Genomic DNA, 115,343 nt, shown 5'->3' on the forward strand with positions numbered 1-115,343 from the left:
AAATGATGAAAGATGGAAAGAAAAGAAAACTTTTTTTTCTGTAGAATATATTATGCTTGATCCAATTAGAAATAAAACAATGCTTTATATTGAAACGAAGCACATCAATATTCTAACAGTAGATAAACGAGCTCTATACACCATGGTATGCGAACTTGCAAAAGAGGTTCAAGGAACGATCAGTGATGACAATGAAGAAAATTGGTTAACACTTGAAGAATTTAAAGAAAAGCATCAAGAAATATTAAACTTAACATTTGAAGAAGCGAATGAAATTAGTTTAAAAGAAGTGGAAACAATGATTCCATTAGATGAACCTGAAGAAAATGAAGTTGATTACTCATGAAGAATAAAGTAAAAAAATAAAAAGAAGTTAGCAAGGGAAACCTCAACATTTGGTGGTGAAAAATCAACTTGAGATGACAGAATTGACATAAAAGATATTACGGATAAGTCAAGTATAGAAGGCTTAATTCCAAAACAAGTGAAGCGAAGTTTAAGTAAAGGAAAACTTGAAGAGCTAATCAACAATATTTGGAAAGCTTATGTTTGGCTAATATCAAATAATGACTTTAATTTTATTGTTTAGCCCTTCAACGTTTCCATTAGAATAAGGAAGATGAAGGGCATTTGAAATGTCTTCCTTATGCTTTTTAAAGAAAGTCAATTTCTTACGAAACCAATCAGGTAAGCTCTTAGGTAATTGGTCGATTAAATCGAAAAATAACTCACTATTTTTACAAAGTATGGCATACTTAAGCAAGTGCATTTCATCATAAGTTTGTTTGAGAAGTGGATGATAGGTTAAGAGTTCATCCATGATATCTTTTTGGCAAAGTGGTCGTTTAAACAAGCGATTATAAGAACGTTTTTCTGTGTCTAACTGATTGGAATCTTAAAAAAATAAAGACCAGTATCGTTTTAAACGACGATACTTTTTTGCATCCTCCGAGTCGCTTTTCTTTAAGTGATTCATTAGCTGGCATTCATATCCATCACCAAGTATTTTACATGGAGTCGTGCCTTATGAGAATAACGCATAAAATGAGCGATTAGATGTGGTAGTTTTCGGTCTTCAAGAATATCAATGAGCTGATGAGTTTCTCCATCTACACAAATAAAACTCATCGCACCTGAGACAGACTTCATGGATTTGAATTCATCTACACAAAGAACTTCGGGTAAAAATAGCTTTTCAATGCGTTTTTTTGATTGAATGACTGTAAAATACGAACAACGGTTGTGCCTGAAACATCTCGTGTTTGCCCAATATATTTACGAGATAGATTTTCGGTTAAGTCTAACGCAATTTGATGTTTTAAAGATGCCGCAAGGTGATCTTTTGGTGCAACAATGGATGTTTTTGCACTAAAAGTTGAGCCACATTGATGACAGAGAAAGCGCGTTCGTTTCAAAGCAAGTTTTGTTGTATAGTGGTTGATTCGTGGAAGTTGAGTTTCGGTTCAGTAAGATCCATATCGAATAAGTTTTTCTTGGTTTTGATTTCCACAATGGTCACAGTGAGAAGGATGGTAGTCCAGTTTTCCATGAATAATAAAAAGCGTTTGTCCATTTACCACTCGTTCTTCTAAAAAATTTTTTCAAAATGAAGATTTTTTTCTGTTAATCCAAGTAATTTTCGCGTATCATGATTCATAAGGACATCCTCCTGATGATTTTGTTTTGGTCGACTTTATTTTACCAATTGGATGTCTTTTTTTGTAGTGAAACGCAAAGAAGTGTTGGCGAGTGTTTCACTCACCAACACGATATATTATAGAACCAAAATAAATTGACCAAATAATAGAGTGTGATGAAGTCCATCTGAGAACTAACACCAGATGGACTTCATCACACCTATTTTATTTATTGCTAAAAAATAAGAACTTTTCGACTTTTTCTCTATGGATTTTCATTTTTATGTTATACTTAAAAATGAATTGAATACGCAATCATAGGGGGAATGAACCATGAAGGAAACAATGTTTTTAGGAACATATACAAAACGTGAAAGTGAAGGTGTGTACTCAATCACCTTAGATACTGAAAAACAACAGCTCGAAGAGTTAACATTAATTGCTAAGGCTGATGGTCCAACTTATGTCGGTTTATCAGAAAACCAAGATATTTTATATGCAATTGATAAAGTGAATGGCGATGGTGCGCTTTCTTCATTTAAAAAAGATGATTCTGGTAATTATCAATTAGTAGCCTCTGTCTCAGCTCCTGGCGCTCCACCTTGTTATGTAGGTGTAGATGATCAACGCGGTTTTCTTTATACTGCCAACTACCATAAAGGTGAAATTGCTGTTATTAAAACCGATAAAGATGGCAATCTGACATTGTTAGATACTGTTACTCATACTGGTTCTAGCATTCACGAAAATCAAGCTGGGCCACACGCTCACTATTCTGATTTAACACCAGACCATAAGTATATTGTCGCTTGTGATCTTGGGACTGATGCAGTTTATACCTACTCTGTTTCAACAGATGGAAAATTAACTGAAGTAAGTCGTTATGATGCTAAACCTGGAACTGGACCACGTCATATTGTCTTTAATCCAAATGGCAAAGTTGCTTATTTATTTGGTGAATTAGCAAGTGTTATTGTTGTCTTAGCTTACGATGCAACAACAGGTACTTTCTCAGAATTACAAACAATCTCAACTATTCCAGAAGAATTCACTGATTTTAATGGTGGTGCAGCAATTCGTGTTTCAAAAGATGGCAAATTCTTATATGCTTCTAATCGTGGTCATGATTCGATTGTTGTCTATAAAATTTCTCCAGATGGAACTACGTTAGAGCAAATCCAATTAATTGCTTCTGAAGGAAAAATTCCACGTGACTTCAATCTTGATCCAACAGAAGGATTCATTATTGCTGCTCATCAAGATTCAGATAACCTAACTTTATTTGCTCGCAACAACGAAACAGGCTTATTGAGCTTAATTCAAAAAGATGTGTACGCACCAGAATGTGTATGTGTTTATTTCTAAATAACTGATCTAAAGGATTGAGAATTCTCTTCTCAATCTTTTTTAATTGGGAAAATTTCCTTTTTTTCTTATTTAAAACAGCTTTTTTCCAAAACTTTCCTTTTTTTAAATTCGCCTCTTTTTTATGATACTATAATAATTGAAGTTTTTTTATAAAAATAGAATCGACCAAAAGGAGTTTAAAAAATGAAAAAGAAAACAAAATTAGTGATACTTAGCTTGACTTTAACAGCAGCTTTATTCGTATTACCTGGTTGTCAGCAAGCGCAAAAAATGATGGATGATACTAAATCTGAGGCAAAGAAGATTACAAATTCAGCAAATACTGATATCGATAAATACAATCAATATATGGATATATTGAATGCTTTAAGCGCCAGCGGAGAGTTAACTACTCTTGAGACTGACTACCTATCAAAATTATCTGATGAGAACGGCAATTATGTTCAAGAAAATGTTGAAACTTTCTTCATCAATGTACCTTATGCTTTATCAAACCAGATATTGGAAAATGCTACAGATATCCCTGATACGAAACCTAAAATGGCAGTTGATGCTGATGCTAAAAAATTAATTCCTGCAATGGAAAAAGAAATTGATTTATTTACTCAGATTACTAGTTATTATTCTGAAAAAGATTATGTAAATGATGATTATAAAAAAGGCAAAGAATTACATGCACAAATTATCGAAGCAATCAAAGCAACTCGAATTCCAGCAGACACTTTCAAAATAGGGATGTCTAGTATCATTGAAGAGAAAACAAAAAAAGAACGCGCTGATGCTAAAAAAAATAATAATAAAGTTCAACTTGCTTTATTGGATTCAATTGACGCCGCAGATGCCCTACTAACTGAAGTTGATAACTATACAGAAGCTCTAAACAAGCTAGATGATGAAACAGATTGGGAAAATCTTACTGAAGAAGACGTCGAAAACATTCAACTTCCTACTCCAAATGTTGAAAATTTAACTGCATTAAATGAAAAATTAAGTGCATCAATGGAAAAATTAGCTAACTTTACTGATAAAGAAATCAAAGAAGATGGTTATTCTTTAAGTAATGCTTCTAGTATTAATTTATATGTTAATACTGGTAAAAATTTAAAAACAAACGTTAATGAATTAATCCAATTTACTAAAACAAATACATTAACATTAGACAATGCTTTTCCAGAATATTTCTATAAATCCTACGATAAACTCATCAATGATTACAATGAAATAGTTAAATAAATAAAAAACCATTCTAACAAACACTGTTAGAATGGTTTTTTTTACTTAAAAATAACAAAATTAAAAATAATAATAGAAAAGTGTTGCAATTTTTTTAGTTTAGCTTTATACTTACTTTAAGTAAGTTAGTGATTTAAAACAAGTTCTACTTACCTATTATAGAATAAGGAGTTGAATTCATTGATTAATAAAATTCATCACGTTTCAGCTATCGCAAAATCAGCTGAAAGGACAACTTATTTCTATACGACTATTTTAGGATTGCGTTTAGTCAAAAATACCGTCAATCAAGACAATACCCAAATGCGTCATTTGTTTTTTGGTGATTATCTTGGATCTCCTGGTAGTCTGCTAACCTTTTTTGAAATTCAAAAAGTTGGTCATCGTCAAGATTTAAAATCTTATTTCTCAACAAATTATCTGGCGATTCCCAAAGGCAGCTTAGATTTCTGGCAACAACGCTTCACTGAATTTAAGATTGAGTTTCAATTAAAAAACCAGCAACTTGTAGTCCGAGATTTTGATGATTTTGAACTGACATTGGTAGAAGTTGATGAACAAATCAGTGAAGAAAAAGCAACCCGTCACACCTCAATTCCACGAGATGCACAAATTATTCGTATATTAGGAACAAGCTTAGTCGTAGAAAAACCAACCGAAACAACAGAATTTTTTAAAAACTTTTTAAATCTTTCCTATTCAAATGACCGATTTGCTGATTCTGTAAGAGGTGATTTTACATTAGTCGAAGAAAGCCAGGCAACTCGAAAATCACGAGTAGGTCGCGGAACAATTGACCATGTCGCCTACAGCGTCGAAACCTTTCATGAATTGGAAGAACTTTATCACAAAGCACAAGAACTGAACTTAGTCATTGAAAAATTTCTTAGCCGAGGTTATTTTAGTAGCTTATATCTTAGAGAACCAAGTGGTTTACGAATTGAAATAGCAACTGAAGAACCAGGATTTCTCATTGACGAAGAGCTTGAACATTTAGGCGAACATTTAGCTTTACCAGATTTTCTAGAACCACAAAGAAAAGAAATTGAACTTAAATTGGAGGAATTATAAATGAACAACTTAAAGGGAATTCACCACGTAACAGCAATGACTAGTAGTGCCGAAAAAAATTACAAATTTTTCACAGAAGTATTAGGTATGCGTTTAATTAAAAAAACAGTCAATCAAGATGATATTCAAACCTATCATACATTTTTCGCAGATGACCGTGGGAGTGCTGGAACAGATATGACATTCTTCGATTTTCCAGGAATCCCTAAAGGAATAAAAGGAACTGATTCGATTTCACGTACATCCTTCCGCGTTCCAACTGATGCAGCCTTAGACTATTGGGTTGATCGTTTTAATGAATTTGATGTGAAACACGATGACATCCAAGAACGCTTCGGCAAGAAGACTTTAGCTTTTTCTGATTTTGACGATCAATATTATCAATTGATTTCTGATGAATTCAATGAAGGTGTCCCTGCTGGAATTCCATGGCAAAAAGGACCAGTTCCTTATGAATTTGCAATCGTTGGATTAGGTCCAGTCTTTCTAACAGTATCTGCTTTGGAACCAATGAAAATCATGTTGCAACAAATTATGGAATTTACTAAAGTTACGGAAGAAAATGGCTTCCATTTATTTGAAGTTGGTGAAGGCGGAAACGGTGCTCAAGTTATTGTTGAAGAACGTACAGATTTAAATCCTGCTAGAGAAGGTTTTGGAAATGTTCATCATGTAGCCTTCCGTGTTGCTGATCGTGCTGTTTTAGAAGAATGGATTGAACGTATTCGTTCATTTAATTTACCACAATCTGGTTATGTTGATCGTTTCTACTTTGAGTCTTTATATGTTCGTGTCGGTCCAATTTTATTTGAATTCGCGACAGATGGTCCTGGATTTATGCAAGATGAACCTTATGAAACAGTTGGTGAAAGCCTATCTCTACCACCATTCTTAGAAAGTCAACGTGAATATATCGAAAGCCGAGTTCGCCCATTCAATACAAAAAGGAGTGAATAATCTGATGGAACATTTCTTTAAATCTGGAACTAATGCTAGTGCACCACCACTATTACTGCTTCATGGTACTGGTGGTGACGAACACTCTTTGATCGATCTTGCTACCGCTCTTTCCCCTGATTCGGCTATTCTTTCTTTAAGAGGACCTCATTCAGAACAAGGAGCAAACCGCTTCTTTCGCCGTTTCGCTGAAGGACAGTTTGATTTAGAAGATTTAGAAATTCAAACAGATCTTCTGTTAGCTACAGTTAAAGAACTTTCATTGAAACATGGACTTGTCTCAGATGATTTAGTTGTTATTGGCTATTCTAATGGAGCTAATATCGCAGCTCATGCGATGTTAGAGCGTGAAAATAGTTTCCAAACAGGCATTCTATTTCATGCAATGTCTTTAGGAAAACATGAAGCTAGTTTTGATTTGACAAATAAAAACGTCTGGTTATCAGCTGGAGTCAATGATCCAATCGTCCCTAAATCAGAATCTGATGCTTTAATTAAGGCATTTGGTAATCGTGGCAGTGTTGTGGAAACATTGTGGACAACTACAGGACATCAATTAACCTACGATGAAGTATTAGCTGCTAAACAATGGTTACAACAAAAACTAGCTGCAAATGGTGAGTCCCATGATTCATTATAATAGTGATGATTTAACAGCAAAACAGCAATATAAATTTTTAAGTGGTAGCATTGTCCCAAGACCAATTGCTTGGATTACAACATTAACCGCTGATGGAAACACTGTAAATCTAGCACCTTTCAGTTTCTTTAGTGGTGTATCAAATGAATTGCCTTTAGTCTCTATTGCCATTATTAGAAAAAATGGCGAATTAAAGGATTCTGCTAGAAATCTACTTGCAACGAAAGAAGCCGTTATTCATATTGTTGACGAAACCTTAGTTGAACAAATGAATCAAACTTCTGCAAATTTACCTGCCGACCAAAGTGAAGCCACCTTAGCTAATCTGACCTTAATTGATAGTCAATCAACTAAAGTTCCTAGCCTTGAAGCAGCCAAAATTCGTTTTGAAGCTAGTTTATATAATCATTTGCCGATTACAAATGAAGCAAATGAAATTATCACAGATTTATTTATTTTAAAAGTAAGTGATTTTTACTTTGCCGATTCAGTTTTCAATTCAGAAAAAGAGTATATTTTAACAAAAGAATTAGCGCCAGTCGCTCGTTTAGCTGGAAATAATTACGCAACGTTAGCTGAAGAATATACGATTGTACGACCTAGTTAAAAAAAATAATGCCTTGAAAAAGTTAGCGATACACGACTAATTTTTTCAAGGCTTTTTGCTTTGTCTATCGATAGTCGTAAAATAAAGGACATTTGGTTGAAATTTGTAAAGAATAGACCAGCCTAAATTGTATGATTAGAATATAGAAGAAACTGCCTGAAATTCATTTTTGCAAATGGAAATTCCAGACAGTTCCTTCCTTCAATTAAAGTACATTCCACTGACTATTCTCAATAAACTGATCCGCTTCATTGTTAGCTAGCTGAATAATTTCAGCAGGATACTCCATTAGTGAAAGCAATTTAATTGCATTTCTAGTAGTTGCAGCGCCTTGATGAACTTGGTAGTCAAAGAAAATATCTTCATCTGTCACAGTTTCTCGGAAATGAACATTGTCGCAATCATTTTTCAGGATTTCCGTTAATTCAATATCATGTGTAGCAATAAAAGCTAGTACATTTTGTTGAGATAGCCAATGAACGATTGCTGCAGATGCTGAGATTCGCTCAATGGTGTTAGTTCCCTTTAATATCTCATCTACAAAACAGAGACATGTTGTTTCTGGACTAATCTGAGAAATCATGCGTTTTAATGATTTTATCTCAGCAATAAAATAACTTTCCCCTGCAAATACGCTATCCTCCACAGCCATAGAAGAAATAACTAATGATGATTTCAACTGAATTTCTTCAGCAAATGCAGTATGGATTGTTTGAGCTGTAATCGTCGATAGCGCAATTGATTTTACATACGTTGATTTCCCAGAAGCATTTGAACCCGTCACTAATGTATTTTTCTGCCAATCAACTGGGTTTGCTACTGGTTTTGATAATAATGGATGGTACACATTTTCTGCTAGAACTTGCGCATGTTGACCAAAAGTTGGAACTGTCCAATAAGGCAATTGTTGTCTAAAACTTGCGACACCACAAGCTGAATCTAAGCGCCCTAGAATTTCCCATAACTCTAACAAAGTTTCTTCTTTTTTTACTAAAACTTTCATCACTCGTTGGTAATTAATAAACGGTAGCAAAAACAGCATATTCAAATATTCTACGATAAAATCTGTTTCTGGCGTTCCTGTTTTTGTTAACACCCCACTGGCACCTTTTTTAGCACCTTTTAACTTATGATAGCAGGCAGTTAACTGGTTTTTCTCAGGAGACTCTATCTTAGATAATTGGCTGGCTGCTTGAATCATACCTGATATATAGTTCAGGGCATTTAATTCTCGCTCCACTTTTTCTTTTTTAGTATAATAGGTAATAATATTGAAAAGTAAACAAGCAACTAAAGCACCTATTCCTAAATAAACATTCACAAACAAGAGAAACAAACTCAAAATAGGCAACACTCCTAGAACATAGTACAGGCTCCCATTTGGCAACTGATAATTACGTGCATTATATAAATAAGCAGCCGTTTGATTATGATCTTTTTTCCCTAGCATGGCCAAATGAAATTGAATTTTTTGACGTTCAGAAGGATTTTCTGTCATAAATGTTGTTAATTTTTCAAATTCAGTTAACTTATCCGTATCCAGCTGAATTTCACGCATCATCCCATATAAGTATTCTGAACCTACACTTGAATACGTTCGATTAACAGCACGATACACCGATTCTAAATCCAAATCATACCAAGTTCCATCGTCTACTATATTTTTAGACGGGTGGTATTTTTGTTTCATTTTCCAATATATCTCCACACTATTTAGTTGATCCACTCCTAATTTCGTCATAGGAGCTTGCCCCCAGCCAGATTTAATCTCATTTTTTAACCGTTCTTTACCAATGAAAGAAAGAATCTGAGTAAATAAAAAAATGCCAAGTATCGATCCAGCAATGTAAATCCCAATAATCATAGTTGTTTCCTCCTATTTTCAAGCCATTCTACCTAGATATCTAAAGCAAAAGACACCTCTTAAAAGCTAAAAGGTGTCTATTTTTATTACATCTATCTTTATTATACTGTAAAAGATAGCCATTTTTCTTTAATTTCACCAAATGAAACTGGTTTTGCAAAATAAAATCCTTGATAAATATCACAATTCAGCCCATCCATATACTCAACTTGCTCCAATGTTTCTACTCCTTCAGCTACAACACGAATCCCTAATTTATGTGCCATCTGAATCACACCATCCACAATTACTTGAACTTTAAGATCTGTCAAAATCTTATTGATGAATAAACGATCCAATTTCATAATATCAATTGGCAAAATATACAAATAGGACAATGAATTAAAACCTCTGCCAAAGTCATCCAAGCTAATTTTAATACCTAATTCTTTCATTTCAGCCAAATTACCCAGGGCTACAGTAAAATCAGGAAACTCACTACGCTCTGTAATCTCAATTTCAAGATTCTCTGGATGAATTAAGTCAAATTTTAGTAAATTCAAAATTCGTTTAATATGGTTCTTACTCACTAATTCACTGGAATTCATGTTAACTGATATGGAAAAATCCAAATTCACTAACTCAGGTGAATTTAAGGCCCTCACAACTTCATGAAAAAGGAAAATTTGCATTCGTTCCATTTCACCAATTGCAAGAACGATATGTAAAAAAGCATCTGGCAGTAACAATTCATCATTAACTTTTAAACGCATTAAAGCTTCAGCACCAATAATTTTTCTGCTTTTATTTTCAAATTTAGGTTGATAATAGAGTACATAGTTTTGTTCTTGAATAGCTAATTTAATTTCAGTTTCACTAATTTTACTTTTCATTGAAGCTTCCCTACTTTCTCTCTCATTTCCTAAACCAATACTTAAGAGTCTATATAATAGCATATACTTATACTAATAAAAACGGTAACAAAGGTCTGGTCCAACTTTCCCCGATGATGTTAGATATTCTTCCCTTGTTACCATTTTAACATAAAATAATGAAAGATAAATAGATATTTATACATTTAAATAACATTTTCACTAATTGTGTCATGGATTTCTGACTAAAAATTAGCGGCTTTCAATCTTCGCCAATCGCAACCAATTATAATAACCATAGCTACTATTAAATAAAAATGCTGTCCACATTGCCACCATACTAGCATTACCAGCGACAATCCAAAGAGCAATTGAGAAAACATTGACAACAATCCATAACAGCCATTGTTCTTTATAACGCCATGTCATTAAAATTTGAGCAACAACACTTAACGACGTAGTAATACTATCTAAATAAGGGCTATTGCTACCAAAATAGGCTAACATACTCCCAAATAAATACCAAGAAACAATAACAGTAACAATTGTTATCACCCATTGTTTTAGACTCAATCCCTTAACCTCAACTACAGAATTATCCTTCTCGACTTTCGTTGTCATATTTTTTCGCCAAACACTAACACCAATTATCTGCATGATAAAATAGAATAAATTTAATAACACTTCTCCATACAAAACATATTCAATACTTAGCAATAAATATAAAGAAATCTGAATAAATCCAAAGAAATAGTTACTAATCTTTCCCTTCGCCACAAACGTCACACATAAAACACCACTAATTCCAGCAATAACTCCCATTAGACTTTCCGGATTAAAATAAAAAACTACTACTTGTAACAACAGCAATAAGCAAATATATATTTTCTCAAAGTTAGTCCATCCACTAAATAATTCGCGCCTTATCTTTTCTACCATCTGTCATCGTCTCCTTTTATTTTGACTATTTTTCTTACAATTGGTCAATAACGTTGCGCGCCTCCATAAAAATCTGATTGGCATCCCCTGTCAAAATTGTGTATTTCTTTTTCGTTGCCTCTAAACGTGTCTTCATTTGTTGATAAATCTCCCAACGCTGACTTTCATAATTACGTGTTCCATCTTGAATGAAATCCAAATCAGGCTGAATTAATAAATAAGCATCGTAACTTTCATCTTCAGCAATTGCATTTAATACAGCCAATTCTTGTGCTTCATACATACTTAACCAGACCTGAGTCACAATCGTTTCTGTATCGATAAACAAATAATTTCTAGCTGTTTTTACTTTCTCCGATTCCTCGGTTTTTTGACGATACGTTAAGGTTCGATAGTCCTCTAAATCAAAAACAGTTCCTAATCCGCCACCATATTCCTCCCATAAAATACGTCCATATTCTTCCACTTTCTCTGTTTGATACCAGTGGGCTAATTTTCTAGTTAACGTTGTCTTCCCGCTACTTTCTGCACCTAAAATCGCTACTCGTTTGACAAAATAAGGACGAACTTCAGCAGGCAGCAGATCCCAAGACTCCTTAATCCCTCTTTCTAAAATAGCCGTTACTGAATTCCCACTAGCCCTTTCCAATGTTTCAATCTGACATCCTGGATAAAGCAGCTTAAAATAGGCTTCATAACTTGATTCTCCACTAAAAATATGAGTAATCGGACCTGTTAGTGCTAGCATTTCTTGACTACTCTTCTTCCAATCCTCATAGTCAAAAGTATTAGGACTTGGCAATGAGAATACCGTTATATGCTCTAAATCCTTAGTAATCATACGCCACCATCGCTCCCTTAAAACAGGAGTAATTGACTTTATTCCAGCCTTTTGATAACGCATAGCTTCAAATTCTTCATCATATAAAATCACAATATAAAGATGATCTACCATAGAATAGGCTTCTAACATACTCTTTACATGTCCTTGATGAACTAGATTAAACTTTCCTGGAAATAATCCTACTTTCATCTCTTCACATCCTCAATTCAAATTTAATTGATACTTATCATAAACATACTGTTTAATTGTTTTACGTGCAAATTGATAACGGTCATAAAAACCTTCTGAATCTGTGGTATCATTGCCAGTTTGATCCAATAAAACCACCTTATCTAGCAGTTGATTGCGCTCAATTTCATCCATAAATAATTGATGCATTTGCCACCGACTTGTGTCGTCAGCATAACTCATATCTCGAAAGGTATCATTGACATACTTTGTAATCGGTGGAATCACAAAGATGATATCCCATTGTTGCTTCGCAATTAATAAATCAAAGCTTGGTGCTAGTTGTTGATATTCCTTTTGATTACAATAATATTTTGTATAGACTTTCGTAACCATTACATCGGTATCTGCAAAAACTAATCCATTATTTTCCTGACTCATAATCGCATTTTTATTTTGCTCAAACTGCCCTGCTCCCATATAGTTAAAGTCATTAATCGTTAATTCTTCATCTCGCACATTGTAATGTTCTTCATAACGTCTCGCATATTCATCCGTATACGGACTGCCAAAACTTAAGGCCAAATCTTGAACTAAAGTTGATTTCCCACCACTTGCTGATCCCATTACTAAAATATTAGTTGAAAAAACCCGACGAAATGGAAAAGCAATATAATTCCAATATTTCATTGGATTCTGTCTGATTTTTGTTCCAGAGATTGGGACAGTTGAGCGATCTACCAATACAACCTGATCCTTTGTACGTGCGGTTAATTCAGCTGCATACTCTTTCTCTCCAACATACCAGGTCATAGTTTCAGGAACGTCGCGGGTAGCTTCCTTAATTTTTAGTTGAACTCCGGCTAACCACTCTGACCAACCATTTGGGTACTCTGGCATGTGGGTTTCATCCAAATAAGTGACAAAAATATTCTCATCCTTAGCAAATAATTCCCGCATATAACGAAATCGTTTTATTAAAGTTAAGCCAACTTCTGTCCCACGATCATTCTCTTTTCCACAAACAACGACAATACAAGCTTCATTTTCTCTTTTGCCTCGTATAATCATCTCCATATGACCTAAATGACATGGAGCAAACGTACCAAATACGATTCCAATTTTTTTCCCATTAAGTGTATTTTTGCTTAATTTACTCATTTTAGTTAACTCCTGTTCTATAAAAGTATTTTTTACCTTTATTTTTCTGTAATAAAACTGAGAGCTTTTCTCTCAGCTAAGGATGTATCCTATTATTTTAAGTAAGGAATATTTAGCGCATAGAATTTTGAAGGTCGTCCTACGCCAGTTGGTCGTTCATCTACTTCCTTCACAAATTTCAATAAATCTTTCTTAAAATTTGAGTGGTCAATCGTACGATAATCAACACCTAAAAATTTTGAAAAAACTTTGCGGGCTTCTGTAATTGTAAAGCTTTCACCAAGCACAGTTAAAACACGAGGCTGATAATACATTTTACCAATAATCCGATTAAAAGCTGTACTAATGATTTTCACATGGTCAAAGGCTAAACGTTCTGGACTTTCATCTAGCATCTCTTCTTTTTTTATATCCACTTGAATCTCAATATCATCAGCACTTAAGCATAATTGATCGCCTTTAAGTTGAATATTAAACCACTTCACATCACTGGCATCATCACCAGCAGTTAATGCTTCTTGATTCAGAAAAGCCAGATAGCTTGTTGTAATCACCCATCCTCGAGGGTCACGGTTTGGTGTGCTAAATGTATAAAGTTGTTCTATATTCAATTCCGTTAATTCCACGCCAGTTTCTTCTTTTGTTTCACGTAAACAACTTTCACCTGTTGATTCACTCGGATTCACAAAACCACCTGGAAGTGCCCATGAATCTTTAAAAGGATGAGCCTTACGCTTGATTAAGAGCATCTTCATCTGATCTTCTTCACGATTGTAAGAAAACATAACATTATCAATCGTAACAGATGGTGTTTCATATTTTGGCAAATCCTGTGACTTATACCATTTGATAAAATCCGCTTCACTTGCTTCTGTTTCATAATATTTTTTTTCTGCTTGAGCATTTTCAAATTGCATTTCGTTCACCTCTTGAATTAATAAAAGTATTTTTTACCTTTATTCTTTTTTTTTAACTATAACACCTATATTTATATCTGTCAAACATTTTCATAAAATGCTCAAGTTACTATCTATATTCTATAAGAACTACTAAAAAAGTAAAGGTTTTTCTTTTGCAAAAGAAAAAGCCTCTTCAAAAATCCATTTGAAAAGGCATTCTCCTAATATTTAAGCTAATTGATGTTCTACAAAACTACGATATAATTCATGATTGGCAACCAACTCCTTATGAGTTCCCATACCAGTAATCTCACCATGCTCAATAAAAATAATCTTATCTGCATGAACAATTGTTGATAAACGATGAGCGATAATAAAGGTTGTCCGCCCTTCCATTAAATTACTTAATGCTTGTTGTACCACACCTTCTGATTGACTATCCAAGCTAGCAGTTGCTTCATCTAACATTAAAATCTTAGGATCTCGTAAAAAAGCACGTGCAATTGAAATTCGTTGACGTTGACCTCCAGAGAGCTTCATCCCACGCTCGCCTACATCGGTTTCCAAACCACTAGGCAATTCACGAATAAATTTATCTGCATACGCTTGTTTCGCTACTGCCCACAGTTGATCTTCAGAGATTTCCAGATCCAATCCATAAATCAGATTCTCACGGATTGTTCCTGAAAACATCGCACTTTCTTGCGAAACATAACCAATCTGACGACGCCAAGAAGAAAGAGAAATATCTGTTAAAGGAGTATCTCCAATAACGATCTGTCCTTTTTGTGCAGTATAGTAACGTTCTAATAAAGAGAACATGGTTGTTTTTCCAGAACCACTAGGACCTGCAAAAGCAATTACTTCTCCAGGATTTGTTTCAAAATTAATATTTTTTAAGATTGGCTCCGTTTCAATGTAATCAAAAGAAACATCCTTCACCTGAATCTTTTGTCCAACAACATCATAGTCCAATCCTTTAGCTAAATCTTCACTTTCCATCGCTAAAATATCACTAATTCGCTCTGTTGCCCCTTTTGCTTTTTGCAATTGAGTAAAGAAAGTAACAAATGACGTCACAGGAAAAATAATTTGGAATAAATACAATAAAAAAGCAAACAAAGTTCCCGTTGACAAGCTACCTTCTTGAACCCGAATCCCACCATAAACAATAATAGCCACAATAAGTGACATCATTACTAAGAAAATAAGCGGACCTAAAATAGCAAACAAACGTGCTTCTTTTAAGCCGAATTTAAAAAGACGATGAATTCCGTCCTTCCCTTTTTTGATTTCTGTTTCTTCTCCATTAGAAGATTTCATTAAACGGATCTCTGATAAAGTTTGACTAACAATTCCCGTAAAATCTGCAGTTTCATTTTGAGTTGCTTTGGAAATCTTAGCCATTCTAGAACCTAATGGCGCCACAAATATTCCCGCTAAAGGAACAGCTATCAGCATAACCAAGGTCATCTTCCAGTCCATAATCATCAAAATCGTCACCGCACCAATAATTGAAATAATCCCATTAATGAATTGAGGAAAATGTTGTGTAATCAATTCCTTCACTAAGGTAGTATCGTTAATCAGACGGCTTACAATTTCACCTGTTTTAGTTTCATCAAAGTACGCTACAGGCAGATGTAATAATTTTTTCCAGACCTTTTCTCGTAAACTTGCTACTGTTTTTTGTCCCATATAGCTAAGCATATAGGTTGATATTCCATCAGCCAGGGCCTGAAAAAGAAATGCTGCTACGATCCCAGCAATCATTAACCCACTTAATGAAGCAAAGGAAAAATCATCAATTAAATTCTTAGTAAACAAAGGAACAAGAAGTCCAATAATTGTAGTTATCAAGCTGAATAGTAGTGCAATGAAGATAAAAATCTTCTTAGGTTTCGTATCATTTAATAGTTGGAAAAAAGTTTTCCATGAAGTCTTTTTATTTGTTTCGATTATCCTCACGTCCTTGCTTAATTTTATCTTTACATTATAGCCTGTATTTACTATTTCTCCTAGCTAATTTCAGTAAAATCATCCTTAAGTAGGAGTCCTTCTTAATTGATAAACTTTTTACTTCTATTTGTAAAGCCTATGTATCAACAACTTACTTTTTACTTTTTTTCTATTCCTAAAATAATTGGAAATTTAGAAATTGAAAAAAAACTTCTGAAGATTAGTTGAATCCTAATGCTTACTTTAGGACACACTCTATCATCAAAAGTTTTTTTAACTTATCTTCTAGACTCAATTAACTAACTGCCTCATAAACCCAGTTAATTGCATCATCTTCACAAGTTTGGAAAGTAACCCGTTCACCGCCACCTGTTCCAATCATTCTTTCCCAGTAATTCACCTGATCACGGACACCTATTGCATAATCATCTACTTCAAAAATACGATTAACAGTATAAACTGTTGGTACTCCATTGCCATCTGTAATCGTCACTTGACTACCTATACCTAAGTTAAATAACGTACTAAAAACCCCGGGACTATGACCAATAAGATGAGTATTTAGACCATCCGTCCCTGATTGAATAGAGGCTCCGCCCCATGTAGATGCAACTGGGTTACTATCAATAATGGCTTGGCCATTACCTTGACCACCATTTTGATAAGAAATTGTCGCACCGGCCATATAGATTGTCATAGGTGCATGCTCTGGTAATTGCGTTGATGGAGAAGTGGTTGATCCTTCCGTAACAACTGGGGGTTTCTCATCACTAACTGCTATGTTACTTGGTTCTACTAGTTTCACTATAGGATTAGTTTCAACAACTAGTGGCGCCACAACTATAATCTTTCTAACTTTTTCAGTTTTATTTCCCGATTTATCTACAACATCATAGATCAAAGAATAGGTACCCACTCGTTTAGTATCCACCCTACCATCCACCGTAATTCTTTGCGTTATATTCCCATCCACTGTATCAGTCGCTAGCACATTCAGCATTGGATCAAATCCATCTCCAACAGTGAGTTTTTTATCTACTGTATCAATGGTCGGCTTCGTTGTGTCTTGAATAATAAAATCAATTTTTTTCTTAGCTTTATTTCCCGAATAGTCATTTGCTTCAACAGTTAGTGATTGCCTACCAACTTTTTTCGTATTAATATTTTTAAACTTCATCATACTTGTCAAATCACCATCTACATTATCTAGAACAGTAACATAATCTATGAATTGAAAATCTGAACCTGCTTCAATTGTTTTTTCATTGGTAATTATTTCTGGAGCCTTTTGATCAAGTACTTCAACATATATTTTCTTATTAAAACGATTATCCTGATTTGTCGTCAACTCTAATGTTAATGGATACACACCAAATTCCTCAGAATTAACCTCACCATTGAGAATAACAACACGTTTAATCTCTTGATTTTTCAATTGTTTTTTTATTTGTTCTTCAGTTATTTTCTGACCATAGGATAATGGAATGGAACGAATTTCAATGGTTGGTTGTCTTTCTTCTGAATAAGCTGCAAACCCAGTTCCTAAAATTGCTACACCACCTAAAATAGATAACATTAATTTTTTGTGTGTGTACATTTTATCCCAACTTTCTACCAATTAATAAAATAACGATAATAATTAATTAATACATGTATTCCTCACTCTATACTCCATTAAAACATATGCGTCTTCATAATTACATACTATAATAAAATAACTATAAAACTAAAGAAAAAAGCACTAAAAACATAATTAAATTCATTATAAAATCTAATTAAAAAAATATAACAATCACAATATCACGAATTTTAAATAACAAATCTCTTTTTATCATTATTTTTAAATCGTGAAATAACCTACAAAAATATATATTCCCTTTATTTATTCACCTTAATAAAATAACACGTTAATGCATTTTTAATCATCTTTAACTAGATCTCATGTTATACTATTACAATGAAAGGGTGAAAAAAATGCAAAAAAAAGTATTAGCAGTTCATGACCTATCGGGAATTGGAAAAGTGGCTTTAACTGTCACATTACCGATTCTATCTATCTTAAAAATTGAATCCTGCGTATTGCCAACTGCTTTATTATCAACACATACTGGTGGACTTGGGCAAAATACCTACCTAGACTTAACCGACGAAATGAAAAAAATCATTCATCATTGGGAAACATTAAACATGCGCTTTGATGGAATCTATACTGGTTACCTAGGAAATCCGAAACAAATCGACTTAGTCTTAGAAGCTATCGATCAAATGCAAGGCTCTGATTGTCCGATTATTATCGATCCTGTTATGGCTGACTCTGGTAAACTTTATCGTGGATTTGCTGTAGATTATCCAGAACAAATGAAACGCCTGTGCCAAAAAGCTACGATTATTATGCCGAATTTAACTGAAGCTAGCTTGTTATTAAATGAACCTTATGTTGAAGGTCCTTATACAAAAGGATACATCGAAGGACTCATGAGAAAATTAAGTCAATTAGGTCCCAAAAACATAATCCTAACTGGCGTTTATTTTGATGAATCTGAAATTGGCGCAGCCTCTTATGATCGTCAAACAGATGAAATTCAGTATGTCTTAAATCAAAAATTCCCTGGGCATTACTTTGGAACTGGCGATATTCTTGCTAGTATTGTGACTGGATTAACTTTATCAAATGTGGCTTTGCATGAAGCTACTAAAGTTGCCGTTGATTTTGTTGGAGCAGCTATCCAACAAACCATTACCGATGAAAAAGATCCAAAATTCGGCGTAAGCTTTGAAGGAGAATTACCCTCATTATTGCCTTATATTCTCAATTAAATAGTAAAAAGGAGTCTGATTATGTCAAATTCAGAACGTTCAAAAACCTATGATTTAGTTTTAGCTGGTTTATTTGCTGCTATTACTTTTTTAGGTGTTCAAGTCTTTAGAATCCAATTACCCGCTGCTGTTGGAGCACCATTTATTCACTTTGGAAATGCTTTAGTTGTTTTATCTGTTCTCATGTTAGGTTTTAAATACGGAGCACTTGCTGGAGCAATGGGATTAGGGATTTTCGATATGCTAAATGGCTATGCTAGTTTTGCGATTTTCACTATTACAGAAGCGATTATTGTGGCTGCTGTTGTATCTATTTTATTTAATTTATTAGGTCGCAATGATAAAAAAGTCTCAACGATTATTGTTGTCGCCATTGCTGCCGGAGTAACTAAAATTATCGAATCCTACGTAGAAGGAATTATTGTTTCCTTGATTGCTGGTACTAGCTTTAAAGTTGCTTCAATTGCTTCATTCGCTAGCTTATATGTAACTGTTATTAACTCAATTTCAACTGTGATTCTCGTTTCATTGCTTTACTATCCAATGAAAAAAATTATGGAACGTAGTCTAAATCGTTCACTTTAAAAAATAGTTCATTTTGCTAAGAATTCTCGTAACATCTTAGTCAAATGAACTATTTTTTTATTGCTTAATTTCCGCTAAAAAACGAACATTCAAAAAAAGCTCTTGCTAATAAAAATAAGGCATGCTATACTTCTTCTCGAGTCATCAAAACTAAACTGAAAGGAGCAGACATCATGAAAACTACCGTTAGCAGATTACAATATGATTCTACAAAGCAAGCAAGATTTGATTTATGTTTAGAATTAAAAGAACGACTTATTTGTCCTGTAGGCAGCAGATTTTCCACTGGTGTCATCAGCTCTTAACAAATAAATTGTATTTAAATTCATTTAAAACAGTCCATCAATCTCTTGGTTGATGGGCTTTTTATTTTGCTTAAAATAGCAGATTCAGTTTAAACATGAATAAAGGAGGAACAATTATGATTGAAAAAATGAAGACAACCAGAGGACTACAAAACCAGTAGGAGAAATTATACTCTGTCATTTCTCCTAACTTTAAGGAAAAGTTGAGGATTAGAAATGTTAACATTAAAAGGAAAATATAACGAAGCAATCGTTTATACGGATATGCTTGATGATAGCACCATTGGACAAATTATTTCACTTTGCAATCAAGAAGTAGCTAAAAATAGCAACATTCGGATTATGCCTGATACCCACAGCGGAAAAGGCTGTGTAATTGGAACAAGTATGACTATCCAAGATCGAATTGTTCCCAATTTAGTTGGAGTAGATATTGGTTGTGGGCTCTATGTCGTTAAGCTAAAACCCGGTCGTTTAAAATTAAATTTTGATAAGTTAGATCAATTGATTCGGAATCGAATTCCAAATGGGCAAGGCAGTCATGATAAAGCCGCGCATCATTTTGAACTAGGAAATCTACATGCGCCAATCCATAAAGGTTGGGCGTTACGTAGTATTGCGACTCTTGGTGGAGGAAACCACTTTATTGAAGTCAATCAAGGTGCAGATGGCATCTATTTGGTTATTCATAGTGGAAGTCGAAATCTTGGCAAAGAAGTTGCTGAGTACCATCAAGAAATAGCCTATCAAAAATTAGATATCCAACGAAAAGAGTTAAAGCTTGCTGTTAAATCTGAGATAAAGCGCGGAAACCTACAAGAAGCAACTTCTTTAGACGAGTTACGTGAAATTATTAAGGTTCCCTACGAACTTTCCTATGTGAGTGGCATAGATTTTACTAACTACTTAAATGATATGAGAATCGCTCAAGACTATGCTGCCTTAAATCGAAAACTCATGGCTCAGACTATTTTGAAAGGCATGAAATGGGATAAATTTGTCCTAGATTCATTTGATTGTGTGCATAATTATATCGATCTAGATTCTTTTATGCTTCGTAAAGGTGCCACTTCTGCACAAAAAGGCGAAGCGATTATTGTTCCGTTAAATATGCGAGATGGCAGCATATTAGCAACAGGAAAAGGCAATCCTAATTGGAATTACTCAGCTCCTCATGGGGCCGGACGTATCTTAAGTCGTTCCAAAGCAAAAGCCCAGATTAGTTTGGAAAGTTATCAAAAAACGATGTGCCATGTTTGGACTTCCTCTGTCTCTAAAAAGACTATTGATGAAGCACCAGCTGCCTATAAACCCGCTAAACAATTGCAACAAGACGTTATTGATACAATGGATATTCAAGAGATTATTAAACCGTTATATAATTTTAAAGGCTAACTAAAAAGAGTTTGATAAAAACTAAAAATAGTTTTTATCAAACTCTTTTACTACATAAAGATTGGTAATAGCAGTCTCTGTTAGTTAATTTTCAATTTTATGGTCCACTTTTACAAAAAATAGTAAAATACCACCTACAACAAACAAAACAATTAACGAGAAGACTCCATCCCTAGCGTGTCCTGTTATTTGCGTTGTAATCGCCACTAATACTGGTCCGATTACCGCAGCGAATTTGCCAAAGATATTATAAAAACCAAAGAATTCATTGGCACTTTCAACTGGAATTAGTTGGGCGAATAACGAACGGCTTAGTGACTGAATTCCACCTTGCGCCGTTCCTACCAATGTAGCCAAGACAATAAACTTAATCAAGCTATCTAGCTGGATTGCAAAAATACAGATAGCTACATAGGTTACGATTCCAAAGAAAATCATCGTTTTATTGCCAAAACGCTTCGCTAACACACCATACAGAATAGAAAACGGAAATGCCACAATTTGAACAACTAACATAATCACAATTAAATTATTAGATGTCAATCCAATATCTGTTCCAAAAGTCATTGCCATTGTAATAATGGTTCCAACTCCATCAATATAAAAGAAATAGGCTGCTAAAAATAGAAAAACATTGCGATGTTGACGAATATTCTTCACTGTTTGCCATAAACGTCCAAAACTATTAGCAATAATTCGTGGTTGTTTATCAATATACGTTGTTTGACGAACATCCTTCCAATATGGAATTGTGAAGATAAACCACCAAAGAGCCGTTGCAATAAAAGCTCCCTTCGTCAAAGTTCCTGTTGAAATTGGTAACACTTGAGTTAATTGCAAGATAATAAAAATTAAAAAAGGAATCGTACTTCCTATATATCCCCAACCAAATCCAGCACTAGAAACTCGATCCATCCGTCCACCTGTTGTGACATCCATTAATGACGCATCATAAAAAATATTTGAAGCTGAAAACCCGATTGCTGATAAAATATAAATGAATAAAAGCAATTGCCAATTGGAATCTGGAATAAAGGCAAAACTAAATGTTGCTACAACACCTAAACCTGTAGCAATCGTAAATAATGGATTGCGGTAACCTTTGTAGTCTGCAATTGCCCCTAATAATGGCGCTAAAATCGAAACAACTAGAGTTGCTAAGGAATTTGCATATCCCCAATATGCTGTTGAAGTTGCATCAGATAAGCCCCCATTTTCAGCAACTGACTTAAAAAACAAAGGAAATACGACGGTGGTAATCATAACTGAATACGCAGAATTTGCCCAATCTTGCGCAATCCAACTACGTTCCAATTTAGTATAACGAAATCTAGATGTTTTTAACTTTTTAGTTTGCTCCATCTTGTTGCCCCCTAATTGTCTAAGCTTGTTTCAGCTTGAAATAATTCTGTTAAAACATGACCATCTGTTGACTGCGGGTAACTTAAACCAAGTGCATGTAAGAATGTTGGTCCTTCATCGACTAAACGAGCATGCTCTAATCGGGCCTCTGAATTAATTCCGGGTCCACTAATAAAGAGCGTCGTTGCATAGTTGGCTTTTTTAGGACTAAAGCCATGCGTTCCTTTGTGTAACTTAGGATTATCACTAACTTTCTCAAATAAGGGACCATCTAGCCCACTTTCAAAATAATAGCCAGCTTTTGCTTCAATCAGGAAGCTGCATTTCTCATCTGCCCCCATTTCTTTTGCTTCTTTACTTGTATAAATAAAGTCAATTTCTGCTGAATAGGCACTTAAAACAGATTTTATTTGCACTAAATCAACATCTGATTGTGTATAAATATAACAGGCTCCATCTGCACCTTTTGCAATGACCTGCCAATTAGTAATTTGATTCTTACTGTTTACAGTTAACCAGCCTTGCTCTTTAAAAACTTGATTCAAACGAATAACAGTATGAACATCTAGCTGATAATGATCACCTAAAATAGCAATGACAGTTTCTTCAAAAATCTCCATTCTTTCCATTGCAGCAATCATCTGACCTAAATGATCATCCATCCGTTGAATCGCAGCCTGTGTTTCTGGAGTGTTGACACCAAATTCATGCCTCATACTATCCAAATCAACCAAATGAACCGCAAATAAATCAGGGTTCTTCGTTTCAATTGTATCAACCATTGAAGCGGTAATAAAATGATCCAATTCAGGCTGCTGAATTCCTTTTCGTAATTTTCCGTATTTATTGTTTAAGTCAAAAATGTATTTAGGACTTGATGACCATAAAGAAACACCAAGTTGAGTTTTCCATGGACGATTTGGAAATATTTCAGTAAAATTCCATTTAATGGCTTTACTTCCACCAGTAACCGGCCATAATAAGCTCGCAATTTGATACCCATTTTCAGCAGCAATATCGAATAAGGTAGGAACGTTGATATCCTTAGCATACCAATGCCAATCTGGTGATTCTCGCTTAGGTTGTAACAAGGTATTATTGATAATTCCATGTTTATTTGGATATACCCCAGTAACAATGGAAGTATGAGCCATGTACGTAAGAGAAGGATATACAGTTTCTACTTCCCTTACTTGCGCACTTCTCGCTAAAAGACGTTTGAAATTAGGCAATTCTTTTGCATAGGCTAAGTCTTGACTACCAAAAGCATCTAGCGAAATAATGTACAATCTTTGTTTTTTCATAATTTGTCCTCTCTTGCTGAATTCATTTCAATGACTACCTTCATTATTGCATAGCACCTAGTGATTCATTGTGTTATTTGTGTAAAGAATATTCTGATTGCGAACAACTACTAATTTAATAGAAAGAAGACGATTAAACTACTGCAAATCACACTGATAAAGTTTACTCCATCATTTGTGATAAACCTAAAGCCAGAAGCTAATTCCAATGGACTACCTGCTACCTGAGATTGTTCTGTTAACCCTTCATTTAACGTATATTTCGCTTGAAGAGTGCTTCCCAAAAAACTATCCAATAAAGTTCCAAAAAAACCGCCGCCAATCACTATTCCAATTACGCTTAGCGGATAACTTCCTAAAGCAAGTAACCCAATTAAAATTGAACCAATTAAACCACTAACTAAACCCAACTTACTAACTCCACCTGATAATCCCTTCGCTAACGGCTTTAAAGTCAAAATCGAATAAGGATTTTTCCCACTTAACATACCAATTTCTGAAGAAAAAGTATCCGCATTAGCTGCGGCAAAACTAGTTAACGCGGCTAATTGAAATGCTTTATTTTTCGTCATAAAAAATAGAAGAGCAAAAATAAAAGCAGGAAAACCATTTGCCAGTACTTGTGTTGATCCTCTTGTTCCCTCACGTTCATGAAGGCTAGCCGCCTGAGCTTTTCTTTGTCTGCCAACCTTACTGATACCGCTACCTAATATAGCAAAAATAATCATTGCTGTATAAATTAGCCAGCCACTTAATACATACAAACTAGTTCCTAATAAAAAAGCGGTCCAACATGATTTTACTGTTAAAGCGCCAACTAACCAAGCAAAAAATAAAATACTAATGGTCAAAGTAACAATCAAAATCAGTCCTAATTGCGAAGGCTGAAGGCTAAACAAATAAAATAGTCCACTAATTCCCAGAGGCAGACTTAGATTATCTAAACCATTTGGGGTTAACAGTTCCAAAAGAGTGCCAACGATACCGCAAATCAAGCCGACTAATAAGCTATTCACCGGAAGATAAAAATATGCTACAATCATCGTTACTAAATAGATAAATAAAAAACCCGTCACTGTGCCTTCTAATGATTTATTTCCGAATTTTGCTGGATAAGTAACATTCCCCCAATGACTGCCAATCACCGCCGCAAAACCATCGCCGTAAGTCATTGCTAAAATACCACTTAATGCCAAATAAGGTTGATCTAAAGAAAATGCCAGTACCGTTAAAATAAATAATGAAACAGCATACCAAACCGTTCCCAATGAATGATCATCTCTGCGTTCCATTGCTTTAAACGTTGATTTCTGATAAGAAATAAAATTCAAAACGATAAAACACAGTGGAACAATCCCTGCCCAAAAAGCTGTATCAAAAAAGTACAATGCGATAAAAATCCAATTCCCAACTAAAATATGAATGGCCTTTCGAGCAAATTCTTCGCTTAAATGTACTATTTTTTGAAGAAAAGTAACCATTAATAAAATAAAAAATACATAGCCAAACGAGACTAAAATACCAATTAAATTCATAGTCAATTTTGTGATGCCCCTTTCCACTCTCCAATAGTATACCATAGGTAAAACTTGAATTTCCTAAGTATGCTTGCTCATTTTCATTAGAAATTAACTAAAAAAAGAAACTACAGTTTTAGGGAACTGTAGTTTCTTTTTTTTGATGATTCCTCTTTATTACTCTAATTCAGTAAAATATAACACTTCAATAACAAGATTGCCCTTTGCCTTAAAACGAATATCCGTTGCTGTTTCTTTAGGATAAACGGTTATGATTAAAGCTTTTAACCCATGATTTGCAAAAAACTCAACTGAGCTCTTATCTAAGAAAATCTCTAATTTCAATTTACCATTTTCTACTGCTGAAATACAATTCCTTTTCATTTTATCACAAGAACCTATTAAGTATCGACGGTTTGGCTCAATCTAATTCTTCGACAATCTTAGCAACTTCTGCACCGCGAATCTCTCCAATAGCTTCATTCAGTTGCAATAAAATCTTGCCTTCATACTTAGGAATCTGAATTGGATTAATCTGATTGGTATCTACTCCCATAAGATGATCAAAAATTGCATATCTGTAAATCTCTCAATTGTTTCATTCATATCTCCAATTTCGCTAAAAATCACAAATTTTCCCGTACGTGTAGCATTAGAAGGTATTCCAAAAATATCATCTCGACTATTTTCTACTTCACTATCCAATTCAATAACTTTAATTGGATTTATATAACAAACATCTTGATTATCAAAAATAACACGACGCTCTTCTGTTTTTTTAGTAGACCTTCTTTTTCCATTAATTAAATAACCTTATGTATATATTCCTCATCTGTCAGTATCTCTGATTTTTCAGAACTTCGTATTGCTGATTTTTTCTTCTTTAGATTTAGGTTGCACTTGACTACATCCAGTAAAAACGGCCATCATAATTAACAAGAAGATCCCCCACCTTTTCATCCCTATTCCCTATTTTTTTCAAGAATTTCGTCAAATTCATAAAAAAAAGCACTGATATAAAATATCAGTGCTCTTCGACAGTATTTATTTTCATAAATAAACTCCATGAATTCCACAATACAGAGGGAGCTAAGCATCTACATCTTGTAGTTGTACTCGAAGTACCAACGCCCTGCCTTTGTTCAATCACAAGCCGCCGCAGCGGAATAACCGAAGTTACCTGATTGAGTCAACTCATCGCATGGACTAACTATACCACGTATATTGAACCACGACAAGCTTTATTTTTATATACAAATTTTATTTATCTTAATTTGTTTCAATCTCGCTTCCTGTAAACAGATTGATTCCATCACCAGTATTGAGCAATTTCTTTTGGCTCATATACAAAGTAACTCCTATGGTGAGAATCTGAACGCCTTTATCTCAACCCCTACTTATTTTTAAACAGATGGAACTTCTTCTAATTCTTTTTCTTCCACAGATCCAGTTTGTTTTTGGATACCAATGCCCGTAAATCCACAGAAAACAGTAATCACTGGACAAAGTAGACAGAAGAAAGCAAAAGGTAAGTAGTCAACTGTTTGAATTCCTAACGCTCCAGCAATGAATACACCACTCACACTCCAAGGAACTAACGAATTAACAACCGCACCTGAATCTTCTAGAACTCGTGACATTGCTAGTGGGTGTAAACCTGCTTCATGGAAAGATTTTTTAAAGGCTTTTCCTGGCAAAATGATTGATAGGTATTGCTCTCCAACTAACAAATTCACGCCAATACAAGAAAGCGCAGTAGCCAGAATTAATTTTCCTGTTGAATTTAACGATTTAGAAATTGGTGCCATTACGGAATCAATAATTTTAAATTCAACCAATAGTCCACCTAGTGCTAATGCTAAAATAATCAAGGAAATCGACCACATCATGCTTTGCACACCACCACGAGATAACAAAGCATCAATGCTAGCATCTCCTGTTTTAGAAATAAAACCATCTTGCATAATACCAGAAATCGTTGTAAAATCAATAGCTGGATTCTCAATCACCATCATCACGACTGCAACAATAATGCTTAATAATAACGTTGGAATTGCTGGAACTTTACGCCATGAACAAATGAACATGACTAGAATAGGAATAATCGCAAAGATATTCACTGAGAAATTAGTCGTTAAGACTTCAATTAACTTAGTAATATCCGCCGTATCAGCATGCGTTTGACCAGATCCTAAAATAAAGAAGAGAACTAATGAAATCAATAGCGCTGGGACGGTCGTCCACATTAAATTCTTAACATGACGGAATAAATCCACGCCTGAAACAGCTGCCGATAAATTCGTACTATCTGATAATGGTGACATTTTATCACCAAAAACCGCTCCCGAAACAATTGCTCCTGCTACTAACGCTGGGCTAAATCCCATTGAAGTTCCCATTCCTAAAAGTGCAATTCCCACCGTTGAAACAGTTGTAAAAGCACTACCAATCGAGGTTCCAACAATTGCACAAATAATAAAAACAGATGGAACAAAAATACCAGGATTTAAAATTTTAAAACCAAATACCATCATTGATGGTATCACGCCAGCGGCGATCCAGACACCAATTAAAGCTCCAATTAAAATAAAAATAATCATTGGTACAAGTCCCGTTGAAATCCCTTCTTGAATTCCTTTATGAATACTGTCCCAAGAATGTTTTCTAAATTTCCCCCATAAAATCAATAACCCAATGGCAATAATTAAAGGTGTTTGTGGTGCCACTCCGAATTGAATCACACTAACCCCAATAATCACTAATAATAATAACAAAATACCTGCTGCTTCTTTAAATGATTGTTGCTTTTCCATCATAACATCTCTCCTAAATAATTTTTTTTAATTCGATTATTTAAAACAGACGATACCCACTAATTCCTCCAGTTGTAAATCGTAACTTCCACATATTCTAACTCCCCTTTCTGATAATCTCGTTAATGAAACATAGAGATCCTTTAAATACAAAAAATCCCTGCTGTAGTCTACAAACAACTACAACAGGGACGAATTTATAATTTCGCGGTACCACCCTAATTAGAAATAATTTCTTATTCCTCACTTCATTGGTGTAACGGACCTCTCCGTCTTTAGCTTTTAGGTAAAGAAGCTCCAAATCCGTAATTCAAATAATTATCTCGATTGGTTCGCAGCTACCACCAATTTTCTGTAACAAAGAGAATTATTCTACTTCGATTCTTCAACGCGTTAAAGTATTCGTGTATCTTGTTGACTATATTAGCACGATAATTTTTATTGGTCAATGGTTTTAGCTTAGTATGAGAATTTCTTCATAATTTTAATGACATAAATTAGCAAAAGCTTTATTTGACAGCAAAGCATTAATTACACGATGCAAGTTTATCTATTTCTTAATTAAAATTTGGTATAGTAAAGTCAGTGAAAAACTTTAGAAATGAGGGAAGCAAATATGAGCAAAGCAAAAAAGGTCGTAATTCTTGGTGGAAGTGGTTTTCTTGGGCAAGCATTATGTCAAGCTGCTGTCATAGAAGGCTTCACCGTAATCAGTATCTCTCGTAGTGGACAACCATCAGAAGATAGACTGACTGCTAAAGAAAGTGCATCATCAATTACTTGGGTTGCTGCAGATATTTTTACAACAACTGATTGGCATATTTATTTACAAGATGCCTTCGCCGTAATTGATTTAATTGGAATTATTAAAGAACAACCAAAAAAAGAAATCACCTATTCTAAATTTATTGTTAAAGCTGCTAAAATTATTGGTGTAGCTTCGGCTCAACTTCCATCCCTACAGCACTTTATTTTTCTATCAGCAAATGCTGGACCCTATCGTTACATGCAAGCAAAACAAGAAGCCGAAAGTTTATTAATTAATCTGCCACTTCCTTTAACTATCGTTCGACCAGGATTATTAGTTGGTCGTGATCGCCCATCATCTATCCGCGCAAAATGGGCCTTAAATACACTAGCAAAGCTCCCATTAATTGGCAATCTAACTCAAGCAATCAAGCCCATTGACGTTCAGCTTGTGGCTAAAAAAATTGTACAAATCTTAGATAGTCCAAAACCGCTGACAACTCGCGTAATCGGAATTGAGCAGCTTACACAATAAAAAGAGTCCTGACAAACATTTTTGTTTGTGTAGTGACCTCCAAAAGTTAGATTTTTAAGTCGTTTTGGGGGATCACTACATTGTCAGGGCTCTTTTAATACTCAATATTTTTTGTTTCTTTGCTAATTCGGATCGGCTGTTTGGCATATCCATAATTCCGTAAGTTGATATGACGCAGCACAACATTTCCTGCTCGATATTGAACCGCAATAGCAATTTTATCTGCTTGCTTATCTAGATTGTCACGTCCAACGAAATAATTAATCACGACTTGATGATAAGCAGAAACTACTAGACCTCTCGGTGTTGATTCCACATATAAATCGGTTTTTTGTGGAAAATAGGCGGCTAAAAAACTCCCACGAATTCCATAGGCTGAACACGATAAAGCATCTTCCCCTTTATGATGACCAATATGTCGAAAGTTATAGGATCGGTTATCATGAAAAGAAAAATGTCCAAAAATCTGGGTATCGGAAGCCGCAGAACTCGTCTCATGGGCTTTAATTTCAATACCTCCAAAACCATAGGCTGTTCGATTATTAACTAAGGAAACATGTTGCGATCCATCGTCTACTTCAATCCCATTAGAATTAGAATAACCTAACTCATGTGCTCGTCCACTTGGATGATGCAGATAAGAATGACTAATCAAAATATTTTGACTATGATGCGTCGTAATCCCATCATCTCCATAACCATAAGCTTCGATTTGATCCAACCAAATATATTCACTACCGCCTCTTGAACGTGTTCCATCACCTAAATAACTATAATAAGGAGCAGTAATATCAATCCCATGTAAGCCTGGGTTTTGAATAACAACATTTCGTACTACAGCATACTTCACATGAGCTAAGGTTACTCCACTAGAGGCGGTTCCACCTGCTGCTGTTGATTCAAAACTCTCCAAACGTTCTACATTCCAATCCAACATCACTTGTTCAATCTGTATATGATGATTCCCAAAAACAGGCTGTTTATTAGTTATTAATCGTTGTGATTTCGGAGCTTCTCTATGAAGCTTAATCGTTGTTTCAGTTGAACCCGCCCCAACTAAAATTGTATTGGACGGCAACTTAATACCTTTTACTATAAAGATCCCTTCTGGTACATTCACTTTCCGACTACCAAAAGCCAACGCTCGTTTAAAAGCCTTTGTACAATCGGTCACGCCATCTCCAACAGCACCAAAATCAGTAACGGATACTTCTTTTCTTATTCTTTTTTTTAACCTACTCATCTCTTGTTGTAGTTTTTCATACCAGTCAGGCACAACTTGCCCATCATCATTAACAATTAAGGAAGGTCCATATGAATAGTCTGTTTTGAATTTAGTGGACATCCTCCACTTACACCAACTATTTTTTTGATAGTCCATAATAGACGGTGGTAAATTATCAAAAAGTCGTTGTGTTTCAGTTAATACGTCTCTTTTATCTGAATTTTTTTCATAGTTAGGAAATAAATTCTGCAATGTCCGCTGATTCTCCTCAAGCAAACTCATATAACTCCTCCTCTCCTAGCGTTTATTTGCCATTATTGTACCATGATTAAACGAATTATCGAGACTAAAAGATTAAAAAAGAATTATTTAGTCTACTTACACTAAATAATTCCATATTATAAATTAAATCAATCTAAAATCCCATAAAGTCCATCTAATGTTTTCAATTCATAAGTCGGTGTAATATCTGTTGTATTTTCTTTCAAAGATGGATTAAACCAGCACGTATCCATCCCTACATTTGCTCCGCCTAAAATATCTGAACCTAATGTATCTCCAATAATTAACGTCTTTTCAAGGTTAAAATTAGGTATACGTTCAAAAACATAATCAAAATATTCTCTCATAGGCTTTTGATAGCCTGTATCTTCAGAAACAAAAATATCCTTAAATAATGGATGCAATCCTGAATCACGCAAGCGTTTATCTTGTGTTTTAGAAACTCCATTCGTCACAATATATAACTCATAGTTCTCTTTTAAATTCAGAATTAAATCAAATGCACCGTCAACTAACTCATGACCTTCTTCTAAAAAACGACGATAACTTTGTTCCATTTTTACACCATCTACTTCACGATCAAACTCTTTAAATAACAAATAAAAACGTGTATTTACCAATTCATCACGCTCTAATTTCCCTTGTTCAAAATCTTCCCATAATCCTTTGTTGATTGTTTGATATGTTTCTTCGATTTCTTTTGTAAAAGGGATTCCTTGCTCTTTAAAAAGTAAAGCTAAAGCTTGATTTTCTGCTGCTCCAAAATCTAATAATGTATCATCTACATCAAATAATAAGGTTTGATAAGTCTTCACAATACTACCTCCAATTGGCTATTTATCAAAGTATAGCATACCTCCAAACAAAATTCCTACTATAAAAAACCGTTATATTTTCACTAAAAAATTGGTATAGTTGTGAATTAAATAACAAAATTATATTAAAAAAAATTAATTTTTTTAAGCAATATCAATAGACAAGATTATAACATTATGCTATTATATGTTTTGTAAGCGGAAACAAAATATAACAAAAAAAAGGAGAGATTTTTTATGAAAAATCGTTTAGTAAAACTTGTTTTAGTTGTAGCATTGTTAGTTGGTGGGTTAGCTGCATTTTCAGCATCTGCCTCGGCACATGGATATGTTTCTTCACCAGGAAGTAGAGCTTATAAAGGTAGTAATTTAGGTGGAAATCTAAATACAAATGTTGGTCAAGCACAGTGGGAGCCTCAAAGTATTGAAGCACCTAAAGGCACGTTTATCACTGGAAAATTAGCAAGTGCAGGGTTAGCTCAGTTTTCTCTTTTAGACGAACAAACAGCAACTAGATGGCACAAATCAAACATTAGCAATGGTCCATTGTCATTAACTTGGACATTAACTGCTCGTCACAGTACAGCTAACTGGCAATATTACATGACAAAAAAAGGTTGGAACCCTAATCAACCATTAGATATCAAAAACTTTGACTTAATTGGACAAGTAAACGATAATGGCGCAATCCCATCAAGCAGTGTGACACATAATGTAACTGTTCCTACTGATCGTGAGGGCTACAATGTAATCTTAGCAGTTTGGACTATTAATGATACAACAAACGCATTCTATCAAGCAATTGATGTAAACGTTGTAAAATAGAGATTAAAAAAAAGTTGTAACACTCTTCATCCCCAGAGTGTTACAACTTTTTCTATGTTTATTTTATCAGTAAATTAAGCTTTTGTTTTGAATGATCCAACTGTTTTCCCAGCTGGTGCATCACCTAACTCAGTAACAGAAAAAGTATCAACTTTATCCATATTCGTAATCACAACAACCATTGCATTGTCTTTACCTGCTGTCACTAATGCGTCTAAATCAACTGTTGCCACTAATGTTTCAGGCGTTACAGTTTGACCTTCTTTAACTGAAATCTTAAATGGCGCACCGTTTAATTCAACTGTATCTAATCCCATGTGTAACAGGACTTCCGCACCATTGTCCATTATAAAACCAACGGCATGTTTTGTTGGGAAAATACTAGTCACTTTACCTTTTACAGGTGCATGAATTTTTCCATCTGTAGGAACAACGGCATAGCCATCACCCATCATTTTTTCACCAAATACTGGATCTGAAACTTCACCAATTGCGATGACTTTGCCGTTTGCTGGTGCAAATAGCTCACCATCAAGGCTTACAACCGTTGTCGGTGCTGTCGTTTCTTCATTTTTAGCTTCTTTTTTCTTAAAAAATCCAAACATCTTTATCCCTGCTCTCTAAAGGTTTAACCACCATTTTTAATTAGTATCATTAATGCATAAACCGCAACAAATGATATAATATATTGTATACTAACTAGTGTGTAAACGCTAGACATTTTCTGTTTATTCTGAGGTGTATCATTGGAAGCTGGCAATTCTCGATAAGTTAAAAAAACTAGGATTGCGCCAACTAGATTGCCAACTAGCAGCTGTTGAGCGATTATTAATTTTAAAAACATCCCCGCTTGATTCGCTTTAGATCGGGATTCTTTTGGCAAACTAAATAAAAAATATGCTGAAAACGGAGTAAGCAAAGCGATTAAAAGCATCACCGTTAATAACGTATCTTCCATTAAGAGTTGTTGAAATCCACTATGCTCAATCGTAATTTTTAAAAGCAAATAGGCAACAAATAAAAGGGGCAATAAAAACCAATATCCAATTAAGCTTACATAAAACTTAGGCTTTCCAATATTTAATCGTTTCATTACTTTTTCATTCATCATCAAATTCCCTACTTTCTATTTACTCATTCACATTTATTTTTCTCTGACTGTATCTAAATATCCTAAATATTCACGGTATAGTGCATCACAAACAATATTTAAGGTGATAAATGAGATTAATTCTGTTGAAGCCGCTTGACGCAACGGAGTCACTTGATAATATAAATTATACGGTGTTAAGGATGCTAAATAATTATTTTTAAATGTCGTAATCGATAAAATCGGAACACCACGTAAATTAAGAGATTTAATATTTTGTTCTAATTCTTTCGTATCACCACTTAAAGAAATAATCACTACAAAATCATTCTTTGTAATAATCGGCATATTTAAATCAAATTCCGTTTTCGCTGGAATAGATAAACAATATTTTTCACAACTCATTAAATTACGACTTAATTCTTTCACTGCATTTTGTTGTCCCCAACCAGTTCCATAAGCAAAAATCCGTTCCGCTTGATGTATTTTTGAAAGAATCGGTGCTAAGTCCGTTTGCTGCATTAATTTCAGAGTGCTTTCAATGTCTTCCATTTGCAATTTTAATAGATCTAAACTTCCTGTTGATTGAGGTTTACTTTTTTTTAAACTGTATTTAAATTCACTAAAGCCAGTAAAGCCAAGTTTTTGCGTCAATCTCAATAACGAAGATTTTGATGTTAAACATTTTTGAGCTAGCTGAATAATATTTAAAGTCTGGACTTCCTGTTGATTTTCTAAAATATAAGTTATAATAGCTAAATCGTTTTCATTTAATTTATCATGATGCTGATTCACTAGCTGTTCTAATTCCATTAAAAATTCCCCTCTTTCTATTCTAAGCTTAGTATAACATTAGGAGACCTCTGAGAACTACAATAGCGACTATTTTCGTAATGATGACGGAAACCATATTCATAAAAATTAACTTATACCTACATAACTTAATATTTATTTATAGATTTCCATAATAATCACTGAAAAAGTCAAATGCCACTGTTATTTTCAGACACTCCCTGAGTTTCACCAAGTATAAAAAAGAAAGATTCCATCAAGTACAGTCTGATTTATTCTACTAAAAATAAGTAGACTTAGAGTATTCTCATTCAATCTCTAAGCCTACTTTCTTTGATTTCTTAGCTTAATTCAGGCCAAAACTCTTGATTCACTTCAATTAAATCATCTAAAATTTGTTTGGCTACACCTGCATTTGGTACAATTTTAGACATGGTTAATGCTTGCCATAATTTTTGATATGATTTTTCAGCCCAAGCTTCCACAACTAATTTTTCAACGGCTACTTGTTGTTCCATCAGACCTTTTTGGAAACGTGGAATTTTTCCTTGAACAAGTGGTTCTGGTCCATTTGTCCCAACAATACATGGAACTTCTACCATTGCGGTTTCTTCAAAGTTTACAATAGCTCCTTGATTTTCAACAATTAATAACATCCGCTCATGAGTATTGTAGGCAATAGCTCTTGCTAAATCAACGATATAAGAAGCATGTTCATCAATTTCTAGCGTAGAACCTTCCGTTGATCCTAACTCAGCAATGCGATTGCATTCGCTAAAGACATGTTTTTCACGTCCAGCCATTACTTCATTAGCACGAGTATATTCAGGATTTGCATGTGCGACTTCATCACTGGCATATAAATAATATTTCAAATACGTATTAGGTAACGTATCAGGATCTAACGCATAAACATCCTTTGCTTTACTAAAGGTATGCATCCAACTAGCATCAGTATGTTGACCAGCTTCAACTTCTTCCGGTAACGCATAGCCATTTTTTGCTACATTAGCTTTGATTTGTGGCATTAAATCATTGCCATTTAAATCGCGAATATCTGTCCACCAGCCAAAATGATTCAATCCATAATAACGAACAACCATTTCTTTTCGAGACTTCAAGCCAATACTATGCGCCATTCGTTCTTCAATTCCAATCGGCATATCACATATATTCAAAATCTTCGCTGTTGGGCGTAGTTTTCTTGTTGCTTCTGCCACAATTGCGGCTGGATTTGAGTAATTCAACATCCACGCGTCAGGCGAATATTGCTCCATAAAGTCAACTAATTCAAGAACACCACCGATTGAACGCATACCATATGCAATCCCACCCGGTCCACATGTTTCCTGTCCAACAACACCATATTTCAATGGAATTTTTTCATCTTTTTCACGCATAGCATATTTTCCAACTCGTATATGTGCCATCACAAAATCCACATCCGTAAAGGCTGTTTTGGGATCACTAGTTGCAACAAACTTAATCTCTGGTGCTTGTTCTTGAATAATAATCTCACAGGCATCAGCAATTTGCTTTTGACGTGCTGGATCATTATCATAAAATTTGATTTGACGAATCGGTAATTTTTCTAAATTCGCTAAAAGCATTAACACGATTCCTGGGGTAAATGTACTTCCTCCACCTGCGACTACGATTGAATGTTTTTTCATTTTTGTCCATCTCCTTCAGTGTTTTCGTTCATTTTTAATAAATTTTCAAATTGTTCACGCACTTGCGGAACAGATAATCCTACAATAACTTGGAAAGCCTTCCCATTACGAACAACGCCATGAGCGCCGCCCTCTTTAAAGGCAGTATCTCCTTGAACTAAACTTTCGTCATATACACCAATTCTTAAACGCGTAGCACAATTATTCACGGTTGCAATATTATCTGAGCCACCGAGTCCTTCTAAATAAATAGCAGCTGCTTCAGTGTATTGATTTGCACCTTCCATCACTATACCGCCACCATTTGCCATCTTCTCTTTGTATTCTTTCTTACTATATAACTTCACATCAGCAGCATCATCCACTTCACGTCCCGGTGTTGCAAAATTAAATTTTAGAATAAGGAAACGGAACACAAAGAAATAAATTGCTGTAAAAGCCAAACCTATGACTAATTGAATCACATACGTTTGCCAATGATTGGCAGCTAATGGAATCCAATTTTTGGCTAAAAGATCAATAAAACCACCACCCATATCTCCTACAACACCAAAAGCATACATCGTTGCTGACATAGTCGCTGCTAAAAAAGCATGGACAACAAACAGCACAGGAGCAATAAATAAGAACGTAAATTCCAAGGGTTCTGTAATCCCAGCTAAAACAGCGGTTAACGTTACTGGAATTAAAATAGCTAATACCTTTTTGCGTTTCTCTGGTTTAGATGTTACATAAAATGCTGCGGCAATTCCTGGTGCAGCAAAAATCTTTGAATTTCCATGTAGAGCAAATCCACCTTCTGGAAAGAGCTTTTTCAGTGGTTCTGTTGATTTTGAGAATTCATTCAAATGATCCATCCAATAACGAGTAATGCCACCTTCCACTACTGCTGGTCCAAAGACAAACGGCGTATAAATAAAGTGGTGCAATCCTGTTGGAATTAAAATTCTTTCTAAGAATGTATAAAGCCAAACACCAAACACACCCGAAGCCGCTAAGAAACCTTGCATAGAGCCAATTCCAACTTGAATCTTAGGCCAAATCCAAGCCGTTAAAATAGCAATTGGTAGCATTGCGAAAAATCCAATAATAACAACTAGCGAAGAACCTTGGAAAATACCTAAGAAATCTGGTAATTTCACTTCAAAATAACGATTATGAATCCAAACAACAATGGCTGAAATTAAGATAGCGCCAATAATACCAGTATCCAACGTTTTGATTCCAGCAATCATTTTTAAACCAGTTCCACTACCTGCTTCACCTGTATAATCAACACCAAAGGTTTTGCCAAAATGTTCCAAAATACTACCGACAAAATAATTAAAGGTTAAATAAGTAACAACAGCTTCCATCGCTGCTCGTGCATTGGCTTTTTTTGCTAAACCAATTGGCAAACCAATAACAAATAGTAACTCCATTTGATTAAAAACGGTCCATGCACCACTTTCTATAACAGACCAACTGTTATACCAAAATGTACCCTCATTGGCAATGCTTCCAACCAACATCGGATTTTTAAAAATAATTGTTAACGCTAACATAATACCTGAAAAAGAAAAAAGTAGTACTGGTGTAAACATAGCGCCACCAAAGCGCTGTATTTTTTCCATCATAAACGTAATCTCCTTTTTTAATGGTTTTCTTTAGGCCTAATTTCATTATGACATCAGAATCTTCTTGTTACAATCCATTCTCCTATTATAGGGAAGTGCTTATCCAATGCGGTCTATTTCTCAAAATATGGGAATTTTCCCAAATAAAAAAAGCTGATTAACATTTAAAGAAAATCAACTCTTCCAATTTTATTTTTGAGTCCATCCTTGGTATAATTTTTCAATCATTCCAATGGTTGCTACGGTTAACAACTCACTCATAACTGGACTTTGCAAGTATTTTCCAGCCAAGCATCGATTGACATGCTCCACTTCAAAAACAAATTCACTTTCAGTTGGAAAATGATAGTCTGTAATTTGTCCCTCTTGATTGGTTACGGATAGTTCTGTTGCCTTCCAATAATTTGGAATCCAAATAGAGCCTTTTTCGCCATAGATTGTCATACCACTCTCTAAAAATATCATGGTTGTAATCAGAACTGTTACCAAAACTTCGCTAGGTAATTTTAAAGACAAATTACATTGTAAGTCAGATTCACCGGGATTCATCAAACTCGTTCCAGTTCCTTCACTAAAAGTTTCCCCCATTATATATTGAATATATTCCATTGGATACGTTCCACTTCCATATAAAGCACCTCCACCTGATTCAAGGGAATGAAACCATTTAATCCGGTCAACTCCTAAATGACTACTGGAAGCATTAATATAACGAACTTTGCCAATTTCCCCAGACTCAATTAACGCCTTTACTTTAAGAGTAGCTGGTAAAAAGACAGCCTTTTGAGCTTCCATAATAAAACAATCTCTCATCTTAGCTACTGCAAACAGATGCGTTGCCTCCTTTTTGGTTAAACAAAAAGGCTTCTCTAAAAGCACATGCTTATTATTTTCCAAAGCCAACATAGCGGTCTCATAGTGAGCCTTATTGTAAGTGGCAATATAGACGACATCAACTTCAGCATCTTGACACAATTCTTGATAGCTTCCATAGCTTTTAGGAATGTCTAATTCCGTTGCCATCTTCTCAGCATCGGATTCTGTTCGTGAAGCAATTGCCGTGACAACTCCACTCTGACTATTTCGGACACCTGATACAAAACGAGGAACAATTGAAGCCGTACTTAAAATTCCATAATTTATTTTTTTCATTTAACGTACCTCCTCTGATTGAATAAACTGGCAGATCTCAACTAATGCTTTTTTTGATTCTGGAAAAGGAAATAGCACCCAATCATGCAGCATCTTTTCATATTCATGATACTCTAATGGAATCCCTTCCTTAGCCAGCTGGTGTTGCAATCGTTTGGCATCTGGATTTGTAATATCATAGGTTCCAGTAAACAAACTGATTGGAGCTAATCCATGAAAATCTCCATAAATCGGACTAATTAAAGGATCTTTTACTCCACGATCACCACTGTACCATTCTGCAATTTCTTTCACTGCTGGTGTTGCTAAAATCGGATCATGAATGGCGACTTGATCAATTTCTTCATTACTTAGCGACATATCTAAAGCTGGTGAAAGTAAGACAATTCCCTTAGGCTGAGGAAGTTGTCTCTCCTTTAATAATTGTGCTAAACCTAACGAAATTCCTCCTCCAGCTGAATCCCCCATCAAAAAACAGTTCTCAGGTCTAACGCGTTGAATCACTTGCTGATATAAGGGCAAAACAAAATCATAAACGGCTTGATAAGTATATTTTGGCGCTAAAGGATACATAGGAACTATAATTCGACATTGCAAGCGAACAACTAAACTCGCTAAGAATTCCCAATGAAGACTCGTAATACTATGAATATAACCACCACCATGAAAATAAATAATTTCTTTTTGGCTACTCTTCTCTCTAGAAGTCAGTACATAATAGACACAACTGTCTAATTCATTCCGTTCAACCATTACCTGTTGATGGATTTTTTTAGGTGGAGCAGATTTTTCCTTATGTTGTTTTTTAGCTACTTGTTTTTTTAATTTTATTCCAGTTAATTTCCAATTACGGTTAAAATGAATGCCCTTTAAGACAAGTTCGACTATCTTACTTTGATAACTTTGCATGTTTTCACCTCTTTTGTTTTATTGTATCATTAATCAAAAAAAACTACCTATATTAGTCAACTTTCAACTAATATAGATAGCTTATCTATTTAATTAACCACACCTGAAACTAGGGACCAATTAATAGTATTTTGATAATCCTCGTTAGGTCTTCCCACTCCACCAGGTATCTTTAGTGAAACCTCTTTTGCCTGCCATACATTGGTAGAAATATTTTTTCCGACTGCCGCTAAATCTTTCGCAGAAAAAATAGTCACTTCATTTGTCGATAAAGCCACTTGTTTAGAATGAATATGACCACTCTCAACTAGGGCATTCCCTGAATCTTGATTATAAATGTCCCCTTCAGGAATCGTCAATACGGCTCCAGTTAATTCCTCATTATTATGACTCTTTAACGGACCATTTTGACTAACTCGTACACTCCAACCATTCTGATCTGGACGATTATCCGAAACTTGCAACCACTGTTCTGCCAGTTCATTACCAGAAGTTGCTTGTGGATTTTTAGCATGAACTATTTGTTCTTTAAAGCTAAAGTGTGTACTACCAAAATCAAGTTTGCTTGGTACATAATCTAAACGCAATGCCCCAACATTATTCGTCCCATCATTTTCACGATCGACAGCGTCTTCCGATCCTGGGTTTGTAGGATTTGTGGGATTTGTTGGTCCTGTTGGAATATTTTTTTCAATTATAACATCAATATGTCCTGCTAACGGAACTGTTGTCCCAGCATCAATTGCGCTAACCATTAACGAAACCTTGTGCTTTCCTAACGTTCCCGATAGCACTCCATCTAAGCCATACATTGTTAGTTTAGAGCTTACATCCTTAAATGTATAATCAATGATACTCCAAGCTTTTAATTGACTTTGATTTAATAAATAAACCCTTAATGCCTCTGTATCCATTCCCGCCAAATCCTCAACCGTCATTGTAACATCATTTCCAGAAATTCCATTTAAACTAATGAAAATACTTAAAGTTGCCTTTTCTATTACAGTATTCCCAGCGATATCTGTTGCCATAATTGAAATCTCGTGAGTTCCAATCTGGTTCATGTAAGAATCTACTAAATTAGAATCAACATACGCATAGGTAAATCCAGAATTATTTGGATTACTATCTGTTATCTCTTTAACAAATAGACTCGGATCCGGTGTTGCATCTCCTGTTACCAAACTTAATTCTCTTGTTTCCAAAACTGGTGGATTTTTATCTAAGACTATTTTAGTATCCGTTGCTGTTTTTCCACCTAAAAAAGCATATGCCGTAATTGTATTACCTGCAGTAAAACGAGTTCCATTCGGCAAACTATAGCTAAATTTCCCTGTTTGATCTGCTTGAATAGTGAATTTTTCAGTGGATCCAAGAATTGGAGAAGGGATAGTTGCCTCTGGAATTGCGCCATCACCACTAAATTGAATGTAAGCCATTGGATTTGTTGTTCCACTAATTTTCGTTGAATTGTCATCATTAGGATTATCTGTTACTTCCGTTTCAATTTGAATATCAATATCAGGAACCGATTCAACCAAAATTCGTTTAAAATTTTCCGTTTTAAAATTTGTCGTAAAACTGGTTACCGTTTCTTGATTTATTGAATTTCCAACTGCAGTACTATTACCTGTTGAATAACTCGCTACCATGTTAAAGATTGGATCCCAATTGTAATCAGCTGCATTAGTTATCTCCGAAGCACGATTCCAAGCTTGGATTTTCTGAATAGGAGCATTTAATTTCCCTGCACTACTAGACATAGAAATTAAACGTGAGGCTGTATTAGGTGTTCCATTAAATTGCAGATTCACTCGTTTAGCATCATCAAGCTGCAGTAGTGAGTTATTTCCTTGTGCAATAATATTTTTTGAACCCGTTCCATCAACTTCAACATTTAATGAAGCATTTTTAGCAACTTCAATCTTTGAAGTTGTCCCCATATTCACTACTGTACCTGCTCCAGCTACAGTTCCAACAGACTTCACATCCATACTAGCACCTTCACCAATCCTAATATAGGCATTGCTATAAGGTAAGGAAACTACATTATTTCCATTCCCATTTCCGGTAGTATTTCCAAGTGCATTTACCTTAAACTGAGCATTCTCTTTAAGTTCAATTCCTTGGCTGGCTGCTGATGTGTAAAGAGCAGAATAATTACGTCTCACATCTGTATTAATCGTTAATTGAGCATCTTTCTCCAACAATAACTTCCCACGTAATTCAATGCCAGATGTACTATCACCAGTTCCTGTGCCATTCGCTGTTAATTCAACTACCGCACCACTTTCAAGAGTGATATTTCCTGCTCCATTGGTTAAACGAATCACTCCACTATTTAGAGTTGACCCTATATAAGTACTATTTTCCATAAAAGTTACATTTGAGGCTTCGATATTTTGTTGTCCTAAAAGGGTAACATTTACGGTTGAACCATCTATTCCTATATAAGAAGTTGTACTTTCATTGACTACTGTTCCAGCAAAATAAATATCAGAATTATACGAAGCAACTAATTGGGACCCTTGATACGTCACATCTTCATAAGTAAGTTTTGAACCTGATGCTCCCCCACTATTAAAATTAATTGGTCCATAATAATTTAGGCCTAATACGCGAGTGTTCTTAACTGTTATATCTGATACTACCGAAGGATAAAGATAGTTATTCCGAAAATCAATTGTATAATTATTCCCTAAAATAGTTATCGCTCTAGCAGGAATTGCAGTAATATTCCCCGTCACATTAAAGTCTCCAATAAGGTTAATTGTAGTAATTGCGACATTTCCTAAAGCTGCAACAAAAGTAGCATGACTATTCACATCCATTGTTGTTGAATCTGCACGAGGAGTTGATCCTACATCTGCAACTGGTTTTGGTGTTGTATCTAATCGTTCACTTTCTTGTTTTTGATCTTCTTCTGTTTCGATTGCTTGTTCATTATCTACCAGTTCCTCTGAAATAGGTGATTCTGGATAGATAGAATTTTCTTCACTCTCATCTGGAACCTTTTCAGTTTCAGTAGTTAATTCTTCACTCATAATTGAAAAAATTAGTTCATTTGAGGTCATTATTTGATGGTCTGTCACTGATTCCATCTGAATGTTGATGAAATCCGTCGCCTGATTTCCTATAAGAACAAGTGAAATTATTTTATTCTCTCCTTCGTTCCACTTAACAGTCACTGTTCGAGTCAGCTCATTATAAACCAAACTAGCATTTTGTCTATTCTCTTGTTGCTCAGTTAATTCTGCTTGATAATCAACTGAATCAGGAAGTTTAAGAGTAGACTCATAACTTTCTCCTCGATTATCTGACAGATTCACTACAAAAGGGGAATGCAAACTGACCTTTGTATCTGTTTCAAGAGCTAAAGAGGATAAAGTAAGTGGTGATATTCCCTCCGCGTAGATAATCTTTTGGGAAACTTCTAAAATTGGAGAGACAATTAAAAGTAAAAGTAGAAATAGAAACATTATTTTTTTCTTCATGATATCCTCCTCTCTTTCAACCAAATTATCCTTCTTACTTCTTCAATCTTTTTTCAAAACTTTCTTTTTGTTTACGCATTTTGTACTTCATAATTAAATACACAAGCAAAGCTACAAAAACTAATAAAATTGCAAAAATGCCAATATACCGCCAATTACTAGGTGGTGCCTCAGGGTCATTCAGAGCATTTTTTGTATTTTCCTTTGCTTCCTCAGCTGTAATAGTAAAGTCCTCTGTCCATTGCCATGTTTTAGATTCCCATTTTGCATCATTCGTTGTAGCGGTCACAGCGATTGTATAATCTCCAGCTTTCATAGGACTATTCTCCAGATAAACAGGATAATTAAAGTTTGAATTAGGTGCCATAATCAAGCCTTCTCCACTATTTTCATAAAGAACCTCTTTTGATCCTTTTTTCATCACTTTTGCTGCCACTGATAATTCTGAGACAACTGTTGCTTGATCGTTTTGAATCGTTGTTTCAATTACTTTTTGGTATTGACGCAACGTCGGGGTCACCTTAATCAAATTAAGATTTGGTTTTTCACTTTCATTTACAGTTAATTTAATCGCAAGAGCATAACTGTACTTGTTATTAATATTGATACCTTCTTTACTTTTTTCATCCTTTACTTGACCAGATTTTTCAAAATACCATGAACCTAACATAACTCCTTTGGCATTTTTTGGTACATCGATTGTTGCTTGAATTACTTTGTTATCTTTAGCAGGAATTTCTACTATCCCATTGTCGTTATCAACTGTTGAAAAATCACTAACTTTATAAAGTAGACTATCATCAAACTTTTCTGGAACTGCAGTATACGCAATTTCTCCATGCTCGTTGGTAAAAGTCGTCAAAATTTTTGAATCAATTTTAATAGGTGTTTCCTCAGCATTGTATAGTCGAGCTTGAATCGTTATTTTTTCACCTGGAATGGCTTTTAAATCATAAAATGAACTGTTTGGATTCAATTCCCCAGCTTGCTTAATCTTAGATACACTATACTGAACTCCTTGATTCGGGTGACCTTCATCATTAGCTGCTACAGCCGGATATGTTGTATTAAAAAAAATAAGTGGCAATAAAAGTAAGTAAACTAAGTAAGTACGTTTTTTCATAAGTTCCTCCTGTTTTAAGCTAAATCAAATGAGTAAATCAGTTTACCTCATTAGTAAACTGATTTACTTTTTGATAAAAAGTCTAGCTTGTGTATCTATTTTTTTACTATATGTTTAATTTCTTATTATCTTGTCACACCAGCTGTTAAAGTCCATGTTAATGTATTTGTAAAAGCACCTGCTTTAGCAGTTAACTGAGGAATTGTAATTGATACATCTTCTGAATTCCAACGATTAACCGATACATCTTTACCTACGCCAGCTGTATCTGGAGCTTGGAATATTTTTTGAGCAGATCCAGTTACAGTAACCTCGTGTGTAGTCAAATCTGGATCAACAGCTGTTGGAGTTGCACTCAATGAGTTACGAGCTTCTCCTGCTGGAATTGTAATTCTTGCTCCAGTTAACGTATTTCCTCCATCTGTTAATTCACTATCTTGTTGAATTGAAACTGTCCAACCATTAACATCTGCACGGTTATCTGAAACTTGAATATATTGATAATCATTCACAGTTTTTTCTGCTTGGTATGTTCTTTCTGCACTTGCAACTGCTTGTGTACCAAATTTAAATGTTTTTGGCACAACATCTAATGTTAAGTTTCCTGTGTTACCTGTAGCTGTATGATCTACATCAATTCCTCCAGGAGCTGGTTTACTTGGATCTGACGGATCTACTGGTTGCGTAGTACCACCAGTATCTGTAAATGTTAGACTTCCTTCAGTTGTACCTGTTGCACTTGCAATTGTTGGAACAAAACCTCCTGCTCCAATTAATGTTACGACTGCTCCATAAATTACTTTATTCTTGATTGTTTTCATTTCATCTTCTCCCTACATTTGCTATTTATTGGTATTTCATTGTTGCTACAATTGTTGCTTAAAAACTAGTAAGACGCCACTTAAATTAAATTAGGCTTTCTAACACTATAAAGCTAATTTCCTCCTTTAACTCTCTCATCAGTTTGATAGGGTTCATTTTAATTATTAACTAACTCTTATGATTCTATTAATTTTTACATTCAACAAAAATTAAAGAAACTAAAAAATTAATTTAGGCTATTTCTTTGTACTAATTCTCACAATAAGTATTTAAAATGGACGTCTATCAATCATTTCTGATTGTATTTTTATAAATCCAACAACAAAAAGTGCTTGTAACGATAAGATACATCTTTTGCTATTGAATTCAAATATAAAATAAAGCATACTACATGTCAACAATATAAAATAACATCATTTCAAAGAACTTTCGTTTTATTATACATGTAATTACATATATAAAAATTTAATAATTAATAAGCATCATAATAAAAATGAAAGCAGAACTTAAATTTCCTTGATTTTCCAATGCACTTACAACCACTAGTAGATAAAGCTTTCAAAAATATAGAGATTTTTTTACATTAATAAAAAGATGCAGAAAATTTTATTTAAAAATTGATACATTTTATACACATTTAAAAAAAAATATATTTATATATAAAATAATCAGAAAATTCAACGTTATAAAAAGAACAAAAAACGTAAATTTCTTCACAAATTAAAATAACAACAAATATATATAACGCAAAAATCTAGTGTAACACAGTAATGTGTTACACTAGATTTTTCTACTTTTTATTCAAATTTTGTTATGATTTGATTCGTTCTTGCAGCTTCAAAAACAGCTTCTATCAAACGTAAATTTCGTAGAACCTCAGTATTTTTAACAATTGGTTCAGCTTTTTCTTCAATTACTGAAGCAAAATTATCATAAAAGCTCTGAGAATTTTGCTGTGGCTGTGGTAAATCCAATGTATTTGTCGCTTCTTCCGAAGGTGGCGCCATTGTTTTCGTTAAACCTACACCTGCTTGAATTGGTTTTGGTTCTACTTTTTCAGCATCCCAATTGCGTTTGACCATCTTTCCTTTCATTGACCAATCTTCAATCAGGGCTGTCCCTTCTGTTCCTTTAACATACCAACGTGGTAAAGAAATATAATTAGTCGTTCCAACTTCAACAATGGCCGTTACTCCATTCTCAAACGTCAGTGTACTAATAAACCCATCATCTACTTCATCACCTAAAATAAAACTTAACTCCGCACGAACACTAATAATCTTGCTATCAACCATGTAAAGCATTTGATCAAGCAAATGTACGCCCCAATCTAAGAGCATTCCACCACCATGAGCTGCTTCATGTCGCCAATCTCCCGGAATCCCATTAGCACCATGGACACGAGATTCAATCTGGAAGATATCTCCAATTGATTGTTGATCGTACATTTCTTTAACAATCAAAAAGTCTTCATCCCAACGACGATTTTGATGCGTCATAAAGACTTTGTTCACTTTTTTAGCAACTGCATCAATCTCAATAAATTCCTGACTAGATAAAGTTACAGGCTTTTCACAGATAACATGTTTGCCCGCTTCCAATGCTGCAATCGCAATTTCACTATGAACATCATTAGGTGTTGCAATCAGTACGACATCTACCTTTTTATCGGCTAATACTTCTGCTAAATTCGGATATGCTTGATAACCTAATTCTATTCCATAGTCTAAACGTTCTTGTTTAACATCATAAACGCCTGTCACTTCAAGAACATCATTCTTTTTAATTAAGGTGCTATGGTAATGCCCCATGCCACCAAATCCAACAATCACTACTGAATATTTTTTTTGACTCATGTTTTTCATCCCTTCTATTAGACAATAGATTTCACTTTGCTTCTATATTATTATGCCCACCACATATCTAGAGGTGCGTCTTTAATTAAGATTGATTGCAAATTAGTTACAGCGCGATTGAAGCCCTCATCAATTGACATTAAAGGATCTTCATGTTCAATACTTACTACATAATCATAGCCATATGTTCGTAATGCGCTCATAATCTCTGACCACTCTGACATACTATGACCACAGCCAACAGAGCGGAACGTCCATGCGCGTGTTTGAACATCGCCATAAGGTTGCATATCAGTTAACCCATACATATTGATATTGTCCTGATCTAGGTACGTATCCTTTGCATGGAAATGATGAATCGCTCCCGCCTTACCTAGAATTTTAATTGCACCAACAGGATCAATCCCTTGCCACCATAAGTGACTTGGATCAAGATTGACACCAATTGCATCACAGGTTTCTTCGCGTAATTTTAAAATCGTATAAGGTGTGTGACATAAGAATCCACCATGTAATTCAATCCCAATCTTAATCCCATGCTCAGTAGCAAATTCACCAATTTCTTTCCAATAAGGAATTAATTTATGTTCCCATTGCCATGTTTTAATATCTGAATAAACTGTTGGCCATGGAATGACTGGCCAGTTCGGTGCTTTAGCATCTTCACTGTCCCCTGCCGTTCCTGAAAAAGTATTCACCACAGGTACACCCATTAACGCTGCTAATTGGATGGATTTACGTAAAATCTCATCTCCATCACGAGCTTCCTCTTTATCAGGAGAAATTGGATTATTATGGCAACTAAAAGCACTAATCGTTAATCCACGTTTTTCTAATTCAGCTAGATAGGCTGTCCGCTTTTCCTCACTTGCTAATAACTCATCTGTTGGGCAATGATGATTCCCTGGGTTTCCACCTGTTCCAATCTCAACTGCATCTAAACCAGCCGCCTCTGCACGATCTAACATTTCCTCAAAACTTAAATCAGCAAATAAGGGCGTAAATACACCTAATTTCATAAATCATTTTCCTCCTTTAAACTATATGCATTTTATTTCCCAGAATTTTTTATTTCTTCTAACGCTTTTGCATTTCCATATACAGGATAATCACGAATTGTTGGTTTTGCCCAATTCACTCCGTTGATAATCACTTTTTGAATTTCTACATTATAGTAGGTTGGATAAGTTTCATGTCCCGGTTGGAAATAAAAAATCTTACCACTACCACGCTTATATGTGATTCCACTACGAAAAACATTTCCGCCTTCATACCAACCAGTGAAAATCAATTCATCTGGTACTGGAATATCAAAATGCTCCCCATACATTTCCTCATGCTCTAAGTCAATATACTCACCAATTCCATCAGCAATTGGATGACTTGGGTCCATTACCCATAGACGTTCCTTTTCACCAGCTTCACGCCATTTCAAATCACAGCTAGTTCCCATTAATTTCATAAATAGTTTAGACATATGTCCTGAATGAAGAACAACTAGGCCCATTCCTTCTAAGACCCGTTTTTGCACACGTTCCACAATAGCATCTTCCACTTCGTCATGCGCTACATGTCCCCACCATACTAAGACATCCGTTTCAGCTAACACTGCTTCTGTTAAACCATGTTCAGGCTCGTCTAAAGTTGCTGTTTTCGTAGCCATCCCTGCTGCCTTTAAAAAACTAGCCAATTGTTGATGAATTCCCTCTGGATAGATTTTTGCTACAGCCTCATCTGTTTTTTCATGTCGATACTCATTCCAAATCGTTACCTTTACCAAATTACTTCATCCTCTCTTTAACTAACCTTCTGCTAAGATACGTTGCAAATTCGTTAAACCAATCTCAACACTCTTTAACGTTGATTGAGTAAAAGCTTCCTGTTCAATAACAAGCCACTCTACGCCATCTTCAATCGCTTCTCGCACAAATCCAGCAATATCTAAAACTCCATTGCCAATTTCTGTGCTTTCTACAGGGTTTTCCTTCATATCTTTTAAATGCACTAATTTCATACGCCCCTTATACTGCTCCATAAAATTAACCACATCTACACCGGCGTATTGAATCCAGTACGTATCCAGTTCAAAATTCAAACCAGGTACCGCTTTCAGTAACATCTCTAAAATAAAGTCATCTTCTATTTTTTCAAACTCATGATTGTGATTATGATAGCTAAATGTTAATCCTGCTGCTTGAACTTTACTAGCAATCTCAGTCATATTTTCAGCAAAACTCTGCCAGCCATCTTCTGTTTCAAAGCTTGCCCACGGTACAACTAAATTCTGATTGCCAAGCTCTTTTTCATAAGCAATGACTTCCTCTAGATTCTCTAAAAAACGCTCATAAGGAATGTGAGAACCTGCTACTTTTAGATTTAGCTCAGCTAATTTAGCCTTTAACTCACTAGCACTTTTATCATAATAGCCAGCAAATTCTACCCCGTCATACCCCATCTTCGCGACTGCTTCCAACGTGTCAAAAAAATTTTCTTTTGCTACATCTTGTACACTCCATAATTGTAATGCAATTGGCTTCATCTAATTTAATCCTCCACTTCATTTAATAATCTTCGTTTCAACCAAATCTGATCCTTACATTGAAGTCCATTCTCATAGATTGGTTCTGGATAATGCTCCACAAAATAATTAGGAATTTCAGCAAATTTTTCAAAGCCCAGTGACTGGTACAAAACCAATTGCCCTAAGCTAGAATTGCCCGTAGCAATCTCAACTTCAATTATAGTTTGCTTTTTTGCTTCTATTAGAACCTGTTCTAATAAATACCGTCCCAGTCCTCTTCCTTGCAACTCTTCTTTAATTGCTACATTCATAATTTCTGCTTTATTTTGAGTTTTCAAACACAACACACAAACGCCAATTATTTCTTCATTTTCAACTAATCCATAAACTTGATTATCTGATAAATATTTTGCCACCATTAATTCATCTGGATCAGCTAAATAAATCAATTCCATTGGATAGTCTGTTCTTTCTAAACGCCTAATTTCCATACATACTCACTACTCCTTAAACTAGAGACTACTAAAAAACAGCTAGAATTCAGTTATATTGATAGCATTTTATCAAATTATCCTTCATCCTAGCTGATTGCTTTTTAGTTTAAGAGTCTTTATTTATTAAAAAAAACAGGCTCGCCAGTTTGGCTTGATTGATAGATAGCTTCTAATATTTGGGTAACAACTAATGCTTGTTCTGGTTTTACGACAGGTTCAGTATTCGTCAAGATAGCATTCAACCATTGACGTGCTTCAATAATTGCGGGATCTTCTCCAGTTCCATCATAAAAATCAACGCCACCTGCATCTAGTTGGATTTTTTTCTCATACATTTCGCCATGAGCCTCACCATTAATTCGTAAGCCGTCTTTCATATCTGCTCCGCCTTCAGTTCCACAAAGGGTTGTTTGAGCTTCACCGGTATCTAGTGTGTTTAGTGCCCAACTAGCTTCTAACGCAATTGTTGCTCCATTTTCCATGGTAATAAAACCAAAAGCCGAATCTTCAACCGTAAACTTCGCTGGATCCCAAGGTCCCCAAGCGTTGGCTGAATTAGCCTTATTCGATAATTTATGATAGCTATTGCCAACAACATATTTTGGTTTGTAATTATTCATCATCCATAAGGTTAAATCCAACGCATGAGTACCGATATCAATTAACGGTCCGCCACCTTGAGCTTCTTCATCTAGAAAAACTCCCCAAGTTGGAACAGCACGACGACGAATGGCATGAGCTTTAGCATAGTAAATCTCACCTAATTCATTATTTTCGCAAATGGTTTGTAAATAAGTTGAATCTTTTCTAAAACGATTTTGATACCCAATCGTTAATTTTTTCCCAGTTCGTTTTGCTGCCTCAATCATAGATTCTGCTTCTTTAGTTGTTTTTGCCATTGGTTTTTCACACATTACATGTTTACCAGCTTCCATAGCTGCTATTGAAATCTCAGCATGAGAAATATTCGGTGTACAAACATGGATCACATCAATTGTTGGATCTTTTAGTAATTCTTGATAATCTGTGTATATTTTTGATTCAGAAGTACCAAAGTCTGCTTTTGCTTTGACTGCACGTTCTTCCACAATATCACAAAAAGCCACCATTTCCCCTTCTTTAACCGCTTTCAAACTAGGCATATGTTTTCCGTTAGCGATTCCGCCACAGCCAATAATTCCAATTTTCAATGTCATTTGTTTATATCCTCCTTTAAATTCTTGATGATAGCTTAACTATAAAGAAAAAAGTAAGGGCTTTCTACCCGATTTCTTGTTTAAATATTCCCGGATATTGTCTTTTTGTATTTTAATGGAGAACTTCCCACTAAGTCTTTAAACTGATGATGAAAGGTTTTAACACTGCTAAATCCAGTCTGCTCAGCAACTTCGGTGACACTGGCATCTTCATTTAGCAAAATCCACTTAGCCTTATTTAAGCGATAATCTGTTAAAAATTGAATAAAGGTTGTTCCTGTATTTTTCTTAAAAAACTTTGTAAAATAAAAACTACTAAATCCCATATAACTTGCTATTTCATTTAACGTAATCGTTTCATGATAGTGATTTTCAATGTAAGTAAAAATTTTATCTAAACGCTCAAGATTTTCCATTTGTTTTGTACTTGAAATTTCTTGCCTTGTTTGAGTATTTTCATTTTGGGGAATTTCACGATAAAGCAGTGCCAACAACTCAAACATCTTCGCCTTAATTACATAGCGATAACCTACTCTTCGTTCCAAATTTTCTTCATGAACCGTTACTAATAATTCTCGAACTCGCTGTGCTACGTCTTCTGGCCAACCACTACTTTCTTGCACAATACTGGAAAATAAGTTCCGTAGTTTTTTAGTCGTCTGCTCTAGCGTGGAAATATCTTGAAAAAAGCTTAAATCGAATTGAATGACAATTCGCTCACTTTCCGGTGAAGCTAGGAAATAATGAACATCACCGCCATTAATCATATAAATATCATTTCGCTTCAATTGCAATGGAACATCGTTGACGCCAATATTCACATCACCTTCACGAACATAAATAATCTCAATTTCTTTATGCCAATGAGGATAGACTAAAATATCCCCTTCATTTACAAAACTTCTAAATAAAAAATCATCATTTAAATCTGGTAACTCTAAATAAACACCCATCTGTCAATCCTCCTAGCAACTCATTCAAAAAATATGATTCGCTTTCATCTTACCTTAAATGCCTTTACGATAATAGTAGGAACCTTCAAAATAAAAGCATCATTTTTTTATTTATTGCCAAAAAACGAAGGATTTCAAGGGTTTAGAACAGCCTTTTCGACACATTTATAGTAAACTTGCTAATGTAGGACAAAATAACATAGCGAGGTGAGTAATTTGAAAAATGTAATTAAATATTTATTATTGATTAGTGCTATTTTAATGTTGATTATGGGAATCTGGTTTATTTTCAATCCAAGTGCTTCTCTAGCAACAGTAACCATGTTAATTGGATTGCTATTAGGAGCGAACGGAATCATTGAAACTTTCTCCTATTTCCAAGAACGAAGAGTTTGGAATATTTCTAAATGGGTATTATTTGACGGACTGGCTTCATTGATTGCTGGATTGTTTATCCTATTTAATCCAGGAATTGCACAAAGTACATTAGTTTTTGCCTTTGGAATTTGGGTACTTTTCTCTGGAATTATGCGTTTGTTGACCGCTGTTTCTATTCGCAATTTCCCAGGTTGGACATGGATTTTGACAATTGGAATTATTGCAATTGTCATTGCCATCATCTCATTCTTCAATCCACTTATTCTAGGGATTGCACTAGGCTTAATTTTAGGCGTTTTCTTTATTATCCAAGCCTTCAATATTTTTATGATTTACTTGATGATTAAGGCTCAACCTTAACCACACTCCCCAAAGTCGTTAGAAGTGCTTCTTACTTCTGACGGCTTTTTTTGACAGAGGATTTTTAACGTTTATAATAAACAGAGTAGAGCTTTCACCATTTTTAGACTAGCAAAGGAGTGCTTATGGAGAAATTAAAAGGTGTATTATATGTATTTATCATTGCACTAGTTGCAACCTGGTTAGGAAACTTATTTCCAATTGTTGGAAGTGCTGTTTTTGCAATATTATTTGGGATCTTAATAAAAAATACTCTTGGAGTTCAAGAACAATTCAAGTCTGGAATTGCTTTTTCATCAAAAAAAATTTTACAAGGTTCCATCATCTTACTAGGATTTAGCCTAACGATTCAAGACGTTGGAAAAACTGGGCTTTCTTCATTAAAAGTAACTTTATTTACGATTCTTGTCGCATTTGTAGTGGCTTTTTTATTCGGTAAATGGCTAAAAATCCCTAATAAAATGCAGATTCTAATTGGAGTTGGAACCGCTATTTGTGGCGGATCGGCCATTGCTGCGGTGTCACCAATCATCGAGGCGGATGAAGACGAAGTCGCGTTATCGATTTCCACTATCTTCCTATTTAATATTATCGCTGTTTTTCTCTTTCCATTTTTAGGGCATCTTTTTAACATGTCTGATGCTGGTTTTGGACTTTGGGCAGGAACAGCGATTAACGATACCTCATCTGTTGTTGCCGCTGGATATAGCTTTAGCAATGCTGCTGGGGATTTCGCTACAATTGTAAAATTAACTCGAGCAACATTGATTATCCCAATTTCATTAATCATTGCTGGAATTACTTTTTATCAAAAGAAACAAACAACCGAAAAAGTGTCATTAAAACAAATCTTCCCTTGGTTTATTTTGTATTTCTTAATCGCTTCAATTATTAGCTCAACTGGTATTTTACCTGCTGCTTTTATCTCAACTAGTAGTTGGTTAGCTAAGTTTATGATTGCTATGGCATTAGCTGCAATTGGGCTATCTGCCAATCTAAAAGATATGCTCAAAACTGGAGCAAAACCGGTTTTATTAGGTTTAATTACTTGGTTCTGTGTAGCTGGAAGTAGCTTGTTGATTCAATTTTTTGAAAACCAATTGTAATTTTTTTCAAAAAGGTATTTAAGAAAGTATTAAAAAATAACCATTCGTCTGAAAACATTTGGAGTTTTTATGAAAACAGCTTATACTAAGAACTGTCCGCCTTGATCTTTAAAGGCAACTAAACCATTTGAAGGGAAGAAATTATACGTATGTTAGATATTTTAAAAGCCGTCATTCTAGGAATTGTTGAAGGAATTACCGAGTGGCTTCCAATTAGTAGTACGGGGCATATGATTTTAGTTGATGAATTTCTAAAACTAGATGTATCAAAAGCCTTTTTAGAAATGTTTCAAGTAGTTATTCAATTAGGTGCTATTATGGCCGTTGTCGTCCTCTATTTTCATAAGCTAAACCCATTCTCGCCTAAGAAGACAAAGCAAGAGAACAAAGATACTTTTAGTTTATGGTTTAAAGTAATCGTTGCAGTTTTACCTGCCGCTGTTATTGGATTAAAATTCGATGACTATTTAAATGATAAATTTTATAATTTTGGTACAGTTGCAACAACACTAATCATTTATGGAATTTTATTTATTGTCATTGAAAATTGGGCAAAAGATCGTACACCTTCAATTACTAGCTTTAAAGATTTAAGCTATAAAACAGCATTATTGATTGGAGCTTTTCAAGTTTTAGCTTTAATTCCTGGAACGTCTCGTTCTGGAGCAACAATTTTAGGAGCTATCATTTTAGGAAGTTCACGCTTTATTGCTGCTGAATTTTCTTTCTTCCTATCAATCCCAGTCATGTTTGGTGCCAGCCTTTTAAAAATGATAAAATTTGGCTTTAACTTCACTGGTATGGAAATCGTCATCCTATTAACTGGTATGATCGTTGCCTTTGTTGTCTCAATCTTAGCAATCAAATTCTTGATGGGTTACATTAAAAATAATGACTTCAAGGCATTCGGTTGGTATCGTATTATTTTAGGGGTTATCTTACTAGGTTATATGTTTTTCTTTAAATAATTAGCTTAAAACCACCAAAATTCAAAATTTTGGTGGTTTTATTTTAACTTCATTTTCTTACCTAAAAGACCACAGTTTTCTTTTTTCCATTTGCTTTTAAAGGATATTCTCTAATTCGTTGGGCAAACTCCATATTGATTACTTCTGCGTTCTCATTGCTAATAACCACTATCCAACCATCTTGATTTTTTTCTATTAAAAACAGATTTACTATTTGTGCTAAGAGTCTATCAAAATGACCTTCAAAAACATAATATCTAGATTGACTACCTTAGCACTACCAACTTCTCCACAGCCAACCGATACGACGCATAACTAAACCCTGTTTCCCAAAAGTTTCAACATACTTCTCATGAGATTTTTTTTTTATCAATATCTTCTTTCATAGGTTTTTCCTCCTATTTTTTTTATAAACGAAAAACAGTATTAGTAGTTATTACTCACTAATACCATTTCAATACTATACAATTTAGCTGATTGTATAGTATTGAAATATTTGAAAAGACTAGAAAAGACTAGAAAAGTCCTTTGAATTTTTAATTTAATCTATTTCTTCTTTTATCATATCTAAAAGAAATCCTCCAAAGTTATCATATAAAACTTCATTTTTTTGCGCATTTTCAGAAAAACCTGGAAAATAAGATGTAATTTTGGGCTCATTATCACTATTCAAATCTTCATAGTTCATACAATACATTTCTCCCATTCCAGTATTGTACAGGATAACTAAATGCTTTGGCATATTTACCAAATTTCGTTCATTTAAAGTAACCCAAACAACATCTGGAACACCAGAATTGTCAAAGTCTTCTCTAAACACTCCATAAATTTCTATAGAACCAAAAGTTAAAGCTCCAAAACAAGATAAAAAAAGTTTATAGTCTTCTGGAAATTGTACACTAAGAACCAATTGAGCTTTTTTTATGATATCATCTGAGGCCCCTCCAAAATCATCTACTAAATCATCATTCTCTTCAATTATTTTTTTTGCTTTACTATACTCTTCAGTCATCAATACAAAATCTCCTTTACTTAAAATCTTTTACTCTATTTTTCCAATAGTCAGAACGCCATTTATTAAAAGATTTCCTATCTATTCCAGACGGAACTGAATTAGGATTAATATGAATTGTTTTAGAATTGATCTGATGGAAAGACTGCTCTACCTCTGCAATAGAGCTTATATCTCGTTGGGTCATATGATGCAAGTTCACAGGGTTACCATCTGGTCCTAAAGGAGCCAATCCTTGGTTCATTCTTTGAAGATTAGAACGTCCCTTAACATCTACTTTATTAATATCAATTATACCATCTCTTTGATAAACTTTTGTTCCTTTAAAATCAATATCCTTTTTCCAGTATTCCCTAATTTGTGAATGATTTTTTGGAACATCAGCCCCACCAACTTCTTTACTCCGACAGCCAACCGATACGACGCATAACTAAATCCCAACACTTGTAAAGCCTGCGCCAATTCCGCTTCCGTTGACCATGTATGCATGTCCTCTACAACTTGCGAGCTACTGACATGTCCACCATTTGCTTTAACAATTGAAGACTTTTATCATCTACCAATATTTTGATACTATCTCCCAAAAGTCGTAAAATCTAGCATTTTTCCAACAAAATTTTTATCTGTCTTTTTGTTGCGGGTATCATTTCTTTCGGTCTCTCAACATACTTATCATTTTCTATTGTAACTAAACAATTATCACAAGTTTTATAAATAATTGTTTGATCTGTGGAAGATGAAATTTTTAAATTGGCATCTTGACAACTTGGACATAACTCTTCTGTCATAAATGTAGCAACATCCCATATCATATGAATTACATTACCACAAATTTCTTTTTCAGTTGCTTCAAGCATCTCTTTTGCATAAAATGATGTCAATCATTCTAAATTATCATCTGTAGTCCCTAGATAAAATTCACCTTCTTTAAATTTTTCAATATTATTTAAACTGTTTTCAAAAACATAATTTCTAAAATTAGAATCATATTTATTTACATATTCAATCAATTTTTTGAAAAATATTGAAAGCTCATTTTTTGAAAAATTTTTATATAATTGTACGATTTCTTCGTTCATTCTTATCCTCCTATGGCTTTGGTATCGGATACGTAGTAACTAAATTACCTGCTTTGTCTGTTATAATGCGAATGTAATTTGTTGACTGACCGCCTACATTAGGTAGACTTGGTTTTACAGTACCTGCAATCTCTCCAATGTCAACTATTCTCTCAAATTGATTTCCAGGTATTTCTTTAACAGGAATGTTCACTGTACTTTTATTGGATAGAATACTTTTTAATTTATCTTGACTGATAGTAAACTGTCCAGCATTTCTATTGGAATTACAATGCCTGTCTATTACATGGTTAAATCCCAGCACTTGTAAAGCCTGCGCCAATTCGGCCTCCGTTGCCCATGTATGCATGTCCTCTACGACTTGCAAGCTACTGACAAGTCCACCTAGAAATCCAGAATAGCTATCCCCAGTTTCAAGATTCACCCCATCCCGAAAACCAGCTTTCACCTTTTTATCCCATTCGTCCAACGAGATAAATTCAAACATATCCGGATCTAAATGATGCCCTGCTCGCTTTAAATATTGATACAACGCTGGATTCTTAACGCCTTTTCCGTCTTTAATTCCTCAATGTAATAAACTAATCTGTTAATAACCCAAAAATGGTATTAGTAAAAAGTTACTAATACCATTTCATAAATTAAATATCTGAAAAATAATTTGTAGTCGTTAAAAAGCTTTAAATTATATATGTTCCTGAATTGTTTTCAAAATCCCACTAAAATCTTCTTTTAATTCATCGACTTTCTTCTCACTGTACATAAAATATCCATTTAAGCCTCGATGGATAATGGCAGACATCGTAGGATGATATTTTTTATCAGTAGATTCTATTAAAAATTTTGTAAATTGTGCGCTAGCCAGTGTAGAATAATCCAGCTTTTCATTTAAAATTTGAATCATCCCTCCTTGAATATCGGTAGGTGTGACTCCCTTTTTCTGTCCTAATCCGTTTATCATCCCAAAAATATAAGATAAGTACCATAAATTTGCTTAGCCTGCTCATCATACAAATTGTATTTTATTATCTTAGATACTTCATCAGTAAGTTTTAAACTTTCATTAATATAATCTTGTTTTTCTTCCATTTTTACTTTCTCCTTCTATATTATTTTTATTTTACCTTTGGGATATTGTCCACTCCATCCACATGGAATATATCCCGTCATATATACAGCATATATAGTTTCATAAAAATCAGAGTGTATTACTTCAGAATATGATTTATAAAGAATAATATTTATTATATCAAACTTGATTTGATCTTTCATTTCTTCTAAAAGTTTTTCCTTTAAAATTAAAATGTCTAGTTTTTTTTCAACGCAAGGTATTATTTTTTCTTTAATTTCATTCACTAAATGATTCCAATTACTAAATAATTCTTTATTATTTTGAGCCAAATAACCCGAAATTTTACCTCTTTCTTCCAAGCAAAGATTCTCCCATTTTAAACTATTTATACTTTTTTCTGCTAATTTTAAATCTTTTATCTCTTGATACCCAATTTCCAAGTTAGTGGAATGTGACAAAAAATCTATTTTTTTAATTATTTCAATCATATTTTGATCCAATTTCATATTTAAACACCTCAAGGTTTTAATTTAGGTAAGTTAATCTTACCCGGTATTCTAGGAACAAAATCTTCTGAAGAAAGTCCCACTGAGCTTTGCTGTTTCATAGCCTCTACTACTGCTTTATTTGCTTGAACTTCAGATATACCAGCATTAATTAGTGACTCTTTTAGTACCTGATTATAAGTATAACTAATTTTTGTTAAATGGTAATTATCTAACGGCTATTCCTCAACTTGACAATTAAGTCAATTTTGCAGCAACAGCATTAATTTAAAAGTCTATTACCTAGATTACTTTAATTTCTGTCAAAGTAATCCCCGTGATGTTATTTTTCTCAATTAGATTCTTAAAATTTTCTGATACAAAAACTGGTACTTCCTGTCTATTCGCTAACTTAAATACATCAGATTTTTGTATTTTTTTTTCATAAACAGCAAATTTACTTACTGTATAAATCGTTCCTATAGTTGAAATTTCTGTAGAAAAATAGTCTGATTCTTCTAAACATAAAGCATCTACCACCCTTATTATATTACCTATATAATAAGGTAATTTCTGCTTCCCATCTTTTTCAATTATTTCTACAGGTAAAAATTGAATGTCCGTATTTAAGCTTTCTAAGAGTTTCTTTAACTTAAGAGACACAACAAACCAGCCTTTATCATTAGCTAAATAATCAGTAGCTAAATGACCTTCTTTTTGATCAAAAGAAAATTTAAATCTACCATCCCATCCATCAAATTTTTTCCCTATAACTAAGTCGTTCTGCTGAATACCAAAATCATTTTCATAGTGACAAATTATATCTTCACTTCGGATCATATCTGTTGACAATTTGTAGTACTTCATCTCTAAACCTCCTATTCTTTTAACCAATATTCCTTGTATAACATATCAGGATTAGAACTAATATTATTCTTTAAACTAGTATATAACGCTAAAAAAATCTCTTGATTCCCTTGTGCGATATTATCAAATTGTTTCATATTTTCTAAAACATAGTCATGGTATGATGCATTAGGATGCCTCCCTTGATGTGGTAACAACTCCTTATTCCAATCATCATTCAAATCTAAGCCATATTTTTTTGCCAGCTCCTCGAACTGTGGAGTATAGGTTTTATTCTTATTAGTTGCATAGTGATGTAATTGTTTAGGCTTTGTTAGTTTAGAGTTTTCTTTAGTAGAATCTTTATCCTCAGCACCAAGCTCTTTACTCCCACTCCCCACAGCCAACCGATACGACGCATAACTAAATCCCAACACTTGTAAAGCCTGCGCCAATTCCGCTTCCGTTGCCCATGTATGAGCTACTGACAAGTCCACCCAGAAACCCAGAATAGCTATCGCCAGTTTCAAGATTCAAACCCTCATATAAATCTTATATTTCTATTGTTGATACGCAAAGAAAACGGTATTAGTATTTTCTATTCACTAATACCGTTTCAATCTAAGTTAGCGATAAGTTAATAATCACATCTTTAAAAGAATTATTTTTATTGATCTCTTTTTCTAATTGTTCCAAAATATTATCAATCGAAATTTGTCTAAACTCAATAGTATTTTGTTGTATGATTTTTTTTATTTCTTCTTTTCCTAAATTTGATTCTACAATCTTTAAGGAAATAGCATAAAAATTGCTATTTATATTTAAACAATATCCATTTACTCTCAGAAAAATGTAAGTTGTTACTAGAGCTGTACGTTTATTTCCATTATAAAAACAATGATAATTAGAAAAGGTATACCACAAATAGGCTGCCTTATCAAAAATTGTAGGATATAACTCTACTCCAAAAATTTGTTGATTCAATGATTGAGAAATTAAATTTACAGACTTCTTATCTCTAACACCTTACATAGGTTTTACTAGATACGCAGTTAATTTCTGCAAATATTTATTGATACCTACTATTAGTTCTTCATCCATAATTTTTTTTCACAAATCCTTCTAGTTCTTCATAAGAATGAAATTTATTATGACTAGTATTTTTAGGCTCGTCTATATAGATAACATAGTCTAAAATACCATGCGAATAATTAATGGATAACATTACTACATGATTAAATTCTACATTGATTGAATTTCGGATTTTATCAAATAAATTGTTAATATCTTCGAAGTCTATGTTTTTATTTATCTCATTTCTCATGTTTTGTTCTGTTTCAACAATAGAATTTGTATCTCCCCCAGAAATTCTTTCTTTTTTTTCAGTATCAAATAACATGACAGTATACTTGTTAGTTTTTCTAATCGAATCATATTTCACTAAAAAATTTGCTTTATTTTCCTTTAAGAATATTTGCAATTTCTGACACATTTTTTAAATCCCCCGTTCCTATTCTATTTATCAAGTTCCACTTTTGTGAATCACTCAAAGATGATTTCAATTCCAACTCATCTAATAACATATTTAAAGTATCAAACGCAGTTCGTTTGTTTCCATCTACAAAAGCATGATCTGTAATACTTCTGGTTACCGCAGAAGCTTGCTCCCATGCATCCTCATAATAAGAAGCAGAATTAATAATACTTTCTATTGAATTATTTTGCTCGAATCCATTAGAATATTTTTTATTGATATCTCTAATAGTATCAGCAATTTCAGGCGTATTATCAATTAAATTTCTAGACGGTTTATTGACTTTAGCCCCACCAACTTCTTTACTCCCACAGCCAACCGATACGACGCATAACTATATCCCAACACTTGTAAAGCCTGCGCCAATTCAGCCTCCGTTGCCCACGTATGCATGTCCTCTACAACTTGTGAGCTACTGACAAGTCCACCTAGAAATCCAGAATAGCTATCCCCAGTTTCAAGATTCACCCCACCCCGAAAACCAGCTTTCACCTTTTTATCCCATTCGTCCAACGAGATAAATTCAAACATTGTCGGATCTAAATGATGCCCTGCCTGCTTTAAGTATTGATACAACGCTGGGTTCTTAACGCCTTTTCCGTCTTAGAAGCTAATCTGTAAAATACTATAAATAAAGTCAATAGACTGCTAGACTCTCCTAACGTTCCTATTGACTTTATTTATTAGACATATCGGTTGTGTCAGCACCTGAAAAACTCATGAAATAGCTAACCTTGAGTTGTTCCACTATTTTTTTAGCTAACATATCCACCGTTTGCTTTAACAATTGAAGTTGCTCTTTTAAGCATTCCTGCCTACTTCACCCTCAGAATTCAGCAAAATAGCATGATAAATCCTTTGAATTTTTGTACAATAAATACAGCTAATTTTTATTGACTATTGGTAACTTGATCAGCGAGTGTGTTCATACTAACCAAGTCTCTACTTTCTCAATTCTTTTTGAGCACTTTTTAAGTTTTCATTAGCAATTTCCCCTGAATACAGTTCATTCATTATTATTGGAAATAGATTGCCCCATTGCTTATTTTCCAAATTTATACAAATAGTTGAGAAAAATGAATGAAAAAAATCACTTCTTCCTATAGGAAACCATAAAAAATCTACTTTTATACCTACTGTCATGTTTATCACCTCTTAAATATAATTTCTACATTTACATTAGATTTTCCCAAAATTCTACTTCTAATAGCCAATAAAATTTAAGCCATTTGAAGCAGCACCTTCAATTCTTCCATCTTTAGATTTCCCTCAAAACTTTTATAAAAATCATCCATTTTTTCTTCTGTTTAGGAATTTTCTCAGTTCTTAATCTTTTAGTGCCTTCTTAGCATATGAAATATCTGTATACAAATCTAAATTAGTAAATTTTTTCTCTATTATCTCTAATATATTAATAAAATTCTGGCTTTGTAAATTTTCTGAAATATCTTCAAAAACCTCACTTATCCACTCTATCTCATTTTCCGGACTAGTTTTCAAATAATTAATTGTTTCATTTTCATCTTTTGAAAAAATATCTGTTAGTTCTTTCCAAATCTCATTGATTTTCGGATCATCTGGAAACATCGTTTTTCTTTCAATAATTAACATTTTTACTTTTTTTGAATTAAGCAATTTTACCATCCTTTCAAAATTATTTCGGTTGTCTAGAATTATCAGGAATTATTGTTGATGGTTTTCCATTTTTTTTAATAATACCTACTCTAACACCCTCGTATTCTCCAAAAATCCATTGACCATCAGGTAAATCTTTATTTATTGGCAAATCATTTATATAGTTACCAGCATCACTAATCTTTTCTTTCTTCCATGATTCAGGAAACCAAGATTGTCCTGTACCTGAACGTTTCATCTTATTTTTATGGCTGGGAATATTTCCAACACGTACTCCATTTGAATATTCTTTAACAATATTAAACTCAATATTACTAGTTTTCAAATATTCAATATTATTTTGCCCATGACCTCCATTAATAAGTCGGTTATTTGAGTTAAACTCCCCTAAATCAGCATGTTTTAAAGTAGAATCAGGAATATTATTTACAATCTTTTTACTCCCACTCCCCACAGCCAACCGATACGACGCATAACTAAATCCCAACACTTGTAAAGCCTGCGCCAATTCCGCCTCCGTTGCCCACATATGCATGTCCTCCACGACTTGCGAGCTACTGACAAGTCCACCCAAAAATCCAGAATAGCTATCCCCAGTTTCAAGATTCAACCCATCCCGAAAACCAGCCTTCACTTTTTTATCCCATTCGTCTAACGAGATAAATTCAAACATATCCGGATCTAAATGATGCCCTGCTTGTTTTAAATATTGATACAACGCTGGATTCTTAACGCCTTTGCCTTCCTTCACCAACTGCCAAAATACTTGTGGATTACCTTTACCATCATAAACTAGTTTAGCATAAATCTCATACTCTTCTAACTCTTTTATTTTCTCTTCGTCAATCCCGTTGATCTCATTTTCTCGACTAGTCCATTGCTCATTGACGGTTAGCGCCCAATCCATCTTGGAACGATCCACTGTAAAGGTTTTACTCTCTCCATTCCAAGCCGTTTTTGTTTGCGCCAAGCCTTGCTCAATCAATTGTTGTAACGCGTCCACTTCTGAAAAGATCGTCTCAGAATAGGCGTTAAAGCGTAATAGTTGATCCAACTTTTCTTCCAAACTTCGCTTCACATCACTGTATAAAGTCAACAGTCGCATATTCGCTTGGAGCTGGCTATTTTTTAGTATGTCTGGCGTAGTTACTGATTGGATCAGTTCACGAATGTCTTCTGCTTGACCTAATAATTGGTTCACTTGCCTAATTTTTTCTTCCAATTCCGATTGCTTCAAGTCCCCACTATCTACTTGATCTTGGTAGTCTTCCGGCAATCGCTTTACTGCTCGCTCCACAGCCTCGGATAATAAAATTCCCGCTTGACCTAACGGATATAAGACTAATGAAAAATACTGTTTCGCTGAATCATAGGCTTTTCCTGTCAGAAAAGGGCTATTCAAGGTAAATTCGCTAATGGCTTTCTGGACATCTTCATAATCCTGTACTTGTTTTTTGCTCATGGCACTCACGCTAGCCGCTTGTTTTTTTGAAGCTGAAACAAACATATCAATACTCATGCAGTTTCTCCTTTTCAGTTAGGATGACTTGTCTTTTTTCATAAGCCACCTCATCTAATTTTCCTTGAAGCTCCCACTTTTCACTAGTTAATTCATTGTTACTTTCCTCTAAGTAGTTCTGCACATCTCTTGATTCTTGGTAAAACTCCTCTTTAACGGATTCGTAAAAAGAATGGCGATCATGTTTATAGAATAAATCATCTAAGTCCTCCAGCAAATGCTGGGCTTCATGAAAATGTGATTCGTAGGCTTCTGTTAGTCGTTGAATTTGTCTGATTTCACTATCATTAATTTCTTCTTTTACTCGTAATCGACATTCCTTTTGATGTAAGGTTTCCCATTTATCCATTCATTCAACCACCCATCCGTTGAAATTCAGTTTGGCTGACCAGCTGATCTAGCGCTTCAAAGTCTTTCGCAACACTTTGAAGATTCATTGATCCCAGCATAATCGCACTAGCAATTTGTTTAGCAGTCTCTTGTGCTAGCTGAATCTTTTCTTGTGCTTCTTGATTTCCCACAATCGTTGTTTGCCAGTCTGTCTCTATCGTTGAAATCTGTTTTAGATTATCGGTAGTATTTTTTAATCCTGTTGCTTTTTGACTTGCTTCGGTTAAATCACTTTTGATCTTTTCCATAAATGCCCTCCTTTTTTATAATTACAGTTATTTAAAATTCTACCATATATTTTCTATAATAAAAACTAAAAAATTACAATATTATTTCAACATATATAATTTATTTGTTTTTAATAAACTAGTGAACACTCTTCTTAAAAGCAAATAAGCTAGGCAGAATACCTGATAAGTTTAATCAGAATTCTGCCTAGCTGTCTTTATTTTGTATACAACCTAAACAATAATCTAGTTGTAAAGGAATTGTTATTTAACCCAAACTTATTGATTTTTTATTGACTATTCATCATTTTTTTATTAAGATTAACGACGTATATGGAATTTTTGGAACGTCACTTTGTTGAATTGATTTATTATAAAATCTTTAGACAAGGATTTATTGATGGTATCAATTATCAAACGTAGTAAGTAAGGAGAATAAAAAAAGAAGAGCTTAGAATAAAAATGCTTATCCTAAGCTCTTGCTATTTTTGCTAATGAATAAAACCTTGTACACCATGTTCGCCTTTGTCATGGAACAATATCCGTGCTTGTTCTAGCTCTTTTAAAGCAGCATTAAAATCTTCAATAAATTCTTCTGCCATACTTTGTCCAAAATCAGCTCGTACAACATAACGCTGAATAATAATAGTCTGTAAATCTGGTGGTAACGGATAGGCAGGAACTTGCCAACCTTTCATCTGCAAGCGATCAGCCAATTCGTATAGTGTCCATTCCACTTCTACAGATTCTTTCAAACGATAGCAAACAATCGGTAGATTTCGACCATCATTGTAAACCTCAAATAAACCCGTTTTCTTGATTTCATTTGCTAGAAAAATCGCCACTTGTTTCGTTCGTTCATGAATTGCTCGATAGCCTTCAAAACCAAAACGCAAAAAATTATAATACTGACCAATAATAGGACTAGCACTACGAGAAAAATTAATTGCCATCGTAGGCATTTTTCCACCTAGATAACTCACTTCAAAGATTAACTCTTCAGGCAAATACGCTTTATCCCGCCATAAGACCCACCCTATCCCAGGATAAACTAAACCATACTTATGACCTGACGTATTAATTGAAACTACATTTTTTAAACGAAAATCCCATACTAATTCTGGATCAATAAACGGGACAAACATAGCACCCGATGCTCCATCGACATGAATATAAACTTTGTAATCTGTCTGACGATTGTGCTCTTCTACTAAAGCATCTAATGCTGCAATATCATCGAATTTCCCAGTATACGTGATCCCTAAAATACCGACAATGCCAATTGTATAAGGATCAACATAATCCATCACCTTCGTTACATCAATACTCATATGTGCAACACTCATTGGTACAACTCGCATCTCAATGTCCCAATAGACACAGAATTTCTCCCAACAAACTTGGTAGCCAGATGAAATCACTAGGTTCGGTTTCTGTACTTGCAAATCCAACCCAAGCTTTTCTGCATTATTCCGCCAACGAAACTTCATAGCCAATCCACCTAACATACAGGCTTCAGAAGATCCTACTGTTGACGTTCCAACATATTCAATTGCTTCCGGTGCATGCCACAAATCAGCCAACATACTAACACAACGATTTTCCAATTCAGCCGTACGTGGATATTCTGATTTATCAATAGCATTTTTCTCTAACGTTTCGGCCATTAATAACGTCGCTTCATCTTCCATATAGGTTTGACAAAACGTTGCCAAATTTTGTCGAGCATTGCCTTCGTCTAATAATTCATCCTTCACTAAACGATAAGCAACACTTGGTTCCACAGGATTTTCACCTAATTTATACTTTGGAATATCTTGTGATTCTGCCTTAGTTCCAAAAATCGGTTCGATTACATAGCTCTTCTTTCGCTCTTGATCCTTCTTCCCATATAACATCTACTTCCCTCCAATTTTGTGATTCTCTATTCTTAGCATACCTAATTCTCTCGCAAATAGACAACAATATCCATCCCATATAAACAAATAAAAAAGCGCTATTTAATAACTAGCACTTTTCTATCTTTATTGATTTCTTTGATTAAATACACTAATTCCTCGTTTCGATTGAGAAAGCTTCTCCAGAATTGAGGAATAATTTTTCGTTGCATAACCATAAAATAAAATATCAATTGCATAAAGTTGTGTTAATAATGAACTCGTCGCAGCACTTCTTAATGGCGCTTCACCGCTTATTCCGGTTTTTAAAGCGATGTCTGCTTGTTGGCTTAATGAGTTATTCGTTGCTTCCGTTAAGCTGATTGTGATTAAACCAAGTTCCTTCGCTGTTTTCATTAAAGATAGGACTTCTTGTTTCTCACCACTATTGGAAATTCCAAAAAAAATCGTATTTTTAGGAGCTACCGCCATTGATGCTACCAAATAATGAGTATCTTGTGAACTAACAACAACTTTGCCAATCCGTGTATATTTCTGTTGAATATCTAAAGCAACTAAATAAGAGGCTCCCAATCCATACGTATAAATCATAGAACTTGCTTCAAAATGCTCTGTTACCTCGTCAATCTGTTCCTTCGTTAGCCAATTATTGGTTTCATTTAAGACATGAGTTGTATTCAATACTAACTTCTTTTTAATTAACTCAATTTCTTCATTTGGGTTAATCTCAGTATATAAATTTTCTTTAATTTGATGTGAATCTGCCGATAACTGAAGCTTTAATTCTGTAAAACCTTTTAATTTCATTGAATGGCAGAAACGGATAATTGCTGCGGGGCTTGATTCAGCAACCTCGGCTAGTTCAGTAGCATTCATTTGAATAACTGCCTGTGGATTTTCTAAGACTATTTCAGCGATTTTTTTTTCAGATTTTGGCAAAGCTTCGATTTGCTCTTTGATTCTAAATAAAATGTTCGTATTCATTAGCTTTCACTTCCTTCATCTTAAAATTAAATTCATTTATCTATCAAATAATCTCCTGATTTATTGAACCCTTCATTTAGTATAGTATCATCAAATTTAGTGCTTCACAATACTTTCTAAAACCAAGAAAAGAGTATCAAGAACGAATTCTCAATACTCTCTATTTTTTATAATTCTGTTGCTTCCATTGCTTCTTTTGGAACACCGAAGAAGTAAGTTGCTAAGAAACCACCAATATATGCTGCTAATAGACCTAAGATATAGCCCATCCATTTGCCATCTGCAATTAAAGGAACTAATGCTACACCACTTGGACCAATTGCAATTGAACCAATACCACCGATTGCTCCAATTACAGCACCGCCAATACCGCCACCAATACATGCCGTTACGAAAGGACGACCTAAAGGTAAAGTTACTCCATAAATTAAAGGCTCACCGATTCCTAAAATACCAACTGGTAAAGACCCTTTAATCATATTCGTTAATTTTTTATTTTTCTTACATTTGATCCATAAAGCAATTGCTGCCCCAACTTGTCCAGCCCCAGCCATAGCTAAGATTGGTAATAATAAAGTCATACCTGTCGAACTAATCATTTCAATATGAATAGGTGTTAAGATTTGATGTAAACCAAACATAACCATTGGTAAGAATGTTGCTCCTAAAACAAAACCAGAGAAAGCTCCACCAACATTCAAGACCCAATTAATCGCTCCAACTAAACTACTTGAGATTAAACCCGCAATTGGCATAATTAGAAAAATCGTTAACATTCCCACTACTAATAAAGCAATCGTAGGTGTAATAATAATATCTATTGCTTCAGGAATTAATTTGTGAAGACGTTTTTCCAATAAAACAATTAGCCAAACAGCGAAGATTACACCAATAATTCCACCTTGTCCAGCAGCTAAATCGCCACCAGTAAAGATATTAGGTAATGGCATTTCAGGATTCATACCTGATAGATACACAATCCCACCAACAATTCCACCTAAAGAATCTGTTCCGCCAAATTCACGAGCTGCATTAATTCCGACAAAGATTTGTAAGTAAACAAACAGACCATTTTTAATAATATTTAGTACAGTCACAATATTGACCCAGTTATCCCCGCTAATATCCCCTGCAAGTAATAGATTAGAAATAATTGCAGCAATCCCACCGATAATTCCGGCACCAACAAAAGCTGGAATCATTGGAACAAAGATATTTGAGATTGATTTTAAAACACGTTTTATGGGTGTATTATTTTTCTTTTTTTGTTCTGCTTTCGTTGCAGCTGCCATTCTTTCAGCTTCTTCACGTCCAGAATTTTTACTTGAACTTGTGCTTGCTGCTTCTGTTACATGAATTGGTTCGCCTAATTTTACGCCAGCCATTTCTACCATTTTACCAGCAACTTTATTCACTGTTCCTGGTCCAACAATAACTTGCAAGGTATCATCTTCCACAACACCCATTACACCATCAATTGCTTTTAAATCTTCCAATTGAACTAAGCCATCTTCACGAATATCCATCCGAACACGAGTCATACAGTGAATAATCTTGCTGACATTTCCCATTCCGCCAACTTTTTCATAAATCTCTCTTGCTAAACGTTCCTCTTTTAATTCAGCCATTTTTTCTGCCTCCACTCTCTATTTTTAAACGGTTTTACGAATAAAACCTTTTGCAGTAACTAATTTTTCTGCTGCTGCTTCTTTTGTGCTATTTGTTAAAATCATGACAATTGCTAATTTAACTTGATGACCAGCCTCTACAAATTTTTGGCTAGCAACTTCGTAAGTACAATCTGTAGCTTCCATAATAATTCGTTTTGAGCGCTCTTCTAATTTTTCATTGGTTGGTTTTACATCTACCATTAGGTTTTGATAAACTTTACCAATACCAATCATTGAAACGGTTGATAACATATTTAGTACTAATTTTTGTGCTGTTCCCGATTTCAAACGAGTAGATCCAGTTAAGATTTCAGCTCCAACGTTTACTTCAATCGGGAAAGTTGCATATTGACTAATTTCAGCATCCGTATTACATGAAATCGTTGCAGTTACTGCTCCAATTTGATTGGCATATTCTAAACCACCAATGACATATGGAGTCCGACCACTTGCTGCTAATCCAACAACTACATCATTTTCAGTCAATTGAATTGCCTTTAAATCTGCTTCTCCAAGCTCTTTAGAATCTTCTGCTCCTTCAACCGCAACAGTCATAGCTTGCATTCCACCAGCAATTAGTCCTTGCACCATACTTGGATCAGCACTAAAAGTTGGTACACATTCGGCTGCATCTAGCACACCTAAACGCCCACTAGTTCCAGCACCCATATAAATTAAACGACCTTCTTTTTCAAATGCACTAATGATTTGATCAACAACCTTAGTAATACTAGGCAACTCTTTTTCAACTGCTAGAGCTACTTTTTGATCTTCTTGGTTCATTAGAGTTAGAATTTCTTTGGTACTTAATGTATCCAAATTCATTGTTGCTTGGTTTCTTGCTTCTGTTGTTAATTTATCTAAATTCATAAAAATCCCTCTTTCTCTTCTTGTTAAACTAGTTTAATTCTAAATTTCTGTCCTGCTTGACTACAGCTATTGATTAAAGGTAAATCTTCAGCAATTACTTGACCCACTACATTCACCTTTTCATCTCTAGGCAAATCAACTAACGGCAACTGAATCTCACCCATGTAACGTCCATATTTTTGGTTATCAATGGTGATACTGCCTTTGGTTCGTGGCAATGCTCCTGCTGGAATAATCTCTGTTGGTTCTCTGAATCTAGCATCTGCGCTCCGAACTGCATCTCTTGCAGGATCAAAACGATTTTCATGAGTACCTAATATTAATGAAAAATATGAGCTTTCTTGAACAGGTTCAGCATGTAATAAAATTGTTTCCTCAGTTAAGTAATCCTTAAACTGCTTCATTGTTCGGGCATCAATCTGTGGATCACCAAGATAAATATCCTCTACAGCACACTCTCTTACTAACTCTATTGCTGCAGCTAATGGATGTCCATTACGATGCTTTTCTAATGTTGGCAGTCCTTTGAATAAGGGACCTCGTAATTTTTGATTTCCTGGTACAAAAGCCATTACTCTAAAACCTAATTCTTTCAGCCATTGATTTTTCTGAGTAACTATTTCTTTCGCCAGCCCAGTTTCTGGTCGTGGATAATAATTATGCCAAGCTTCCATATTTTGAAAGTTAGCTTGATGCATTTTTAATTCGCTTACATCTTTATCTGTAATCGTACTGGCATTTAAAGCCACTTTAAGATGTTGGCTAAGTTCCGCCATCACTTGATTTTCGATTGCATAATCCATCCGTAATCCAGTAATCCCCGTTGCTAAAAGCTCAGCTGGTCGATCAAAAGAAAGACCAATTTTATGCAACGCTTCTCCAGAAATATCTACCATCAATTCCATTTTTAATTTATTGGCTAAATTTCCTAAAACTTCTAATCGTTGACGATAGCGACTTGTATCATCTTCTGGTATGTGTAACGATGAAAAGATTCCTTTGAATCCGTTCTCATTCATTTGGCAAATAAACTGTTCTGTTTCCTCGTTTAAATCTTCTCCAAGAAAAACTGAAATCCCAAACATCCTTCCACCTCCTAAAATTTTCTATTACGTTTAACAAATTCATCATACCTCTTTTGAAATAAAATTTCAACTATTTTTTATATTTTTTTAAATATTAAAAAAAAATTTCATAAAAAAGAGAGAAAAATAATCACATTGATGTATTTCTATCTCTAGCCTAATTATAAATTGCTCGTTTAATCAATAATATTAAACGGAATAAACACATTTCCAAGAGAATGACGCATGCGGGAGTTGGATCAAATTTAAAAACTAATTTTTCACCTTCAACAATCAGATTTGAATCCCCACTATACGTTAGTTCTCTATTTTAACTATTCATACGTTTTTCCTGTATTTTTCAATAAGTGAACTAAAACTGGCAAATTTGACTCTAGACTTGTTTATCTCTTTGAAATCGTTTGGGTTAAATAGCTAGTCTCATTTTCATATCTTAAGTACTCTAATTTATCTGACATTACAATCATTGATAATGATTCTCACTAACTCGTCTTTATCTTTCTCTATTTGTCTTATTTATGGACATTGAGAGTAATTATCAATTTCATTTGATTGTAATTATTATCATTTAGATTTTTAATTTGGTATGCTTACTTTATAAAAATAAATAGTTAAAAGGGATGATAAAAATGAAGTTATTTAAAAAAAATCATGCAATGATCGCTACTACTATTAGTGGAATTTTGATCATCATCGGCATTCTTCTAACCATAAATAATCAAACAACAGCCGCAACAATTGTATTTTTACTTTCATTTACCATTGGTGGTTTTAAACAAGCAAAAGAAGGAATCATTGATACTTATCAAAACAAACATCTAAATGTTGATATTCTAATGGTTCTTGCGGCCATCGGAGCCTCTATTATTGGCTATTGGATGGAAGGAGCTTTATTAATTTTTATTTTTTCACTTAGTGGCTCCTTAGAAGAATACGCGACTAATAAAAGTACCGAAGCTATCTCTAGCCTTATGCAAATGCAACCTGAAACGGCTCTACGAATCCTAGAAAATGGTGAAACACAAGAAGTATCCCTGACTAGCTTAAAAATTGGTGATATCTTGTTTGTTCCTAAGGGGGCTAGCATTCCAATTGATGGTGTTATTGAAGATGGCGCTGGTTTAATTGATGAAGCTGCCATTTCTGGTGAACCGATTCCTATCGAAAAAACAAGTGGGGATGATGTTTTTGGTGGCACTATTAATTTAGGTGAGGCCTTAACGATGAAGGTCAGTCAAGAGATAGATAATACTTTATTTGCTAAGATTATTCGTTTAGTAAATGAAGCTCAAAATACGAGTCAAGTCCATAATCCTGTGTAAAATACTATACAACGTTTCTATTGTTTCTTACTTGCTAAAATTTATATACTTTCTTGTAGAACTAATCCATTCTTCATGCAGGTCCATAAGAACTGCCCCAATCAATCGATTGGCTGAAGCATGATTTGGAAAGATTCGAATGATCTTTTCTCTTCTGCGAACCTCTTGGTTTAATCGTTCAAGAAGATTGGTACTTTTTAGTCGATTGTGGGAGTTACCTAGGACAGTATATTGAAAGGCATCTTCGAAGCCATTATCTAAGGTCTCGTAAGCTTTTGTGTATTTCTTTTGGTCGTAGTATTCTTCAACCAGACGATTTTTAGCTTCTCGTGCTAAATTAATATCCGTAAACTTGAAGATAGCTTTTACAGCTTCTCTAAAAGGTTTAGAATTCTTCTTAGGAATTGTTGTAAAGATATTTCTTAAGAAGTGAACTTGGCATCTCTGCCAACTTGCGTTGGTAAAGGATTTACGAATCGCAGATACTAAGCCTTTATGAGCGTCAGAAATAACGAGTTCTACACCTTGTAATCCTCTTTCTTTTAAGTATTCAAAGAAGTTAGACCATGTGTTATCACTCTCTTCATTTTGAATCATGAAGCCAATAATTTCACGATCGCCATCTTTGGTTATTCCAATCGCAATGTGACAACTCTTAGAAAGTACTCGATTATCTTCTCTAATCTTTATGTACAGGACATCAGTCATCAAGTAAGGATAGTTTATATCTGAAAGCGATCGATTTTGCCATTCATTGACCAGAGGGTCTAACTGTTCAGTCAGACTAGAAACAAAGGACTTAGAAACTGATTTACCACATAACTCCTCAACAATCTTAGAGACTTTACGTGTTGAAACGCCTGAAACATACATCTCAAGCATTGAAGCAAGCAGCGCCTTTTCATTTCGCTGATACCGCTCAAACACCGTCGGTGAAAACTCACCATCACGTGTTCTAGGTACTCTTAATTCAAGTGTACCAACGCGAGTCGTAAAGTCACGCTCGTAGTAGCCATTTCGTTGACTCTGACGACTTTCAGATCGTTCATAGTCATCAGCTTTAATGTATTCTGTTCGTTGGTTTTCCATCAACTGATTGAAAACTGTCGTTAAAATATTTTTAGACACATCATCTTTAACGGAATGTTCAATAATACTTTGAACCTCTTCGTTGTTCAGTGTAAAATGTACTTGGGTCATGTAAAGTCCTCCTGGGTATGTTTTTAATGGTTAAAAACATTGTACCGTAAAAGGGCTGTTACATGGCCTTTTAACTTTTACACAATTATATGGACTTTATCAAAATACGCCATCTAAAACAGCTTCTATGATTGAAAGCATTGAAAATACTTATGTAAAGATTGTCTTAATTTTTGTTCCACTAATGATTGCCATTTTCTACTTTATCCTACAATGGGGTTGGAATGAATCTTTCTATCGTGGCATGGTTCTATTAGTTGTCGCTTCCCCATGTGCTTTAGTTGCATCGGCTACACCAGCTACTTTGGCAGCTATTTCAAATGGAGCAAAACACGGAATTCTTTTCAAAGGTGGGGCTTACTTAGAAAATTTTGCACAGTTAAAAGCTATTGCCTTTGATAAAACAGGAACTTTAACTAAAGGAATGCCTGTAGTAACCGATACTTTCTTTGTTTCCAAAAATCAGCAAGCAGAGATTCTCAATGTTGTTGTTGCCATGGAAAAAACATCTACTCATCCAATCGCAAAGGCTCTTGTAACAGAATTTAATCACGCTGTTACTAACTCTACTGTTGCATCAACCATCATTGATCATACCGGACATGGACTAGAATGTTGGGCCTACGGTAGTAATTGGAAAATTGGTAAAAAAGATTTTATCCTTGAAGATAAACTACAAAATACAACACTATTTACTCAAGCAGAGACCTTGCAAAATCAAGGGAAAACGGTTATTTATATTAAACGAAATACAGAACTAGTAGCTTACTTTGGATTATTAGATGTTCCTAAAAGTGATGCTAAAGAGATGATTGACTTCTTTAAAGCTCACCATATTCAAACCATTATGATTACTGGTGACAACCAAGCAACTGGTGAAACTATTGGCAAACAACTTGGTGTAGATGAAATCTATGCCAATTGCCTACCTGCCGAAAAAACAAAACTAATCCAGCAATTAAAAGAAAAATATGGAACTATTGGAATGGTTGGAGATGGCATCAATGACGCTCCTGCCTTAGCAAATGCTTCTATCGGTATTGCGATGGGAGGAGGAACAGATATTGCCATTGACGTTGCGGATGTTGTTTTAATGAAAAATGAATTAAACATGCTCAGCTATAGTTATGATTTATCAAAAAAATTAAAAAAGGTAACTATCCAAAATATGATTTTCTCAATTAGCATCATCATTTTGTTGATTCTATCCAATCTTTTTCAATATATTACTCTTCCTCTTGGAGTCATTGGTCATGAAGGAAGCACCATTTTAGTCATTTTAAATGGGCTGCGTTTATTACAATCAATCAAAGAAAAAGATAGTCTACCACCAAAACAAAAAAAACATTCAGTCGCTAAAAGCTTACTGACTGAACGTTAAATAAATTAAAAATAAAGCATCTTTATTATGAGCTTATCATTCATAATAAAGATGCTTTATTTTTAATTTATTCATTCTAATGATGCTAGAATTTCATTTACCAGTATTTATATCCCGCAATTTTGTGTTCCTTCATACTTTTCTTAACATCACTGATTAAAGCAGCGTCTTCATTTAACTCACCAAGTGCAGCTGCACAGAAGTAAGATTTTTCAGCATCTACTTTATTTCCTAGTTTAAACAAAATATAGCCTTTTTCATACATCAAATAACCTAATGTATAAGATGTGCTTTGTTTTTGTTGTAAATCAATACCTAATTCTACAAATTCTAATGCTTTTTTAAATTCTTCGATTTTTCCGTAGAATCTTGCAGAGTTATAATAAACTTTAGTAATTTCAATTGTATCTTGTAAAGAATCTAAATGTCCAATCACTTCATTTAATTGTGAAATTGATTTCTCGAAATAAGTCTTCGCTTTTTCTTTTTCAGCATTCATATCATACGCTAAACCAATTGCATTCGTTGTCAAAACATCAATAATATCTAGATTCTTGCCTGTTTCTGTAAACAATGCTAGATTAAAATTGTACAAAGCATCTGAGTACTTATCTGCCCCAAGCAAACTTGTAATTCCCAGATAGTAATAATATTGTTTGGTTTCATAAACTGTTTCCAATTTATCAAATTCAACTTCAGCAGCAATCATTTTGTATGCTTCAGCATATTTTCCTTGTCCACATAAAACACGAATTTTCTTAAAGATATCTGAATAACCATTTTTGTTTAATGCTGTATATTCATAAATCTCACTAAATTCAATATTTAAGCGATCAGAAATCGCCAATAAAGTGCCTAATGCAGGAAAACTTGCACCATTCTCCAAATTACTAATTGTTGCCTGAGTACAGATTCCATCTGCTAAATCCTTTTGAGTTAACCCTTTTGTTATACGGGTTTCTTTAATCTTTTCACCAAGTTCTTTCATCATCGTAACTCCCCTTCTTAATATCCTTATTTCTAATCAAAAAAATTATATAGATAAATTAACCTAATCTCAAAATAATAGAAACGAAACTATATCAAAACTACTAAAATAATAGTTCTAAACATTATTTCAAATGATTCAATTCTATTCACATTAACTTGTGTCATTAATTCCCAGTAAATTCTGACTATTTAAAATTGATAAACATTCACAAATTAAGGCAAAAAAGTTAATCTACTGCCATATCTCAGTATTTTCATTTATTTCAAAACTAATTAATTTTTATCCTCCCCCTTTAATACTCTATACTACTATTATACAATTCTTTCAAAATTATGCTAATATTTTTATTTTATAGATTTCTATTAATATAATAATATGTTTTCAAAGTAAATCACTATTAATTATTTGAATTTCTAAATCTATATTTTAAATAATTAATAGAATTAGACCTACTAAACTATTTTCTGCTATACTACTATCAAGCTGGTTTAATTAATTTTAGGAGGAAGAGTCTGGAGAAATGAAAGAAAAAAAACTGAATAAAGGAGCCTTAATCGGAGTAGTTGGTTTTAACTCAAGTATTGGCTTAGGCGCACTTATTTCTTTATATGCATTATTGGCTTGTTTTTGGATACTTACCTTAACCGCAATTGCTTGTCCAGGAATTATGATTTTTGCAGGACTAATTAAAATTCAAGCAGTTACTGCTCTACGAATTTTTTTAGCTGTTTTATTATCTAGTGTTGGAGTAGAGTTATTCCCGATTGCACTGAAGCTCTCTCGTCATCTAATTCAACTAACAAAACAGTATTTAAATTTAAATAAAAAAATTCTTTACCGATAATCAACTACACTCTAGTTGATTTTTTTACATATCTGGCTCTCTCAACCTAAAAATAAAATAACGTAAGAAAAAGATTCCCTAGCCACTTCTTCCTACGTCGTCAAACTTATTTAGAAAAAAGCTTCATACAAAGCTTTTAAAGCTTTTTCTTCATCCGCTTCTGAAACACCAAACATCATACTTACCTCTGAAGAACCTTGGTTAATCATTTCAATATTGATATTATTTTTAGCTAAAGCTTCTGAAGCTTTGCTCATTGTTCCAATATTACAACGCATATCTTCCCCAACAACCATCATTAACGCAATATGATGATGAATGGTTACAATATCTGCACCAAGTTCGTTTTTTAATTGATTAATTAATTCACTTTCTTTTTCTTTCGTTAACTGAGCACTACGCAAAATAACTGTTAAATCATCAATTCCAGATGGTGTATGTTCATAACTAAGCCCATCTGATTCCAGAATTCCCATAACCTTACGACCAAAACCAATTTCCCGATTCATTAAATATTTTTCAATATAAATACTACTAAAACCTTTAGAACTAGCGATACCCACTACTGCTTGGTTTGTTTTAGGACGTTCGCGAGCAATTCGAGTTCCTTCTGCACTTGGATTATTTGTATTTTTTATTTGAACAGGAATGCCGGCTTTAAAGGCTGGAAAAAGCGCCTCATCATGAAAAACTGAAAAACCAGCGTAAGAAAGTTCACGCATTTCTTTATAGGTTAAATTCAGAATCTCTGCTGGATTTTGAACAACATTAGGATTTGCTGCATAAATAGCATCTACATCCGTAAAATTTTCATAAACATCAGCCTTTACTCCATTTGCTACAATAGCGCCGGTAATATCTGAACCGCCTCTAGAAAAAGTGCTGATCTTCCCTGTTTTTGTGTATCCAAAGAAGCCCGGAATAATTAAAATATCAGCAGAATTTCTTAATTCATACAAGTTATCATATGCCTCTGGCAAAACCTGAGCATTACCAGGTTCATCTGTCACATATAACCCAGCATCTAAAGGATTAATATAGCTAGCTTTTAGACCTTCATGATTAAAATAAGCTGCAATTAATTTGGCATTATTATTTTCACCACTAGCCTTAAAGGCATCTAAGTAATAATCCGGTTTATTTTTATCACCTGCCACTAATTCTTCAAGATTTGCTTGAATTTCTGCAACAATTTCTGTCCCTAAATCTAATTCTTCCGCAATACTTCTATAGCGAGCGATAATTTTTTCTAGGATTGGCTGAATATCTTCATTTAAGAGCGATTTTGTGGCACAATCAATTAATAAGTCGGTTACTTTTTCATCATCTTTTGAACGTTTTCCCGGAGCTGAAACTACGACAAACTTACGTGTTGGATCCTCTTTTACAATTTGAAATACTTTTTTTAATTGGGCTCCTGAAGCTAACGAGCTTCCACCAAATTTAATGACCTTCATTGTGTCACATCCTTTTTCTCATTTTTTTTTAATCATAAATCCTATTTTGAACTGTTTTAGCCAAAGAAGCAATCTTTTTTTTCTAAAATTTCCTTTTTAATCTTTGATGACTTCTTAAAATACAGTAAGAATTAAAAAAAACTACTATTTTTTTTTATAATAGCTTATACTAGAACTACGCATTGAAGAATGAATAAACCATAAGCTTTTTTTACTTAGGTGGATGGAAGGAGATTTTTAGATGAAGAATCGTTTCAGAATATTACTCGGTATTTCAATGTTGGCAGGGCTAACAGGTTCCACTATTATGCATAGAAAACAAAAAAAATGGACTACTTCTCCACTTGATTCTCATTTATTTTTCCTTGGCTCTTGGCGGAAAAGTGAATCACCTTCATCAGACTCGGCATTTTTAACATTCAATCGTACTGGGAGTGTTACCTTAAATAAAAAACTACTAAAAGGAAACATTATTCAATTGAATGAACAGCAATTAATATTTGAAGATAGTTACGGCTATCAACTTATTCTAAACAAACTTGGGGAGAATAAACTGAATTTATACGATGATGCAGAAGATAAAGAATATATTTTAGAACGCATCTCGTAATAAAAATAATTTATTGACTACACTATAATGGGGGAATATACTATGAAAGAGAAAAAAACCTTTGCCATCAATGGGTATATTGGAATTATTATTTTAATTCTAATGGCTCTTTCCGGATTAGGCTTAGTGATTTTAGGAATTGGAATGATAACAACTGCAGTTAATTTTACATTTATTATTGTAGGTGTACTTTTATTACTAATTTCAGCTATTTTTGCTAGTACTGTTACAATTGTCGCACCGAATCAAGCTAAATTAATTGTTTTATTTGGTCGATATTTAGGAACAATTCGTGAAAATGGAATGTTTATTACCGTACCATTTACGAATAAACTGCATATCTCATTACGAGTACGAAATTTCAACAGTGCAAAATTAAAAGTAAATGATGTAGATGGAAATCCTATCGAAATTGCAGCAGTAGTTGTATTTAAAGTTATTGATACAGCAAAAGCTGCCTTTGATGTTGATTATTACGAGCAATTTATTGAGATTCAAAGTGAAACAGCCATTCGTCATGTTGCGACTAAATATCCGTATGATTCATTTGAAGATACTGATATTACATTGCGAGGAAATTCTTCAGAAGTGTCTCAAGAACTTTCAGAAGAACTACAACGTAGACTTGAAGTTGCTGGTGTTGAAATCATCGAAGCTCGTTTAACGCATTTAGCTTATTCAACAGAAATTGCTAGTGCTATGTTACAACGTCAACAAGCAAAAGCGATTTTAAGTGCTCGTAAGATTATTGTTGAGGGCGCTGTTGGAATGACTCAGTTAGCCATTGCTCAACTAGAAGAAGAAGGCATCCTAAAACTTAATGATGAACGTCGCTTACAGTTAGTCAATAATTTATTAGTTTCAATTATTACTGATAAAGGCACACAACCTGTCATTAATACAGGCGATGTTAGCTAAATTTATTTTCACACACCCCCTCTTAAAACTAAAATTTAAGAGGGGATTTTTATATAGATCAAACTTCTTCGGTTGCTACCAATTCCATTTTCATTCCTTCTGGATCATTAAAATAAAGGGCATAATGCTTTGACCCGCCTGCATAAGGATAATCCGTTGCATAGAGAATCGTTCCACCATGCGCTTCTACTTGTAAGCTTAATGCATCTACCGTTTGGCGTTTTTCAGTAGCAAATGCTAGGTGATTCAATCCAATTCGCCCCTTTTGATATGGCTCGGCAATGAGCTGACTATCGCCTACTGAAATGACATAATAAAAATCGCCTTTCTTCCAACTAATCCCCGTTTCCCATTTTTGAAATTGTTGATACCCTAACTCAGTTAAAAACCATGACCAAAATTCAGTTTGTTTATCTAAATTTTGAACATAAATATCAATATGATGCAACATACTAATCCCCCTTCATTTATTTCCCTTCATTATAGTACACTATTTCAATAGTGTCTGTTTTTTTCAATACACTATTCATTCTCTATAGACTTAAAATTAAATTACTGATATAATTTTTTAATAAATTGAAGGGGGATTATCAATGAAAAAACAAATTCCAATGACATTGTTATTTTTATTTATCAGTACAACTTTTATTGCAGGATGCTCCACTTCTTCTTCTAATAAAAAAGAAACCTCAGAATCTAGTACTGAAAAAGTAGAAAAAGAAACAAGTAAATTAAAAGCAGATGACGGAAATGGGAATGAAGCTACTCTAAATGACGGTAGTATTAATGCGAAAGATAACCAAGGGAACGAAGTTAATCTTGATGATAGTGGCTATAGTGCGAAAGATGAGAACGGCAATGAAGTTACGATTGATAAAGATGGCGCTATCTCCGCTAAAGATGAGAATGGCAATGATGTGACAATTGACAAAGATGGAACTATCACCATTAATGAATAAAAGTCAGTTGAATTAAAAAAAATGCAAGAAATCAACATTTTTTCAAATGGATTTCTTGCATTTTCATTATCTTAAAATTTATGCCTTAATTTTCTAAAGCTTGTAACTTTTGATTATCATCTAATTGGGACACGTTATCTAAATGTTTCTTTTGTAACCAGTTCATTGAAACTAACAATAATCCTGTAAAGACAACGAATATTGCTGCTAAAATGAAGAAACTTTGGTTAAATGTTGATTGACCTAACCCACCAGAAATAGCTTCTCTAAAGCCATAAATTGAGTGAGACATTGGTAAGAATGGGTGAATTGCTTTAAAGAATCCATTAGTCAATGGAATTGGGAAAGTACCACCCGCTCCACCTAATTGAACAATTAATAACACCATTCCAATGAAACGACCTGGATTATCAAAGGTCATTGCTAAGAACATAATAATGAACATATAAGCCAATGCTGTAATAATCGCCATCAAGTACATAGAACCTACAGAAATTACATTTAAACCTAGTAACAACATAATGCTAACTTCGATAACTGCCATCGCAATTGCAACAACTGCTCCGATTGAGAATTTACTTAACCACCAAGCAACGCTTGATTGACCTTCCATTGAAATTTTACGAATTGGGAAGATAAAGTTAAAGACTAACGCACCAACATACAGAGCTAATGACATGACATATGGAGCAAGAGCTGCACCATAATTGTCAACATGGCTGTATTCTTTATGAGTTAACTTGTCAGGACTGGCAAGCATATCATAAGTTTTATCCGTTGGTTTGATTTCATTGACTTGTTTTGCACCATCAGATAATTTAGAATTTAATTCTTTTGTACCATCTGTTAAAGTACCCAGACCATCGCCTAAAGTTTGTGAACCATCAGCTAATTGACCAGATCCTGATTGAATTTGTGTGGCACCACTTGCTAATTGACCAATACCATCATTTAATTGTGGAGAATTTTCGGTTAATTTATTTGTACCTGCAACTAATTGTTGTGAACCGTCATTTAATTGAGTCACTCCGCTAATTAAATCTGGAAGTTTTCCTGCAACTTGGCTAATACCACCATTCAAAGCAGTTGCTCCTGTAGTAAGAGCTGCTGAATTATCATTTAGTTGTGTAGCGCCATCTTTAACTTGTGCAACGCCAGCTGTATATTGTTGAATACCAGTATTTAACGTTGTACTACCTGAAGATAATTGACCTAGACCAGCATTTAATTTTGTTACTCCAGCCAATAATCCATTATCAGGAGCATCGATACCTGCTTTGATGACACTTAGACCACCAACTGCTTGTGATGCTTGAGCCAAAGGTTGTTTTGTTCCATCATTTAACGCATTTACACCAGTTTTTAAAGCTGCTGATAATTGAGCCAAATTGCCTAATTGAACTTGAATATCTTGTAAATTTGTAGCCATTTCAACAGTATTATCTTTTAGTGTAGTTAAGAATCCTGCTTCTTGATTTGCTTGATTCGTTAATTCCGTTTGTAAGGCTGTATTAATTTCTGCTTTTTGTGCTTCACTCATTTTACTGTAAGCATCTGTACTTTGAACTGCTCCAATTGTTTTAGCGGGATTTTCTTTTACCCCATTACCTAAACTCTCTAGTGCAGCACCATTTGCTTGAAGTTTAGTTTGAATAGCTTGCATATCCGCTGTAATATTTGCTGTAATTGCATCTGATTTTGATGAATCATTAACAGCAGCAGCTAATTGATCGATATTGTCACTTATTGTTGTTAAACCAGCTGATAAAGCTTGTAAATCTGCCGGTGAAGCTGTAATCCCATTGGACATTTGTTGAACACCTGGCAATAATTCAGTTTCTACTGTTTTTTGTGCCAATGCTAGATTGCTACTTAATTGACTAGCACCATCTGTTAATTTTGAATTTTGTTCAACTAATTGATTGGCACCACTAGCAACTTGACTAACTCCACCAGTATACGTTTGAAGTCCATTTGCTAAGGTTGCTGATCCCTCATTTAATTGACCGACACCAGCTTGCAAAGGTCCGACATTTGAAGCTAGTTGACCAATTCCATCATTTAATTTTGTTGCACCACTATCTAATTGGCTAACTCCATCTGTATATTGATTTAGTCCAACTTCAAGTTTTTCAGTTCCATCGCTAAAAGTAATTGAACTTGATGCTAATTTTTGTAGATTCTCTGTAATGGTTTTATTCCCATCTTTTAACTTAGTTGAGCCTTCATTTAATTTTTTAGAGCCATCTGCAGCTTGAGTAAAACCAGCTCCAACTGTTTCGATTTGTCCAAAGATTGATTCTGCATAAGCTTTTGTTACATTGGCAGATACTTCGCTTTTCAATTGTTTAGCAGCCGTTTCGCCAATGACTTCACCAATATAGTTTAATGAACCATTTGTTTCATACGTAATGTTCATTTTTTTAGGTGTTTTATCTAATAAAGTTGATGCATTTTTTGAAAAATCTTCTGGCAATGTAACCACCATATAATATTTCTTATCTTCTAGACCTTTTTTCGCATCTTCTTTTGAGACAAAGTTCCAATCTAATAAATCATTTTTCTTTAAATTGGAGACTAACTGATCCCCTACATCTAAAGTTTTCCCTTGGTAGTCTACTGATTTGTCTAAATTAACCACAGCAACTGGTAAATCGCCAGTCTTACCATATGGATCCCAAACAGATTTCAAGAAGAAAGCCGCATATAAAATTGGGATAAACAAGATAACGATAAAAGAAACCAATAATATTTTATTTTGTACTAATTTTTTCCACTCATTTTTCATCATTTCCATTGACATTATTCAACACCTTTCTAATTAAACCCTTTTTTTCAGCTAAATCATTCCAATTTAATACTGGAATTTCACGAAGTCCTAACGTTTCTTGAATTAAATCAAAGACAGTCTGTTGCTGTAAATACTCCGTATAAAGTTGATCTGCTTCTTGAAAAACATCTATCAACACTTGGTCTCCCTGATTGGCTACAGGTTGCATATCCTGAAATACCCTATTAATTAATCCAGTATTGGGATAGGTAACAATTGGTCCCTCTAAAGCTTCAATAATATCTAACAACGTAATTTCTTGTGGTGCTTTTGCTAATGAAAAACCACCATTGATTCCTGATACCGAAGTAACTAGCTGATTCACGACTAATTTGCGCATCAACTTTTTGATGTATGTCGGGGAACCTTGCAGACGTTGATTAATAATATGTGATGAAACCGGAACATCAGCCTCTTGGGTAGCTAAGAGAGTAATAATACAAACAGATTGCTCTAATCCTTTAGTCAGCTTCATGATTTCGCCTCTTTTCCTTTTTTATTATTTAAAGAAAAATCATTAGATACTTTTTTTATCTATTATAGACTTTGAATATCCCTGAAGATAAATTTACTCCTATTCAGTTTAAAAAGCAAGTAAAAGTTTCTAAAATAATAAAAAATTTTAGTGAGAAGAATCTTTAGCATTTTTAAACAAAAAAATCTTCTGAAAAATACTTAAAAGTAACTCTCAGAAGATTGGATTGTCATAATCTACTTATTCCATTCTACTTTGTTTCTTTTACTGCTTTAAAAATGTCACTAGCTGCCTTAAGAATATCAAATTCAGTTTTTTCATTTCCCATAATAACTACAGCTGTATTAGCATCCAATGATGTTAATACTAGTGTATGATAACTTCCCAAAACCCCATGACTGTACTTATTTTGCTGATCTACATACATGCCATATCCATATCCATTAACTGAGTTACCTGGTGTTTGAATGGCCTTTAGACTTTCCTTACTAACTAATTTCCCATTAATTAATGCCTGATTAAATTTATATAAATCGCCAGTTGTCATATACATGTTTCCTGCACCAAATTCTTGTGAAAAACTAGCCTTACTGATTGGATTAAGTTGATAAAAATCAGTCCCTACTTTTTTATAAGGATTGGCATGGAATAACGCTGAATTAAAAGTGTCATAAAATCCAGTGTGAGATAACCCAGCTGGAACTAAAATTTTATCTCGAATATATTCAGAATAGCCTTTGCCAGATACTTTTTCAATAATACCTGCTAACAAACTATAATTATCATTAGAATAATGCCATTGACCAATATCTTTTACAACAGCTTTTTTTATAATATCCTGCACCACTTCCTGATGGCTCATTACAATTGCTAACTTGCCAGAACGTCCTTGAATACCTGAAGTATGTGTCAATAATTGACCGATTGTTATTTTATTGCTATTTTTTATTCCTGGATAAAATAAACCAACTGGACTATCAACAGATAGCTTTCCTTCATCTACTAATTGCATAATTCCTACGGCTGTCACACTTTTTTGTATAGATCCAATAAAATACAACGATTGAAATGAATTAGCTATATTCTGACTTTTATCTGCAAAACCATATCCCTGATTTAAAACCGGTTGACCATTTTTAATAACTAAAACTGAACCAACAAAGGTATCTTTATTAATAGTTTTCTCAACTACTTTAGTTATATCCGGTGTTTGACTTCCATCATTAGGATTATCTAAACTAGGTAGCGTTGACGGAAGTTCCTTAACTTTATTTGCTACTGAATCTAGAGTAAATTTATTGGATTTCCTTGTCTGAACTAAATCTTTTTTTATTGTTGTTCTCCCCTCTTCAATAGGGAGTATCTTAGAAGAAAAAAGGCTTAAAAAAATGCCCATTCCAATAACTAAAATGCCTATAGATAAATAAATATAAGTTTTTTTTCTCAAAGTAAAGTCCTCATTTCTAAATACACATTATGCTCTAAATTACTTTTTTATTTTACTCTAGCTTTCATTGGAATTCTATAAAGAAAGTATGAAGAATTTTGTATTTTTTTAATTTTCAAATAAAAAAACTGAGGAAGAAGCCAATTAATTAGGCTCTTCCTCAGTACGATTCTTTTTAAAAATAGATAATAAAACAATAATTGCAAAAACGGCAATAAAATAAATTTTCCATGCCCACGAACTTAAACTAAAATAACCAATAATAGGAATACATAACACACCAAGCAATCCTGCAACAGTTTTATTTTTAATAAATTGATAGCTTCCTAATGCAACTACAATTAACGCCACAATAGACCAAGGGATTACGACCAACGCTGATGCTAAATAAACAACAATTCCCATACCACCTCGAAATCCCAATAAAATAGGATAACAATGCCCTATAAAAACACCAACAACCGCTACAATTGCAGCCATATTCCAGTTAGGATAAAAATAAACAACTCCTAAGTAAACAATAATTGTCTTTAATCCATCAATTAAAACCGTTCCAGCAAATCCCGCTTTTCCTAATAGTCGATACGCATTTCTGGCTCCCGCATTTCCTGTATATTCCTCTCGAATATCAAGCTTCTTAATTAATTTTACTAACAAATATCCCCCATTAATATTTCCAAAAAAATAACCAACAATAAAAAATATGCTTAACTGACCTATTTCTGCCATTGAGTCAACTCCTCTTTCTCTAATTTCAACCCCACTTATTCAGGCTCTATTATAACATATTCAAAAGTAAGTTTAACAGCTCACTCATTTAATTACAGTCTTAAGCTAATAGACTAACAAAAAAGCCCCACCAAAAATAAACTAATTTTGGTTGGAGCTTCATCATCTCTCATTGACTAAATCACTTTAAATTCCAATAAAAACAGCAAAGGCTGGAACAACAATTACTGTTATAACACCAACTACAACTACAGCAATACTTGCCATAGCAGCCTCTACTTCACCAAGCTCAATTCCAACTGCTACACCTAACGCATGTCCACTTGCTCCCAAAGCCAAACCACGAGCAATCGGATTTTTTATTTTAAATTTCTCTAATAAGAACCGTCCTAACGCATAAACAATCACAGCATTGAAAATTACAGCAAATGAAGTAATTGCGGCTATCCCACCAATTGAATTAGAAAGAGGGACTGCAATTGCGGTTGTAGAAGCTTCTGGTAACAAAGAAGCCATAATAGATTGATCTACATGAACCATATTGGCTAAACTATAAACCACTAATACTGAACCAATAGAGCCGACAATAATTGCTGTTACAATTTGTACCCAATATTTTTTTAACACATCTACCTGTTTATATAATGGTATCGCAAAAGCAATTGTAGCAGGTTCTAAGAAAAAGCTGATCATCTTGCCGCCGCTACTATATTGTTCATAACTAAAATGACCAATTTTTAGAAAGAGAATTCCCAATACCATGGCTACAAATAAAGGTGTAAAAAGAAAGAATCCTTTTGATTTTTTAAATAGAAATGTACCAATCCCAAATGCAAGTAACGAAACGATAATACCAAAGTATGGAGTCATCTTATTTCACCTCTTCTAAATTTTTAGACTGTTTTTTAATTGTGAACGCTCTTTTTAAGCCATTAAAAGAGAAATCTTGATTTGCCTTGAAATTCAATAATGCACTGGCTGTCCAACCAGTAATAGCTAACAGAATAGTCGTTGCAATAATAATGATTAAGACAATTTGGATACCATATTTCCCCATAATTCCTAATGAGTTGATCACTGAAATTCCAGATGGTACAAATAAAAAGCTAATTAAACCTGTTAGACTAGTGCCTAATTTTTCAACTTGTTCTAATTTTACTAATTTGGTACATAAAGCAATAAAAAGTAATATGAGTCCCATAACCGATGCTGGCATTGGAAATGGTAAAACGCCAACAATTAAATTAGCCACCAACATAATTAAAGAAAAAATAAATGCTTGTTGTAAAAATGAATATACTTTTTTAGTTTCCATCATTTCTCACTCCTTATAATCTATTCGTGAAACAGCAGTGAATCACTAACAATTAATTTTGTTGTTCCTTTATGACCTTAGTATAGAACAATTCTATTTATTTATGCGCTTTCAATGTTGAATTAACACTATTCACTAGTGAAATGCCACAATCAATTGGTGAGTGACCCAAACTAAAAAGTAGCAACCTTGGAAAGTATCCAAAATCACTACTTCTTACTTATCTTATTTTAATCCTAAATGTTCCTTTAATCGTTTCACATAAGAACGACTAACAGGAATTTTTACACCATTGGTTACTGTAATCTGATACGTATGATTAAACCAAGGCTGAATCTCACGGATTGCTTGAATATTAACAATAAAACTACGATGAGTTCTAAGAAATTTCTGACTATCTAGTTTCGTTTCTATGCGGCTTAGCGTTTCATTTGTATCATACTGGCGCTTTTGAGTAACGATATGAGTTTCCCCATTATCAACACTTAAATATAAAATATCGGCCACTGCTACAATAAAAATCCGTTCCTCCATTTGAACAGCTAAATTGGTCGTAACATTAGGTTCATTTTCATTCTGTTTTGGATTAGTCGTTACTTTCTCAATCGCTTGTCTAATTCGTTGTTCTTCAAAAGGTTTTAAGATATAGTCAATTGCATTAGCTTCAAAAGCTTGAAGTGCATATTCATCATATGCTGTTGCAAAAATTATTTGTGGTGGATTTTTCATTCGTTTGAACTTATTGGCTAACTCAAAACCACTTTCATCCGTTAAATGAATATCTAAAAAAACTAAATCAGGGCGTTGATTTAACATCTTCTCCAACGCTTCAGTAACAGATTCTGCTTCATCAATTGAACTAGCTGGATAGTTTTTAGTAATCAAATACCCTAGCTCATCTCGCGCCAAAGGTTCATCATCAACAATTAAAATATGCATCTACTCACCTTCCTTTCTTTCAATGGGAATCATTAACAAAACCGTTGTCCCACCAAAACTATTTTCATGAAAATGCAGCTGCGACTCTTTACCAAATAATCCAATTAAACGTTTATTCAAATTTTCTAAAGCCGTCCCAGTCCCCTTCTCAGAGTCAACTACTTCTAATCCAATCTGCTGTCTTTTCTCAGGGGCAATTCCAAAACCATTATCTTCTACACTGATTTTCAAATAATTAACTTGACGGATAACTTGTACATTAATTTGATTATCTATTTTCCGATTTCCAAAAGCATGACGAATTGCATTCTCGACTAAGACTTGTAATAAGAAAGGAGGCAATAAGATTTTACTTAACTCATCATCAATCATAAAATCTACTTGGTAACGATTAGGGAATCGGGCTTGTTCTAAAGATAAGTAAGCCGCAACGTGACGGCGTTCATCTTCTAGAGGAATCAAAACCTGTCTAGCTCCTTGTAAATTGGCTCTAAAATAAGTGCTTAATTGTAACAATAATTCACGCGCTTGTTCTGGTTTTTGGCGCATTAAAGCTGAAATTGTATTCATAGCATTAAAGAAAAAATGCGGATTTACTTGTGCTTGCAAAGATTTTATTTCGGCATCTTTCAATAACTTAGATTGTACTTCAGCCTCACCAAGTTCCAGCTGGCTCGAAAAAATACTGCCTAACCCTTCAGCCAGCTGCTCTTCAACATGTGTTAATTTATTTGAATCTGTAAAATACATTTTTAAGGTTCCCACAACACGCTGCTGCGATGTCAACGGAATAACAATTGCAGCATGTAATTGACAATTTGGCTCGCTACAACCAATCTCACGTTTAGAAGTAGCAATCTGAATTTTGCCTGTTTGCAATACCGCTTTAGAAAGTTCGGTAATGACTTCAAGCTCTGGAATATGATGATCACTTCCGACACCAACATGAGCCAAGATTTGATGTGTATCCGTCATGCTAATCGCTGCTACCTTTGTATAGCGTTTAATTATTTTAGCTACTTCACGACAAGAAGCTTCAGTTAGCCCTTCTCTAAAATAAGGCAATGTTTTAGCCGCTAATTCTAATACATCATGTGTTTGAACCGCTCGCATTTGCTCTTCTTGACGTAAGGTTGTTGTAATAATTGATAAAAAAATAAAAGTCCCCACACTATTTAAAAGAATCATTGGAAAAGCAATAAATTTAACTAAATCCCAGCCTTCACTCAATGTACCACTAAATAAAAAAACAAACAGCATTTGAACAATTTCCATTAAAGCCCCAATTAAAGCAGCTTGCCATGGTGAAGGAAAGCGCTTAGACTTAGCCATCTTTGCTCCAACCAAACCCGATAAAAGACCAACTAAAGGGGAAGAAAAAATATAAAAGACTGAACTTCCTCCACCTTGAAAGAAACGGTGAGTTCCGGCAATTAATCCAACGATAATTCCAACAAATGGTCCACCAATTAATCCTGAAACACCAATCGCAAGTGTTCGTGTGTTGGCAATCGAAGCATGTTCAGATAGAACGGTTAACAGATCTGTAGAAATAATTCGATTTGCAGTAATCTCAACTCCAGTAAAATTAGAAATAATGGCAAATAACGCAAAAATACCACTTAACTGTAACTTTGAAGATAACTTTTCACGCGTTAATAAAATATTTTTAAAATAAGCAACATTAACTAATAAAAAAGCTAGCAAAACAATTAATCCTACTCGCTCCATCATCATAATAAATAAATTAAACATTCAATAGCCACCTTCTAAATTAAAAACTTGTTTACTTACCTAACAGTTTAGCATGTTACATAAGTAATAACCAATAGAAGAATAAAAATTTCATCATTTCCATTTACAAGCCTTATTCTATTTTTCACTTGTGATCAAAATAAAAAAATAACCTCCTGGCAAGTAGTTACCAGGAGGTTAAATTAAAACTTAAGCATCTTCTAAAACAAATTGATTGTGATAAAGTTCTGAATAGAAACCTTTTTCTTTTAATAAAGACTCATGAGTTCCTTCTTCAATAACCGTTCCTTCTTTTAAAACCACAATGTAATCTGCATTTAAAATCGTTTTTAAACGATGGGCAATTACAAAGCTTGTTCGACCAGCAATAATATTTTCCATCGCTTTTTGAATCTTACTTTCGGTTACCGTATCCACATTACTTGTCGCTTCATCTAGAATCAATAATGATGGATTCGTAATAATTGTACGAGCAATACTAATTAATTGCTTTTGCCCAACACTAAAAATACTATTTTCATCACTAATCTCAGTTTCATATCCTTTTTCCAAACTCATAATAAAGTCATGAATATGTGCTTGTTTTGTGGCACTTTCAATTTCTTCATCTGTTGCATCAGTTTTGCCAAAGACAATGTTATCACGAATCGTTCCTGAAAATAGAACCGAGTCTTGTAATACAATTCCAATTTCTTTTCTCAAAGAGGCTAATTGAATATCTCGAATATCTGTTCCATCGATATAAATTGCACCATTATCAACATTATAGAAACGATTCAATAGATTCATAATCGTTGTTTTACCAGATCCCGTTGGTCCAACTAAGGCCACCATTTGACCTTTTTTCGCAGAAATACTCACATCTTTTAGAACTGGTTTTTCTGATACATAAGCAAAATCAACATGATCTAGACGAACTTCTTCATGAATACCGTCGATTGCCTTAACATCTGGGCGCTCAAATTCAGGAGTTTCATCAAAAATCTCACTAACACGACGTGCCCCAGTAATCGCTAGTTGTAACATACTATATTGCGAAGAAATCTGAGTCAACGGCATATAGAATTGTTGTGAATATTGAACAAACATCACGATTAATCCTAAAGCTACTGTCCGATCCACTTGACCGTCTAATGCCATTGATCCACCAAAGAAAATGACAATTGCAGTATTAAACAAGGAAATTCCTTGCATCATTGGGAATAACAATCCTGAATAAACTTGTCCCTTATAGGTAGCTTTTTTCACAGTATTATTGTATCCAATAAAACCGTCAATCGTTTCTTCCTCTAATCCATTCGTAATAATCACCTTTTGACCAGAGATTTTTTCATCAATATACCCATTCAATTCACCAATACTGTCTTGTTGTAAATTAACATATTTGCGTGCTTGACGAATCACTAAAGTCGCTGCCAAAATTGCAAATGGTGAAGCCGCTAACGTAATCCATGAAAGCTTCACATTTTGTTGGAACATCATAATAATAACACCAATCATCAATGCTAAATTTGATAAAACTTGTGTCAACGCTTGATTCAACGTATTTGAAATATTATCTAAATCACTTGTAAAACGGCTTAACATTTCACCATCACGATGACTATCAAAAAAGCGAATCGATAATTTTTCCATCCGTTTAAATAAATCTAAACGCATTTTATTCGTTGAATGACCTGCAACACCAGCCATCAAAATATTTTGAATGAACGTTCCACCTGCTAATAAGACATAAAAGATGACTAACATCCATATAATATGCACAAAATCACTTTTATCATCAACACCTGTAGTAAATAAACGTGTTGCATAATTAGCTAACTCTTGAATCGCCTCACTAATATACTTAGGAGCCTTCACCTGTAAATAAGTTGACCCAATAATCGCAATAATAATTACACTTAGACGTAGCTTAAAGTGACGAAGATAGTCCCAGAAAAAGCTTACTGTTCGTTTAAATTCAGTCATTATTCAGCCACCTCTTTTCCTTTTTGCGTATCATATATTTCACGGTAAACCGCACTTTCCTTCAATAATTCTTTATGATTACCTACATTCACCAAACGTCCCTCATCTAAAACCAAAATCTTATCTGCTTGAATTACTGAAGAGATTTTTTGAGCAATAATAAAGGTTGTTGTATCATCTAGTTCCTTATCCAAGGCTTCTTTGACAAGCTTTTCAGAGCGAGCATCTAATGCACTCGTACTATCATCCAATATTAAAACATTTGGATTTCCAATGATTCCACGAGTAATTGACAAACGTTGTTTTTGACCACCTGAATAGTTCAATCCACGTTCTTCCACCATCGAATCATACCGTTGAGCTTGTTTTTCAATAAATTCTTTTGCTTGAGCTATTGCCGAAGCTTTTTCCATTTCTGGCATAGTTGCATCTTTTTTACCTTGGCGTAAATTTTCAGCAATTGTTCCCGAGAATAGAATTGCTCGTTGTGAAACTAAAGCAACGGTTTTTCTTAAACTTACTTTACTAATTTTTTTCAAAGGTTCATTTCCAATAAAAATTTCACCTTCTGTTGGATCATACAATCGTGGAATTAATTGTGCTAATGTTGACTTCCCTGAACCTGTTGCGCCAACAATTCCGACTAGTTCACCTGGTTGTGCTGAAAAAGAAATATCCTTTAAAGCTGGCGTATCATCTCCATCATATTGGAAACTTACATGTTTAAACTCAACACTACCTGTTAAAGGTGCCGTTTCATCTGAATCTTCATACGTAATATCAGGATTTGTTTTTAAGATTTCGCCAATCCGACCTAAAGAAATCATTGCTCTTGAAGCCATCATCATTAACATTCCACCAATAATAATTGCCATCATAATCTGCATTAAATAACTCATAAACGAAGCAATTGCTCCGATTACAGCTGGATCATCTTTTACCATATCTCCAACAAAATAAATAGACACTACAATTGCTAGATTAGAAACTAACATAAATGCCGGAATCATAATTGAAAATAAATTTCCTACCGTAATGGTATGCTTGGTTAATAGGTCACTCACCTTCGTAAATCGTTTTAACTCATTTTCCTCTTGAACAAAAGATTTTACAACACGAATTCCCGCTAAATTTTCTTTAGCAATTCCATTCACTTTGTCCAGAAATCCTTGAATCATGCCAAAATGTTTACCCATTGCACCAAAAGTAACAAATACAATAATAAATACTAGGACAACTAATACAACAATTACCCACCACAAACTAGGTAATGTATACATCGCTAAAATAAAACTACCGATAAATAATAACGGAATCCGCACAAGTGATTGTAAAGCCAACATCACTAAATTCTGGACTTGCGTAATATCATTGGTTAAACGTACAACTAGATTTCCTGTAGAAAAACGCTCAATATTACTAAAAGAAAAAGTTTGAATTTTACGGAAACTTTCTTCACGTAAATTCGCTCCAACTTCTTGGGCAACCTTCGCTGAAGTAATTGTATTTAAAATTCCTGCAATTAATCCTATTGCTGCTACACCAATCAAAACCACACCAATTGAATTAATATTATCCAGATCATCTTTCAAAATTGCTTCTAACACTTGTTGTAATAGTTTAGGTTGCCATAATTGTGATACAACTGTGGCAGCCGTTAAAACAATTGACAAAAAAGTATAGAATTTAAATTTTTTCATTTGTTGGAATAAAATTCCCATAAACTGTCTTCCTCCTTAAATTCCTGACTAATCTTCCTAAAAGTGTAATGGACTAATAGAGATTATTTATGCTTTGATTTAAGTAATTTTTACCATTTCTTAAACATCACATTTCAGATAGACCTTTATTCTATAGTAAGCATAGCTTCAATGCAAGTCATTTTTTAACTAAATTTTCATTTAATAAAAATCAATAATTAATAATTAAATGTCAGACAATTTCTATTGTTTTTTTTAGTGAAATTTAATTTCACTATTTTTTTTACAGCACAAAAAAACTGCATAAATTAACATCTATCATGTCAATCTATACAGCAAAGTTTTCTTAAAAATCAATCCACTCATTTTTTTTAATTTGGTATTCTTCTTCCGAGATAATTCCTTGATCCCGTAATTTTTTCAATTGTTCCATATCATCTAGTAATGTTGTAGACTGTCCACTAGCTGTTTTAATTGGTGCTGGTGTTTTACGGCTAAGCATCATAATTCCAGCAATTAACCACAAGATTCCTTGAAAACTTGCGATACTAAAAATTCCTAAAATCAAAACAACAATTCCCCAGCCCTGTTTATTGTTCTTAATTTTAAATGAACCAATAAAACCTAAAATTGTCATACCAATACAAAAAACTGTAATAATAACAAAAAATGCTAGTCCTATTTTTGCATCTGTATTGGAATAATCAGCTGCGCTACTATATGTATCGTAATAGTAGTCATCTCCTGTATTAAGTGCATTTGTTGCTGAAAGGCTAAAAGCCATTATTGCTGAAAATAAAATCATTAATCCTGAAATCAACGCACTAATAATCGATCCAATTAATGCTAAAATATATTCAGTTTTTCTATCCATTCTTCTTTTCCTCCATTTTCCAACTATTCTTTCGATTCAATATCTTCCACTTCACTTGATTCTTTTTTTGTAAGATCGACAACTGTTAACTCTTCACTTACTACTTCTACGGATTCATTAGGCTCTTCAACTACATCAACAGTCTCACTAGAAACCTCAACAACTACATCATCTGTTGCTTTAAATTGGTTCTGCCCATCTTTTAACTTGTTAATTTCAAGTCTAAGTAAATAAATTTCACGTTCATATTTATCCGTATCCTTATTCAAAACCGATTGTTCAATTCCTTTAATGATTGCTTTTTTGATTACAAAATACCAAAGAAAAATTGCGCCAACAATTATCGCAATATAAAAAACAGCAATAAATAAAATAAAGAAACCAGAAAAAATTGCAGCTACGTTTCCCATGTTCTTACCACCCTTCATTTTTTAATTACATGAGTCTTCTAATTATACTCTTTTTTGCAACATTCGTCATGTTAAATTTTATCATCCGCTTTCATTTAAACCACCTTGCTCATTACTGTTACTACACTTGATAATAAGCAGATGTACAGATTATGAAAGAAAGTATCCGTACTGGATTGACGTTAGCTTTATTAAATTGATTTATTTTAAATCCTACTCATCCTTTTAATTTCACAAAAAAATGCTCTTATCCTAATTAATCATGGATAAGAGCATTTTTTATGCGGTCAAGAAGACTCGAACTTCCACGGGATTACTCCCACTACCCCCTCAAGGTAGCGCGTCTGCCATTCCGCCATGACCGCAAATTCAACTCATTAAGTATAAATCGCTACCCTTTTTTTGTCAATTATCCTTTGACGAATTAACATCTGATCTCAACACGTTTCTCCAACAAAGTTAAGCGTCCTTTACAAGAGCCACAAACATATTTATTGATATCAAATCGACGTTGACGATACAATTTAGACTGACAATGTTGACAATAATAGACCCAATAAGCTTTTTTCGATTCATTTTTACGTAACGACTGAACAAAACGACTGCCACCGACTGCCAGCAATAAGTTTTTAAACTCAGCATCTTTATGTTGGTAGCCTCGTCCTTCTAAATGCAAATGATAATGACAAAGCTCATGTTTAATGACACCTAAAAATTCAGTCATTCCAAAAGTCTCTAGAACTTGTAAATTAAAATCTAAATTATGACTACTTAAATGATAACGTCCTCCTGTTGTTTTCAAACGTGAATTAAAGGTTGCTTGATGTTTAAAGGCTTTGCTAAAATATTCTAGCGAAACTCTTTCAACTAATTGTTGTAATTCAATCTGATTCATTCATTCGCATCCATTCACTAATTTTCTCTATTTATTTTACTAATGTATCAAATATTCCTAAAAAAAACAAATCACCACAGGATACTCACTATTATTTCCCGGGAAATACATTATTTCACTTCTGCTTAATTACTTTATTATAGAAGAAAAAAACTGACCTGATAAAGTCAGCTTTTTTTACAATTACTAATTTATTTTAACAACCGGAATCCATATTTCACTTAAATAATCTTCACGTGCTGGATCTTCTAACGAATACCATTCAAACTCAGGACCATCGGCATGTTCATAGCCTGATTTTGGAAACCATTCTGAGAAAATTCGCTGCCAGGCATCTTGAATAGCCTCAGGCATTGGACCTACTACTTCAAAAATCGCCCACATCTGAGAACCAATTTCCAATGTTTCAAAATCTGTTGGTGCTGCTAAAGTAGTTGCTGCTGCAACCCAATAATCCATAGTAACTGGAGTAAAATTAGCACAAACACCTAAAATTCCATCTGGAGTAGTATTAGCTAATTCCTCAATTCTCTCAGCCGTTCCATCTTGATTTACCCGTTCCCATATCTTAGGAATTTCCTTCGCATTCTCTCCATCAATCGTACTAATCTGTTCCTTAATCCCAACAACTTTAAATGCTGATCGTTCTTCAATTCGATACTTCATTGCAATCGCTCCCTTAATAGATAATTGAAAAGAAATAGGTGGAAAGGATTTTAATTCAACGCCTTTTTCTCGAGCCTTTGATGGCGTTACTTGATGAATTTGATAAAAAGCTTTTGTAAATGAATCTGCTGATTGATAGCCGTATTTTACAGCTAAGTCAATAATTTTTATCTCTGTATGCTGTAAATCAAATGCAGCCGCAGTTAAGCGTCTTTTACGTATATATTCAGCTAATGAAACATCTGCAATAAAAGAAAACATCCGTTGAAAATGATAATCTGAACAACAATTCAATTTTGCTAATTCCCGTGTATTGATTTCCTGATCTAGATGCTCTTCTATATAGTCAATCGTTTGATTTAAACGTTGAATCGTATCCATTTTCCCATTCCTCCCCTACTAACAATAATAGCCAATGCTTGATGCTCACATCCGACATTCTCTGCACCATACTATCGGATTCGATTTAGAAAAAAAGCCAATAAATTGAGCCTTTAGACTAACAATTTATTGACTAGCTACTTTCTATTTTTGTTCCTGATTCAACATAGTTAAAGCAATACGTCCTTTTTTCAAGTCAATTGAATCAACCCAAACTGTCACAACATCTCCAACAGCAACTACATCAGTTGGATGCTTCACATATCCATTACTTAATTTTGAAATATGCACCATTCCATCTTGTTTCACACCGATATCCACAAATGCACCAAAATCTACAACGTTCCGGACAGTACCTTGTAATTCCATCCCTGCTTTTAAATCTTCCATCGTTAACACATCTTTGCGTAATAACGGCGCTGGCAGCTCATCACGTAAGTCACGACCAGGACGTGATAAAGCTTCAACCATATCTTTAACAGTTTCTTTACCAAGTCCAGTTGCTTCAGCTACTTGTTGGAAATTCAATTGCGCTAGAGCTTCTTTTGCTGTTGTACTTCCTACATCTTTCAAGCTTAAGTCAGCCATCGCTAAAATTTCTTTCGCTTCTTTATATGTTTCTGGATGAATACCAGTATTATCTAGAATATTTTTTCCATCAACAATTCGCATAAACCCTACTGCCTGTTCATAAGCTTTAGGTCCTAAACGAGGAACTTTTTTCAAAGCTGCACGACTTTCAAAGCGACCATTTTCATCACGATATGCCACAACATTCGTAGCTGTCGTTTTATTTAAACCAGCAACATGCTGTAACAAAGGCGCACTAGCCGTATTTACATTGACACCGACTTGGTTAACTGCCGTTTCCACGACGAATTCCAAACGTTCTTCTAACCGTTTTTGTGAAACGTCATGTTGATATTGTCCTACGCCAACTGCCTTAGGATCGATTTTCACTAGCTCAGCTAATGGATCTTGCAAACGACGAGCAATACTCACTGCACTACGCTGTTCTACTTGTAAGTCAGGAAATTCTTTACGAGCCAAATCACTAGCTGAATACACAGAAGCTCCAGCTTCATTGACAATTACGTAATAAACCTCTTGATCAATCTCTTTCAAATTATCCACAACAAATTGCTCAGATTCACGACTTGCTGTACCATTTCCAATCGCAATCATTTCAATCCCAAACTCTTTGACAATCTTCTTGAATTTAGTAGCCGCTTCACTACGAGCCCCAGCACCTGCTGGTTTATGCGGATAAATCACATCAATATCCGTTACTTTTCCCGTTGGATCAATAACAGCTAACTTACAGCCCGTACGATAGGCTGGATCTAAACCTAGTACCATCTTCCCTTTCAATGGTGCTTGTAAAAGTAAATTTCGTAAATTCTCACCAAAAATATGAATCGCCTGTTCATCAGCAAGTTCAGTTAACTCACCACGAATTTCACGTTCAATCGCAGGACCAATAAAACGTTTATAACTATCTTCAAACGCCGCCACAACATAAGGTGCCGTTGGAGAATTTTCATTTTTTATTAATTCACGTGTAAAATACTTATTAATTCTTAACTCATCAATAGAAAGCGATACTTTTAAAATGTCTTCTTTTTCACCACGATTTAAAGCTAAAATGCGATGCGAAACTAATTTAGCAACAGGTTCACTAAATTCATAGTACATTTCATAAACGCCTTTTTCATCTTTTTCTTCATTCTTTACTGTCGATGTAACAATACCATTTCGCATTGTAAACTCACGCAACCAAATTCTGAATTTAGGCTCATCACTAATTTGTTCAGCTAAGATTTCATGAGCGCCAGCTAATGCTTCTTCAGCTGTTGCAACTTCTTTTTCTTCATCTATATAGTTGCTTGCTTCTTGAATAACATCAGCATTTTCAGGAAAAGTCAGCAGCCATTCAGACAATGGTTCCAAACCTTTTTCTTTAGCAATTGTTGCTTTCGTACGACGTTTTTGCTTGTAAGGACGATATAAATCTTCCACCAATTGCATCTTCTCAGCTGTTTCAATTGATTTTTGTAATTCTGGTGTTAGCTTTCCTTGTTCTTCAATAATTCGTAAAACTTCACCTTTACGTTTTTCTAAGTTTTGCAAATAATTATAGCGATCCTCAATTTCACGAATCTGAACTTCATCTAAGGTTCCAGTCATTTCTTTACGATAACGTGCAATAAAAGGCACTGTATTGCCTTCTGCTAATAGGTTTAAAACAGTTGTTAATTGCTTTTCACTATACACCTTTAATTCTTTTTTTAATAATTGTAAGATTGTTGCATCTGTTTGTTCAGCCATCATTTTCTTCCTCTCTTCATTCAAGCTATCTTATTTATTTTAGCATATATTTGTTTTATTTGTAATCATTCATCGATAGCAAATACAGAAAAAGAAACTAAACTCAAATACTCAAAGTTCAGTTTCTTCAATTGATTTACACTATTTCAACAGACTTTCATCTTGTTTTACAATGGTATATTTTAGTAAAAATGGTGCAATCACTGTTGTAGCAATAATTACCACAATAATCGCCGAATAATAGCTTTCAGAAAGCAAATTAGACTCTAAACCTAATTTTCCAATAATCAAAGCCATTTCCCCTCGTGATACCATCCCAGCACCAATAACTGCAGCAGATTTCCAATTAAAACCAGTTAATTTAGCACCAAAGGCACCACCAATTAATTTGGTTAAAACAGCAACAACAGTTAAAACTAAAATAAAGATCCATTGTTTGCCAATTCCGCTAAAGTCCATATTTAAACCGATACTTACAAAAAAAACTGGAATAAAAACCGCATAGCCAATTGGTTCGATTTTTTGCTCAATTGTATGTTTGTATTTAGTTTGAGAAAGAGCAATTCCAGCAAAGAACGCTCCAATAATCGCACCCATTCCCATATAATCTGCAAAATAAGCAAAGGCTAAGCAAATAATTAAGGCCATTGTAACAACAGCTTCAATCATTAACAGTTTATTCGCAATCTTCATTAAAATTGGAATCACCCATTTTGAAACGGCAAAAACCACAATAAAGAAGACTACTTTACGTAATAAGCTTTCTACAAACGGTTCTTCGGTTCCACCATTTGTATGGAAAACACTGACTAAGATACCTAATAAAATAACAACTACAATATCATCCACTACTGCCGCACCTAAAATAGTCGCTCCTTCTTTAGTATCTACTTTTTTCAAATCCTTCAAAACTTGAACAGAAATACTCACCGAAGTTGCACTAAATAGTACCCCAAGAAAAATAGAGCTTTGGAATCCAAGATTAAAAATTTCCCCACAGAAAAAACCTAATGCTAGCGGAAATAGAATGCCTAATAGAGCTACCGATAATGCTGGTTTCCAATATTTTTGCAGCAGCTTCAAATCACTCTCTAACCCTGCAATAAACATTAAGATAATCACACCGATTTCTGAAAAGTAATGGATAAATTCATCCGGTTGAATCCACCCCAACATCGCAGGACCAATAACAATCCCTACTAATAGTTCACCAATTACGGCTGGGACACCAATCCGATTACAAAAATGTCCTGCTAGTTTTGTTACAAGCAAGATCAAACATAGCGATCCTAAAAACATCATATTGTTCGCCTTCTTTCTAAATTCTTTGTTATGTTTTCTATAATAGTTCCATTAACATTACCAAACAGTCGTTACAAATTATAGTATAGCTACAGAATTGTGTCAAAATTAACGCACTACTTTATTTTTGGACAAATAAAAAAGAAGAAAATCAATCTCTTCTTTTTCGTTATTTCTTTTAGATACTACCATCCCATACATAGCCTGTATTTTTTATACTAATGTCTTGTTCTAATTTTTCTGGACTAAAAATTACACCATGAAGTGCCCCACCATAAACTGCACCGCCATCAATACCTATCTTGTCATCGCTTTTCCATAAATCAGTCGTCACATTATCACCATACAAAGCAGGCGTAATTGTATGACCAAACACAATCACTTTCCCTGTCATGTTCTTCCCTTCATGAAACGGAGCTCGAATCCACATAAAATCATAATCTGTCGTTTTCTTCCAATCAGATTTAGTTAAATCAACACCCGCATGAACAAATAAATACTGATGCCATTCAAAATAAAGAGGCAATCCTTTCAAAAATTCAACTAGATCTGGGTAATGACTTTTAATCATCATACTCATTTCAGTTGGTGAGTATTCATCATCTAAACCTGAATGTAACAAACTTTCTAATGTGCGCATCCCACCATTTAAACAATAATTCTGATAATAGTCTTCAGGGTTATCTAAAAACCGTAAGAATAAATCCTCATGATTTCCTTTTAAATAAATTCCACCTTGCTCTTTCACTAATTTTTTAGCAAGTAAAAAACAGGCTTTAGGATCTTCACCACGATCCCCTAAATCACCAATTAGAATTAACTGCTGAGTCTCTGGTTGCCATTTAGTCAACATTTCATTAAATAGTTGGATTTGTCCATGAATATCCCCAATTACAAATACTTCTTGCTTCATCGTTTATACGCCCCCCATTCTAAATCTCATAAGACTAGTATACACCTTTTTTAACTAGCAATAAAAAATTTTACCTTCCTATTAGTATCGTTTATCTTTTAAAACTGCTGTCTAAACTTTTTTGTGAAGATAGACACATTTAACTAGACACCCAAAATTAAAACCGCTATAATGTGAAACATGACAACTTGTCATTTCTTTACTAATCTAAGACTTTAGTCCCTTAGAAATCGAAATGTACTATGTTATAATTCTCATTAAATACTTATTTAGGAAGGAATGAGGCACATGAATTGGAAAAAAATCGTAGGATGGGCTGTAGCAATTGCAGCACTTGGTTTCATTGGATATAGTGTTTTTGGACCAAAAGAAACTGAAAAAACACCTGAAGTAACAACCTCTGCAGTTAAGGAGGAGACCATCGTTGAAAAACTAGCGACAACAGGAACTTTAGAACCGACAGCTACACAAAATGGAGTTGGTACAGGTTTGGTTACGGAAGTAAATGTTGCAGTTGGAGATAAAGTTACAAAAGACGATGCCCTTGTTCGTTATATAGATGGAACGACAATAACTGCCGCAATCGATGGAACCGTCACAGCTTTAAACGTTAAAAAAGATCAAGCCGATTTAAGTACACAAACAGGAAAACCAAGCATTACAATCGATGATCTTAGCAACTTAAAAGTTAGCATTCAATTATCAAAATCAGATGCAAGCATAGTTAAAGTCGATCAACCTGTTACCTTAACAAGTGGCTCAACAGAATTTGCTGGAAAAATCAGCGAACTTGATCCTGTAGCAACTACAACAACGGGAGCAACTGGTACAACTACTGCATTAGGTGGAACTATTTCCTTCGACACACCACCAACTGGTTTATTTGCCGGATTTGAAATTGATGCTGATATTACTACAAATACAGCTGAAAATGCACTCGCTATTAAAGTTGAAAGTTTGTTATACGATAAAAACAATAAGCCTTACGTTTATATTGTCAAAGACAATAAAGCAAAAAAAGTGGATATTGAAACAGGTATTCAATCAGATACCATGGTTCAAGTTACTAAAGGCTTAGAAAAAGATCAAAAAGTAATTGTTTCCCCTGAAGATAGCCTAAAAAATGGCGCAGCTGTCACCGTAAAATAGAATGGAGTGAACTAGATGATTGATTTAAAAGATATTGTTAAAATCTATCGTACTGGTGGTGAAGAGCTAGTCGCTTTAAAGAAGATTTCTTTGCATATTGCAGAAGGCGAATTTACAGCGATTATGGGACCAAGTGGTTCTGGTAAATCAACTATGATGAATATTCTTGGTTTGCTAGATCGATTTGACAGTGGAACCTATATTTTAAATAATCAGAATGTAACTGGCTTAAGCGATAATGAAAGTGCTCATGTTCGGAACAAAGAGATTGGTTTTGTTTTTCAATCTTTTAATTTAATGCCACGTATGACGATTTTAGAAAATGTTGAATTACCTATGGTTTATGCTGGAATACCAGCAAAGGAAAGACGTGAACGTGCTCTTAAAGCACTTGATCGAGTAGGTTTAAGTGACCGTGTTAAACATCGACCTAATGAAATTTCTGGTGGTCAAAAACAACGTGTTGCTATTGCCCGCGCGATTGTAAACTCCCCTGCTGTTTTAATGGCGGATGAACCGACAGGAAATCTAGATTCTAAAACGACTCTAGAAATCATGCGTATTTTCCAAGAACTCAATGATGAAGGGACAACCATCGTCATGGTCACTCATGAACCTGAAGTTGCTGAGTATACAAAACGCATCGTTTCCTTTAGAGACGGGGAAATCATGGACGATCAACTACAATTAAACCAAAAACTAGTCTAAGAAAGGAGAGCTTTTATGAATATCAAAGAAAATTTTAAAATGGCTTTAGACAGCATTTTTGCCAATAAAATGCGCTCCTTTCTAACCATGTTAGGGATTATTATCGGAATTGCTTCGGTCATTGCGATTTTAGCCGTTGGAAATGGAGCCACTAGTGAAATCACTGGAACCTTTGACGACTTAGGTGCTTCAACTGTTTCCTTAAGTGTAGGAAATAAAGCCACAAAAAGTGATTATATCAACGATGCCGATCTCAAAGCTTTAAAAAGTGCTAGCTCAAAGATCCAACGTATTTCACCAGATAAAAGTATTCGTGGAACGTTAAGTAATGGTGATGAAAACCGAACTGCGATTGCTTTTGGTGGAACACCAGATTTACAATATACCAATCAAACAATGGATAAAAATATTCTTTATGGCCGTTTCTTTAACCAAAATGAATACGCAGATAGTAAGAATGTCACAGTAATCAGTGAAGACACCGCAACTGCTTTGTTCAATGGTCGAAAAGATGTTGTTGGCGAAACACTTAATTTAACAGCTTCTGGTAGTACAAATCTTAGCTTAAAAGTTATCGGTGTTGTTAAAGGAACTTTCAGCAAAATGCAAGGTTCATTTGATACTTCACAAATGCCTGTTTATCTAGCAATGCCACTTACAACAATGGCAAAACTTGATTCTTCAGCTAGTGATATCACAAATGTAACCATCCAAGTGGCGAATAAAGACGATATCGAATCAGTTTCTAAACAAATGGTTCGTTTGCTAGAAACACGTCATGATGCAGTGGGGAAAGACCTCTATACAGCAACGAATTTCCTACAAGCTTTAGATCAAGTTAATAACGTATTAGGCTTGTTCATTAACTTTATTGCCGCCGTAGCAGCTATTGCACTCCTTGTTGGGGGAATCGGCGTCATGAATATTATGCTGGTCTCTGTTACTGAAAGAACTAGAGAAATCGGAACGAGAAAAGCTCTTGGTGCAACAACTAATACGATCCTCTTCCAATTCTTAATGGAATCCGTTATCCTCTCTTTAATTGGAGGAATTATCGGTCTAATCCTTGGAATTCTCTTAGCAAATGGAGTAGCTGGTGCCTTAAATATTGTTCCAACCATTACTCCTGGCGTTATCTTATTAGTGTTGCTGTTCTCAAGTGCAGTCGGAATTTTCTTTGGAATCTATCCAGCACGAAAAGCAGCTAAATTAGATCCAATCGAAGCCTTGAGATATGAATAGTAAATGATCTATGTAACTACACTCTTTGGCTAAAAACAGAAATCCAATGAACTCACCATTAAAAATGGGGGTCATTGGATTTTTTTTCATTATAATTGATACACGTCTCTATCTAAATTAATACGTTAACGCTCTTCTTTCCTGTTGATTCCAAGTAAGGCTAAAAGATTGTTTATCAATATAACTATTTTTTGCTCCTGTCCATGGATCATTAAAATAAAATCCGTTAGCATCATAGCCAGTTAACGTAATTGCATGAACTGTAAAACCATGCATCACGACCCAAACTACAACAGGTTTCTCTTTTTTAAGATTATGTTCTAAATCCTTTAAATTTGTTCCTGTTAAGTTAGTATAAGAACCCGCATATTTTGTAACTAAATTTCTAAATGCAGGTGGATAAATTGTAAAACCTTCAGTTGTATAAGGATCACCAACATAACCTAGATTAGGATCAGAATCGTGATAAGGCATTTCATTAGCAACTGCTTCCTTAGTAATCTGGACACCTTTGTAATTCAATAACATTGTTACAGCTGTGGCCTCACAACCTGTTGGCAACATTGGTAATTGACTGATAATAGGCACATCTAAAATTCTTACTTGGCTTTCAATTACTGCTGGAACCCTTTCAAGTGCAGGAATCGGATCTGCTGAATTTTCTCCATTTGAATCAGCAGATGTTGCTTCACTAGTTTCAGGACTAATTGCCGGTTCAGTAACTTCTGATGATTCCGTATCCACTTCAGAAACATCTGATGGCTTCGCAACATCTTCTGCAACCGTTGCAGATTCGTCTACATTTCCATTATTGTGAGAAGACTCGCTACCACTGCCTAATAAGGGACTTCCTTCTTCGCTATTTTTAACAACCGTTTCACTTTCAGCAGCTAAAACTGTATTCGCTTCCAACATTAGTGGTGCCAATAAACAAATAACTGAACTAACAACTAACACTCTCTTTTTCATCATTAAATAACTCCCAACATATTTTTTTAGTTCCTTTTATTCATCTTAACAAAAAGCTTTTTTTAAAACAAACTTTATCCATTATATATTATGAACATCATATTACTTATCTGTTCTTCTCCAATAAAACGCTTATATTGCTAATTAATTCCATTTAAATAAAATAACTTAACAGTGATTTCCACATAAAAAAGCCTCAAAAATCAGTACAACAATACTGATTTTTGAGGCTTTTAACTTTATTTAAATACTTGATTCAATAACTGCAGATTCATCATCTAAGATTTTTGAATTAAATTCTTTGATTCGTTTAGATGTAACAATTCCAGCAACCATACTATCATTTACGTTAACTAATGTACGAGCCATATCAATTAATGGTTCAACCGAGATAACTAAACCAACAATAGCAATTGGTAAGTTCAATGAACCTAATACGATCAATGAAGCAAAAGTTGCTCCACCACCGACACCAGCAACACCAAATGAACTAATTGTTACTACTGCAATAATTGTTAAAATATATAAAGGACTAAATATATCAATTCCAACAGTTGGAGCCACAATTGCAGCTAACATAGCAGGATAAACACCCGCACAGCCATTTTGTCCAATTGTTGCACCAAAACTAGCAGCGAAGTTAGCTGATGCTTCATCAACACCTAATGCCTTTGTTTGAGTTTCAATATTTAGAGGCATTGCACCAGCACTAGAACGTGAGGTAAATGCAAATCCTAAAACTGTTCCAACTTTTTTAATGTATTTAATAGGATTAACTTTCAATACGCTTAAAATCAATAAGTGCATCAAGAAAACTACAAATAGTGCAGAATAAGATGCTGCAACAAATTTACCTAAGTTCCAAATTGCTTGAACATTACTTGTTGCCGTTACTTTAATCATTAAAGCTAAAATTCCAAATGGTGTTAAACGTAGAACTAAGGTTACAATACGCATGACAATTTTATACAAGCTATTAATTAATTTTGCAAAAAACTCTCCCGTTTCAGGATCTTTTCTATTGACTCCGATATACGCCATTCCGACGAATGCAGAGAAAATAACAACAGCGATAGTACTACTACCACGAGTTCCAGATAAATCAGCAAAGACATTCGTTGGAATAAAACTCACAATTTGTTCAGGAATTGTCAAATTCTCAACTTCTGTTTTACGTTGATCCAATACTTCAATTCTTTCTGTCTCAGCATCCCCTTGAACAAAGGTTGCACCATTTAAATTGAAAATAAACACACTCATAATTCCAATAAATGCAGAAATAGCTGTTGTGATTAACAATGTTGAAATCACTGTAAAGCTAATTTTCCCAAGATTTTTTGAAACACCTAACTTTGTAAATGCTCCAACAATGGAAACAAAAATTAACGGCATAACTAACATTTGTAATAATGAAATATATCCATTTCCTACAACATTAACCCAACTAACCGCTCCAACAGTCACATCACCTGTTGAACCAAAAATAACTTGAATGATTGCACCTAGCACAATCCCTACTCCAAGTGCTGCAAAGACACGTGTTGAAAATTTCACATGTTTCTTCTGCATCCAATAAAAACCATAGATGGCTGCAACAAATAAAGCTAAAATAATAATAATATAAAGATTCGTCATAAATAAATCCTCCCTTTGTTTTGCTTTTCCTATGACGGGAAAAGGCGATTACCATAAGAGTAAAGGTCTCAGACAAGTAGTTTTTCCAACTCTTGTCCTAAAAATGCGCATAAAAAAATACACTTTTAGTGATTTAATAAGTTTACATTAAAAAAGTAAGTAACGCAATATTAATGCCTCTTATTTTTAAATTTATGAAGCAAAATAAAATACGTTCTAAAGTCTGATTCAAACTTTAGAACGTATTTTTATTGACTTACCCTATTTCGACCATTTTCTTTAGAACGGTACAAAGCTTCGTCTGCTCTTACATACAATTCCTTCACGTCTGAGTCAGTAACTAAATACGTAGCTAAACCAATTGAGATGGTAATATTGATTTGTTTACTTTCATAATAAAAAAAGTGCTTCTCAACATTTTCCCTTACTTCTTCAAGTATCTCCATAGATTCCGTTGAAGATCTTCCTTGTAGCAACAAAGCAAATTCCTCACCGCCAGTTCTAAAAAGAACATTTCCATAATTCAATGATTCCATTCGTCTCAATACATCTGTTAATTCAACAAGTACGTAATTTCCGGCCAAATGACCATATGTATCATTTACCGTCTTAAAGTGATCAATATCAAATAAAGCTAGATTTAATGGTTCACCTTGTGCTTTTGCTTCCTCAAATTCAGCCAAATAAGTCAGATTAAAATCTTTAAAATTTCGTGCCTTTGTCAATTCATCTGTTAAACTATCTGTTACTGTTTTAAAGAAAATCGTATTTAGATGATATAAATAAGTTGCACTAAGATAGGTAATACTCCCAATCACAATAAAATTTAAATAATCTTCCAACATATAATTAAACGCAAAAATATGCGTTCCATCTAAATTGCTGCTATAAATAAATATCCAAATTGGAATAGCCGCCAGGAAACTAAAAATTAAGGTTCGTAAATTGTTTCCATTTGATAATTTTTTAGCAATAATAATCATCATTAAAAAAACGACAAAAACTAAGACATACATAATTGTTACAGGGGTAATACCAAAATAAAATAACCTAAAGATACCAGAAAGTACCACCGAAATCATCGAAACACGCGCACTAATAAAAATAGCGGGAATTAAGATAATAATTAGGCGTAAATTGCCATAAAGGTAATAATAATGATCGACTGCAGACATCAACGTTAAATAAATTGAAGACATCGTCATTAGTAAGCCTGAACCTATCTCCATAAAATAAAGCAACTGTTTATCTGAAAGTCGATTTTCAGCAATCACCCGTGAAACCGATAACCAAACTGCCTGAATAAAAAATATTCCTAAAATGGAGGTTATCCCCGTTATGTAGGGTTCAATTATTTCAAATACTAGCACGTTAATAACACCTCATTTCATTCCAACTTCTCACTTTTTTAGTAAAATCTTTTTTTATAAGTATACCACTCTTTATTCAATAAAACTGTTGAATTTACTCAATTTTAACAATGTTATGTCTTTAATAAGTCTAAATTTATTCTAACATAAAAAAACATAGCTTTAAAATTAAGGCTAGATAATTTTAAGGCTATATTGCTAGTTGAATTTAGACTGATGCTTTTTCTAACAATTAGTCGTTCTACTAAACAATCCATCCCATTAATCAGGAAAATAAATTTTTTGATTTTCTTTTTTTGGTCCTATTTCTACTATCAATATTTCCGAAAGAATCGAAATTGCATCGATAATCATTTGTGTTGTTACAGCTTCTTGTATAATCAAAACAGAAAAAGCCTTTCAAATTTCTAATCAAAAAAGTGATACCTTTCTTGATTATAACATTTTTCGATAAAGCAGTTCACTCATTTTTTATCCTATTTTTCTAAATATGAATCAACTATATAACCTCGTAGTAGTGCATAAAAAATCTATCTAGTATCGTCTTATCGACTAACTAGATAGATTTTAATTTTTTATTCTACCGTAACACTCTTCGCTAGATTTCTAGGTTTATCTACATCATTTCCACGATGTAAACTTGTATAATAACTTAATAATTGTGTTGGAATCACACTAATCAATGGTGTCAGTAAGGCATGAACTTGTGGTAAGACAAATTGATCTCCTTCACGTGCAACATTTTCCATTGCAATTACCAGACTGTGAGCGCCACGAGAATTAACTTCCTCAACATTGCCACGAGTATGTCCCGCAATGCTTTCCTCGGTAATTAATGCCAATACAGGTGTCCCTTCTTCAATTAAGGCAATAGTACCGTGTTTCAGCTCGCCTGCAGCAAATCCTTCTGTTTGTACGTATGAAATCTCTTTAAGCTTTAAAGCAGCTTCCATGGCCACGTAATAGTCCATTCCACGACCAATATAAAATGCATTTCGACTAATACTTAAATAGTTTGCCGCCAATTCTTCCAAATATTCTTTATTATCAACAATTGTTTCCATACCAGCAGCAACAATCCCCAATTCATGAATCATATCAACATCTGATGCTAATCCTTTAGACTTCCCAACTACTTCTGCCAAAATCGCTAAAACAGCAATCTGTGCAGTATAAGCTTTAGTTGATGCAACTGCAATTTCTGGACCTGCATGTAACAACAAAGTAAACTGTGCTTCCCTTGATAACGTTGAACCTTGAACATTAGTAATGGTTAAAGCCGGATGTCCCAATTCATTCGTCTTCACTAATACTTGGCGACTATCGGCTGTTTCACCACTTTGCGTTAAGAAGATAAAGAAAGGTTTTTCAGTCAATAAAGGCATATTATAACCAAATTCACTAGATAAATGAACTTCTGTTGGAATATTTGTTAAATTTTCAATTAATTGTTTTCCAACCCATCCCGCATTATAACTAGTTCCACAAGCAACAATATAGACACGATCACTAGCCAACAAAGTTTCTGTGATAACAGAATCAATCTCTAATTGACCTTCTGTATTTTGATAATGTTGTAAAATTTTACGCATCACAGCTGGCTGCTCATCAATTTCCTTCAACATGTAGTATGCGTAAGTTCCTTTTTCAATATCATTTAAATCTAGTTCAGCTGTATAAGCTTCACGCTCAATCTTGTCACCAGCTAAATTCTCAATTTCAATCTGCTCCTTCGTAACTGTCACAACTTCGCCATCCATCAGTTCAACAAATTGATTCGTCACTTGAATCATTGCCATGGCATCGCTACATACTACGTTAAAATCTTCACCTTTTCCGATTAATAACGGACTTTTATTTTTAGCAACATAGATAACATCTGGATTTTCTGCATCCATTAAAGCTAACGCATATGAACCCTTCAAAGTCACAATCGCCTTTTTAAATGCATCTAATGTTGATAATTCTTCCTGTTCAGCAAACCAAGCAATCAACTGTACAATTACTTCTGTATCCGTATCACTAACTAATTCAATACCTGATAAATAAGCATCACTTACGGCTTGATAATTCTCAATTACACCATTATGAACTAACGTAAAGCGTCCACTAGTTGATTGATGGGGATGAGCATTTCGGACACTAGGCACACCATGAGTTGCCCAACGCGTATGTCCAATCCCTTTTGAACTTGCTACTTCATTATTAACAACCTCACGTAACGCAGCAATTCGACCTTTTTCTTTAAATAAATGCCCCTTATTCGCTTCATCAATGATATAAATACCGGCAGAATCATATCCACGATACTCTAATTTTTCCAATCCTTGTAATAAAATCTCTTTTGCATCTTGGTTTCCAATAAATCCTACAATTCCACACATAACTAAAATCCTACTTTCTATTCGCTGTATTTTTTTAGTTTCTAGATGCTTAATCCTACTTTTGTTAAGAAGTTTCCTTCTATTTTTTTTAGAATCTGTAGACTGCATCAGCCTAGAGCCATCCGCCGAATCTTTCGATAAGCTCTCTCCTCGTCACCTAAATCCATACTGACATCTAATTTAGGTCTGGCGCTATTCCACTTAAAAATTGGTATACTATCCTCCCGTTCAATCCGATTACTAGAAACAAGAACAATCATATAACCAAAATCTGTATTTGTCAATTAATAATTCCAAAAACCAAAATTGGTATACACCTATTTCCGAGTACTTCCCAACATTTCGATGATACTTAAATTGCGAGGACACACAAAAAAGAGTAAGGTTTTGAAAAACCTTACTCTTTAAAATAAAAAATTATTTTTATCCTTCTAGACCAATTTCTTGTCGAACAACATCTGAGATTTTATCTACATAATAATTGACTTTATCTTCTGTTGGAGCTTCTCCCATTACACGTAGCAAAGCTTCTGTTCCACTAGCACGAACTAAAATACGTCCGTCTCCATCCATTTCTTTTTCTACTTCTTCAATTACTGCTTTGATTGCAGGTACATTCATAGCACCATCCTTATCACTAACACGGATGTTCACAAGTTTTTGTGGATAATTTGACACTTCAGCTGCTAATTCAGATAGCTTTTTACCAGTTTGTTTCATAACATTAATTAACTGAATTCCAGAAAGCATCCCGTCGCCAGTTGTATTGTAGTCTAAGAAAACCATATGACCTGATTGTTCACCACCAAAGTTATAGCCATTTTTACGCATTTCTTCAACTACATAGCGATCTCCAACTTGTGTTTGTAAAGCTGTCATTCCAGCAGCTTCAACCGCCTTATGGAAGCCTAAGTTACTCATAACAGTCGCCACAATAGTATCTTTCTTCAAACGACCTTTTTCCATCAAATACTTTCCACAAATATACATAATTTTATCGCCATCAACGATTTGTCCTAATTCATCTACCGCAATAATTCGGTCGCCATCTCCATCAAAGGCTAAACCAACATCTGCACCTTTTTCTAATACAAATTCAGCTAATTTTTCTGGATGTGTCGAACCAACACCATCATTAATATTAATTCCATTTGGAGAAGCACCCATAACATCAAATTCTGTCTCTAAATCAGCAAACAAACGATTAATTAATGGTGAAGTAGCTCCGTTTGCACCATCTAAACAAACTTGAATACCCGCTAAATCACTTGGAATTGTTTTTTGTAAAAATTGAATATATTTTAAAGAACCTTCTAAATATTCATCTACTGTTCCTAAACCATCTGCACTTGGACGTGGTAACTCATCTATTTCATTATCCAATAAAGCTTCAATTTCTAATTCTTGCTCATCTGATAATTTAAACCCATCTGATCCAAAGAATTTAATTCCATTATCTGGTGCTGGATTGTGAGATGCAGAAATCATAACGCCTGCAGCTGCACCCTGAACTCGTGTTAAATAAGCAACTGCTGGTGTTGAAATTACACCAAGTTGCATCACTTCAATACCAACTGATAATAAACCAGCTACCAATGCTGATTCAAGCATTTGACCAGAAATACGTGTATCTCTACCAACTAAAACACGAGGGTGAGTCGCGCCATCAGCATGTTGCATCAACACATATCCTCCAAAACGACCTAATTTAAAAGCTAACTCCGGTGTTAACTCTGAATTCGCAACGCCTCTGACTCCATCTGTTCCAAAATATTTTCCCATATCTGTAATTGCTCCTTTATTTGTTATTCATGTAGATCGTTTATCAACGATCATTCACTATCTGTTGTATTTCCAGCATTCGCCTGATCATTGTTACTACTCTCACTACTTGAAGTTGCTGTAGATTCACTAGAAGAAGAACTGCCGCTATCAACAGAACTACTTGAACTTGAACTTGAGCTTGATCCACTTGAACTTGAACTACTTGACGAGCTGGAGGTAGATGTAGCCCCACTACCATTATTTTCACCACTGCCTCCACCACTAGATTCATCAGTTACAGTGATGACAACCATAATAGTCTCAGGGGATACCGAAGTAATTCCATCTGGCAATGACAAGGCAATTTCTTTTGTAGTCGTTTCTGTAATTCCCGTCACATCAACATTTACAGCAAAGCTACTATAGTCCGATAAAGCTTTCGTTTCACCAGCAATATTAACAGTTGTTTGGTTTCCCTTAATTCCTAATCGATAACTTTTCCCATTTGTAGGCGTCCCTGTCTGTTTTAAAGAAATTGGAATATCTTTATTTGCCACTAAAATAGGAATTGTCACGTTCACTTCACTAGGATTGACGACAACGTCCAAATTATTTCCATCGGCATCTTCAACTTGAACCGTCACTTTTGATTTAATATCTTTTTTAACACCATTCTCCACTGAAACGACCGCTTTTACAGAGGCGATTTTATTTATATTCGACTCTGCTCCTGAAATTTCAACAGTATTATAGTCTAAAGTAGGCGTTCCAGCTTCATATCCACGAGCAACTAAAGCTTTATTAAATTCAACACTTACATCAAATGTTTTTACTTTTTTATTTTCAATTTTGATTCTAGCTTCACTTGGAGTAATAGATACTCCTAATTTGTCACTAAAGCCTTCTGGTGTTAGCTGAACAGTATGATCCCCAACACCTAAATTATTTAAATTTTTTGCTACTACTTTAAAATTCTGTGAAGTGACCGTCTGATTAATAATACTTTTTAATCCTTCTATTTTAACAGACACTTTTTCTGGTAACCCTGATATATAATACTTATTTTGATCCACATCTGCATAAACCGGAACATTGGAAATTACTTCAGAGCCACGAGGATTCAAACTTCCAGCAGCATTATTCGTATTGACTAAACCATTTTTTTCAAAATTCACATAGCCAAATAATAATAAAGAAAATGCTAAAGCAACAATTCGGAGAAACCAAGGGTTATTATAGATTTTCTCTATCATTTAGAGTCCCCCTTTTTTGTAAATCCATCAATGAAAACTTGAATTGGATTTTTCTTTATCTCTTCATCCTTCACAACAATCTCTTTCACTAAATAATTAACAAATTCCTCTTGAGTAACATCACGAATTAATTCGCTATTACGCGTCATACTAATTCCACCAGTTTCCTCTGATACAACAATCGTTAACGCATCCGTCACTTCACTCAATCCGATGGCAGCTCTATGTCTTGTTCCTAATTCTTTAGGAATCAAAGAGCTTTCAGATAAGGGCAAATACCCAGCAGCAGCAGCAATTTTATAATCCTTAATAATTACAGCGCCATCATGCAAAGGTGTATTTGGAATGAATATATTAATTAATAATTCCCCAGAAATATCAGCATCTAATGGAATTCCCGTTTCAATGTATTCATCTAATCCCGTTTCCATTTCAATCGAAATCAAAGCACCAATACGACGTTTAGCCATGTATTGAACTGATTTATCTAATGCTTGAATCAAACGCTTAGTAGGATCGACTTGACGCTTACTTCGGCCAAAAACAGCTCCTCTTCCTAAATGCTCTAAACCACGACGAACTTCCGGTTGAAAAACAATAATTGCAGCAATTACTCCCCAAGAAATAACTTGGTCCATAATCCAATCTACAGTTTCCAATTTCAAAAAGAAGCTAATCATTTTAATCACTATAATTACAGCGATTCCTTTTAATAATTGAATTCCC

At 34.2% G+C, this 115,343-nt stretch carries 114 protein-coding genes, 1 tRNA gene and 1 other annotated feature (2 of these 116 cut by a window edge); of the genes, 24 read left to right on the forward strand and 91 right to left on the reverse strand.

Going from position 1 to position 115,343, the window contains the following annotated elements; all coding sequences use genetic code 11:
* On the forward strand, window positions 1–346 hold the 3' portion of the coding sequence (locus BR43_RS06530; RefSeq protein ID WP_051933845.1) for a hypothetical protein. It extends 173 nt beyond the left edge of the window; only the last 346 of its 519 coding nucleotides appear in the window; its start codon lies beyond the left edge, outside the window; the stop codon is at window positions 344–346.
* A 213-nt stretch (window positions 347–559) separates the two neighbouring features.
* Here BR43_RS06530 and BR43_RS20425 read toward each other — a convergent pair whose 3' ends face one another.
* The 3 genes from BR43_RS20425 to BR43_RS20435 all read right to left on the reverse strand — a co-directional run bounded on the left by BR43_RS20425 (window position 560) and on the right by BR43_RS20435 (window position 1,415).
* Entirely contained in the window at window positions 560–820 is a 261-nt protein-coding gene (locus BR43_RS20425) for a transposase (RefSeq protein WP_051933846.1), read from the reverse strand.
* Between the two features lie 155 nt (window positions 821–975).
* Complete coding sequence (locus BR43_RS20430; RefSeq protein WP_245617829.1) at window positions 976–1,149, reverse strand: transposase; 174 nt, start codon at window positions 1,147–1,149, stop codon at window positions 976–978.
* 14 nt (window positions 1,150–1,163) lie between these two features.
* Entirely contained in the window at window positions 1,164–1,415 is a 252-nt protein-coding gene (locus BR43_RS20435; protein ID WP_245617830.1) for a hypothetical protein, read from the reverse strand.
* Window positions 1,416–1,970: 555 nt separating this feature from the next.
* Here BR43_RS20435 and BR43_RS06540 point away from each other — a divergent pair.
* The 6 genes from BR43_RS06540 (at window position 1,971) to BR43_RS06565 (ending at window position 7,513) form a co-directional block, all read left to right on the forward strand.
* A complete protein-coding gene (locus BR43_RS06540; RefSeq protein WP_034560419.1) occupies window positions 1,971–3,002 on the forward strand; it encodes a lactonase family protein in 1,032 nt (343 codons plus the stop codon).
* A 186-nt stretch (window positions 3,003–3,188) separates the two neighbouring features.
* The gene (locus BR43_RS06545; RefSeq protein WP_034560420.1) at window positions 3,189–4,238 is read left to right on the forward strand and encodes a DUF3829 domain-containing protein; all 1,050 of its coding nucleotides are present in this window, start codon (window positions 3,189–3,191) and stop codon (window positions 4,236–4,238) included.
* A gap of 180 nt (window positions 4,239–4,418) precedes the next feature.
* The gene (locus BR43_RS06550) at window positions 4,419–5,309 is read left to right on the forward strand and encodes a VOC family protein (RefSeq protein WP_034560421.1); all 891 of its coding nucleotides are present in this window, start codon (window positions 4,419–4,421) and stop codon (window positions 5,307–5,309) included.
* Window positions 5,310–6,266 carry a ring-cleaving dioxygenase gene (locus tag BR43_RS06555; RefSeq protein ID WP_034560422.1) on the forward strand — a complete coding sequence of 319 codons (957 nt, stop codon included), beginning with the start codon at window positions 5,310–5,312 and terminating at the stop codon, window positions 6,264–6,266.
* A 4-nt stretch (window positions 6,267–6,270) separates the two neighbouring features.
* A complete protein-coding gene (locus tag BR43_RS06560) occupies window positions 6,271–6,906 on the forward strand; it encodes an alpha/beta hydrolase (RefSeq protein ID WP_034560423.1) in 636 nt (211 codons plus the stop codon).
* Entirely contained in the window at window positions 6,893–7,513 is a 621-nt protein-coding gene (locus BR43_RS06565) for a flavin reductase family protein (protein WP_034560424.1), read from the forward strand. Before BR43_RS06560 ends, BR43_RS06565 begins: the two co-directional genes overlap by 14 nt.
* Before the next feature lie 205 nt (window positions 7,514–7,718).
* Here BR43_RS06565 and BR43_RS06570 read toward each other — a convergent pair whose 3' ends face one another.
* The 8 genes from BR43_RS06570 to BR43_RS06605 all read right to left on the reverse strand — a co-directional run bounded on the left by BR43_RS06570 (window position 7,719) and on the right by BR43_RS06605 (window position 17,795).
* Window positions 7,719–9,377 (reverse strand): MutS-related protein, encoded by a 1,659-nt coding sequence (locus BR43_RS06570; RefSeq protein WP_034560425.1) that lies wholly within the window; start codon window positions 9,375–9,377, stop codon window positions 7,719–7,721.
* Between the two features lie 101 nt (window positions 9,378–9,478).
* Window positions 9,479–10,249 carry an EAL domain-containing protein gene (locus tag BR43_RS06575; RefSeq protein WP_245617831.1) on the reverse strand — a complete coding sequence of 257 codons (771 nt, stop codon included), beginning with the start codon at window positions 10,247–10,249 and terminating at the stop codon, window positions 9,479–9,481.
* A 231-nt stretch (window positions 10,250–10,480) separates the two neighbouring features.
* Window positions 10,481–11,167, reverse strand: a complete 687-nt coding sequence (gene pnuC / locus BR43_RS06580; protein WP_034560428.1) for a nicotinamide riboside transporter PnuC — start codon at window positions 11,165–11,167, stop codon at window positions 10,481–10,483.
* Between the two features lie 34 nt (window positions 11,168–11,201).
* Window positions 11,202–12,200 carry an AAA family ATPase gene (locus BR43_RS06585; protein WP_034560430.1) on the reverse strand — a complete coding sequence of 333 codons (999 nt, stop codon included), beginning with the start codon at window positions 12,198–12,200 and terminating at the stop codon, window positions 11,202–11,204.
* Window positions 12,201–12,212: 12 nt separating this feature from the next.
* Window positions 12,213–13,340 (reverse strand): AAA family ATPase, encoded by a 1,128-nt coding sequence (locus BR43_RS06590; protein WP_034560431.1) that lies wholly within the window; start codon window positions 13,338–13,340, stop codon window positions 12,213–12,215.
* A 92-nt stretch (window positions 13,341–13,432) separates the two neighbouring features.
* On the reverse strand, window positions 13,433–14,257 hold the full coding sequence (locus BR43_RS06595; protein WP_034560432.1) for an NUDIX domain-containing protein: 825 nt from the start codon (window positions 14,255–14,257) through the stop codon (window positions 13,433–13,435).
* A gap of 210 nt (window positions 14,258–14,467) precedes the next feature.
* Window positions 14,468–16,207, reverse strand: a complete 1,740-nt coding sequence (locus tag BR43_RS06600; protein WP_034560434.1) for an ABC transporter ATP-binding protein — start codon at window positions 16,205–16,207, stop codon at window positions 14,468–14,470.
* Between the two features lie 286 nt (window positions 16,208–16,493).
* Window positions 16,494–17,795, reverse strand: a complete 1,302-nt coding sequence (locus BR43_RS06605) for an immunoglobulin-like domain-containing protein (protein ID WP_034560437.1) — start codon at window positions 17,793–17,795, stop codon at window positions 16,494–16,496.
* Between the two features lie 377 nt (window positions 17,796–18,172).
* On the opposite strand from BR43_RS06605, the gene BR43_RS06610 reads away from it, so the two are divergent.
* The 3 genes from BR43_RS06610 (at window position 18,173) to BR43_RS06620 (ending at window position 21,300) form a co-directional block, all read left to right on the forward strand.
* On the forward strand, window positions 18,173–19,015 hold the full coding sequence (locus BR43_RS06610) for a pyridoxamine kinase (RefSeq protein WP_034560438.1): 843 nt from the start codon (window positions 18,173–18,175) through the stop codon (window positions 19,013–19,015).
* A 21-nt stretch (window positions 19,016–19,036) separates the two neighbouring features.
* Window positions 19,037–19,600 (forward strand): ECF transporter S component, encoded by a 564-nt coding sequence (locus BR43_RS06615; protein WP_034560440.1) that lies wholly within the window; start codon window positions 19,037–19,039, stop codon window positions 19,598–19,600.
* A 521-nt stretch (window positions 19,601–20,121) separates the two neighbouring features.
* The gene (locus tag BR43_RS06620; RefSeq protein ID WP_034560441.1) at window positions 20,122–21,300 is read left to right on the forward strand and encodes an RNA-splicing ligase RtcB; all 1,179 of its coding nucleotides are present in this window, start codon (window positions 20,122–20,124) and stop codon (window positions 21,298–21,300) included.
* 84 nt (window positions 21,301–21,384) lie between these two features.
* Here BR43_RS06620 and BR43_RS06625 read toward each other — a convergent pair whose 3' ends face one another.
* The 7 genes from BR43_RS06625 to nhaC form a co-directional block, all read right to left on the reverse strand.
* Complete coding sequence (locus tag BR43_RS06625) at window positions 21,385–22,662, reverse strand: MFS transporter (protein ID WP_034560443.1); 1,278 nt, start codon at window positions 22,660–22,662, stop codon at window positions 21,385–21,387.
* A gap of 11 nt (window positions 22,663–22,673) precedes the next feature.
* Window positions 22,674–23,966 (reverse strand): alkaline phosphatase family protein, encoded by a 1,293-nt coding sequence (locus BR43_RS06630; protein WP_034560444.1) that lies wholly within the window; start codon window positions 23,964–23,966, stop codon window positions 22,674–22,676.
* 110 nt (window positions 23,967–24,076) lie between these two features.
* Window positions 24,077–25,501, reverse strand: a complete 1,425-nt coding sequence (locus BR43_RS06635) for a DUF92 domain-containing protein (protein ID WP_034564874.1) — start codon at window positions 25,499–25,501, stop codon at window positions 24,077–24,079.
* 159 nt (window positions 25,502–25,660) lie between these two features.
* Complete coding sequence (locus tag BR43_RS06640) at window positions 25,661–25,867, reverse strand: GH32 C-terminal domain-containing protein (RefSeq protein WP_034560447.1); 207 nt, start codon at window positions 25,865–25,867, stop codon at window positions 25,661–25,663.
* Between the two features lie 37 nt (window positions 25,868–25,904).
* Window positions 25,905–26,039, reverse strand: coding sequence for a hypothetical protein (locus BR43_RS20585; protein ID WP_281173953.1), 135 nt, complete (start codon window positions 26,037–26,039; stop codon window positions 25,905–25,907).
* A complete protein-coding gene (locus BR43_RS20150) occupies window positions 26,030–26,188 on the reverse strand; it encodes a hypothetical protein (RefSeq protein ID WP_169741029.1) in 159 nt (52 codons plus the stop codon). The genes BR43_RS20585 and BR43_RS20150 overlap by 10 nt, the downstream gene beginning before the upstream one ends.
* A 698-nt stretch (window positions 26,189–26,886) precedes the next feature.
* Window positions 26,887–28,296 carry a Na+/H+ antiporter NhaC gene (nhaC, locus tag BR43_RS06645; RefSeq protein WP_034564875.1) on the reverse strand — a complete coding sequence of 470 codons (1,410 nt, stop codon included), beginning with the start codon at window positions 28,294–28,296 and terminating at the stop codon, window positions 26,887–26,889.
* A gap of 184 nt (window positions 28,297–28,480) precedes the next feature.
* Window positions 28,481–28,694 (reverse strand) — a binding site (T-box leader).
* A 218-nt stretch (window positions 28,695–28,912) separates the two neighbouring features.
* On the opposite strand from nhaC, the gene BR43_RS06650 reads away from it, so the two are divergent.
* Complete coding sequence (locus tag BR43_RS06650) at window positions 28,913–29,578, forward strand: SDR family oxidoreductase (RefSeq protein ID WP_034560448.1); 666 nt, start codon at window positions 28,913–28,915, stop codon at window positions 29,576–29,578.
* 94 nt (window positions 29,579–29,672) lie between these two features.
* Here the strand turns inward: BR43_RS06650 and BR43_RS06655 are convergent, their stop codons facing one another.
* Entirely contained in the window at window positions 29,673–31,085 is a 1,413-nt protein-coding gene (locus BR43_RS06655) for a glycosyl hydrolase family 28-related protein (protein ID WP_034560450.1), read from the reverse strand.
* A gap of 128 nt (window positions 31,086–31,213) precedes the next feature.
* Window positions 31,214–31,900 carry a YjjG family noncanonical pyrimidine nucleotidase gene (locus BR43_RS06660; RefSeq protein WP_034560452.1) on the reverse strand — a complete coding sequence of 229 codons (687 nt, stop codon included), beginning with the start codon at window positions 31,898–31,900 and terminating at the stop codon, window positions 31,214–31,216.
* A gap of 237 nt (window positions 31,901–32,137) precedes the next feature.
* Between BR43_RS06660 and BR43_RS06665 the strand changes: the two genes are divergently transcribed.
* On the forward strand, window positions 32,138–32,725 hold the full coding sequence (locus BR43_RS06665) for a lytic polysaccharide monooxygenase (RefSeq protein ID WP_034560454.1): 588 nt from the start codon (window positions 32,138–32,140) through the stop codon (window positions 32,723–32,725).
* A 74-nt stretch (window positions 32,726–32,799) separates the two neighbouring features.
* Here BR43_RS06665 and BR43_RS06670 read toward each other — a convergent pair whose 3' ends face one another.
* The 17 genes from BR43_RS06670 to BR43_RS06750 form a co-directional block, all read right to left on the reverse strand.
* A complete protein-coding gene (locus BR43_RS06670) occupies window positions 32,800–33,330 on the reverse strand; it encodes a PTS sugar transporter subunit IIA (RefSeq protein ID WP_034560455.1) in 531 nt (176 codons plus the stop codon).
* Window positions 33,331–33,353: 23 nt separating this feature from the next.
* Window positions 33,354–33,836 carry a hypothetical protein gene (locus BR43_RS06675; RefSeq protein ID WP_245617832.1) on the reverse strand — a complete coding sequence of 161 codons (483 nt, stop codon included), beginning with the start codon at window positions 33,834–33,836 and terminating at the stop codon, window positions 33,354–33,356.
* Between the two features lie 33 nt (window positions 33,837–33,869).
* Window positions 33,870–34,628 carry a MurR/RpiR family transcriptional regulator gene (locus BR43_RS06680; protein ID WP_034560457.1) on the reverse strand — a complete coding sequence of 253 codons (759 nt, stop codon included), beginning with the start codon at window positions 34,626–34,628 and terminating at the stop codon, window positions 33,870–33,872.
* Between the two features lie 320 nt (window positions 34,629–34,948).
* On the reverse strand, window positions 34,949–36,280 hold the full coding sequence (locus BR43_RS06685) for a 6-phospho-alpha-glucosidase (protein WP_034560458.1): 1,332 nt from the start codon (window positions 36,278–36,280) through the stop codon (window positions 34,949–34,951).
* Window positions 36,277–37,896: an alpha-glucoside-specific PTS transporter subunit IIBC gene (locus tag BR43_RS06690; RefSeq protein WP_034560460.1), complete on the reverse strand. Its 1,620-nt coding sequence runs from the start codon at window positions 37,894–37,896 to the stop codon at window positions 36,277–36,279. The genes BR43_RS06685 and BR43_RS06690 overlap by 4 nt, the downstream gene beginning before the upstream one ends.
* Window positions 37,897–38,085: 189 nt before the next feature.
* Window positions 38,086–39,048 (reverse strand): Gfo/Idh/MocA family protein, encoded by a 963-nt coding sequence (locus BR43_RS06695; RefSeq protein WP_034560462.1) that lies wholly within the window; start codon window positions 39,046–39,048, stop codon window positions 38,086–38,088.
* Window positions 39,049–39,957, reverse strand: a complete 909-nt coding sequence (locus BR43_RS06700) for an alpha/beta hydrolase (protein ID WP_051933848.1) — start codon at window positions 39,955–39,957, stop codon at window positions 39,049–39,051. It abuts the gene before it with no gap.
* A gap of 89 nt (window positions 39,958–40,046) precedes the next feature.
* The gene (locus BR43_RS06705; RefSeq protein ID WP_034560464.1) at window positions 40,047–43,451 is read right to left on the reverse strand and encodes a WxL domain-containing protein; all 3,405 of its coding nucleotides are present in this window, start codon (window positions 43,449–43,451) and stop codon (window positions 40,047–40,049) included.
* A gap of 34 nt (window positions 43,452–43,485) precedes the next feature.
* Window positions 43,486–44,574, reverse strand: a complete 1,089-nt coding sequence (locus BR43_RS06710; RefSeq protein ID WP_034560465.1) for a WxLIP family cell surface protein — start codon at window positions 44,572–44,574, stop codon at window positions 43,486–43,488.
* A gap of 125 nt (window positions 44,575–44,699) precedes the next feature.
* Complete coding sequence (locus BR43_RS06715; RefSeq protein WP_051933849.1) at window positions 44,700–45,395, reverse strand: WxL domain-containing protein; 696 nt, start codon at window positions 45,393–45,395, stop codon at window positions 44,700–44,702.
* 798 nt (window positions 45,396–46,193) lie between these two features.
* Window positions 46,194–47,252 carry a Gfo/Idh/MocA family protein gene (locus BR43_RS06720; protein ID WP_034560467.1) on the reverse strand — a complete coding sequence of 353 codons (1,059 nt, stop codon included), beginning with the start codon at window positions 47,250–47,252 and terminating at the stop codon, window positions 46,194–46,196.
* A gap of 50 nt (window positions 47,253–47,302) precedes the next feature.
* Window positions 47,303–48,271, reverse strand: coding sequence for a sugar phosphate isomerase/epimerase family protein (locus BR43_RS06725; protein WP_034560469.1), 969 nt, complete (start codon window positions 48,269–48,271; stop codon window positions 47,303–47,305).
* A 32-nt stretch (window positions 48,272–48,303) separates the two neighbouring features.
* The gene (locus BR43_RS06730) at window positions 48,304–49,032 is read right to left on the reverse strand and encodes a ThuA domain-containing protein (RefSeq protein ID WP_034560471.1); all 729 of its coding nucleotides are present in this window, start codon (window positions 49,030–49,032) and stop codon (window positions 48,304–48,306) included.
* A 21-nt stretch (window positions 49,033–49,053) separates the two neighbouring features.
* Window positions 49,054–49,791: a sugar phosphate isomerase/epimerase family protein gene (locus BR43_RS06735; protein WP_034560473.1), complete on the reverse strand. Its 738-nt coding sequence runs from the start codon at window positions 49,789–49,791 to the stop codon at window positions 49,054–49,056.
* Window positions 49,792–49,796: 5 nt separating this feature from the next.
* Window positions 49,797–50,264, reverse strand: coding sequence for a GNAT family N-acetyltransferase (locus BR43_RS06740; protein ID WP_034560474.1), 468 nt, complete (start codon window positions 50,262–50,264; stop codon window positions 49,797–49,799).
* Window positions 50,265–50,383: 119 nt separating this feature from the next.
* A complete protein-coding gene (locus BR43_RS06745; RefSeq protein WP_034560476.1) occupies window positions 50,384–51,463 on the reverse strand; it encodes a Gfo/Idh/MocA family protein in 1,080 nt (359 codons plus the stop codon).
* Between the two features lie 80 nt (window positions 51,464–51,543).
* The gene (locus BR43_RS06750) at window positions 51,544–52,416 is read right to left on the reverse strand and encodes an AraC family transcriptional regulator (protein WP_034560478.1); all 873 of its coding nucleotides are present in this window, start codon (window positions 52,414–52,416) and stop codon (window positions 51,544–51,546) included.
* 216 nt (window positions 52,417–52,632) lie between these two features.
* Between BR43_RS06750 and BR43_RS06755 the strand changes: the two genes are divergently transcribed.
* The 3 genes from BR43_RS06755 (at window position 52,633) to BR43_RS06765 (ending at window position 55,228) form a co-directional block, all read left to right on the forward strand.
* On the forward strand, window positions 52,633–53,154 hold the full coding sequence (locus tag BR43_RS06755; RefSeq protein ID WP_034560479.1) for an HdeD family acid-resistance protein: 522 nt from the start codon (window positions 52,633–52,635) through the stop codon (window positions 53,152–53,154).
* A 125-nt stretch (window positions 53,155–53,279) separates the two neighbouring features.
* Window positions 53,280–54,260 carry a YeiH family protein gene (locus BR43_RS06760; RefSeq protein ID WP_034560481.1) on the forward strand — a complete coding sequence of 327 codons (981 nt, stop codon included), beginning with the start codon at window positions 53,280–53,282 and terminating at the stop codon, window positions 54,258–54,260.
* Between the two features lie 149 nt (window positions 54,261–54,409).
* Window positions 54,410–55,228: an undecaprenyl-diphosphate phosphatase gene (locus tag BR43_RS06765; protein ID WP_034560483.1), complete on the forward strand. Its 819-nt coding sequence runs from the start codon at window positions 54,410–54,412 to the stop codon at window positions 55,226–55,228.
* 541 nt (window positions 55,229–55,769) lie between these two features.
* On the opposite strand, the gene BR43_RS06770 is transcribed toward BR43_RS06765, so the two are convergent.
* The 25 genes from BR43_RS06770 to BR43_RS06875 all read right to left on the reverse strand — a co-directional run bounded on the left by BR43_RS06770 (window position 55,770) and on the right by BR43_RS06875 (window position 71,534).
* Entirely contained in the window at window positions 55,770–56,240 is a 471-nt protein-coding gene (locus tag BR43_RS06770) for an SMI1/KNR4 family protein (RefSeq protein WP_034560485.1), read from the reverse strand.
* Between the two features lie 16 nt (window positions 56,241–56,256).
* Window positions 56,257–56,484, reverse strand: coding sequence for an HNH/ENDO VII family nuclease (locus BR43_RS06775; protein ID WP_051933850.1), 228 nt, complete (start codon window positions 56,482–56,484; stop codon window positions 56,257–56,259).
* Between the two features lie 47 nt (window positions 56,485–56,531).
* Window positions 56,532–56,729, reverse strand: a complete 198-nt coding sequence (locus BR43_RS06780; RefSeq protein ID WP_034560487.1) for a hypothetical protein — start codon at window positions 56,727–56,729, stop codon at window positions 56,532–56,534.
* A gap of 107 nt (window positions 56,730–56,836) precedes the next feature.
* Window positions 56,837–57,097 (reverse strand): hypothetical protein, encoded by a 261-nt coding sequence (locus BR43_RS20295; RefSeq protein ID WP_211252910.1) that lies wholly within the window; start codon window positions 57,095–57,097, stop codon window positions 56,837–56,839.
* A gap of 24 nt (window positions 57,098–57,121) precedes the next feature.
* On the reverse strand, window positions 57,122–57,319 hold the full coding sequence (locus BR43_RS20300; protein WP_211252911.1) for a hypothetical protein: 198 nt from the start codon (window positions 57,317–57,319) through the stop codon (window positions 57,122–57,124).
* Between the two features lie 10 nt (window positions 57,320–57,329).
* Window positions 57,330–57,851: a hypothetical protein gene (locus BR43_RS20305; protein WP_051933851.1), complete on the reverse strand. Its 522-nt coding sequence runs from the start codon at window positions 57,849–57,851 to the stop codon at window positions 57,330–57,332.
* 153 nt (window positions 57,852–58,004) lie between these two features.
* A complete protein-coding gene (gene imm48, locus BR43_RS06795; protein WP_211252912.1) occupies window positions 58,005–58,280 on the reverse strand; it encodes an Imm48 family immunity protein in 276 nt (91 codons plus the stop codon).
* Window positions 58,277–58,408, reverse strand: a complete 132-nt coding sequence (locus BR43_RS20590; RefSeq protein ID WP_281173954.1) for a hypothetical protein — start codon at window positions 58,406–58,408, stop codon at window positions 58,277–58,279. The genes imm48 and BR43_RS20590 overlap by 4 nt, the downstream gene beginning before the upstream one ends.
* A 15-nt stretch (window positions 58,409–58,423) precedes the next feature.
* On the reverse strand, window positions 58,424–58,897 hold the full coding sequence (locus tag BR43_RS06800; RefSeq protein WP_034560490.1) for a hypothetical protein: 474 nt from the start codon (window positions 58,895–58,897) through the stop codon (window positions 58,424–58,426).
* 282 nt (window positions 58,898–59,179) lie between these two features.
* Window positions 59,180–59,743, reverse strand: a complete 564-nt coding sequence (locus BR43_RS06805; RefSeq protein ID WP_034560492.1) for an imm11 family protein — start codon at window positions 59,741–59,743, stop codon at window positions 59,180–59,182.
* A gap of 11 nt (window positions 59,744–59,754) precedes the next feature.
* A complete protein-coding gene (locus tag BR43_RS06810) occupies window positions 59,755–60,252 on the reverse strand; it encodes an AHH domain-containing protein (RefSeq protein WP_211252913.1) in 498 nt (165 codons plus the stop codon).
* Window positions 60,253–60,343: 91 nt separating this feature from the next.
* Complete coding sequence (locus BR43_RS06815; protein WP_051933852.1) at window positions 60,344–60,706, reverse strand: type II toxin-antitoxin system death-on-curing family toxin; 363 nt, start codon at window positions 60,704–60,706, stop codon at window positions 60,344–60,346.
* Window positions 60,707–60,815: 109 nt separating this feature from the next.
* The gene (locus BR43_RS06820; protein WP_034560494.1) at window positions 60,816–61,214 is read right to left on the reverse strand and encodes a hypothetical protein; all 399 of its coding nucleotides are present in this window, start codon (window positions 61,212–61,214) and stop codon (window positions 60,816–60,818) included.
* Window positions 61,177–61,515 carry a type II toxin-antitoxin system death-on-curing family toxin gene (locus tag BR43_RS20715; RefSeq protein WP_084679800.1) on the reverse strand — a complete coding sequence of 113 codons (339 nt, stop codon included), beginning with the start codon at window positions 61,513–61,515 and terminating at the stop codon, window positions 61,177–61,179. Before BR43_RS20715 ends, BR43_RS06820 begins: the two co-directional genes overlap by 38 nt.
* Window positions 61,515–61,832, reverse strand: a complete 318-nt coding sequence (locus BR43_RS06825; protein ID WP_034560496.1) for a hypothetical protein — start codon at window positions 61,830–61,832, stop codon at window positions 61,515–61,517. The genes BR43_RS20715 and BR43_RS06825 overlap by 1 nt, the downstream gene beginning before the upstream one ends.
* Before the next feature lie 366 nt (window positions 61,833–62,198).
* On the reverse strand, window positions 62,199–62,399 hold the full coding sequence (locus BR43_RS06830) for an Imm70 family immunity protein (RefSeq protein WP_034564883.1): 201 nt from the start codon (window positions 62,397–62,399) through the stop codon (window positions 62,199–62,201).
* Between the two features lie 183 nt (window positions 62,400–62,582).
* Complete coding sequence (locus BR43_RS06835; protein ID WP_169741030.1) at window positions 62,583–62,867, reverse strand: hypothetical protein; 285 nt, start codon at window positions 62,865–62,867, stop codon at window positions 62,583–62,585.
* A gap of 43 nt (window positions 62,868–62,910) precedes the next feature.
* Window positions 62,911–64,410, reverse strand: coding sequence for an EndoU domain-containing protein (locus BR43_RS19035; RefSeq protein ID WP_051933854.1), 1,500 nt, complete (start codon window positions 64,408–64,410; stop codon window positions 62,911–62,913).
* A complete protein-coding gene (locus BR43_RS06845; protein ID WP_034560500.1) occupies window positions 64,400–64,759 on the reverse strand; it encodes a DUF3958 family protein in 360 nt (119 codons plus the stop codon). The genes BR43_RS19035 and BR43_RS06845 overlap by 11 nt, the downstream gene beginning before the upstream one ends.
* A 4-nt stretch (window positions 64,760–64,763) precedes the next feature.
* A complete protein-coding gene (locus tag BR43_RS06850) occupies window positions 64,764–65,048 on the reverse strand; it encodes a TIGR04197 family type VII secretion effector (protein WP_034560502.1) in 285 nt (94 codons plus the stop codon).
* 470 nt (window positions 65,049–65,518) lie between these two features.
* Entirely contained in the window at window positions 65,519–66,925 is a 1,407-nt protein-coding gene (gene gad / locus BR43_RS06855; RefSeq protein ID WP_034560503.1) for a glutamate decarboxylase, read from the reverse strand.
* Between the two features lie 126 nt (window positions 66,926–67,051).
* Window positions 67,052–67,909 carry a MurR/RpiR family transcriptional regulator gene (locus BR43_RS06860; protein WP_034560506.1) on the reverse strand — a complete coding sequence of 286 codons (858 nt, stop codon included), beginning with the start codon at window positions 67,907–67,909 and terminating at the stop codon, window positions 67,052–67,054.
* A 167-nt stretch (window positions 67,910–68,076) separates the two neighbouring features.
* Entirely contained in the window at window positions 68,077–69,537 is a 1,461-nt protein-coding gene (locus BR43_RS06865) for a PTS transporter subunit EIIC (RefSeq protein ID WP_034560508.1), read from the reverse strand.
* Window positions 69,538–69,561: 24 nt separating this feature from the next.
* Window positions 69,562–70,449, reverse strand: a complete 888-nt coding sequence (gene murQ / locus BR43_RS06870; protein ID WP_034560510.1) for an N-acetylmuramic acid 6-phosphate etherase — start codon at window positions 70,447–70,449, stop codon at window positions 69,562–69,564.
* Window positions 70,450–70,472: 23 nt separating this feature from the next.
* Window positions 70,473–71,534, reverse strand: coding sequence for a DUF871 domain-containing protein (locus BR43_RS06875; RefSeq protein WP_034560513.1), 1,062 nt, complete (start codon window positions 71,532–71,534; stop codon window positions 70,473–70,475).
* A gap of 629 nt (window positions 71,535–72,163) precedes the next feature.
* On the opposite strand from BR43_RS06875, the gene BR43_RS06880 reads away from it, so the two are divergent.
* Window positions 72,164–72,856, forward strand: a complete 693-nt coding sequence (locus BR43_RS06880) for a P-type ATPase actuator domain-containing protein (protein WP_051933855.1) — start codon at window positions 72,164–72,166, stop codon at window positions 72,854–72,856.
* A 27-nt stretch (window positions 72,857–72,883) separates the two neighbouring features.
* Here BR43_RS06880 and BR43_RS06885 read toward each other — a convergent pair whose 3' ends face one another.
* The gene (locus BR43_RS06885; protein ID WP_034558139.1) at window positions 72,884–74,056 is read right to left on the reverse strand and encodes an IS256 family transposase; all 1,173 of its coding nucleotides are present in this window, start codon (window positions 74,054–74,056) and stop codon (window positions 72,884–72,886) included.
* Window positions 74,057–74,111: 55 nt separating this feature from the next.
* Here BR43_RS06885 and BR43_RS06890 point away from each other — a divergent pair, with 55 nt between their 5' ends.
* Window positions 74,112–75,437, forward strand: coding sequence for a heavy metal translocating P-type ATPase (locus BR43_RS06890; protein ID WP_281173980.1), 1,326 nt, complete (start codon window positions 74,112–74,114; stop codon window positions 75,435–75,437).
* A 97-nt stretch (window positions 75,438–75,534) separates the two neighbouring features.
* Here the strand turns inward: BR43_RS06890 and BR43_RS06895 are convergent, their stop codons facing one another.
* Window positions 75,535–76,428 (reverse strand): helix-turn-helix domain-containing protein, encoded by an 894-nt coding sequence (locus BR43_RS06895; protein WP_245617833.1) that lies wholly within the window; start codon window positions 76,426–76,428, stop codon window positions 75,535–75,537.
* A 520-nt stretch (window positions 76,429–76,948) separates the two neighbouring features.
* Between BR43_RS06895 and BR43_RS06900 the strand changes: the two genes are divergently transcribed.
* Window positions 76,949–77,272, forward strand: a complete 324-nt coding sequence (locus tag BR43_RS06900; protein ID WP_034560516.1) for an HAAS domain-containing protein — start codon at window positions 76,949–76,951, stop codon at window positions 77,270–77,272.
* A 110-nt stretch (window positions 77,273–77,382) separates the two neighbouring features.
* Here the strand turns inward: BR43_RS06900 and BR43_RS06905 are convergent, their stop codons facing one another.
* Window positions 77,383–78,729, reverse strand: coding sequence for an aspartate kinase (locus BR43_RS06905; RefSeq protein ID WP_034560518.1), 1,347 nt, complete (start codon window positions 78,727–78,729; stop codon window positions 77,383–77,385).
* A 241-nt stretch (window positions 78,730–78,970) separates the two neighbouring features.
* Between BR43_RS06905 and BR43_RS06910 the strand changes: the two genes are divergently transcribed.
* Together BR43_RS06910 and BR43_RS06915 are read left to right on the forward strand one after the other, a co-directional pair.
* Window positions 78,971–79,339, forward strand: coding sequence for a DUF4828 domain-containing protein (locus BR43_RS06910; RefSeq protein WP_034560520.1), 369 nt, complete (start codon window positions 78,971–78,973; stop codon window positions 79,337–79,339).
* Window positions 79,340–79,381: 42 nt separating this feature from the next.
* Complete coding sequence (locus BR43_RS06915; protein WP_034560522.1) at window positions 79,382–80,257, forward strand: SPFH domain-containing protein; 876 nt, start codon at window positions 79,382–79,384, stop codon at window positions 80,255–80,257.
* Window positions 80,258–80,315: 58 nt separating this feature from the next.
* Here BR43_RS06915 and BR43_RS06920 read toward each other — a convergent pair whose 3' ends face one another.
* The gene (locus BR43_RS06920; RefSeq protein WP_034560524.1) at window positions 80,316–80,708 is read right to left on the reverse strand and encodes a VOC family protein; all 393 of its coding nucleotides are present in this window, start codon (window positions 80,706–80,708) and stop codon (window positions 80,316–80,318) included.
* Between the two features lie 142 nt (window positions 80,709–80,850).
* Between BR43_RS06920 and BR43_RS06925 the strand changes: the two genes are divergently transcribed.
* Window positions 80,851–81,216: a hypothetical protein gene (locus BR43_RS06925; RefSeq protein ID WP_034560526.1), complete on the forward strand. Its 366-nt coding sequence runs from the start codon at window positions 80,851–80,853 to the stop codon at window positions 81,214–81,216.
* An 85-nt stretch (window positions 81,217–81,301) separates the two neighbouring features.
* On the opposite strand, the gene BR43_RS06930 is transcribed toward BR43_RS06925, so the two are convergent.
* The 18 genes from BR43_RS06930 to BR43_RS07015 all read right to left on the reverse strand — a co-directional run bounded on the left by BR43_RS06930 (window position 81,302) and on the right by BR43_RS07015 (window position 102,143).
* The gene (locus BR43_RS06930; protein ID WP_034560527.1) at window positions 81,302–84,019 is read right to left on the reverse strand and encodes a YhgE/Pip domain-containing protein; all 2,718 of its coding nucleotides are present in this window, start codon (window positions 84,017–84,019) and stop codon (window positions 81,302–81,304) included.
* Window positions 83,994–84,521: an Rrf2 family transcriptional regulator gene (locus BR43_RS06935; protein ID WP_034560530.1), complete on the reverse strand. Its 528-nt coding sequence runs from the start codon at window positions 84,519–84,521 to the stop codon at window positions 83,994–83,996. Before BR43_RS06935 ends, BR43_RS06930 begins: the two co-directional genes overlap by 26 nt.
* Before the next feature lie 250 nt (window positions 84,522–84,771).
* On the reverse strand, window positions 84,772–85,968 hold the full coding sequence (locus BR43_RS06940) for a serine hydrolase domain-containing protein (RefSeq protein WP_034560533.1): 1,197 nt from the start codon (window positions 85,966–85,968) through the stop codon (window positions 84,772–84,774).
* Window positions 85,969–86,112: 144 nt separating this feature from the next.
* Window positions 86,113–86,697, reverse strand: coding sequence for a glycerol-3-phosphate acyltransferase (locus BR43_RS06945; RefSeq protein ID WP_034560535.1), 585 nt, complete (start codon window positions 86,695–86,697; stop codon window positions 86,113–86,115).
* 186 nt (window positions 86,698–86,883) lie between these two features.
* The gene (gene lrgB / locus BR43_RS06950) at window positions 86,884–87,567 is read right to left on the reverse strand and encodes an antiholin-like protein LrgB (protein ID WP_034560537.1); all 684 of its coding nucleotides are present in this window, start codon (window positions 87,565–87,567) and stop codon (window positions 86,884–86,886) included.
* A gap of 1 nt (window position 87,568) precedes the next feature.
* Window positions 87,569–88,012 carry an antiholin-like murein hydrolase modulator LrgA gene (gene lrgA / locus BR43_RS06955; protein WP_034560539.1) on the reverse strand — a complete coding sequence of 148 codons (444 nt, stop codon included), beginning with the start codon at window positions 88,010–88,012 and terminating at the stop codon, window positions 87,569–87,571.
* A gap of 225 nt (window positions 88,013–88,237) precedes the next feature.
* A complete protein-coding gene (locus tag BR43_RS06960; protein ID WP_034560541.1) occupies window positions 88,238–88,951 on the reverse strand; it encodes a LytTR family transcriptional regulator DNA-binding domain-containing protein in 714 nt (237 codons plus the stop codon).
* The gene (locus tag BR43_RS06965) at window positions 88,952–90,706 is read right to left on the reverse strand and encodes a sensor histidine kinase (protein WP_034560543.1); all 1,755 of its coding nucleotides are present in this window, start codon (window positions 90,704–90,706) and stop codon (window positions 88,952–88,954) included.
* 189 nt (window positions 90,707–90,895) lie between these two features.
* Window positions 90,896–92,674, reverse strand: coding sequence for an ABC transporter ATP-binding protein (locus BR43_RS06970; RefSeq protein ID WP_034560545.1), 1,779 nt, complete (start codon window positions 92,672–92,674; stop codon window positions 90,896–90,898).
* Entirely contained in the window at window positions 92,674–94,395 is a 1,722-nt protein-coding gene (locus BR43_RS06975) for an ABC transporter ATP-binding protein (protein WP_034560551.1), read from the reverse strand. The genes BR43_RS06970 and BR43_RS06975 overlap by 1 nt, the downstream gene beginning before the upstream one ends.
* Before the next feature lie 325 nt (window positions 94,396–94,720).
* Window positions 94,721–95,248, reverse strand: a complete 528-nt coding sequence (locus BR43_RS06980; protein WP_034560553.1) for a DUF4064 domain-containing protein — start codon at window positions 95,246–95,248, stop codon at window positions 94,721–94,723.
* Between the two features lie 23 nt (window positions 95,249–95,271).
* The gene (locus BR43_RS20440; protein WP_245617834.1) at window positions 95,272–95,658 is read right to left on the reverse strand and encodes a hypothetical protein; all 387 of its coding nucleotides are present in this window, start codon (window positions 95,656–95,658) and stop codon (window positions 95,272–95,274) included.
* A 282-nt stretch (window positions 95,659–95,940) separates the two neighbouring features.
* Window positions 95,941–96,023 (reverse strand) — tRNA-Leu (locus BR43_RS06990).
* A 59-nt stretch (window positions 96,024–96,082) separates the two neighbouring features.
* Window positions 96,083–96,553, reverse strand: a complete 471-nt coding sequence (locus BR43_RS06995; RefSeq protein ID WP_034560555.1) for a SprT family protein — start codon at window positions 96,551–96,553, stop codon at window positions 96,083–96,085.
* A gap of 186 nt (window positions 96,554–96,739) precedes the next feature.
* Window positions 96,740–97,600 (reverse strand): AraC family transcriptional regulator, encoded by an 861-nt coding sequence (locus BR43_RS07000; RefSeq protein ID WP_034560557.1) that lies wholly within the window; start codon window positions 97,598–97,600, stop codon window positions 96,740–96,742.
* Window positions 97,601–97,744: 144 nt separating this feature from the next.
* Window positions 97,745–99,928, reverse strand: coding sequence for a Tex family protein (locus BR43_RS07005; RefSeq protein WP_034560559.1), 2,184 nt, complete (start codon window positions 99,926–99,928; stop codon window positions 97,745–97,747).
* 141 nt (window positions 99,929–100,069) lie between these two features.
* On the reverse strand, window positions 100,070–101,230 hold the full coding sequence (locus tag BR43_RS07010; RefSeq protein ID WP_034560561.1) for a cation:proton antiporter: 1,161 nt from the start codon (window positions 101,228–101,230) through the stop codon (window positions 100,070–100,072).
* Window positions 101,231–101,408: 178 nt separating this feature from the next.
* Window positions 101,409–102,143 (reverse strand): metallophosphoesterase, encoded by a 735-nt coding sequence (locus BR43_RS07015; protein WP_034560562.1) that lies wholly within the window; start codon window positions 102,141–102,143, stop codon window positions 101,409–101,411.
* A 288-nt stretch (window positions 102,144–102,431) separates the two neighbouring features.
* On the opposite strand from BR43_RS07015, the gene BR43_RS07020 reads away from it, so the two are divergent.
* Genes BR43_RS07020 through BR43_RS07030 form a run of 3 tightly spaced genes read left to right on the forward strand, consistent with a single transcriptional unit; the run spans window position 102,432 to window position 105,242 of the window.
* Window positions 102,432–103,292, forward strand: a complete 861-nt coding sequence (locus BR43_RS07020) for an efflux RND transporter periplasmic adaptor subunit (RefSeq protein ID WP_034560564.1) — start codon at window positions 102,432–102,434, stop codon at window positions 103,290–103,292.
* Window positions 103,293–103,307: 15 nt separating this feature from the next.
* A complete protein-coding gene (locus tag BR43_RS07025; protein WP_034560568.1) occupies window positions 103,308–104,000 on the forward strand; it encodes an ABC transporter ATP-binding protein in 693 nt (230 codons plus the stop codon).
* Window positions 104,001–104,015: 15 nt separating this feature from the next.
* Entirely contained in the window at window positions 104,016–105,242 is a 1,227-nt protein-coding gene (locus BR43_RS07030; protein WP_034560571.1) for an ABC transporter permease, read from the forward strand.
* A gap of 117 nt (window positions 105,243–105,359) precedes the next feature.
* Here the strand turns inward: BR43_RS07030 and BR43_RS19040 are convergent, their stop codons facing one another.
* The 7 genes from BR43_RS19040 to cdaA all read right to left on the reverse strand — a co-directional run.
* The gene (locus tag BR43_RS19040) at window positions 105,360–106,214 is read right to left on the reverse strand and encodes a C39 family peptidase (protein WP_051933856.1); all 855 of its coding nucleotides are present in this window, start codon (window positions 106,212–106,214) and stop codon (window positions 105,360–105,362) included.
* A 240-nt stretch (window positions 106,215–106,454) separates the two neighbouring features.
* Window positions 106,455–107,846, reverse strand: coding sequence for an L-cystine transporter (locus BR43_RS07040; protein ID WP_034560573.1), 1,392 nt, complete (start codon window positions 107,844–107,846; stop codon window positions 106,455–106,457).
* Window positions 107,847–108,094: 248 nt separating this feature from the next.
* The gene (locus BR43_RS07045; RefSeq protein ID WP_034560576.1) at window positions 108,095–109,216 is read right to left on the reverse strand and encodes a GGDEF domain-containing protein; all 1,122 of its coding nucleotides are present in this window, start codon (window positions 109,214–109,216) and stop codon (window positions 108,095–108,097) included.
* Window positions 109,217–109,791: 575 nt separating this feature from the next.
* Window positions 109,792–111,600, reverse strand: coding sequence for a glutamine--fructose-6-phosphate transaminase (isomerizing) (gene glmS / locus BR43_RS07050; RefSeq protein ID WP_034560578.1), 1,809 nt, complete (start codon window positions 111,598–111,600; stop codon window positions 109,792–109,794).
* A 423-nt stretch (window positions 111,601–112,023) separates the two neighbouring features.
* The gene (gene glmM / locus BR43_RS07055) at window positions 112,024–113,382 is read right to left on the reverse strand and encodes a phosphoglucosamine mutase (RefSeq protein WP_034560581.1); all 1,359 of its coding nucleotides are present in this window, start codon (window positions 113,380–113,382) and stop codon (window positions 112,024–112,026) included.
* 50 nt (window positions 113,383–113,432) lie between these two features.
* Entirely contained in the window at window positions 113,433–114,617 is a 1,185-nt protein-coding gene (locus BR43_RS07060; protein WP_051933857.1) for a CdaR family protein, read from the reverse strand.
* On the reverse strand, window positions 114,614–115,343 hold the 3' portion of the coding sequence (gene cdaA, locus BR43_RS07065; protein WP_034560583.1) for a diadenylate cyclase CdaA. The gene runs 113 nt beyond the window's last position; the window shows 730 of its 843 coding nt (coding positions 114–843); the start codon falls outside the window, past its right edge; the stop codon is at window positions 114,614–114,616. The genes BR43_RS07060 and cdaA overlap by 4 nt, the downstream gene beginning before the upstream one ends.

This window comes from Carnobacterium gallinarum DSM 4847 (assembly GCF_000744375.1).
Classification (GTDB): Bacteria; Bacillota; Bacilli; order Lactobacillales; family Carnobacteriaceae; genus Carnobacterium; species Carnobacterium gallinarum.

Bases quoted from the DNA above. Each gene is read 5' to 3' on its own strand.
- BR43_RS20295 (WP_211252910.1), bottom strand. From the start codon at position 57,097: ATGCTTGAAGCAACTGAAAAAGAAATTTGTGGTAATGTAATTCATATG.
- BR43_RS06750 (WP_034560478.1), bottom strand. From the start codon at position 52,416: ATGGGTGTTTATTTAGAGTTACCAGATTTAAATGATGATTTTTTATTT.
- BR43_RS20585 (WP_281173953.1), bottom strand. From the start codon at position 26,039: ATGGGAGTAGATACCAATCAGATTAATCCAATTCAGATTCCTAAGTAT.
- BR43_RS06715 (WP_051933849.1), bottom strand. From the start codon at position 45,395: ATGAAAACAATCAAGAATAAAGTAATTTATGGAGCAGTCGTAACATTA.
- BR43_RS06735 (WP_034560473.1), bottom strand. From the start codon at position 49,791: ATGAAGCCAATTGCATTACAATTATGGAGTGTACAAGATGTAGCAAAA.
- glmM (WP_034560581.1), bottom strand. From the start codon at position 113,382: ATGGGAAAATATTTTGGAACAGATGGAGTCAGAGGCGTTGCGAATTCA.
- BR43_RS06920 (WP_034560524.1), bottom strand. From the start codon at position 80,708: ATGTTGCATCATATTGATATTTATGTTCAAAATTTAGATAAACAAACT.
- BR43_RS06935 (WP_034560530.1), bottom strand. From the start codon at position 84,521: ATGAAGCTGACTAAAGGATTAGAGCAATCTGTTTGTATTATTACTCTC.
- BR43_RS06945 (WP_034560535.1), bottom strand. From the start codon at position 86,697: ATGGCAGAAATAGGTCAGTTAAGCATATTTTTTATTGTTGGTTATTTT.
- BR43_RS06665 (WP_034560454.1), top strand. From the start codon at position 32,138: ATGAAAAATCGTTTAGTAAAACTTGTTTTAGTTGTAGCATTGTTAGTT.
- BR43_RS06880 (WP_051933855.1), top strand. From the start codon at position 72,164: ATGAAGTTATTTAAAAAAAATCATGCAATGATCGCTACTACTATTAGT.
- BR43_RS07010 (WP_034560561.1), bottom strand. From the start codon at position 101,230: ATGATGTTTTTAGGATCGCTATGTTTGATCTTGCTTGTAACAAAACTA.
- BR43_RS07030 (WP_034560571.1), top strand. From the start codon at position 104,016: ATGAATATCAAAGAAAATTTTAAAATGGCTTTAGACAGCATTTTTGCC.
- BR43_RS06975 (WP_034560551.1), bottom strand. From the start codon at position 94,395: ATGGGAATTTTATTCCAACAAATGAAAAAATTTAAATTCTATACTTTT.
- BR43_RS20300 (WP_211252911.1), bottom strand. From the start codon at position 57,319: ATGAACGAAGAAATCGTACAATTATATAAAAATTTTTCAAAAAATGAG.
- BR43_RS06590 (WP_034560431.1), bottom strand. From the start codon at position 13,340: ATGAGTAAATTAAGCAAAAATACACTTAATGGGAAAAAAATTGGAATC.
- BR43_RS06860 (WP_034560506.1), bottom strand. From the start codon at position 67,909: ATGAATACGAACATTTTATTTAGAATCAAAGAGCAAATCGAAGCTTTG.
- BR43_RS06630 (WP_034560444.1), bottom strand. From the start codon at position 23,966: ATGAAAAAACAAAGATTGTACATTATTTCGCTAGATGCTTTTGGTAGT.
- BR43_RS06780 (WP_034560487.1), bottom strand. From the start codon at position 56,729: ATGCATACATGGTCAACGGAAGCGGAATTGGCGCAGGCTTTACAAGTG.
- gad (WP_034560503.1), bottom strand. From the start codon at position 66,925: ATGTTATATGGGAAGAAGGATCAAGAGCGAAAGAAGAGCTATGTAATC.
- BR43_RS06995 (WP_034560555.1), bottom strand. From the start codon at position 96,553: ATGAATCAGATTGAATTACAACAATTAGTTGAAAGAGTTTCGCTAGAA.
- BR43_RS06565 (WP_034560424.1), top strand. From the start codon at position 6,893: ATGATTCATTATAATAGTGATGATTTAACAGCAAAACAGCAATATAAA.
- BR43_RS06835 (WP_169741030.1), bottom strand. From the start codon at position 62,867: ATGTTAATTATTGAAAGAAAAACGATGTTTCCAGATGATCCGAAAATC.
- BR43_RS06915 (WP_034560522.1), top strand. From the start codon at position 79,382: ATGAAAGAGAAAAAAACCTTTGCCATCAATGGGTATATTGGAATTATT.
- lrgB (WP_034560537.1), bottom strand. From the start codon at position 87,567: ATGACTCCATACTTTGGTATTATCGTTTCGTTACTTGCATTTGGGATT.
- BR43_RS06965 (WP_034560543.1), bottom strand. From the start codon at position 90,706: ATGTTTAATTTATTTATTATGATGATGGAGCGAGTAGGATTAATTGTT.
- BR43_RS06695 (WP_034560462.1), bottom strand. From the start codon at position 39,048: ATGAAAAAAATAAATTATGGAATTTTAAGTACGGCTTCAATTGTTCCT.
- BR43_RS06900 (WP_034560516.1), top strand. From the start codon at position 76,949: ATGAAAGAAAAAAAACTGAATAAAGGAGCCTTAATCGGAGTAGTTGGT.
- BR43_RS20440 (WP_245617834.1), bottom strand. From the start codon at position 95,658: ATGGGAAACGTAGCTGCAATTTTTTCTGGTTTCTTTATTTTATTTATT.
- BR43_RS06655 (WP_034560450.1), bottom strand. From the start codon at position 31,085: ATGAGTTTGCTTGAGGAGAATCAGCGGACATTGCAGAATTTATTTCCT.
- BR43_RS06925 (WP_034560526.1), top strand. From the start codon at position 80,851: ATGAAAAAACAAATTCCAATGACATTGTTATTTTTATTTATCAGTACA.
- BR43_RS06820 (WP_034560494.1), bottom strand. From the start codon at position 61,214: ATGTGTCAGAAATTGCAAATATTCTTAAAGGAAAATAAAGCAAATTTT.
- BR43_RS06670 (WP_034560455.1), bottom strand. From the start codon at position 33,330: ATGTTTGGATTTTTTAAGAAAAAAGAAGCTAAAAATGAAGAAACGACA.
- BR43_RS06680 (WP_034560457.1), bottom strand. From the start codon at position 34,628: ATGGAATTAGAACAGCTAGTGAATCAGCATCATGATAAATTAAATGAA.
- BR43_RS06555 (WP_034560422.1), top strand. From the start codon at position 5,310: ATGAACAACTTAAAGGGAATTCACCACGTAACAGCAATGACTAGTAGT.
- BR43_RS06650 (WP_034560448.1), top strand. From the start codon at position 28,913: ATGAGCAAAGCAAAAAAGGTCGTAATTCTTGGTGGAAGTGGTTTTCTT.
- BR43_RS06625 (WP_034560443.1), bottom strand. From the start codon at position 22,662: ATGGAGCAAACTAAAAAGTTAAAAACATCTAGATTTCGTTATACTAAA.
- murQ (WP_034560510.1), bottom strand. From the start codon at position 70,449: ATGAATTTAGATAAATTAACAACAGAAGCAAGAAACCAAGCAACAATG.
- pnuC (WP_034560428.1), bottom strand. From the start codon at position 11,167: ATGGTAGAAAAGATAAGGCGCGAATTATTTAGTGGATGGACTAACTTT.
- BR43_RS06770 (WP_034560485.1), bottom strand. From the start codon at position 56,240: ATGACTGAAGAGTATAGTAAAGCAAAAAAAATAATTGAAGAGAATGAT.
- BR43_RS06745 (WP_034560476.1), bottom strand. From the start codon at position 51,463: ATGACATTGAAAATTGGAATTATTGGCTGTGGCGGAATCGCTAACGGA.
- BR43_RS07040 (WP_034560573.1), bottom strand. From the start codon at position 107,846: ATGACGAATCTTTATATTATTATTATTTTAGCTTTATTTGTTGCAGCC.
- BR43_RS06875 (WP_034560513.1), bottom strand. From the start codon at position 71,534: ATGTTTGGGATTTCAGTTTTTCTTGGAGAAGATTTAAACGAGGAAACA.
- BR43_RS06690 (WP_034560460.1), bottom strand. From the start codon at position 37,896: ATGATGGAAAAAATACAGCGCTTTGGTGGCGCTATGTTTACACCAGTA.
- imm48 (WP_211252912.1), bottom strand. From the start codon at position 58,280: ATGATAAACGGATTAGGACAGAAAAAGGGAGTCACACCTACCGATATT.
- BR43_RS06545 (WP_034560420.1), top strand. From the start codon at position 3,189: ATGAAAAAGAAAACAAAATTAGTGATACTTAGCTTGACTTTAACAGCA.
- BR43_RS06800 (WP_034560490.1), bottom strand. From the start codon at position 58,897: ATGAAATTGGATCAAAATATGATTGAAATAATTAAAAAAATAGATTTT.
- BR43_RS06865 (WP_034560508.1), bottom strand. From the start codon at position 69,537: ATGGCTGAATTAAAAGAGGAACGTTTAGCAAGAGAGATTTATGAAAAA.
- BR43_RS06575 (WP_245617831.1), bottom strand. From the start codon at position 10,249: ATGAAAAGTAAAATTAGTGAAACTGAAATTAAATTAGCTATTCAAGAA.
- BR43_RS06830 (WP_034564883.1), bottom strand. From the start codon at position 62,399: ATGACAGTAGGTATAAAAGTAGATTTTTTATGGTTTCCTATAGGAAGA.
- BR43_RS06605 (WP_034560437.1), bottom strand. From the start codon at position 17,795: ATGTACACACACAAAAAATTAATGTTATCTATTTTAGGTGGTGTAGCA.
- BR43_RS06960 (WP_034560541.1), bottom strand. From the start codon at position 88,951: ATGCATATTTTAATTGTTGATGATGAACCTTTGGCGCGAGATGAGCTA.
- BR43_RS07005 (WP_034560559.1), bottom strand. From the start codon at position 99,928: ATGGCTGAACAAACAGATGCAACAATCTTACAATTATTAAAAAAAGAA.
- BR43_RS06675 (WP_245617832.1), bottom strand. From the start codon at position 33,836: ATGATGAATGAAAAAGTAATGAAACGATTAAATATTGGAAAGCCTAAG.
- BR43_RS06760 (WP_034560481.1), top strand. From the start codon at position 53,280: ATGGAGAAATTAAAAGGTGTATTATATGTATTTATCATTGCACTAGTT.
- BR43_RS06845 (WP_034560500.1), bottom strand. From the start codon at position 64,759: ATGGATAAATGGGAAACCTTACATCAAAAGGAATGTCGATTACGAGTA.
- BR43_RS06910 (WP_034560520.1), top strand. From the start codon at position 78,971: ATGAAGAATCGTTTCAGAATATTACTCGGTATTTCAATGTTGGCAGGG.
- BR43_RS07020 (WP_034560564.1), top strand. From the start codon at position 102,432: ATGAATTGGAAAAAAATCGTAGGATGGGCTGTAGCAATTGCAGCACTT.
- BR43_RS06700 (WP_051933848.1), bottom strand. From the start codon at position 39,957: ATGCAAAGTTATCAAAGTAAGATAGTCGAACTTGTCTTAAAGGGCATT.
- BR43_RS06775 (WP_051933850.1), bottom strand. From the start codon at position 56,484: ATGAACCAAGGATTGGCTCCTTTAGGACCAGATGGTAACCCTGTGAAC.
- BR43_RS07060 (WP_051933857.1), bottom strand. From the start codon at position 114,617: ATGATAGAGAAAATCTATAATAACCCTTGGTTTCTCCGAATTGTTGCT.
- BR43_RS06540 (WP_034560419.1), top strand. From the start codon at position 1,971: ATGAAGGAAACAATGTTTTTAGGAACATATACAAAACGTGAAAGTGAA.
- BR43_RS06905 (WP_034560518.1), bottom strand. From the start codon at position 78,729: ATGAAGGTCATTAAATTTGGTGGAAGCTCGTTAGCTTCAGGAGCCCAA.
- BR43_RS06970 (WP_034560545.1), bottom strand. From the start codon at position 92,674: ATGACTGAATTTAAACGAACAGTAAGCTTTTTCTGGGACTATCTTCGT.
- lrgA (WP_034560539.1), bottom strand. From the start codon at position 88,012: ATGGAAACTAAAAAAGTATATTCATTTTTACAACAAGCATTTATTTTT.
- BR43_RS06635 (WP_034564874.1), bottom strand. From the start codon at position 25,501: ATGAATTTAATTGGTATTTTAGTCTCGTTTGGCTATGTATTTTTTATT.
- BR43_RS06560 (WP_034560423.1), top strand. From the start codon at position 6,271: ATGGAACATTTCTTTAAATCTGGAACTAATGCTAGTGCACCACCACTA.
- BR43_RS20425 (WP_051933846.1), bottom strand. From the start codon at position 820: ATGGATGAACTCTTAACCTATCATCCACTTCTCAAACAAACTTATGAT.
- BR43_RS06705 (WP_034560464.1), bottom strand. From the start codon at position 43,451: ATGAAGAAAAAAATAATGTTTCTATTTCTACTTTTACTTTTAATTGTC.
- BR43_RS06930 (WP_034560527.1), bottom strand. From the start codon at position 84,019: ATGTCAATGGAAATGATGAAAAATGAGTGGAAAAAATTAGTACAAAAT.
- BR43_RS06885 (WP_034558139.1), bottom strand. From the start codon at position 74,056: ATGACCCAAGTACATTTTACACTGAACAACGAAGAGGTTCAAAGTATT.
- BR43_RS06805 (WP_034560492.1), bottom strand. From the start codon at position 59,743: ATGAAGTACTACAAATTGTCAACAGATATGATCCGAAGTGAAGATATA.
- glmS (WP_034560578.1), bottom strand. From the start codon at position 111,600: ATGTGTGGAATTGTAGGATTTATTGGAAACCAAGATGCAAAAGAGATT.
- BR43_RS07000 (WP_034560557.1), bottom strand. From the start codon at position 97,600: ATGGATACGATTCAACGTTTAAATCAAACGATTGACTATATAGAAGAG.
- BR43_RS06850 (WP_034560502.1), bottom strand. From the start codon at position 65,048: ATGGAAAAGATCAAAAGTGATTTAACCGAAGCAAGTCAAAAAGCAACA.
- BR43_RS06595 (WP_034560432.1), bottom strand. From the start codon at position 14,257: ATGCAATTTGAAAATGCTCAAGCAGAAAAAAAATATTATGAAACAGAA.
- BR43_RS06685 (WP_034560458.1), bottom strand. From the start codon at position 36,280: ATGAAAAAACATTCAATCGTAGTCGCAGGTGGAGGAAGTACATTTACC.
- BR43_RS06710 (WP_034560465.1), bottom strand. From the start codon at position 44,574: ATGAAAAAACGTACTTACTTAGTTTACTTACTTTTATTGCCACTTATT.
- BR43_RS06615 (WP_034560440.1), top strand. From the start codon at position 19,037: ATGTCAAATTCAGAACGTTCAAAAACCTATGATTTAGTTTTAGCTGGT.
- BR43_RS06980 (WP_034560553.1), bottom strand. From the start codon at position 95,248: ATGGATAGAAAAACTGAATATATTTTAGCATTAATTGGATCGATTATT.
- nhaC (WP_034564875.1), bottom strand. From the start codon at position 28,296: ATGGAAAAGCAACAATCATTTAAAGAAGCAGCAGGTATTTTGTTATTA.
- BR43_RS06620 (WP_034560441.1), top strand. From the start codon at position 20,122: ATGTTAACATTAAAAGGAAAATATAACGAAGCAATCGTTTATACGGAT.
- BR43_RS06895 (WP_245617833.1), bottom strand. From the start codon at position 76,428: ATGATGAAAGAACTTGGTGAAAAGATTAAAGAAACCCGTATAACAAAA.
- BR43_RS06585 (WP_034560430.1), bottom strand. From the start codon at position 12,200: ATGAAAGTAGGATTATTTCCAGGAAAGTTTAATCTAGTTCATCAAGGA.
- BR43_RS19040 (WP_051933856.1), bottom strand. From the start codon at position 106,214: ATGATGAAAAAGAGAGTGTTAGTTGTTAGTTCAGTTATTTGTTTATTG.
- BR43_RS06765 (WP_034560483.1), top strand. From the start codon at position 54,410: ATGTTAGATATTTTAAAAGCCGTCATTCTAGGAATTGTTGAAGGAATT.
- BR43_RS06640 (WP_034560447.1), bottom strand. From the start codon at position 25,867: ATGAAAAGGAATTGTATTTCAGCAGTAGAAAATGGTAAATTGAAATTA.
- BR43_RS07025 (WP_034560568.1), top strand. From the start codon at position 103,308: ATGATTGATTTAAAAGATATTGTTAAAATCTATCGTACTGGTGGTGAA.
- BR43_RS19035 (WP_051933854.1), bottom strand. From the start codon at position 64,410: ATGAGTATTGATATGTTTGTTTCAGCTTCAAAAAAACAAGCGGCTAGC.
- BR43_RS07015 (WP_034560562.1), bottom strand. From the start codon at position 102,143: ATGAAGCAAGAAGTATTTGTAATTGGGGATATTCATGGACAAATCCAA.
- BR43_RS06610 (WP_034560438.1), top strand. From the start codon at position 18,173: ATGCAAAAAAAAGTATTAGCAGTTCATGACCTATCGGGAATTGGAAAA.
- BR43_RS06740 (WP_034560474.1), bottom strand. From the start codon at position 50,264: ATGGAAATTAGGCGTTTAGAAAGAACAGACTATCCAATGGAATTGATT.
- BR43_RS06570 (WP_034560425.1), bottom strand. From the start codon at position 9,377: ATGATTATTGGGATTTACATTGCTGGATCGATACTTGGCATTTTTTTA.
- BR43_RS06720 (WP_034560467.1), bottom strand. From the start codon at position 47,252: ATGAGTCAAAAAAAATATTCAGTAGTGATTGTTGGATTTGGTGGCATG.
- BR43_RS06725 (WP_034560469.1), bottom strand. From the start codon at position 48,271: ATGAAATTAGGTGTATTTACGCCCTTATTTGCTGATTTAAGTTTTGAG.
- BR43_RS20430 (WP_245617829.1), bottom strand. From the start codon at position 1,149: ATGAAGTCTGTCTCAGGTGCGATGAGTTTTATTTGTGTAGATGGAGAA.
- BR43_RS20590 (WP_281173954.1), bottom strand. From the start codon at position 58,408: ATGGAAGAAAAACAAGATTATATTAATGAAAGTTTAAAACTTACTGAT.